Genomic DNA, 97,437 nt, shown 5'->3' on the forward strand with positions numbered 1-97,437 from the left:
GTTTCTGCCCGCGCCCGCCGCACCGCGCGCGAACGGGCGGCTACCGCCCGTCCCGGCGGTCAGCAAAGCCCCCACCGTCGTCCTGCTCCGGTCGGGACCAGTGGCCCTGCCGGGAGGGTTCTCGCTCGGATGAGGATGCCTGGTGGGAACCCTTGTGGAGGAGGCACGTCATGCGGGCACAGGCGGTCGTCGTCGCGACTGATGGCACCGAGGCCAGCCGGGCTGCGATCAGCTGGGCGACTGCCGAGGCGCTGCGCCGGGGGCAGCCGTTGCGGGTCGTGCACGTGCTGGACTGGGACTGGTCGGCGGCGCGGTACGAGTTCGCCGGTGAGCTGTTCGAGGATGAGCGGCAGCAGGCCGAGGCGCTGGTCGCGGGGGTGGCCCGGCGGGCGCGGGCGGCGACGCCGGAGCTCGAGGCCGAATCCGACCTGCTGATCGGGGACCCGGCCGCTCAACTGATCATCGACACCGAGTCGGCGGGGCTGATGGTTCTCGGTCATCGGGGCCGGGGCGGGTTCGCCGGGCTGCGGCTCGGGTCGGTCAGTCAGCGGGTCGCCACCCACGCGCACTGCCCGGTGGCGGTGATCCGGGACCACGCTCTCACCACCGACGACCGGCCGGTGGTGGCCGGGGTGGACGACTCGGCGGCCGCCGACGACGTGCTCGAGGCAGCGTTCACCGCGGCCGCCCAGCGGGAGTCCGGGCTGGTGCTGATCCGGGCCTACCCGCCCCGGTACCCGGAAGCCGCCGTGCGGGAACGACTCGCCGAGCAGGTCGCGCCGTGGCAGAACAAGTTCCCCGATGTTCAGGTGGAGACCTCGGTGTCACCGGACGGCGCGGCGTCGGTGCTGGTCGGCGTCTCGCGGGGCGCGCAGCTGGTGATCGTCGGCAGCCGCGGGCACGGGGTGATCGCCGGGACGCTGCTCGGGTCCACCGGCCTGCAACTGCTGCACCACGCCGCCTGCCCGGTCCTGATCATCCGACCGGGCCGGAATCAGGAGGCGACCGAGGCCGGGTCGTGAAGCGGCCGGGGTGAACCCGCGACGGACTCGCCGTCGCTGACCACCCGGTTCCGGCCCTGCTCCTTGGCCGCATACAGGGCCCGGTCCGCCCGCCGCAGCAGATCCTCGGCGTCCGCTGTGGACACGAGCTGCGCGACGCCGGCGCTGAAGGTCACTCGCAGCGGGCCCAGCCGGGTGGCGACCGCGATCTGCGTGCACCGCAGGCGCCACTGTTCGACGAGGTCCGCCGCGGTCGCAGCGCCGACGCCGGGCAGGATGACCGCGAACTCCTCGCCGCCGTACCGGGCCACGGTGGCGTCCGGGCCGGCCGCCTCGCTGATCTCCTGGGCGAGCCGGATCAGCACCTCGTCCCCGATCGCGTGCCCGTACGTGTCTTCGCATCCGTCGATGCCCATCGGCCGCCGGCGCGCGGAGTTGAGCGGAACTGTCACCCGGTGCGCCACCAGCGCCGGGACAGCAGTGCGGCGAGTCCCGCCCCGGCCGCGTTGAGCAGCACGTCGTCGACCGAGGACACCCGGTCGAGTCGCAGCACGTGCTGCAGGACCTCGACCAGCGCCGAGCAGACCGCGGCCAGCGCCAGGATCCGCGGTACCGAGGCCAGCGCCGCGAACCGGATCGGCCCGAAGAACCCGAGCGCCGCGAACACCAGCAGGTTCCCGACGACCTGCACCACAACGGTCAGCGGCGGGGAGGCGAGGACCGCCAGCAGGTCCCGCACCGGCACCAGGCTCACCCGCCCGGACACCTCTCCGGCCCGCGGCCCCGGCAACATGATCATCCAGATCCACGGCACCGTCCCGTAGACGATCCCGACCTCGGCCATCGACCTGCGCCACGCCGCCCCGGTGCCTTCCCGGCGCCGGACCAGCACCCACACCACGAGCGCCGCCAGCGGCAACGCGGCCACCGTCAGCAGCACCACCCCGCTGATCGCGCCGAACCACCAGTGCCACCCCGTGATCATTCGCCCCCGGCGCGCAATCTACCCAAGCCACGCACGCCCATCCGGCCGGCTCAAGGCAGCTGTTCCATTGCGGTCAACCCCGATTGGGTACGAATGTGGAGCGCTCGTCCGCAGGCTACGAGCCGAGTCCCGCCCGTGAGGCGACGCGACACCGCGACCACTCCGGACCGCAGCGCGCCTCCCGGTCACCGGCTGGGCCTCAGGGGTGTCTCCGCCATGCGGAGACACCCCTGAGAGCCAGCCAACCCCCGCAAGCCGCGGCCGCAGCCTTGAGTGGCCCCGGTCTCGCGCAACGAGCGGGCCCGCAAGGCGCGGCCGGAGCCCTGCGTCTCCTCGATCTCGCGGCGACGAGCGGGCCGCAAGGCGCGGCCGGGGCCCGGGGAGGGAGCGGTCTTGCGGCGGCCTCACGGGCGGGACTCGGCTTGTGGCCTGCGGACGGGCGCTCCGTAGTCGTACCGAATAAATGTGTTGCTGAGTCGGGCGTGTGGTGTTTCGGTTCTGCGCATGGAACACCAAGCGGTACTCGCGCTCTTCGACCGGCAGATGCGGCACGACATGCGGCCCAGCGGGCCGACCACCCGGATCGAACGCGACGGTGGGATCGTGCGGCACGTCGGCACGGCCGAGGACTGGAACGCCGTGAGCTGGTCGGGCCTCGACGAGGACACCGCCGATGCGGCGATCGCGGAGCAGGTGCGGTATTTCGGTGAGCGGGGGCTGCCGTTCGAGTGGAAGCTCTACGGTCATGACCAGCCCGCTGACCTCGGCGGACGGCTGCTGGCGGCCGGGTTCGTGCCGGAGGATCCGGAGACCCTGATGATCGCGTCGATCAAGGAGTTGCGGCTCGACGCGGAGCCGCCGGAGGGGGTCCGGCTGGTGCCGGTGACCGACGAGGCCGGTGTGGACCTGCTGATCCGGGCCGCCGACGCGGCGTTCGAGCATGACAGCGGATCGCTGCGCAACCGGCTCGTCGCTCAGCTCGCGACCGCGCCGGAGAGTGTCCGGATCTTCGTGGCGATGGCCGGTGACGAACCGGTGTCCGGCGCCCGGATGGATCTCGAGGAGGGCACCGCCTTCGCCAGCCTGTGGGGCGGCGGCACGGTGGCGGCGTGGCGCGGCCGGGGGATCTACAAGGCGCTCGTCGCGTGCCGCGCCCGGATCGCCGCCGATCTCGGGTACGAGTACCTTCAGGTGGACGCCTCCGACCAGAGCCGTCCGATTCTGCACCGGCTCGGCTTCACCGCGGTGGACACCACCACGCCCTACCAGTGGAGCCCGGGCACGCACTGACACCACTGGGAGCTGACGTGCCTCGTATCGCTGTGACCGGCGGCAGCGGCAAACTGGGCCGCGCCGTCGTGCAGGAGTTGCTGACACACGACTACGAGGTCGTCAACCTCGACCTGGCCGCGCCACGCGAGCCGCTCTGCCCGCACACCCGCGTCGACCTGACCGATTATGGCCAGGTCGTCGAGGCGCTCACCGCGATCGACAGCCGGTACACCGGAGTGGACGCCGTGGTGCACCTCGCCGCGATCCCGGGGCCCGGGGTGGCGCCGAACGCGGCCACCTTCGCCAACAACATCACCGCCAGCTACAACGTGTTCGCGGCGGCGCGGGCGGCCGGGATCACCCGGGTGGTGTGGGCGTCCAGCGAGACGCTGCTCGGGTTGCCGTTCGACGCGCCGCCGCCGTACCTGCCGGTCGACGAGGAGTACCAGGCACGGCCGGAGACGTCGTATTCCCTGGCCAAGCACCTCGACGAGCAGATGGCCGAGCAGTTCTGCCGGTGGAACCCGGCGCTGACCATGGTCGGGCTGCGGTTCTCGAACGTGATGGAGCCGGCCGACTACGCCGCGTTCCCGGCGTTCGACGCCGACCCGCGCGAGCGGATCTGGAACCTGTGGGGCTACATCGACGCCCGCGACGGCGCGCAGGCGGTACGGCTCGCGCTCGGCTACGACCGGCCCGGCAGCGAGATCTTCGTGATCGCCAACGCCGACACCGTGATGAACCGCAGCAGCGCGGAGCTGGCCGCCGAGTACTTCCCGGACGTGCCGGTGACCCGGGAGCTCAGCGGGCACGAGACGCTGCTCTCCATCGACAAGGCCCGCCGTCTGCTCGGTTTCGAGCCCTGGCACAGCTGGCGCGACCAGGTCTGAGCCAGCCGGCTTGGGAAAAAAGCGACCGGCCTGAGCCCGCCGGCGTGAAAAGCGGCGCGTTCAGCGGGCGTTCAGGCGGCGTGCGCGAGGATGGCCGGATGCGTGTGCTCGTGGTCGAGGACGAGAAACGGCTCGCCTGGTCGCTGCGGGCCGGACTGGAAGCCGAGGGGTTCGCCGTCGACGTCGCCCACGACGGCACCGACGGCCTGTGGCGGGCCCGGGAGAACGCGTACGCGGTGATCGTGCTCGACCTGATGCTGCCCGGCCTCAACGGCTACCAGGTCTGCGCGGCGCTGCGCGCTGAACAGAACTGGACACCGATCGTGATGCTCACCGCCAAGGACGGCGAGTGGGATCAGGTGGAGGGCCTCGACACCGGCGCCGACGACTATTTGACCAAGCCGTTCTCGTTCCCGGTGCTCGTCGCCCGGCTGCGCGCGGTGGCCCGGCGCGGCGCCCGCGAGCGGCCCACCGAGCTGACCGCGGGTGATCTGCGGATCGACCCGGCCGCGCGGCAGGTGCACCGCGGCGAGACCGTTATCGATCTGACCGCCCGCGAGTTCGCTCTGCTGGCGTTCCTGGCCCGCAACGCCGGCGACGTGGTGTCGAAGCGGCAGATCCTCGAAGCGGTGTGGGACGCCGACTTCGACGGCGATCCGAACATCGTCGAGGTCTACGTCCGGCACCTGCGCAACAAGATCGACCGCCCGTTCGGCCGGGAGGCGATCCAGACCCTGCGTGGCGCCGGGTACCGGCTGGGCAGCGACGGTGGGTGAGCACGCGTCGGTCCGGCTGCGCACCACCGCGCTCGCGGTGCTGGTCATGGCGGTCGCGCTGGTCACCGCGGCGTTCGCGTTGCTGCTCCTGGTCCGCGGATCGTTGCGTGGCGGCATCGCGACCGCGGCCGAGGACCGCGCGGCCGCACTGGCCGCGCAGATCACGACGTCCGGGCTGCCCGCGCCGGCCGTCGACGACGAGGACGACGAATTCGAATACGACGACGTGGTCTGGCAGGTCCGGGACGCCGCCGGCACCGTGGTCCGCTCCTCGCAGTCACTGCCGGCGCCGCTGCCGGTCACGGAGGCCGATCAGGTCCGGATTTCCGATTCCGATCATTTGTACGTCGTGACGACCGAGGACGCGGGCCCCTACACGGTCATCGTCGCCGCGTCGCTGGAGGAGGTCGGCGACTCGACCGGCGCGCTCGCCACTCCCCTGCTGATCGGCGTGCCGCTGGTGCTGCTGGTGGCCGGTGGCATCACCTGGCTGGTGGTGGGCCGCGCGCTCGCCCCGGTCGAGCGGATCCGCCGCGAGGTCGAGGAGATCACCGGCGAACGGCTGGACCGGCGGGTGCCCGAACCGGCGTCCCGCGACGAGATCCATCGTCTGGCGCAGACCATGAACCGGATGCTCGGCCGGCTGCAGGAGTCCCGGGACCGTCAGCAGCAGTTCGTCGGGGACGCCTCGCACGAGCTGCGCTCGCCGCTGTCCAGCATCCGGCAGGCGGCCGAGGTGTCCCGGCTGCACCCCGGTGCGCTGCCGGAGGGTGAGCTGGCCGGGGCGGTGCTCGAGGAGTCCGCCCGGATGGAACGGCTGGTCGAGCAGTTGCTGCTGCTCACCCGTACCGGCGGGGCGGCGGCCCGGCCGGAGCAGGACGTCGACCTGGACGATCTGGCCCTCGCCGAGGTGCGGCGGGTGCGCCGGTCCGGCCGGAAGGTGGACTCGGCCGGGGTCGGGGCCGGGCGGGTGCGCGGGGATCAGACGGCGCTGGCCCAGGTCGTACGGAATCTGACCGACAATGCCGCCCGGCACGCGCGGAGCACGGTGCGGATCGCCGTCCGGTCGACGGAGGACGGCGGCGCGGTGGAACTGGTGGTCGAGGACGACGGCGACGGGATTCCGGCCGGGCAGCGGGAACGGGTGTTCGAGCGGTTCGTGCGGCTCGACGAGGCCCGGGACCGGGACGCCGGTGGCAGCGGGCTCGGGCTGGCGATCGTCCGGGAAATCGTCACCGGGCACCAGGGAACCGTGACGATCACGGAGTCCGCCCTGGGTGGGGCGTGTTTCACGGTCCGCTTGCCGGCTTCCTGAAAGGATCTTCAGCCGCGTTCAGGTGAGGTTCAGGGTGCCGGGCGCAGGCTGGGGCCGTACTCGATTCCACCAGTTCCTTTCAGGAAGGCACCCACTGATGAACACCGCCAAGCTCCGCAGCAAGCGCGTCCTCGTCGCCTCCGCCGCCGTGGTGGCCGCCCTCGGCGCCGGTGGCTTCTGGGCGACCGCCGCGAACGCCGACGTGTCCGGAACCGACCGTGACCGCATCGGGTCGGCCGCCACCCAGGCCGTGCCCGGCACCGTCGTCGACGTCGAGGAGAGCGACGACCGCGGCGAGGCGTACGAGGTGGAGGTCCGCCAGGCGGACGGCAGTGAGGTGTCGGTCGGCCTGGACAAGGACCTCAAGGTCCTCTCCCAGGAGAAGGACGGCGCCGACGCCGACGACCGGGTGCTGACCGCCGCCGAGCGCTCCTCGGCCGAGAAGGCCGCCCTCGCCGCGGTCGGCAGCGGCACGATCCTGGACGTGGAAGCCTCCGACGACCAGGGTGTCGCCTACGAGGCCGAGGTCCGCGACGCGGCCGGCCAGGAGTGGGACGTGCAGCTGGACACCGCGTTCACGGTGGTGTCCAAGACCGCCGACAACGACTGACCGGTCAGCCGCCGAGGATGGTGACCTCGGCCCAGCCGCTCGCGGTGCCGGTCTTCTGGACCACCGCGAGGTCGGGGTGACCGTCGGCGTTCCAGTCGGTGAGCAGCACCTCGTGGCGGTCGTCGGTGGCGGGCTGGGCGGTGCTGACCTTGGCCAGTGAACGGGTCAGGCCGGACGCGCCGTCCAGCACCCGGACCTCGGTCTTGCCGCTGGCCGTGCCGGATTTCTGCACGGTGACCAGGTCGGGGCGCTTGTCGGCGTTCCAGTCGGTCGCCGACACCTCCAGGCCGTCGCGGGCCGGTTCGGCGCTGATCACGGCCGGCCCCACGAGCTTCTGGAAACTCGAGGCGCCGTCGACGACCTGCACCTCGACCTTCTTGCTCGCCGTGCCGGTGGTCTGCGCGGCCACCAGGTCGAGGCGGCCGTCGGCGTTCCCGTCGGCCAGGGAGAACTGGTAGCGGTCGTCGGTCGGGCCGAGCACGGTGGCGGTGTCGACCAGCAGCTGCTGGAAGTTCGACGCGCCGTCGACGATCCGCACCTCGGTCTTGCCACTGGCCGTGCCGGACTTCTGCACCACAACCAGGTCGGGGCGGCCGTCGGCGTTCCAGTCGGCCACCGCGTACGCCGAACGCTCGTCGGTGGGGCCGAGCACCGTGGCCGTGGTCAGCAGCAGCGACCCGAAGTTCGTCGCACCGTTGATGATGCGCACCTCGGTCTTGCCGGTGGCCACACCCGCACCGCTGACCGAGAGCAGATCGGGGTGCTTGTCGCCGTTCCAGTCGGCCATCGCGAGGGCGTGGTGCCCGTCCAGCGGGCCGAGCGAGGTCGCCGCGGCGGCCAGCGCCTTCTGGAACGGGCCGGTGGGCACCGGCGAGGTGGCCGGCACCACGGGCGGGCGGCCCGCCGTGGTGGTGCCCGACTCGGTCACCGCTGACGCGTCGGCCCACAGCGCGGACACGATCAGCTGGGCGTCGGGCGCCTCCCGTGCGTACGCCGCCGGGTGTGCCGAGGTCTGCACCCGCTGACAGATCGGGCCGATCTCGCCGCTCTGCCAGCTGCCGCCGGGGTACTTGCGGATCATCGCGTTCAGGAACGCGTTCGTCGCATACGTGACGTCGACCAGCTCGTCGGGGCTGCCCCAGCCCATCGACGGCCGCTGCTGGAACAGGCCGAGGCTGTCGTGGTCGACGGCGAACAGGTGGTTGTTCAGGCTGCTCTCGGTGATCGCCGTGGTCAGCGCGAGGACTGCGGCCCGCTGGCCCAGCCCGCGCTGCTGCACGGCGCGGACGATGCCGCGGGCGCAGGCGATCCGGGCGGCGGTCAGCGACGAGCCGATCCGCTGGCCGGTCATCGACGAGCGCAACTGTCCGGCGATCTGCCGGTCGGCCGAGGTGCCGGAACCGCCGGCGCACGAGGTCGACGGCGACGGGACGTCGGGCACCTTGGCCATGGCCGGCGACGGCAGCATGACCGTGCCTCCGGCAAGCGTCAGCGCGAGCAGCCATCTCCTGGTGGCACTGGATCCGAAACGGAAAAGCACGCTCCTGCTCTGATCCACTGCCATCTGCTGTCGGACCTCCCCGTACCGGCCAATGCGCCCCATCAATCTGTCACACGACCGGGAAAACACGAAGCATTTGCCGGTTCGGTAAACGATCCACACAGGAAAGTCACAGTCCGGGGGCCGGTCGGCCGGATCACGTTCCGCATTGACGCCGGTACTCGCCGTCGAGAATCGGCCGGCTCGCTCTCTTGCGGCGATAACGGGAACGGGCTGCGGGCGCGCCGCCGCCGGACGATGGTGGACGGGTGCGGGCCGGTGGGCGACCACGAAGGTGGTGGCAGTTCCTGGTCGTCCCCCTGTCGATCTGGCTGATGCTGACCGCGGGCGGGACGGCGGCACTGCTGTGGGCGCAGACGCAGAGCCGGGCCGGGATGGTGCAGCGGTTCGACCTGCGGATGCACCTGGTGGGCGATTTCGTCACCAGCTACGTCGCGGAAGTGCTCGAGCGGGAACGGCTGCAGGCGACCGCGCTGCTGGCCGATCCGGTGGTCAGCAACCGGGACTTCCTCCGGTCGGTGAGCGGCTTCGGGTATCCGGCCGCGGTGCTGCTGGACGCACAGGGGCGGCTGCTGCGCGCCGTGCCGGCCAACAGTGCCCTGATCGGTCAGGACCTGACGATCGGATACCCGCACCTGCGGACCGCGGTGCGCGACGGTCAGCCGGCGGTGTCGCCGGTGGTGCCGTCCGCCGTCCGCCGGGAGCCGGTGGTCGCGTTCGCGGTGCCGTTCACCACGCCGTCCGGGCGACGGGTGTTCTCCGGGGCGATCGCGGTCACGCGGAGCCCGCTGTCGGCGTACCTGGCCACCGCGTGGACGCTGGCCGACATCCGGGTGCAGCTCACCGACGACGCCGGGATGATCGCCGCCGACAACCGCGCGATGGATCGCACCGCACCGGCCCTGAACAGCGCCAACCCCGACCTGGCCGAGGCGCTGGCCGCGCACGACCAGGGCCGGTACTCCTCCGGTGGCCGGTGGTGGCGGTACGTGTCGATGCGGATCTCCGGGGCGCCGTGGCGGCTGTCCGCTGCCGTACCGGAAGATGCCCTCTTCGCCTCGGTGCACGGCAACGAGACGGCCGGGCGGGTGGCCGTGGGCACCGCCGCCGCCGTCGGGCTGCTGGTCGTGGTGGCGGCCGGCCGGGCCCGTCGGCACCGGAATGAGCTGCAGACCAGCGAACAGCGGTTCCGGAAGGTGTTCGACAACTCCCGGATCGGGATGCTGATCACCGACCCGGGGGGACGGTTCCTGCGGGTCAACCCGGCGCTCGGGCAGATGCTCGGCGTCCCGCCCGACGAGCTGGTCGGCCGGCCGTTCGCCGAGCTCACCCACCCCGACGACCTGGACGCCTGCGTCGCCGCGGTGCAGAGCTGCGTGACCGGCCGGCGCGACGGTTTCGAGGTGCACAAGCGGTACCGGCACGGCGCCGGGCACTACATCGAGGCGATCGTGACCAGCGCGCTGCTGCGCGACCCGAACGGCCAGCCACAGTTCTTCACCACCCAGGTGCTCGACATGACCGAGCGCAACGCCCTGGAGCGCACCCGGGTCCAGCAGCAGGCCGAGCTCGCGCAGCGGGCCGAGCAGCTGCAGGAGGCGAACGCGCAGATGGCGGACTTCCTGACCATGCTCACCCACGACGTCCGTCAGCCGTTGACCGGCATCGTGGCCCGTGGCGAACTGCTGATCGACGAATGGCACGAGCTCGGCGACGATGACCGCCAACGGTACGTACGACAGATGACCGCGACCGGTCACCGCGCCGATCAGCTGGTCGAGGAGATCCTCACCCTGGCCCAGCTCGACGCGGGGGCGATCGTGGCCCGGCCGGTGGTGCTGGACCTGTCGCAGGTCGTACCGGAGGCGGTCGCCGCGCAGGGACTGGCCCCGGGCCAGGCGATCGCGGTGCTGGCGCCGGACCAGAGCATCGCCCTGGCCGACCCGGCCCACCTGCACCTGATCCTCGGCAACCTGATCGGCAACGCGGTCAAGTACGGCGCGCCGCCGGTCACCATCCGGATCATGGGGCATCCCGGGCACGTCGACATCCACGTCACCGACAACGGCGAGGGTGTGCCGGCCGCGTTCGTACCGCACCTGTTCGACCGCTTCGCCCGGGCCGACTCCGGGGTCGCGATCACCAAGCCGGGCACCGGGCTGGGCCTCTACCTGGTCCGGCAGCTCGCCGAGGCGGGCGGGATCAGCGTCGCCTACCGCCCGCACCAGCCGCACGGCTCGACGTTCGTGCTGACCGTGCCGAGGCCGCCCCGCCGGCCCGGCACGACCACGCTGTCCGGCACCGACCCGCGCAAGCGCGGCGTCGGCATCACCACCAAGCGTGGCTCGTGACCGTGGCCGGGACGGATCAGCGCCAGGTCCAGTGGGTGCCGGTGGGCGCCCAGCGGGTGCTGACCGGCGCGTCGCCGGCCGTCACCGAGGCCACCGACGCCGACGTGTCGGGTGGGATCACGCCGGTGCAGCCGCCGGCGTCCGGGCGGCCGGTGAGGAAGTACGCCTCGAGGTGCTCCGTGCACTCCGGGACCCGCGCGACCGAGCCGTGGATGTCGTCCTCGACCGTGAACACCGTGCCGCCGATCGTCGACCGGACCTGGGCGATCCACGAGTACGGTGTCGGGCTCTCCCATCGGTGACCGGACAGCTGCAGCGAGCCGGACGACTTCCGCAAGTGGAAGGGTTCGGTGGCCGGAATCGGCCAGCCCGCACAGCGCTGGGTGATCACACCGAGGCTCCCCGCGATCGGGAACTCCTGCTGCCAGCCGCGGTACGTCCGCCAGAACGTGGGGAAGTCGTGCGGGCTGGTGTCGTCGTTGCAGAGGATCGCGGTGCCGGCCGTCTCGTTGAACTGTTCGGGCAGGTCAGCGGGCGGCTCGGTGGGCTCTCCCGGGTCGTTCGGCTCCGCGCCGATGATCGACTTCAGGGCATCCGGCACCGGATCGCCGGTCGTCGCCGTGGACAACGCCGCCAGGCCCGCGGTGGCGTCCGGCCACACCGGGCTGGGCGCCACGGCCAGGAACGCGGCGAGGTTGCCGTCGAGCTCCCGGTCCAGGTCGCTGAACACGATCGGCGCCGCGTCGAGCTGGGCCTTCAGCCGCGTGACCACGGCGATCACCTCGTCGGCGGTGTCACCGAGGTGGTAGGTCGCGTCCCGCTGCGCGGCCCAGGCGGCCCATCGGGGCACCTTGCGCTCCTCGGCGGCGGTCACGTCGTGGAACCGCGAGTCGAGCCGGTTCGCGGTCGGGCCGACCACGCTGTCCAGCCACATCCGGTCCACCGAGCCCGGGTACAGACTGCGGAACACCTGGCCGAGCAGGGTGCCCCAGGAGACACCGAAGTAACTGATCTTCTGCACTCCCAGAGCCGCCCGCACCCGGTCGAGATCGCGGGCCACGTCGGTGGTGGTGAGCTGACGCAGGAACGTGGGGTCGCTCGCCCAGCAGGCCTGGTTCTGCGCGACCTGGAAGTCGTAGATCTTCTTCGCGGTCGCCTCGGTCAGCGGCCCGGCCGGGATCTCGGGCGGGACGACGTCGTCGCCGGGGCGCGCGCACTCGGCGCGGGTGCTGTAGCCGACGCCGCGCGGGTCGAAGCCGATCAGGTCGTAGCGGTCGTTCAGCGCCGCGAACTGCGGGCTGGTCAGGGTCAGCTGGTGCGGCATCAGGTAGCCGCTGCCGCCCGGCCCGCCCGGGTTCACCGCGATGCTGCCCCGCTTGTGCTTCTGGTCGGTGGCCCGCAGCCGGCTGATCGCGACGGTGATCTTCCGGCCGGCCGGGTGGGCGTAGTCGAGCGGCACCTGCACGGTTCCGCAGTCGGTGCGGGCGAGCAGCGCCCGGATCCTGGGCACCTCGTCCGGCGGCACACCCATCGCCTCGAGCGTCGCATCCGAGTAGGCCACGCAGTCCCCCCACGTCACCCGGCCCGACCCGCTGCTCGCTGCTGCCCCGCTCGCCGGCACGGCCAGGCCGAACGCACCCGCCGCGACGGCGAGCACCCCGATCCCCGCGGTCAATCGCTTGTGTCGTGTCATGCCCACATAGATACCGATGCCCGCGTCACCCCGATGTCACCACCGCCCGCAGCGCTTCCAGCGTGTGAAGTTTGGGCGCGGAGCGCACCCAAACTCCCCACACAACCGCCGCAACCGCCGCAACCCCGAGCGTGTGAAGTTACGGCGCGGAGCGCACCGAAAGTCCCCACGCTCGGCGCGGCGAAGCTCCCGCGATCATGCCAAACCCGCCGCGGTGGAAAGTGTTATCGCCGGTGGGGTGCGAGCGTCTCCTCTGACGGCCGAACGACGGTCGCTGCCGACGGCGAGGACACCGATCGCGATGATGTATGCCGAGATGCTTCGATCGGTCACCAACTGGCAGCGGCTCGACCGCCACCCGACCCAGCGTGACCGCATGCCGGCACTTGTCGACCGTTTCTTCCGCGAGGGCGGCATGGTGCTGCTCAACGCGCGCACCACCGGCCGGCCGGACTACCAGATCGCGGACTGGTACTGGCCCTCCGCGGAACGGGCCTGACCACCCCCACCTGCTAATCTTCCACTCGTGATGATGACGAGCGGCCAGCGCGCCACGCGCCACGGCGCCGTCTTCGGGGATCACTCGTTCCGCCAGGACTTCTACCAGTAAGCGACCGCGCGTCGCTGTCGTCCTTGGCCGAAACTGATCTCCCGGAGCACCCATGTCTCTCATCGATCTGCACCGCCACCTCGAAGGTTCCCTGCGGGTGTCCACCACCCTCGAGCTCGCCCACCGCTACGGCCACCCGCTCGCCACCGCCGAGGACCCCGAGGATCTGCTCGTGGCACGCGGCCCGCTCGGCGGCCTGCTCCCCTACCTCGACAAGGTCGACGCCGCACCCTCCGCGTTCCGCGGTCTCGACGACTGGCACCGGGCCGCCCGCGAAGCTGTCCAGGACGCGGCCGCCGACGGCCTGGACTATCTCGAGGTCCGATTCAGCCCAGCGTTCATCGCCCAGGAGACGGGTCTCGACGCCACCGCCGTGATCGACGCCGTCGCGGACGGCACCCGTAGCGCGTCGCGGGAGACCGGACTGCCGGTCGGGTTGATCGGCATCATCCTGCGTGACCTCGGCCCGGAGCGCGGTGACGCACAGATGCGCACGCTGCTCACCCGGCGTGAGCTGCTCTGCGGCGTGGACATCGCCGGCAACGAGGCCGGGGTGCCGGCCGCCGCGTTCGCCCCGGCGTTCGCGCTCGCCCGCGACGCCGGCCTGCACGTCACGGTGCACGCCGGTGAGGCCGCCGGGCCGTTCAGCGTCTGGGACGCGGTTCACCACCTGGGCGCCGAGCGCATCGGTCACGGTATCCGCGCGGTCGAGGACCCGGCCCTGCTCGACCACCTCGCCGCCCACCGGATCACCCTCGAAGTCAGCCTGACCAGCAACCTGCACACCAGCACCGCGCCGAGTTACCCGGAGCATCCGGTGCGCCGCCTGCTGGCCGCCGGGGTGCCGGTCGCGCTCTGCACCGACGACCCGCGCACCTCGGCGATCACCCTCTCCGGCGAGTACCAGATCGCCGCGCCCCAGGCCGGTCTGTCCGAAAGCGACCTGCAGCGCATCCGCACCGACGCCCGCAACGCCGCCTTCGCATAACCCCCTTCGGTACGAATATCGAGCGCCCGCCCGCAGGCTACGAGCCACGTCCCGTGATGGTCTCGCGCGACACCGCAGCCACTCGCGGCCCGGCCGCGGTTCCGGTTGCCGGCTGGCTCTCAGGGGTGTGTCGAACGGAGTGAGACACCCCCGAGAGCCAGCCGGGGCCGGGAGGCGCGCTGCGGTCCGGAGGGGTCGCGGTCTCGCGTGGTGAGTGGCGCGGTCCGGTGGGCGCGGCCGGGGTCGGCGCGGCGGCGGTGTCGCGCGAGGCCATCGCGGGACTCGGCTCGTAGCCTGCGGGCGGGGGCTCCTTCAGCCGTACCGAAAAAAGGGGGTGACCGCGAGCGGACCGCAGGCAATGCGAGGGTTTTCCCTATTTCGGAAAATAGATCTGTATAGATAGCGTCACTCCTGTTTCACCCGGTACCGGCCACCCCGCCGCGCCGGAGGTCGAGCCCGCCCACCACCCCCGTGGGCGGGAGAGGAGTACGCAACATGGTGCGAACCCCCTTGAGCATCGCGGTGGCCGTCGGCACGGTGGCCGCTTCGGCGCTGGTCGGCGTGTCCGGTCCGGCAGCCGCGCAGCCGATCAGCCCGTCCGTGGACGCGGTCGCCGTGGCCGACGCCGTCGTCGCCGCTCGCCCGGCGGCGCTGCGAGCCGGCGCCTACGACGCGTTCCAGCGCAAGCAGGTCTACAACTCCCAGGGCCTGACCTACGCGGCCTACGACCGCACCTACAAGGGCCTGTCGGTCAAGGGCGGCGACCTGGTCGTCGTCACCGACACCGCCGGCGCGACCCGGTACACCTCGGTGGCGCAGAGCAGCCCGATCGGCGAGCTGTCGACCACCCCGGCGGTGTCGCAGAGCGCGGCGATCACCACCGCGAAGAAGCAGCTCAAGACGGTCACCGGTGTCGAGGCGACCCAGCTGATCGTGGTCGCGGCCGAGGGCCAGGCGGCGAAGCTCGCCTACGAGACCACGGTCAACGGCACCAGCGCCGAGGGTGTCAGCCGGCTCACCGTCGACGTCGACGCGGCGACCGGCGCGGTGCTCTCCACGCACGAGAACGTCACCGAGGCGACCGGAACCGGCACCGGCTGGATCAACGGCTCGGTCTCGCTGAACACCACGCTGTCCGGTTCGACCTACTCGCTCAAGGACCCGTCGACGACGAACCTGAGCTGCCAGGACGCCGCGACCAACACGGTCTTCAGCGGCACCGACAACGCGTGGGGCAACGGCGTCGGCACCAGCAAGGAGACCGGCTGCGTGGACGCGCTCTACGTGGCGCAGAAGCAGAAGGCCATGCTGTCGGCGTGGCTGGGCCGTAACGGTCAGAACGGTTCCGGCGGCGCATGGCCGATCCGGGTCGGCCTGAACGACCAGAACGCCTACTACGACGGCACCCAGATCCAGATCGGCAAGAACACCGCCGGCAAGTGGATCTCCTCGCTCGACGTGGTCGGCCACGAGCTGGGTCACGGCATCGACGACAAGACCCCGGGTGGCATCTCGAAGGGCGGCACCCAGGAGTTCGTCGCCGACACCATCGGCGCGGCCACCGAGGCGTACGCCGCGAACGCCAACGACCCGTTCGACTACCAGGTCGGCGAAGAGGTCAACCTGGTCGGCAGCGGCCCGATCCGCTACATGTACAACCCGTCGCTCGCCGGTGACAGCAACTGCTACTCGAGCAGCACGCCGGGCTCCGAGGTGCACGCCGCGGCCGGTCCGGGCAACCACTGGTTCTACCTGCTGGCCCAGGGCAGCAGCGGCAACGGCCAGCCGGCCAGCTCCACCTGCAACGGCACCACGGTGACCGGCCTGGGCATCCAGGTCGCCACGAAGATCATGTACAACGCGATGCTGCTGAAGACGTCCAGCTCCTCGTACGCCAAGTACCGGGTGTGGACGCTGCAGGCCGCGAAGAACCTGTACCCGGGCAGCTGCACCAACTTCAACGCGGTCAAGGCCGCCTGGAACGCGGTGAGCCTGCCGGCCCAGTCCGGCGAGCCGACCTGCTGATCCCGCTCTGCTGATCCCTCTCTACTGAGGCCGAACCGGCCCGGCGCGTTCCCCCGACGCGCCGGGCCGGTTCGTTCGTGTCAGCCCGCTATCCGCTCCCGGGCGGCGAGCATGGCGGCCAGCAGGGTCTCGTCGGCGTGCAGTTCGGCGTCCGGGCCGCCGACGTTGAAGCCGGCCCGGTGCCGGCGGGTGATGAACTCGTCCAGGCGGCCGAGGATCGGGCGGGCGTGCGGACCCATCGCCGCGAACACCTCCAGCACCTTCGGGCCGAGCAGGTCGTCGGCGAGGTGTTCGGACAGGACCGCGAGCAGGTCGGCGGCCGCTGCAGGACCCTCGTGCCGCCACAGGGCCGCGGCCACGTCCACCGATGCCGGGCCGGGCGTGCCGAACAGACTGCGCAGCTGCCGGTGCTGGCGGACGGTCAGCCCACCGTGGTCGGCGAGCCAGGTCAGCAGCACGGCCGCGAGGCGGCCACGACGAAGCGCTTCCGGAAGTCCGGCGAGGTGCTGATCGACCGGGGCGCGGTCCGACGTCATCTGTACGAGCGCGAAGAGCGCGCCGTGGTCCCGCAGGTGCGGAACGGCGGCCACGGCGGCCGGCCCGATCCGGCCCAGGACGTGCCAGGTGAGATCCGGGGTGTCGTTCACGGCTCCGGTGAGTTTAGCGAGGAGTTCCGGGAGGGCAGGTGCCGCGGCCGGACCGAAGGCGGCCAGCACCCGCATCGGGAGTTCCGGGGCATCCGAGTCGGGAGTGGTGGCGAGCAGGTGCCGGGCGGCGGCCACCGGGTCGGCCGGGTCGGCGCCGGCTCGGGCGAGTGTGCGGAATGCCGCGAGGAGGCCAGGCTGGGTGCCACCGGCCAGCATCTGCTGGACCAGGTGCGGCATCGCGCGGTGGTCGCCGATGCCGCCCAGCGCGACGGCGGCCGGTGCGCCGAGTTCCGGGTCGTCGAGCAGGGCCGCGAGATCCTCGGCGGCCAGGCGGGACGCGGTCATCGAGGCGGTGAGCGTCCGGAGCGCTGCCGACCGTACCGGAGAGGGGTTTTCCCGCAGGAGAGCCGTGAGCGCCGGGGTCAGCCGGACCGGCGCGGCCCGCCAGAAACGGATCGCGATGGCCGCCATCCGGACACCTTCGAGCCGGACCTCGGGGGTCTCGGCAGAGCCGGTGAGGCGTCGCACCCGGGTGTAGCAGGCCTCGTCACGGTCGGAACCGGTCAGCGCGTGCGCCCACAGCTCGCCCGCGGACGCCTTTCCCAGCGCGGTCAGGTCGGCGACGGCGGCGTCCAGGTCCGCGCGGATCACGGTGTCGTCCACGCCGGGCGCGGCGCAGTTGGCCAGCAGCCGGATGGCCGGGACGGTATCCGAGCGCAGGCGTTCCACGGTGGCCTGATGCCTTGGATGCCGGTGCCAGGGAATGGCGTTCACCAGGGCGATCCGGACGGCGGGATCGGTCAAGGTGTCCAGCGCCGCCAGCGCGCGACCCGGGCCGGCGGTGTGTACCAGCAGGGTCGCCGCGGTACGCCGCACCGACGGGTCCGGGTCGCTCAGGGCCGTCTCGGCGGCGTCGGCGACGAGCGGCCAGCCGGAGCCCCGGACGTGCAGTTGATCGAGCAACTCGAAGATCGTCCGGCGGATCGGTGCCCGGCGGTCGGTCGTGAAAATCAGCAGGCGCCGGGTCATCAGCCCGTCCCGGTCGAGCCGGACGAAGTGGACGACGTGGTCGCGCGCGTCATCGCCGGGTGTCAGGACGTCGCCAGCCGCGACGCTCTTCTCCGGCCAGCCCCAGAGGTCCGGGGCCGAGGCGTTCACCGTGTCGGGCGCGGGGCGCCCTTTCCGTAGGTCATGGTCGTGATCCTCGCGCGGCACCCCGCACCGCCGCAACGGGAAATCACGCCGCGGCGGTGTGGTCATGTGCGGTGGTGATGCGGGCGCGGCCGGAGCGTTTGCTCTGGTACAGCAGCTCGTCGGCGTGGTGCAGGAGCTGGTCCGGGGTCTGCTCGCCGTCCCAACGGGTCAGGCCGGCCGAGAACGTCTGTGCCTGCGGGGTCGCGGCCAGCTGGCGTTCCAGGACCGTGAACGCCTCGGTCGCCGTGCAGCCGGTGAGCAGCATGACGAACTCCTCGCCGCCGTAGCGGGCCAGCAGGTCGCCGTCGCGCAGCTCCCGCTGCCAGAGCAGCGCGGCGCCGGCCAGCAGCTCGTCGCCGGCCTGGTGGCCGTACGTGTCGTTGTAGACCTTGAAGTGGTCGAGGTCGATCAGGGCGACGAACAGCGGCTCGCCGGTGACCGTGCCGCGCGCGAGAGCCGCGGCGAGACGCTCGTCCCAGTGGCGGCGGTTGGGCAGGCCGGTGAGTGCGTCGTGCCGGGCCAGCTGCGCCAGCTCGTACGACTGGGTCTCGACGCGGCGCACCAACCCGCCCATCCGCGCGGCCACCAGCAGGAACAGCGTGATCGAGGCGATCCCGACGGCCAGCCAGTTCTGGTCGGCGTGCCCGGTGGCGCCCTGGTAGAGGCTGACCGCCGGCGCGAGCAGGATGGTGACGGTGAGCAGGACCAGCCGTGGGCGTACAAATGCGGGTGGTGCTTCCAGCGGCACGGTCAGCCGCCGCATCGACGGGTGCAGCGCGGCCGCCGCCGCGATCGAGTTGGCCAGCAGCGCGACGACGTCCGCGAGCCCGCTCTCACCGGGCCCCGGCGCGGGGAGCGCGACCTCCAGCACGTCGCACACACCGTTCAGCAGCAGCGCGGTCAGCAACAGCCGGTAGCTCACGGTGCGGGCGCCGGGTGTGGTGAGCAGCAGCGAGCCGAGCACGAACAGGCCGATGTCGCCGACGGTGAGGATGACCGTCAACGCCTTCTGGTCCCACGGCAGGCCCTCGTCGGTGATCGCCGGGGCGATGACGAAGATCCAGCAGAGCAGGCCGAGGCCGGTGGCGGCCATCCCGGCGTCGATCAGCGCGGTACGGTCGTCGGCCCGGGCGCGCCCCCGGATCAGCCCGGCCAGCGCCCAGCACATCAGCGGGTAGCCGGTCGCCTCCAGCAGCGCGCTCAGCATCGTCCAGGACGGTACGGCGGTCAGCCGGTTGATGACCGTGCTGACCAGCCAGACGGCGAGCCCCGCGGCGAAGGTGTACCAGGTGGCGGGCTGCCGCGGCCGGTACCGTCGGACACCGTGGACGACCGCGGCGATACCGCCCGCGCCGATCAGGCCGTAACCGGTGGCATGACCCCGCTCTCCGGTGGGCAGTAACGCGTACACGGCGGTGGCGACGGCCCCTGCGATCACGCAGAGTTGCCACGCCGGTATGCCACGCCATCTGCTTATCGGCACAATCCGGTCATCGGCACATCCGGCGACCGCCTGAGCCCCGGCTGCAATGATCAGAGGTGAGTACCGTCGGGCCCAAAAGCACGAGTGGGAGGGGTTCCGTGGGAGTCGTTTACCTCCTGAGCGGTCTGACCGGTTCCGGCAAGACCACCTACGCCCGGAAGCTGGTCGAGGAGGGCGTGGTGCGGTTGTCGGTCGACGAGATGATGCACAGCCGGCACGGCCGATTCGGCATCGACTACCGCGAGAGCCGCTATTTCGAGCTGGAGGCCCCGATCGTCGACGAGATCCGCGGCCGCCTCATCCGGTTGATCGGACGGGGCCGCGACGTCGTCTTCGATCACGGCCTGTGGCGGCGGGCCGATCGGGACACCTACAAGCACCTGGTCGAGGCGCACGGCGCCCAGTGGCGGCTGCTCTACTTCAAGGTCGACAAGGCGGAGCTGCAGCGCCGCCTGGCCGAGCGTCATCAGCGTGACGGCGCGAACGCCGCGACCGTCAGCCCGCGCGCGCTCGACGAGTTCTACGCCCGCTTCGACGAGCCGATGGACGAGGGCGAAGAGATCATCACCGGCACCGGACTCAGCTGACGGCGGGTTCCGGGGTGCGGACCGGCCACATGATCGGCAGGACGCACGGGATGATCAGCCAAGCGGTCAGGACCACTGCCGCCAGGGCCCAGCGCAGGCCGACACCCTCGGCCAGGAAGCCGATCACCGGTGGGCCCACCAGCAGGCCCGTCGTGCTCATCGTGGCGGCCGCGGTCAGCGCCGCCGAGCCGTGGTGGGCCGCCGCCACGTACAGGCACGGGCTCACCGCCGCCATCCCCAGGCCCACCAGTGCGAACCCGGCCAGCGCCGGATAGGCCCCGCCGGCGAGCAGCGCCGCCGCCAGGCCCAGGCCCGCGACGCCGCAGCCGTACGCGACAACGGTTTTGTCCCCGAAGCGGTCCCGCCAGCCGTCGGCGAACATCCGGGCGATGATCATCATGCCGGAGGTGACCGCGATGCCGAGCGGGAGCAGGTGCTCGGCGGCGTGCGCGACGTCCTTGAGGTAGAGCGCCGACCAGTCGTTCACCGCACCCTCCGCGATGGTGGCCAGGAACATGGTCACGCCCAGCCAGAGGACGATGCCGGACGGCCGGATCCGGGCCCGGCCGCCGGTCGTGGACGGCGTGGCCGGCAGGTCCTCGTGCAGCAGCCCGGGCCGGGCGGCCGCCAGCAGCGCGAGCAGCACCACACCGCCCACCGTGAAGTGCAGCAGCACCGAATCGGTCAGCGAGGAGACCCCCGAAGCCAGCAGCGCGGCGCCGAAGATGCCCGCGCTGAACGTGGCGTGCAGTTTCGCCATCGTGGTGCGGCCGGACGTCTTCTCCAGCACCGCGCCCTGCGCGTTCATCGCGACGTTCAGGCAGCCGACCGCCACCCCGTCGACGAGCAGCACGGCCAGCGCCACCGGATAGGCCGGCGCGACGGCCAGCCCGGCCAGCGCGCCGACGAGCACCAGCCCGGCGCCGAGCGCCAGCCGGCCCGAGCCGAACGCCGCCATCAGCCTCGGCACCAGCGGGAACGACAGCACCGCGCCGACACCCGCGGCCAGCAGCAGCACGCCGACCTCGCCCGACGACAGGTGCAGCCGGTCGGCGAGCGCGGGGATGCGCGACGCCCAGGTCGAGTACTGGAAGCCGAGCGCGGCGAACAACGCGGCGATCGACAACTGCGAGCGGCGGAACGACATACCGGGCCTACCTCAGTTCGTGCGACATGTACACGGCGTCCGGTCCGTAGGCGCCGGGCAGGGGGACCTGCGGGTGGGGACGGAAGCCGCGGGACGACCAGAAGCCGGCTGTCCCGTCGACCGAGACCAGTGAGATCCGTCGATAGGACAGGCTACGGGCAGTTTCGGTCAGGTGACGTACCAGGCGCTTGCCCCAGCCGCGGCCGCGCAGGCCCGGGTCGATCACGATGTCGTGCAGGTGCAGGTTCGACGAGCGGACCGCCGACTCCTCGGGCCGGTGCAGGTCGGGGTAGCGGAACTCCGGGTAGGGCAGCGCGAGCAGGTAACCGCCGACCCGGTCACCGGTGTCCAGCACGAACGAGGTCTCCGGTTGGGCGCGGGAGCGCAGGGCCTCCGGCCCTTCGGAGAGACCCCCTTTGGTGTACGCGATGGACTCCAGCGAGCCGATCGCCGGCCAGTCGTGCACGTCGATGGGCCGTACCCGTTCGGCGCGCACGGTGTGACAGGGCAACGGCGCGAACCCGTTGAACCCGGCCGTGGTGTAACTGGTGGCGTACGCCCCGGCGGTGTGGATCCACACCGGATCACCGGAGGCCAGCCCGGCCGGGACCGGCACCGGCACTCCCCCGGCGAGCACGTCGTCGCTGTCGCAACTGGGCCCGGCCACGATCGCGGGCACCGTCGGGCCGGCCGGGTGGGTGGGGAACTCCAGCCGGTAGGGCAGCCGGTCACCCTCGTAGAGGCCGTTGAACCGTCCGCAGGTCAGGTAGAGCCAGGCTTCCCGCCGTACGGTCAATCGGGCGACCTCGGCCCGGACCACCCCATGGTCGGCGACCAGGAAGCGGCCCGGTTCGACGACGAAGTCGAGGTCACCGCCGGCGGCCTCGCGCAGCTGGCGCATCCCGGAGCGGATCGCCGCGAAGATCTCGCCGGTCGGCGGGGTCAGGCCGGGATGACCGGAGGCGGGCAGACCGCCGCCGAGGTTCACGTGGTCCGGGCGGATGCCGCGCCGCAGCAGTGTCCGCACCACGCCCGTCACGGCCGCCAGGCCGTCACGCCAGCCGCTCTCGGTCATCTGCTGCGAGCCGACGTGCAGCGACAGCCCGGCGGGCACCAGGCCGAGCGACCGGGCCAGGTCGAGCACGGCGACCGGGTCGTCGCTGCCGTACTTGCCGGTCAGGCCCCACACCGCGCCCTCGCCGCTCGTGCTGACCCGGCAGAACACCCGGCTGCCCGGCGCGTGCCGCGCGATCGCCCGCACGTCCTCGGCGCTGTCGGTGGCGTACGTGGTGATCCCGAGCCGGTACGCGGTGGCGATGTCCCTGTCGGACTTCACGGTGTTGCCGTAGTGCACCCGCTCCGGCTCGGCACCGGTGCGCAACGCCTGCCGGATCTCGCCGGGGCTGGCCGCGTCGAAGCCCGCGCCCAGGTCGGCGAAGCCGGTCAGCACCTCGTCCACCGGGCACGCCTTCATGGCGAAACGGACCCGGACGCCGGGCAGCTCGTCGCCGAGCTCCCGATACCGGCTCTCGATGCCGGTCAGGTCGTAGACGATCCGGTCGGTGTCGGCCGCGCCCAGAGCGGCCCGCAGATGACCGATCTCAGTCATGCCGCAGGGGCGTCTCGCGGGCGGCCGCGATCAGCGCGGCCCACGCTTCGATCAGCAGCGCGAAGTCCTCGATGTCGCGGCGCGCCTCGATCAGCAGCGCGTCGCGGTTCGCGCCGATCCGGTCGGCGACCGCGGTGAACCGGCCGCCGAGCCGCCGGTAGGCCTGCTCCATCAGCTCGGCGGTGGCCTCGTTCGGCTCGCGCGGCTGCCACGTGCTGGCCCGCACGATCGCGGCGATGTCACCCGGGCTGGCGTTGGTCATCCGCTGGTAGATGAAGTGGAAGTAGTACATCGACAGGATGAACTTGGCGAACCGCAGCTGGTAGGCGAGGAAACCCGCGTCGCTCTTGCGTTCCGCGGTGTGGAAATTGACGATGTGCCGGTTGTGCAGCAGGCCCGGCAGCCCGGCCCGGTCGGCGACGTGGATCAGGAAGTAGTCGCTGCCGATCGTGTCGGTGGCCGGCGGCAGCGGCACGTTCTCCTGCAACCCGTGGAAACTGATGTTGTGCATGTCGACGCGCATCGGGTCGACGACCGACAGTGTCCAGTGGTCGCCGTCGAACGGCGCGCTGCCGGTGAACGACTCCGCGACCAGTTCGCGCTTCTCGTCCTCGGTGCTGCCGGGCGCGGCCCACAGACTGACCAGGTCGTAGTAGGCCTCGTGGTCGCGGATGTCCTCGACGTCGACCGACATGTCACCGACGAACGACGCGCCGGCCATGGCCACCGGCAGGTCGGCGCGGCTCTCGTCGAGCCGGTTCTCGGTCGCGACGACATCGCGGGCGGCCTTCCCCAGCGCGGAGAGTTCCGCGTGGATCGGGAAGATCTTCTTTCCCTCGTACGTCTGGAAGTACAGGTCGGAGTCCCGCCGGTGCACCGAGTCGCAGCCCAGTGCCGCCGCGATCAGGAACGCCCGGTTGGTGCAGGCCCCGTACGAGACGCCGGCCGGCAGCAGCAGATCGAGCAGCAGGTCGGGGCGGTCGGCGGCGGCCCCGCGCACGACGCGCTGCAGGAACTCGCGCTGGGCCGGCTCGTCGAGGTGCCAGACGAGCGGCGCGAGGGCGAGGACCTTCGCGTGCGCCTCGTACTCGTCCGAGGAGTCGAGCACCAGCAGGCACACGTCCACGTCGAAGTGCCGGGTGGCGTACTCGGCCTCGGCGACCACCTCGGTGAGCGTCGCGGCGCACTCCCGGTTGGTCGGCACCACCAGGCAGACCCGGCGACGGTCGTCCCTCGCGTCGGTCACTGATTCACTCCCGTCTTTCACCCGGTACGGGAAAAGGGCACAGAAACAGCCGGTGAACAGCCCGTTCGGCAATTCATCGCAGCCAATCGATCATGGCGCGGTCGAACCTAATCGGCGGCGCGCGCGTCCCACAACCCCGTCTTCCGGGCGAACCCGTCAGAAGTCCCGAAATCGCTGGTAGCGCCCCGGTTCCGGAACCGCCGCCCGCGTGTGACCCCGGCCACCGCCGTCCACACCGGACCGAACCGCGCCTCACCCAACCCACCCCGGCCGGGCGACAGAGTCAGGCCGCCCGGCTGGTCCTGAGGGCTGCTTCAAGCCCCGCGAGACAACCCTCAGCACCAGCCGGGGCGTTGCGCGCGGAATGCCGGGTGGGTGGTCGTTTAGCCTGGTGGTTCCGGGTGGGTGGTCCAGGTGGAGGTGGCCGGGTGCCGAGGTTGCTGCGGGTTGTTCCTACCGAGACGTGGCAGCTCGTTCTGGAGTTCGACTCCGGTGCGGTGCGGCTCTTCGACTGTTCGGCCGGGTGGCGGGACCGGCCCGGGTTCGACGGGGCGAGGCTCACCTCTCCGGAGACGTTCAAGCACCTCACGTTCAGCGGGGACGGCATCCGGTGGCCGGGCGGGCCGGCACTCGACGCCGACTACCTGTTCACCGGGTCTCGGGAGGTGAGCGGATCGGAACTCGAGCGCCAGCAGTTGCGGGTCGCCTACCGCAACCAGGCGCCGACGCCGGAGCACCCGACGCACCACGTGTACTTCGTCTACGTCGCGCCGTTCGCCGCGAGACCGTTGGTGATCGGTGAGTCCATCAACGGCGGGCACGCCGAGATGGGTGGCTCGGCCGCCGTCGACCTGGCCGGGCTGCTCGCCCGGCCGGGCTGGCAGCGGCACTTCGAGCTGGCCGGCTGCGCCTGGGCCGTGCCGCTGGTCGAGGACGCCGGCCGGGCGGACCGCGCGCGGATCGACGATCTGGTCCGGGAGGTGTGCCGGCGGGCCGACACCGCGGAGTCCGACGTCGCCGGCTACCACGGCAAACACTAGACCGGCACCGATGTCTGTTTGCCGACCTCAGGACGGTGCCGCCGGGGAAAGGGGCGTATCACTGAGGTTGGGCGCAGGAGGTGAGCGGCATGCCGAGGTGGGGCAGGCGTCAGCCGGCGGATCCGGTGGCGCAGATGCGCGCGTACGAGCAGAAGTCGCTGCGTGAGCTGCTGGACGGTCAGGCCCGCGTCGACCCGCTGTTCCACGCCGTCGCCGAGCTGGTCGCGGCGGACGGGCCGGCCGCCCGGCACGCCGTCGTACAGAAGAATCCGGACCTTGCCGGTGAGCGTGGCACCGCGGCGCTGGAGATGCTGATCCTGTTCGCCGAGATGACCCAGCTGACCCTGATCACCCCGGAGCTGCGCGAGCTGCGGTCGTGGCTGGCCGACGGCGCCCGGGCCCCGGCCGAGCCCGCGCCCGCGCCCGCGGAGCCGGCCGAGACGGGGACGCGGGCGGTGCTGGACAGCTTCGTGGTCGCCGCGATCAACGCGGATCGGACGTGGCTGCGCACCGGTGACGCCGACGAGATCCGGCGGGGTGTGGCGATCTGGGACCAGATGGTCGCCCAGGACCTGCTGGCCGGGGAGCCACCGGTGTCGCTGGTCGACGTGCACGTCACCGTGGCCATGCTGCACGGCCGCCTGTACGAGATCGACAAGCAGCCGGCGAGCCTCCAGCGGGCGTTCCAGCTCCTGCGGCAGGCTGCCGCGCACGTCATCCCGGGCTCGGACACCGACCTGCTGATCCGGCAGCACTCGGCGAACTGGATCGCCCTGCGGTACACGTTCGACGAGGACCCGGCCGATTTGGATCAGGCGATCGACGACTACACCGAGCTGCTCGACCGCTATCCCGCGGACGCGACCGACGCGCTGCTGGTGATGGCGAACCTCGGCCGGTTCCGCACCCTGCGCTCGCGGGTCACCGGCTCGGAGGAGGACCGCCGGCGGGGCCTGGAGCTGCTGGAACACGCCGCCGGACACCTGCCACCCGACCATCCGGCGCTGCCGCACGTCCAACGGATGATGCTCGCGGCACGCCACCGAGCGCCATGACCGGGCCCAACGCGATCGCGCGGCAGCTCGACCGGCAGGCGCCGGCGCTCGTCGGCTTCGTCCGGGCGATGTCACCCGACGAGGCCGAGCAGGCGATGGCCTCCGACGCCGGTCTGCTCGCCGGCGCCTACGACCACGCCCTCGACGACCTGATCAACAAGGCGGAGTCGGCGCAGCTCAGCGCGCTGGTCCAGCGCCGTGCCCTGCTGCGGATGCTGCGCGAGGACACCGGCCTGCCCACCGTCCAGCAGCTGTGCCGGATCGCCATCCGGGCCGGGCGCCGCGCCGCCGAGGACCCCGGGACCGCCCTGCTGCTGTGGCAGCGGGTGACCGCGAACCCGGGGCTGTCCGCGCTGCCGCCGCAGGCCCGGGTGCAGATCTTCAACCAGCTCGGCATCGCGCACGCCCGGGTGCCGCCGGCCGACGAGCACGAACCCGCCGCACTGTCCGCTTTCGAGCAGGCGGTCGCGCTGGCCGAGGCGTCCGGTGAGGACGCGAGCGAGTTCCGGTTCAACGCGGTGGAGGTGCGGCTGCGGATCCGTGATCGCACCGAGCAGGGACCACCCGGCGACGACGTCACGGCCGCCCGGACCGCGGTCGAGCAGGCCATCGGCCCGGCGCGGCGTACCGGGGCGCTGGTCCATCTCGGTGACGTGCACCGGCTGCGGTTCGCGGCGGACGGTCGTACCGAAGATCTCGAAGCCGCGGCCGTGACCCTGCAGGAGGCGTTGCGCGAGGCGCAGCAGGACAAGGAGGGGTGCGAGACCGCGGCCGGCGCACTGCAGCGGCTCGCCAGGGCCGCCTTCCGACGGTACGAGGGTGACGGCCGCCTCGACCTGCTCGACCGCGCGGCGGCCCTGATGGAGACGGCGTTGCGGGCCACCCCGGCGAACGCCGCCGAATACCCGCCCCGGGCCAGCGACCTGGGCATGCTGCTGCGCGAGCGGTTCCAGCACCGTGCCGACCCGGCCGACCTCTGGCGGGCCGTGGAGGCGTTGCGCACCGCGGTGCGGCGCTCCCCGCCCGGCGACCCGGAGCAGGCCGGTCGGTCGATGAACCTCGGCAACGCGCTGACCCAGCTGTACGAGCTGACCGGCCGGGAGCTACTGCTGGCCGAGGGCCTGCGCGTGCTCGAGCAGGCGATCGACCGGTTCCCGGCCGGCGACCCGGAACGGGCCGGCTGCATCTCCGCGGTGTCGCGGAACCTGCGCATCCGGTACGCCCGGCACGGTGACCGCGCCGACCTGGACCGGTCGCTGCGGCTGGACGCCGAAGCCCTCGACGCGGTACCGGCCGGTCGTCCCGAGCGCGCGATGCTGCTCTTCAACGCCGCGAACGGCCTGGCCAGGTCCACGGCCCGGATCGACGACAGCTGGCGGAAAGCGGTCACGCTCTGGCGCGAGGGTTCCGCCGACGCCGCCGAACGGGATCCCGCGCTGGTCCTCAACGGCGCGCTGAACTGGCTGCCGTCGGCGCTGCGCCGGGACGCGCACGGCGACGCCGTCGAGGCCGCCGGCCACGCCCAGAACGCGCTGGGCCGGCTGGTCACGGCGCAGGACAACCGGCGCGGGCAGGAGGACTGGCTCAGCGCCGCCCGCCGGCTGCCGGGCTGGGCGGCGCAGGCCCACCTCGGCGCCGGTGATCCGGAGCGTGCCGTGCTGGCCGTCGAACGGTCCCGGGCGTCGCTGTTCGCCCAGCAGCTGCACCGCTCCGAGGCCGGGACGCCGGACGTGCCGGCGCTGCACGACCTGGCCCGCCGGGTGGGCCCGTTCGCCTATCTCGTGCCCGCCGACCGCGACCCGCTCGGCCTGGTCGTCGACGGCGACGGGGTCCGGGCGCTGCCGCTGCCGGAGCTGACCGAGGACGCCGTCACGTCCGCGATGCAGCGGCTCTACCGTGGCTACTTCCACCGGCGGGCCGACCCGGACGGCTGGCGGGACGTGTTCGACGAGGTGGCCGGCTGGCTGTGGACGGCCGCGATGGGCCCGCTGCTCGACCGGGTGCCCGCCGGTGGGGTGCTGCAGCTGCTGCCCGGTGGCCTGCTCGGCACGCTCCCGCTGCACGCCGCGTGGACGCCCGACCCGACCCTGGCGACCGGCCGCCGGTATGCGTGCGACGAGGCCGTCCTGACCCTGCTGCCCGGCGCTTCGGTGCTGCGCACGGACCGGACCCGCGGGCGGCGCCTGCTCACCGTGGCCGACCCGGCGCCCACGTCCGAGCCGCCGTTGCGCTGGGCCGCGGTGGAGACCGTGGCCGCGGGCACCGCGTTCGGCACCACTGTCACGCTGCGGGACGCCGACGCCACCCCCGAGCGGGTGCTGGCTAGGGCCGTGGACGCGGATGTCGTGCATTTCGCCTGCCATGGTCGTACCGAAATGGATTCTCCGCTCGGCAGCGGTCTGGTCCTGGCCGGCGACCGGGTCCTGACGGTCGCCGCCCTGCTCGCGGCCGGTATGCCGGTGCGCCTGGTGGTGGCCAGCGCGTGCGAGAGCGCGTTCGTGCATCCGCGGGTGCCGGACGAGGTGGTCAGCCTGTCCGCCGGGCTGCTCTACGCGGGGGCCGACGCGGTGCTGGCCAGCGGGTTCGCGGTCGACGACCTGACCGCGTTCCTGCTCACCACCCGCTTCTACGACCGGTGGCGGCCCGGGGCGACCGGGCCGCAGGCGCTGCGCGAGGCCGCCTGTTTCGTCCGGGACACCACCAACACCGAAAAACTCTTTTGGGTACGACAATTGGCCGCCGAAGGCTGGCCGCACGCGGTGACCGAGGCGCTGGCCGGCCCGCTCGGGATCGAGTCACCGGGCGAGCGTTCGTTCGCCGCGCCCGCCGACTGGGCGGCCTTCACCTGGTGGGGATCCCATGTCCGAGCCTGACCCGGTGGCCGACGCCGCCCGGGCCGTCCGCTCCCAGCTCGACCGGCTCTTGCCGGCCGACCAGGCCGCGGCCGCCGCGACCGAGCTCGACGCGGTCCTGCGGCGCACCGACCGCGGCGAGGCGACCGGCCCGGATCTGCTGGCGGTCCTGCGCCGCCGGGAGCCGACCCGGGTGGCCGCGCTGTCGCTGCTGCGCGGTGAACGGGCCGCCGCCTACCGGCCGTTGCTCGGCGCCGCGCTCGACGTCGGCGGCCGCTACGTCTGCCCGCGGATCAGCTGCCCGGAGACCGGCGACCGGCTCGACGACAGCGAGCCGGTGCCGCGCTGCCCGGTGCACGGCGTCACGATGCTGCGGGCCTGAGGATGCTGTCCGGGTTCGTCAGCGGCCTCGGCGGCAAGCTGGCCGACCAGTGGGCGGCCCGGCTGCTCACCCCGGCCCTGGTGTTCTGGCTGGCCGGTGCGCTGGCCTGGGCCGGTGACGCCGCCACGCTGCGGGCCCGCGGGCACGCGTTCACCCGGCTCACCGGCACCGAGCAGGTGCTCTGCCTGGTCGGCGGGCTGCTGCTGGTCGCGGCGAGCACGGCGGTCGCCGAACGGGTCACCCCGACGTTGCTCAGCTGGCTGGAGGGGTACTGGCCGGCCGGTCGCCCGCGCTGGCTGTGGAACCGGCTGGTCGCACTCGCCCGCCGTCGCCGCCACCGCTGGCGCGACCAGTGGGGCCGGCTGCGGCGCACCGGCGAACGGACCGCGCACGACCGCACCCGGGAGGGAGTGCTGGCCGGGCGGCTGCACCGGATGCCGCCGGAGGACGCGCTGATGCCGACCCTGCTCGGCAACACGCTGCGCGCTGCCGAGCTGCGCACCGCCCGCCGGTACGGCCTCGACCCGGTCATCGCCTGGCCACGGCTGTGGCCGCTGCTGTCCGAAACGGCCCGGCAGGACATCACCGGGGCCCGGGCCCAGCTCGACGCGGCCGGCCGGGCCGTGCTGTGGGCGGTCGCGGCCGCGGTCTGGGCGACCCTGGTCTGGTGGCTGGTGTTCCCGGCGCTGCTGGCCGCGGTGGCGATCTACCGCGCGTCGGCGCTACCGGCCGCCGCGATCTACGCCGACCTGGTCGAGGCGGCCTTCGACACCCAGCGGTTCGCGCTCTACGAGGCGCTGCGCCTCCCGCCACCGTCCACTCCGGACGACGAGCCGGCGGCCGGGCGGGCGCTGACCGCGTACCTGTGGGAGGGCTTCACCCCACCGGCACCGTGATCGATATCCTGCCGGTCATGCAGCGGCAGATCATCACCATGGTGTTGTGTGGGCTCGTCCTCACCGGTTGCGACGCCGGCACCACCACCAGCACCGACAGCGCACCCGAGGCGAAAGCCAGCACCGCGGCCGCGCCCCGCCCGATGCAGGCCCGCTGGTGGGAGTGGGCCAGCGCCGAGCCGGAGGCCACCAACCCGGTCGCCGACACCACCGGCGAGCAGTGCGCGCGCAACCAGCCCGACGACGTCTGGTTCCTGGCCGGCACGTTCGGTGGCAAGGTGCGGCGGGCGTGCGCCGTACCGGCCGGTCGGCCGCTGGTCGTGCCCGCGATCAACCGGGTCGGCGACTCCGAGGCGGACTGCGCCGACTTCATGGCCGGCGCCAAGGGCAGCGTCACCCTCGACGGCGCCGACGTGCCGATGGACCTGATCGACCACGAGCAGGTCACGTACACGGCCGGCCCGGACAACCCGGTGAGCGGCACCGCCGGGGAGACGACGGGCGTGGGCTGCGGGCTGTGGGGCCGGATCGACGCCCCGTCCCCCGGCAAACACACCGTCGTCGTGCACGGCACCTCCGGAACGTTCACCGTCGACGCGACGTACACGCTGACCGTGGCGTAGTCCCGCAGCCGGCCGGTTCCCCGGCTGGTCCACGGGGGTGTCTCGCGGGCCCGGAAGGACCCCTGAGAACCAGCCGGGACCGCGACCGGCGAGCGGTTCTCCGGCTGGCGCGCAGGGGTGTCTCGGGGGCCGGGAGGGACCCCCGAGAACCAGCCGGGGGCGGTCGCGGCGGGCTTTCGTCGTACCCAAAAGGGGTTTTGGGGTTGGGGAAACTCGATGGCTGGGGTAGTCGGGGGCGTGCGAGGATCTCGTCCTGGGGTCGCTAGCTCAGTTGGTAGAGCATCCGGGATGTAGTGCACTCGCCCTCCGCCGTCGTGCGGGCATGGGTGCGCTTCCTTCTCATTAGGGATCGGAAGGTTCGGGGTTCGAGTCCCCGGCGGCCCACTCACACCTTTCATCGGGACGGGGGAGCACGTGCTCGACAAGCTGATCATTCAGAAGACGCTCCGCGTGCCGACGAGCACGGGTGCGGCCGGCGACGGCGCTCCGGTGGCCCGGCAGCTCGACGCGGCGCTGCTCGACGCCGGGTTCTCGGCGTCGCGGGCGCTGCTGGAGCACGTCGGCGCGCTGGCGCCCGGCGCGGCCATGGACCTCGCCGTCACCACGGTGGCCGCGGTCCGCGAGCTGGTCGGCGACCACGTGCAGCACAACGCGTACTTCCTGGGTTTCCCGCACGACGTGCCGGACACCGTCGAGTTCTGGACCGACTGCCTGCGGGCGGCCGTGCTCACCGGCGGCGGCAAGGTCAGCGACGAGCGGCTGCGCGACGCGGTCCTGACCGGCGGGGTGAACCTGCTGGAGCTGCCGGGGTACGGCCGGTACCAGCACACCTACGCCGACCTGCTGGCCGCGCACGACGACCTGATCGCCTCGGCCGGTGACCGGCTGACCGTGCTGCACCTCGGTGACACCGCCGAGGTGGAGGCGCAGCGGCTCTACCTGGCCATGGCCGGCAGCTCGACGCCGCTCGGCGAGGCGGACCTGGTCATCCTCGGCGAGTTGGCGCAGGCCTGTGCGGACGGTGCGCAGCCCGCCGACATCCCGGTGCGGGAGAACCGTGCCGTGCTCAACGCGGTCCGGCTCGTGCAGGGCCGGCCGCTGGTCGCCGTGGACACCACGACCGACGTGCTGCGCCTGGCCTGCCAGGTCTCCGGCGGCGACCCGGCGCTGCTCACGCCGACCAGGTTCCGGGCGTTCCCGCGCCGGGAACGCCGGGTCCTGCTGACCGCTCTGAACGAGGTCGTCGGCGCGAGCCCGGCCAAGCTCGGTGATGTCGCGCGCCACGCGGAACGCTGGAAGCGGCTCGGCGAACGGCTGCACCCGCACGAATACGCCCAGTGGCCGCACGCGCAGGAGGTCTTCACCGTCGCGCGCGGCGAGCGCCGGGTGTCCACCCTGGCCGGTCGGGCCGAAGCCGCCGTCCGGGCCGGGGAGATCGCGCCGGCCGCGGCGGTGCTGTCGGCCGCGCCGGGTCTGCTGCTGCGGTCCGCGGACCGGCTGCTGCGCCTCGCGCCGGCGGCCGAGCGGGACGCGGTGGTCGACGCGGTCACCGGTGCGCTCGGCACCGCGTCCGGCCGGGTGCTGTGCTCGCTGCGGGAGCACGTCGGCAACCGGCTGACGCGCGCGTCGGCCCGGATGTACGCGAGCCGCTCGCGGAACGCCTGGATCGGCCCGGACCAGCGACCGCCGCTGCCGCCGGAGCTCGTCGCCGACCTGTCCGCGCGGCTGGACGCCGAGATCGGCGCCCGGCTGCCGGTGTGGGACCGCCCGCTGCTGGTGGATCCGGACGTGCTCGACGTCGCGCTGCCGCTGTCCGGCAAGGCGGCCGAGGGCGGGTTCGCGGTGCTGCCGCGGGGTTCGCGCGCCGCGGTCTCCGGTGAGCTGCTGCGCTTCTTCACGTACTGGCGGCAGACCGCTCGGACCACCGACTTCGACCTGTCGGTGCTGCTGCTCGACGACGAGTTCCGCAGCGCCGGCCAGGTGTCCTGGACCAACTACCACCACGGCGGGGCGGTGCACTCCGGTGACATCACCAACGCTCCGGACGGCGCGACCGAGTTCATCGACGTGCCGCTGACGATCGGCGGGCTGTACGTGGTCCCGCAGGTCAACATCTACTCCGGTGAGTCGTTCGACGAGGTGGCCGAGTCGATGTTCGGTTACCAGACCCGGACGAAGAAGCAGCGTGGTGCCCCGTTCGACGCCCGGACCGTCCGGGCGCGCTCGCAGATGCGCGGGCCGGGCCGGGTCGCGCTGCCGATGGTGTTCGCCAAGGGCCCGGACGGCTGGGAGGCGATCTGGCTGCACCTGTACCTGCGGGGCCGGGCGTCGTTCAACCGGGTGGAGGGCAACGCGTTCTCCACGGCCGACCGGGTGCGGGCGCTGGTCGAGCGGCAGTACCTGACCATGTCCTACCTCGTCGACCGGTGGCGCGAGCGCGGCGAGGTGCGGGTGTGGGACGGCTCTGTGCCGGACGAACCGGTCACGTTCGTCGGCCTCGAGGCGCCGGACGGGCTGCCGGAGGGGTCGGAGATCTATGCGCTGGATCGGCTCAGTGAGCTGATCCCGGCGTAACGACTGTCGAGGTCATGCGGGAGCTTCCTTCTATCCGTAACTATCACGGCTCACATTTAGCTCCCGCGCTCTCCTCGATCACGCCGGCCCCGGGCAACCGGGGCCGGCGGCCTAGCCACCGCACCTACGGGAGACCATGGAAGTCAACGAGTTCTACTGGTACAGCCGCCAGATCACCGACCAGCTCGCACCCAGGATCAGCCCGAAGTACCGGCCGATGATCCTGGCCTCCGCCGGTGCCGGGGCCTGGGACCTGGTGATCCCGACGCTCGTCGGCGCCCTGTCGGAGGAGGACGTCGTGATCACCACGGCGGAGAAGGGCGCGCTGCGGGAGCTCATGGAGTTCCGCCGGGAGCCTCTGACCTACCTGGAGCGGATCCGGACCTCGGACTGACGGCCGAAGCGCAGCTCGGGCCCCTCCCGGTCGGAAGGGCCCTTCACCGCGAGCGCGGTCCGTACCATCTCGGTCATGGGCCGAGAATGGTTTGCCGACGCCGTCCTCTACGAGATCTACCCGCAGTCGTTCGCCGACGCGAACGGTGACGGTGTCGGCGACCTGCAGGGCGTCATCGCGCGCCTGGACCACATCGCGTCGCTCGGCGTGAACGTCATCTGGTTCAACCCGTGCTTCGCCTCGCCGTTCGTCGACGCGGGCTACGACGTCGCCGACTACTGCCTGATCGCGCCGCGTTACGGCACCAACGACGACCTGGTCGAGCTGGTCGTCCGGGCGCGGGAGCGCGGCATCCGGGTGATGCTCGACCTGGTCGCCGGGCACACCTCGATCGAGCACGCCTGGTTCCAGCGCGAGCTGGCCGCCGACGGCCCGGACCCGGAGGGCGACCGCTACGTCTGGTGCGAAGAACTGCCCAGCGCGGCGTGGAGCAACCAGACCCCGGGCACCCCGGCCTGGGTGCGCTCGCCGGGCCCACGCCCGGGTTACTACCTGAAGAACTTCTACGACGAGCAGCCCGCGCTCAACTTCGGCTGGGTGCGCGGCGCCGGCGACGCGTCCTGGCGGGATCCGATCGACGCGCCCGGGCCGCTGCGCAACCGGCAGGCGCTCCGCGACATCATCGCGTTCTGGCTCGACCGGGGTGTCGCCGGGTTCCGGGTCGACATGGCGTTCTCACTGATCAAGGACGAGCAGGTGGCCGAGGGTCTGGCCGCCACGGTGGCGATCTGGCGCGAGATCCGCGACTGGCTGGACGTCGCCTATCCGGACGCCGTGCTGATCCCGGAGGGCACCGAGCCGCGCACCGCCGAGCCGACCGCGTTCGACGCCGACTTCTTCCTGGTCATCCACGACGAGCACGGCAGCCTCTTCGACAACCACTACGCGGGGGTGCTGCCGTTCCACGAGGTGCGGGAGCCGTTCTTCGACGCCGCCGGCAAGGGTGGCACCCGGGTCTTCCTCGACGCGTGGGACGCGGCCCGGGCCGCCGACCCGCAGCGGCTGATCGTGATGGCGACCGCGGACCACGACTACGACCGGCTCTGCTGCGGGCCGCGCACCGCCGAGCAGCTCGGCGCCGCGCTGACGTTCCTGTTCACCTGGGGCAGCGTGCCGTGCCTGTACTACGGCGACGAGATCGGCATGCGGTACCTGCCGGGGATGCCGGACGTGGAGGGCGCGGTGTGCAACCCGGCGTACAACCGGGCCGGCTGCCGGACCCCGATGCAGTGGGACGCGGGGCCCAACGCCGGGTTCTCCACGGCCGACCCGGCCCGGCTCTACCTGCCGGTCGACCCGGCGGCGGACCGGCCCACGGTGGCCGCGCAGGACGGCGACCCGGCCTCGACGCTCACCCTGGTCCGCGAGCTGCTCGCGCTGCGGCGGGCCACACCGGCGCTGCGGACCCGGGCGAGCATCCGGGTGGTCCATGAGGGCTACCCGTTCGCGTACGTGCGCGGCAAGTCGCACCTGGTCGTCGTCAACCCGCGCCGGGAGCCGGCCACACTGACCGCCCCGGAGGTGGTCGGTGCCACCGTGCTGCTCGGCGCGGGTGTCGAGGCGACCGCGGACGGGCTGGTGGTGGCCGGTTTCGGCTACGGCATCCTGAACGGGTTGGCGCCGAGCGCGGCGAGCAGGAACCAGGCCGTCGCGCCGGTGTGAAGGCTCGCGTAGTAAAGGTCGCCGAACCCGGTGTCGAGCCCATCGCTGGACGCCGCCGGCACCCCCAGGCCGGCGCCCTGGGCGCGCGCGATGTTCCAGAGCAGCCGCTTGCCGAGCAGGTCGTCGCCCTTGGCGCGGCGCACCCGCAGGGCCAGAGCGGTCTGCGCGGTGCCCTCCAGCCACACCTTGCTCACGTCGGCGTCGCTGAAGCTGATCCCGGTGATCCCGGCGTCCTGCGCGGCCAGGTGGTCGAGCACCCAGGTGACCGACCGGCGGTAGCGGTCGTCGAGGGTGGCCAGGTAGGCCCAGGTCTGCACGTCCTCCGGGATCGGGTTGCGGTTGACCGTGACGCCGTCCGGGTCGGTGCCGGTCCACAGGTGCCCGGACGCCGGATCCTGCATGGCGGCGACGAACGCGAACGCGTGCCGGGCCCGTGCGCTCCAGCTGCGGTCCCCGGTGAGCTGGGCGAGCATCGTGAAGAACGCGCCGGCGTCGATGTTGTGCTCGGTGGCCTTGAAGGTGAGCGGCTGATCGTCCGCGGTCCGCCCGCCGGTGTAGCCGAAGCTGGTGTAGGTGTGCTCGTGGATCCAGGTCGCGGCGCGCAGGGCGCCGGTCAGGAAGCGGCGCTGCCGGGTCCGCGCGTACAGGTGCGCGAACGCCATCCCGGCCCAGGCCTGATTGCCGGTGTACGCGGCCGGCGAGCCGATGTCGAGCACGCCGGTCAGCGTGGTGAACGAGTCCGGCTGATAGGACGCGCGGGTGCGCCCGTCGTCGATCGGGTCGTGCTGCTGGGCGTAGAGCAGGGTGTCGCCGAGCACCGTCGCGCGCCGCACGTCGTCGCGCTCGCCCCGGGCCAGCCACGCCATGATCACCAGTGCGTCGTCGTAGGTGAACGAGCTGACGAACGTCCACGTCGGCGTCTCGAAGAAGCCACCGGTGTAGCTGCGGGGCACGCGCAGGGCGCTGCCCGTACCGTACTCATCGAATTTGATCTTTAAAAAATCAAACGCCTGGTGTACGGAGATCGCGCTGGCGCCCCTGATCCAGCCGGGTGCGGTCGCCCGCGCCGGGCTGGTCGGCAGCACCGCGCCGGTGAGCAGGGCGGTGAACGTGCTGGACGCACCGACCAGCAGCGACCGCCGGCTGGTGCTGGAGGACTGCGCTGTCATGGGTCTCCTCACGAGGGGCTGATGTTCGCGACCAGCTGGGCGATGTGCACGGTGCGCTGCTCGCGGGTCTGCGGGCGGCCGGGCACCCCGGGCCGGGTCTGCCAGGGCAGCGGGCCGTCGGCGTGCCGGTACTCCACACCGAGCGCGTCGAGGCGGGCCAGGTGGTGGCGCAGCCGCGGCTCGAACTCGGCGAAGTCCCGGTCGCCGGAGGTCCACAGCGCCTCGGCGACCGCGCACAGCCGGGGGAAGGCCAGGTAGTCGACGGTGCGCGGGGAGTCGGCGTGCTCGGTCCACAGGTTCGCCTGGCCGCCGAGGATGTGCCGGGCCTGTTCCGGGCTCAGCTGCGGCGGGACCGGGTCGAACGCGTACACGTCCCGCAGGGTCAGCGGGATGGAGACCGGGATGGGTTCGTCGGGCGACTCGGACTGGCGGTAGTCCAGGTAGACCAGGTCGTCCGGGCAGGCGACCACGTCGTGGCCGCGCCGGGCGGCGGCGACCGCACCGGTCATGCCGCGCCAGGACGCGACGGTGGCGCCCGGGCCCAGGTCACCCTCGAGGATCTCGTCCCAGCCGAACAGCCGGCGGCCGGCCGCGGTCAGGTGCTCGTCGAGGCGGCCGATGAACCAGGCCTGCAGCTGCTCCTCCCCCGCGATGCCCAGCTCGGCCATCCGCGCCCGGGTGCGCGGGTCGGCGCGCCACTGGCCCTTCGGGCACTCGTCGCCGCCGACGCCGATGTACCGCGACGGGAACAGCGCGAGCACCTCGTCGAGCACGCCGGTGAAGAAGCCCACGGTGGACTCCTCGACGTTGAGGATGTTCGGGCTGATCCCCCAGCGGGTCCAGACGTCCAGGGGCTGACCGGTGACGCCGAGCTCCGGGTAGGCGGCCAGGGCGGCCTGCACGTGGCCCGGCGACTCGATCTCCGGGACGACCGTGATGAAGCGGTCGGCGGCGTAGGCGACGATCTCCCGTACGTCCGCCTGGGTGTAGAAACCACCGTGCGGGCGGCCGTCGCCGCGCGCCGAGCGGACCGCGCCGACCTGGCTCTCCCGGCGCCACGCGCCGACCTCGGTGAGCCGCGGATAGCGTGTGATCTCCAGGCGCCAGCCCTGGTCGTCGGTGAGGTGCCAGTGCAGGGTGTTCAGCCGGTGCAGTGCCATCAGGTCGATGAAGCGCAGCACGTCGTGCTTGGGCAGGAAGTGCCGGGCGACGTCGAGCATCGCCCCGCGCCAGGCGAACCGGGGCGCGTCGTGCACCCGCACGGCCGGCACCGCCCAGCGCTGCCCGGCGACCGGCGCGCGGCGGTAGACCGTGGGCGGCAGCAGTTGCAGCAGGGCCTGGCAGCCGTAGAACACGCCGGCCGGGTCACCGCCGGCGATGGTGGCCCGCTCCGGGGTGACGTCGAGGCGGTACGCCTCCGGGCCCAGGTCGGCGGCGAGTTCCAGGGTGATGGTGGCCCGCGCCGCGGTCGGCAGCGGCAGGCCGGTCGCCGGGCGCAGCGCCTGCTGCAGCCAGGCCAGCACCCCGCCGAGCTGATCGGATGCGGACACGGTGGTGCCGTGGTCAAGGACGAGCTCACCGTCGCTCGTGACGAGGGAGAGCGGGCGTGGGGTCAGCACGGTGGAACCTAGCCCTTCACGGCGCCGGCGGACATTCCGGCGACGAGGTTGCGCTGAATGATCAGGAAGAAGACGACGACGGGCACCGAGAACAGCACGGAGGCCGCCATCTGCCCGCCGAAGTCGGTGCCGGTGTGCGGATTGGTGAACGAGGCCAGCCACACCGGCAACGTGTAGCGGCTCTGGTCCTGCATGAACGTGTACGCGAACAGGTAGTCGTTCCACGCCGCGATGAAGGCGAAGATGCTGGTCGAGATGACCCCCGGTGCCACCAGCGGGAACAGCACACTGACCAGCACCCGCCAGGTGGTCGCGCCGTCGATCTGGGCGGCCTCCTCGATCTCGGCCGGGATCGCCACGAAGAAGCCGCGCATCACCCAGATCGAGAACGGCAGCACGGTCGCGACGTACGCCAGGATCAGCGCCGCGTACGTGCCGAGCAGGTCCAGGCTGTTGAACATCACGAACATCGGGATCAGCAGCGCGGTGCCGGGCAGCATCTGCACGGCCAGGATCACGACCATGATGGTGCGCCGGCCGGTGAACCGGAACCTCGACAGCGCAGCCGCGGCGAAGATGCCCAGCACGATCGAGGCCAGCACGGTCACCGCGACCACGATCAGGCTGTTGCGCAGGTCGGTGAGGAACTGGTCCTGGCCGACCGCGTTGCGGAAGTTCTCCCACGTGGCGTGCTCCGGCAGGAAGTGCGGCGTCGAGGTCATCACTTCCGGTCGCGGCTTGAACGCCGTGTTGACCATCCAGTAGACCGGGAAGACCCACACCAGGCAGAAGATCGCCGCGAGGGTGTTGACCACCCAGCGCCCACGACGGCTCACAGGTCCTCCCCCGATCGGAGCAGATTGCGGATGTAGACCGCGGTCAGCGCGAGCAGCAGCAGCGTGGTGACCACCGAGATCGCCGCGCCTTGGCCGATGTGGAAGCCGACGAACGCGGTCTTGTAGGTGAAGACGCCGAGCGTCGCGGTGGCGTCGCCGGGACCACCACGGGAGACCAGCCAGATCTGGTTGAACACGTTGTAGTCCCAGATCACCGACAGGATCGTGACCAGCAGCAGGGTCGGCCGCAGGTGTTGCAGCGTGACCAGGCGGTAGACCGCGAACTCGGTCGCGCCGTCGAGCCGGGCCGCCTCCTGGTACTCCTTCGGCACCTGACTCTCCGCGGCGTTGAGGGTCAGCGCGATGAACGGCACCGCCTGCCACACGATCAGGAGCCAGATCGACGCGTACGCCCTGGCCGGGTCCTGCGCCCAGTTCAGGTCGGTGGTGTCGCCGAAGATCCGCACCTGGTCCAGCGCCCAGTTGACGACGCCGTACCCGGGCTGGAACAGCCAGTTCCAGACCAGCGACGACGCCACGTTCGGCATCGCCCAGGCCACGATCAGCACCACCGTGACGGTGTAGCGCCACCAGCGGCCGAGCCGGACGAGCAGGTGCGAGACGCCCATCCCGATCAGCACGCTGCCGGCCACCATCGCCGTGGTGAACAGCACGGTCCGCAGCAGCGACGCCCAGAACGTCGGGTCGGCCAGCAGGTCGCGGTACTGCTCGACGCCGACGTAGGAGTACGCGCCGGTGAACAGGGTCCGCTGGTTGTAGTCGGTGAACGAGGTGAACAGCAGGAAGCCGATCGGCGCGAGCGTCACGACGGCGAGCACCAGGCCCGCGGGACTCAGCAGCCACAGCGGCGCCAGGTTGCGCCGGCGGCGGGACCCCGGCCGGGGCCGGGGTGGTGCGGCCGGCGGGGCGCCGGCCGCATCACGTCGTGCGGTGGTGACGGGCATGCCGGGTCACTTGCCGCCGGCGAGAACCGAGTCCAGGTGCGAGTCGAACTCCTTGCCGGCGTCTGCGGCGGGCTTGGCACCGGAGGCGACGGCGGAGAAGACCTGGTTGATGCTCTTGTCGCCCTCGATGGTCGGCCACTGGGCGGCGGCCGGGGTGGCCTTCGAGGTCAGGGCCGCGGTGAAGAAGCCCTTCTGCTGCTCGTCGAGGCTGGGCTGCGCGGCCTGGATGCCCTCGGTGCTGTTCGGGATCCAGCCGTCGTTGCCGAACACGTTCTTGTCCTGCACCGCCGGGCTGGCGGCGATCTTCACCCACTGCAGGGCGAGCTCGGGGGTGTCGCTCTTGGTGGCGATGCCCCAGTCGGAGCCGCCGAGCATCACCGGCTGCGCCTTGCCCGAGGTGCCGGGGAACGGGAACGTACCGAGATCCTCGCTCTTGATCTTGGGGTTGGCCTTCTGGATCAGGCCGAGCGAGCCGGTCGTGGACAGGATGGCCGAGGTCTTGCCGTCCGCGAACACCTGGTTCTGGTCCGGTGTGATGGTGTCCAGGGCCCGCGAGGCCGCGGTCGAATAGGTGTTCTGGAAGGTCTTGAAGTCCTCCAGGCCCTTCTGCCCGGCCGGGCTGGAGAAGCCGCCCTTCCACGCGCCGCCGTCGCTGGTGGCGATGTCGCCGCCGGCGTCCCAGACGAACTGCAGGCCGGCGAACCAGTACTGCCCGGGCAGGTAGAACGGTGCGAAGTCGGCCGCCGGGCTCGCCGCCTTGACCTTGTCCAGGGCCGCGGTCAGCTCCGGGTACGTGGTCGGCGCCGCGGTGACGCCGGCCGCCGCCCAGGTCTTCTTGTTGTAGATGACCGCGCGGGCGCCGGCGAACCCGGGCACCGCGTAGAGCGCCTTGTCCACGGTGGCCGGCTCCTCGAGGCCGGCCAGCCAGGTGCGTCCCTGCTTCAGGTCGGCCTGGTACGGCGTCAGGTCGAGCAGGCCACCGTTGGCGGCGAACCCGGGCACCTGGGTGTTGCCCAGGTCGAGCACGTCGGGGGTGCCGGACGTGGACAACGCCGTACTGATCTTGGTGGTGATCCCGTCCCACTGCTGGATCTGCAGGTCCACCTGCGCGCCGGTGGCCTGGGTGAACTGGTCGTTGATCACCTTGAGGGTGGCCTCGGTGTAGTCGCCGTCCATCACCCAGACGGTGAGGCTCTTGCCCTCGCCGCGGGTGTTCGGCACGGCCTTGGGCGAGCCGTCGTCGCCGGACGCCGTGCTCCCGCCGCCGCCCCCGCAGGCGGCCAGGGTCAGGACGGTCGCGACACAGGCCGCGGTGGTAGCGATGTAGCTACGTCTAGGCATGAGGATGCTCCTCGGAAGGGATGCCGGAATATCAGAAGGCGGTCATAGTTTTCATGGCTCGCTGTTGCTGATGAAAATTACGACTGTCGAGTCCTCTAGTCAACAAAAACTTCCTATGTTTCGATCTCCTACATGGAACGGGGACTCCGGCACACCGCTGTGATTGACTGGCCGCTATGGCCGGATGTCCGCGTCCGACGGCGCGAGTGATGCGGTGAGCGCCGGGCCGGCCGCGGCCGCCCGCCCGCGCAACCGCAAGCAGCTGATCGTCGAGGCGGCCGGCCAGGTGTTCAGCGCGCGCGGCTATCACGCCGCGTCGATGGAGGAGATCGCCGCCGGGGTGGGCATCAGCGCGGCGGCGCTGTACCGGCACTTCCCGAACAAGTACGCGCTGTTCGCCGAGTGCGCCGACGTCATGGTGGACCGGCTGGTCGCGGCGCTCGACCAGGCGCCGCCCGAGGCGTCCCTGCACGACGTGCTCGCCGCGCTCACCCGGGTCACCGTCGCGCACCGGGCGGCCGGCGGGCTCTACCGGTGGGAGGCGCGCTACCTGGCGCCGGTCGACCGCCGGCGGGTGCGCGGCAAGTTCGGGCAGGTCGTCGACCGGGTCACCGAGGTGGTGCGGCGCGAGCACCCGGCGCCCGAGGACCGGCTGCGAGCGGTGGCCGCACTCGGCGCGATCGGGTCGATCACCATGCACCACACCTCGATGGGCGTCCGGAAGATCGAAAACCTGCTGGTGTACGCCGCGACGCGCGTCGCCGCCACCGACCCGGCCGCGGCCGCGGGCAGCGCGGGGCTGGTCGAACTGCTCGCCCCGCCGGTGCCCCGCACCCGGCGGGCCGAGATCCTGGCCGCGGCCGTCCCGCTGTTCGCCCGGGACGGGTTCGCGACCGTCACCAACGGGCAGATCGCGCAGGCGGTCGGGCTCGCGCCGTCCGCGCTCTACCGGCACTACCCCGGCAAGGTCGACATCCTGGTGGCCGCGTGCCTGCAGGCCGCCGGGCTGCTGGGCCAGGCCGTCGAGCGCAGCCTGCACCGGGCCGGCGACCCGCGCGACACCGTGCTCGCGCTGACCGCGGCGTACGTGGCGTACAGCTTCGAGCACAACGCGCTGACCAGTGTGGCCGAGGCCGAGCTGGGCGGGCTGCCGGCCGACGTGCGGCGGCCGCTGCTGCTCGCCCAGCGGGAGCACATCGCGGTCTGGGAGCAGCAGCTGCGGGCGGCGCGGCCGGAGCTGGACCCACGCCAGGCCCGGCTGCTCGTGCACGCCGGGTTCGGCGTGGTGGTCGAGGCCGGGCGGGCGCTGCGCTGGCGGGACACCGTGGCGCACCGGGAGGCGGTCACCGCGCTGGTGATCGGCGCGCTGCTTTGAGTTTCTTCAAGCCGGGCTTTTCACGTGCCAGGGCGGTCTTTTCAGGCGCCGGGGCGGTTGCCGGTCGGGATGGTGATCGGGGTGTAGCTCGGCGAGGTGCCGTTGTTCAGGAACAGCATGGCCAGGGCGCGGACGAACTTGTCGAACATCGAGAACCCGGTGGGCAGGATCGGCGAGAGCCCCTCCCGGAACGCGACGTAGGCGGGCCAGCCCACCTCGATCAGGCCCCGGGACACGAGATCGCGCGGCAGCTTCAACCAGTCGCCGATCTTGTCGCTGAGCACGTAGCGGACGAACTCGTTCAGGAAGCCGCGGGTCACACCCAGGTCGATCTGCGCGGTCAGCCCGAGCAGGATCCCGGCCAGGTCCAGGCCCTCCGGCGTCGGCGCGAGAATCGGGGTCAGCGCGTACGCGGACTGCTGTTTCGCGGCCGCCCAGCTCGCCGGGATGAAGTCGTCGCGGACACCCAGCAGGTGCAGCGCGACCTGCCACATGTGCAGGTAGGCCGCCTGCTCGGTGGCGGACATCCGGATGCCCCAGGAGTTCAGCCTGCCGTACACGAAGGTGCCGAGACTGTGGAACGTGATCAGGATGTCGCCGTTGCTGATCGGCCGGAAATCCTGATCGTCGGTGACCGAGCGCCACGCCGGGGACTGCGGCAGCAGGTGCCGGACCGCGGCGTGGGTCAGGCGCGTCTTGTTCGAGGTGACCACGAAGTGGCCGGTCGGCTGGAACGCGTCCGGCGCGCTCAGGTCGTAGCCGTACGTGAAGGTCTTGGCCGCGCGGGACCGCATCTCGGCGCCGCCGGCCGACCAGTAGACGTTGCGGGCCTCGCGCGGGATCACCGTGCTCATGATGCCGCTGCCCAGGCCGTAGAGCAGGAACAGGTAGAGACTCATCCGCTTGTTGAACTGGGCGCCCTGCAGCAGCTTCACCGGGTCGGCCCAGGACGGCAGCGTGTTCACCTGCTGGAGGTAGGTGGTGAGCCCGGCCGGCAGGCCCGCGGGCAGCGCGTCGCCGTTGTTGACCCACGAGTCGAACGCGGTGTTGACCGCCGGGATCTGCCCGTTGGTCAGCAGCGAGGCGACGAGCGGGTCGGTGGCGTCGTCCCAGACCGACCACGGGTCGGTGACCGCGTCGGTGCCGGCGATCGACTCGGTGGACGACCACGCCCAGGCTCGGGTGGGATCGGCGACGGCGGTCAGCCCCAGTGCGGCGCCAAGCGTCAGGACACCTCTTCGAGAGAGATTCTGCATTAGCTTACCTGCCTTGAACAGTGGGTTTCGATGTTCATCGCTATGTGATTTTCCATTAACATAGTGACGCCTCGAACCATCGGCAAGGTTGGATGTTTCCCTCTGCGGGTGTCCACACAGAACCTTCGTTGTCCGCTTTTTTCGGCATTAGTGATGCCGGGGCGGCGAAAGATCAACGGATACGACACCGTGGGGCTATGACTCTGCGACTCCAACCGGACCCTGCGACCGCTGCCGCGTGGAGGGCGTTCTGGCAGATGGCCGAGGCGCGCCTCACCGACGACTCGGCCGGCGCCAGCCTGGCCCTGCACGCGCTGATGCCGCTCGCCTCCGACCACCCCACGCGTACGGTGATCGTCGCCGTGGACGCGGTCGCCGACGCCGTCGTCGAGTGGTCCGACGAGCTGGGCAAGAACCCGGCGTGCATGGCCGAGACGTGCTTCACCATGCTGCACGGCCAGCTCGCGCCGCCGGAGCGCCTGCTGCTGTTCGCGGCGTACCAGACGTTTGCTCGCCATCGACCCGACCGGCGAGGCGGGCAGCCCGCACCAGGTGTGCCACCCGTGGCCTCCGCACGCCGGGGTGGCGTCGCTGGCGACCGCGGCGCAGGGCGGGGTGTTGCAGCAGGCGTTGACCGCGGCGAGCCAGACGCACGGGCTCGAGCAGCACCCCGCGCTGGTGCTGTGCAACGCGGCGCCGGAGGTGCTCACCCAGATCCTGTGGGGCCGCAGCCGCTCCGATCCGGAGCAGATGGGCCGCCTGCTGGCCGCGAAGAAGAACCTGGCCTGACGCACGGCGGGCGGGCCGGGTCGGGCATGATCCGCGGATGGATTTCACTCTCGACCCGCCGCGCGGGGTGGGCCCGCTGCACCTGGGTATGACCGGCGACGAGGCGCGGGCGGCCCTGGCGACCCTCGGGCCGCTCGCCGCCACCACGCTCGGCGAACTGGCCCTGAACCGCCCCGGCCACCTGCGCTTCAGCGTCGGCTTCGGTGCGACGCGGCTGGTCGACTCGGTCGAGCTGTACCGCCCGGAGCACAGCGACACCGTGAACTACCGGGGCGTCGACGTGTTCGGCCTGCCCGCGCTGCAGGTCGTCGAACGCCTCCGCGCCCACACCACGCTGGTCGCCGAGGACGACGGTTTCATCGCCCCCGACCTGCTGCTGTCGCTGTGGCGCCCGTTCGCCGCGGACGACGACCCGGCCGAGGAACAGGGGTATTACTTCCAGTCGGTGCTGCTCGCCCGCCCCGGTTATTACGACAGCCCCGCCGAGGCCGCCGCCCGCCTCGCCGCCGGTGGTGAACCCGGCTTCTGACCCGGCGCCGACTCGCCGATCAGGTCGCTTCGAGGGCTGTGGCGCGATGTTCCAGGTCGGCTGCGATGTCGTCCCAGTCCGGGCCGTGCAGCCAGAGGTTCTGGGCGGCCTCACGCATCAGGGCGGGATCGTCGGGGCGTTGGAGGATCACCAGCCGATAGGCCAGGTTGCGCACCCAGACCGGGAGCAGGCCGTCGACCAGGTTGGGGCACAGCTCGCGCAGCATCATCAGGATGTCCTCCGCCCCGGCGAACGTCAGCCTCTCGATGAAGTACCGATCGTCCCGGTCCTGCGCACATCGCGCCACGACAGTCGGCCGATACTCATCTCCGTAACGGCACCGGGCGTGCTCCACGAGCGTGCTGTGCATGGCGTGGATCTTAAGGCGGCGACGACGCCGTACAGGATGAGATCCTTTGACATCCTCTCCGCCCTAACGGACGGAGATTCCCTCCACGCTGCGCGTGGAACACGCCGCGTCCGGGTGGGTTACCGCTTCGCCGCGCGGTGCCGGGACGAGTCCTGGTCTTACCTGCGCTCCACGGTCGTTGAAGTCCGCCTGTCCGGCGGCCTTGATGTTCTTCGCGGCGTTGACGTCTCGGTCGTGGTGGCTGCCGCAGAGGCAGTTCCACGCTCGGACGTCGAGGGCCATCTTGTCGTTGATCCGGCCGCAGTCGCAGCACATCCGGGTGGACCCGAACCCGGTGCCGTCGGGCGGGCTGGTCGTCTCGTCCGCCGCCGGTTGCTTCCACAAGGAGATCAACGACACCACGGCGTATCTGAGCGTGTCGTTCCCGAGTGACCTCAACGTCGCCGGTGAGATCCAGGAGCCCGGCAACGAGTACAGGATCGAGGTGACCGGGTCTCACGACGGCGACGCCTGGTGCTGACCACTGTGGTCGCGGGCGTTGAGATCGAATCGGAATCGGCGGGGTTCCTATGAAGATCAACTTCTGGGTTAGCGTCCCGGCGTGAACCAGGAAAATCCCGCGCGGCCGGATCCTACGGCCGGTCCGGCGCCGCTGCCGCCGGCGGCCGATCCGCTGATCGCGGGCGCGCCGTCGAGCCTGCCGACCGCCTATGACCCGGCTCCGGCGGCGTGGGCCGAGCCATATCCCGCACCGCCCGCCTATCCGTATCCGGCATCGCCCGCGAGTTCCGGATACCCGGCCACCGGGTACCCACCGCCCGCCTATCCGTATCCGGCGCCGCCCGGGGGTTCCGGGTACCCGCCGGCCCGCTATGCGCCGCCCGGCTACCCGATGCCCGACCTGCCCGCCGGGAGGACGAACGGCGTCGCGATCGTCTCGCTGGTCCTCGCCGTCCTCGGTGTCATCATGCTCAGCATTCCGCTCGGCATCATCGCGCTGTCGCAGCTCAGCACGCGCGGCGGGCGCGGCCGGGCACTGGCCATCGCCGGATTGGGTATCTCCACCGCCTGGGTCGCGGTCCTCGCCGCGGTGATCTCGAACGGAGCGTTCAGTTCCGGCAACAGGACGACCGCCACCACACCCGTGAGCCTGCCGACGGCGACGGCGACGGCGAGCGCGACCGCGACCACGCCCTTCCGGACCGGCAGCACCTCCGGGCCCGGCCAGCGACTCGCCAAGGACCTCACACTCGGCGACTGCCTCAGCTATGTCGACGTGAACGGCAGCCCCGACGAGTTCGTCGTCCGGCTCTGCTCCCAGGACCACGGTGGCGAGGTCTTCGACATCTGGGCCCCGCCGTCCGGCGCCCATCCCGGCGACGCGGAGATGGAGAAGCTGGCCGGCAAGCACTGCGACAAGGCCCTTGATCGGTACGCGGTCGGCAAGTTCGCCGACGCGCAGCTGGTCTACATCTATCCCAGCCGCAGATCCCCGAAGCCCCGAGTGATCTGCATCGCGGTGCCGCCCTCGGGCCAGTGGACCGGATCCATGCTCTACCCCTGAGCCGGCACCCCGTCGGCCAGTCGGGACACCGGGCTGGTCGGGTCGACGAGGATTTTGGCGTGGTGGTCGGCTTTGGTGAGGCGGTCGAAGGCATCCGCCACTCCCCCGAGACCGACCACGCCGGTCAGCAGCGGGCGCGGGTTGATGCGGCCCCGGGCGATCATCCGTAGCGTGTCGCGGAACTCGGCGGGGTCGTAGCAGAACGAGAAGCGCAGGTCGAGTTCCTTGTTGCTGGCCATCGTGGGGCGGAACGTGTCCGGGCCCATGCACACCCCGACCACCACGACCCGGGAGCGGAACGGTGCGTGCGTGACGATGTCCTCGATCACGCCGGGCAGGCCGACGCACTCGAAGACGACAGCGCCGCGCGGGCCGGCGCCGAGCCGTTCGCCCAGCCGCATGATCGACCACCACGGGACGCCCGGAACCTTCTGCAGGGTGTGCAGCGCGTCGAGGCCCGCGCCGTAGAGCCGGGTGGCCGAGCGGACCAGGCCACTCTTGTCGCCGAGGACGTCCCAGGGTGACTCGGCGGCCGGGTCGACGACGAGGTCGGCGCCGCACGCGCGGGCCAGGGCTCGGCGGCCGGCGGAGTAGTCGCTGGCGACGACCCGGCGTACCCCGGAGGCTTTGAGCATCAGGGTCACCGCGAGGCCGATCGGGCCGCAGCCGATGACGACCGCGGCGTCGCCGGCGGCGACGGTGCCGCGGCGGACCGCGTGGTGGGCGACGGCGAGCGGTTCGGTGAGCGCGGCCAGGTCCGGGTCGACGCCCGCCGGTACCGGCATGGTGGCGTCCTCGGCGACAAGGACATATTCCGCGTACGCACCGGGAGCATGCTCGGACAGCCCGAGCATGTGCACCTCGTCGCCGTGCCGGATCAGCGGCAGGGACACGACCGGCTGGCCCGGTTTCCAGCGGCGCCGGCAGCCGGGGCCGTAGGCGTCGACGGTGCCGGTGAACTCGTGCCCCATCACCACCCGGTGGGCGCGCCGCATGAAGTCCGGGTAGCCGACCTCGGCGGCGACGTCCGCGCTGGCGTCGGCCTCGAAGCGGACGTGCAGGTCGGAGCCGCAGATCCCGGCCCGGGTGACGCGCAGCCGCACCTGCCCGGGGCCGGGTTCGGGCCGCGGCACCTCGGCCACCTCGAGCACACCGTCATGCACGGTCACGGCCCTCACGCGTGCTCCCCGGGCTGACCGGAAACGGACTGGCCGGGAGCGGGAGCGGCCACCGACGTGGCCCGCCGCCAGCGCAGGCCCTCCTCCAACCTGGAGCGGTTGGTGGACCACGTGTCGAGCAGGACGTTCTGCCGGAACGCCCACGGATAGCGCCGCCCCGCCCGCGGCATCAACCCCGCCGCCCGGGCCAGATACCCCGACGGCATGTCCATGAACGGCCCGGTCGGCCCCAGATCCGCCGGTACCTCCGGCACGACACTCTCCGCGCCGGTGTCGAGCAGCTTGCGCAGCAACCGGGCCAGGAACCGCGCGGTCACGTCGGCCCGTACCGTCCACGACAGGTTGATGTAGCCGATGCAGACGGCCAGGTTCGGCAGCCCGCTGAGCAGGGTCCCGTGATAGGCGCAGGACTCCGACAGGTCCTTGGCCATCCCGTCGACGGTGATCGCCACCCCGCCGAGCAGCTTGATCCGCAGACCGGTCGCGGTCACCACGATGTCTGCCTCGAGCACCGTCTTGTCGGCCAGCCGGATCCCTTCCGGGACGAAGCGGTCGACGTGGCCGGTGACCACCGACGCGTCACCCGACCGGATCGACCGGAAGAGATCACCGTCCGGGGCGATGCACAGCCGCTGCTCCCACGGGTCGTACGGTGGCGTGAAGTCCCGGTCGACCACCTCCGCCGAGCCGACCGCACTGATCGCGCCCTTGCGCAGCAGGGCGCGCATCCGGCTCGGGAAGCGCCGGCAGGCCTGGTAGAGCGCCCACTGCGCGGTGGTGTTCTTGGCCCGGGCGATCCGGTGCACGGCGGCCGGCGAGAGGCCCCGCCCCAGCAGCCGGGCGATCGCGTCGGTGCTCGGCTGGGCCAGCACGTACGTCGGCGTGCGCTGCAGCATGGTGACGTGCGCGGCGCCGGCGGCCATCGCGGGCACCACGGTCACCGCGGTCGCCCCGGAGCCGATCACGACCACGCGCTTGCCGGTGTGGTCCAGGTCGGCCGGCCAGAACTGCGGGTGCGCGAGCCGCCCGGCGAAGTCCTCGACGCCGGGAAAGCCCGGGTCGTGCGGCTTGTCATAGTCGTAGTAGCCGGTGCAGAACACCACGAAGCGGGCCACGTAGCTGACCGGCTCGCCGTCGCGCCGCGCCCGGATCCGCCATCGCGCGTCCGCACTGGACCAGTCGGCCGCCTCGACCCGGGTGCGGTACTCGATCAGCTGGTCGACCCCTGTCGACAGGGCGGTCTCCCGGACGTAGGCGAGCAGGTCGCCGCCCTCGACGATGGACCGTTCGCCGGTCCACGGGCGGAACGGGAACGCCAGCGTGTAGATGTCCGAGTCGGATCGGACGCCCGGATAGCGGAACAGGTCCCAGGTGCCGCCGAGCCGGTCACGTCCCTCGGCGATGGTCACGGTCAGTTCCGGACACTGCTCCCGGATCCGGTAGGCGACGTCGATCCCGGAGATCCCGGCACCGACGATCAGCACGTCGACGTGCGTATCCGTCACGGCAGCCCCCTCGTGTCACGAACGCGTGTTACCAACGCGTGACACGATCCTGCTGCCGATCCGTACGGAAAACTTGACCCTGCGCGACAATCAGCGGTCGCGTCGCGCGAGATCACCCGCCGGGGGCGCGGACCCGGCGTGGCGGCACGCCCCACCAGCGATGGCAGGCCCGGCTGAACGTGGCCTGCTCGGCAAAGCCGAGCCGCGCCGAGACGTCGTGGAACGGCAGGTGAGTTTCGGTCAGATAGTGCCGGGCGCGGTCCCGGCGAACCCCATCAACGATCTTTTCGTACGTGGTGCCGAGCTCCGCGAGCCGCCGCTGCACCGTCCGGGGGTGCATCGCGAGCAGGCCGGCGATGGTGTCCAGGGGCATCGCGCCGAGCACCGGGAAGTCGTCGACCACCGCGCGCACCCGCCCGGTCAGCTCCCCCGCCGCGGGCAGCAGCGTGCGCAGGTACGCCTCGGCCTGCTCCCGCAGCCCCTCCCGCGCCCCGGCGACCGGCCGGGCCAGCAGCTCGGCCGGCACCCGCAGCACCGACTCGGTCGCGCCGGCGTGCACCGGGGCGCCGAAGAACCGCCGATGACAGCCGGCCCCGGCGACCGGCCGGTACGACAGCTCGACACCGAGCAGCCCGTAGTCCGTACCGAAGAGCAGCCCCAACGCCCGGTGCAGGAACCCGATCCCGGCGTCCATCGCCTGCACCGGCGGCGCACCGGAGCCGTGCTGCCCGCGGTAGCGCAGCGCGATCACCCCCGGCTCGCCGCGCGGATCGGCGGTGAGGTCGACGTGCAGCGCGTCGCTGTGCACGGCCAGATAGCGCTCGGTGGCCGCGAGCGCGTCCGCGCCGGTCCGGCAGTTGGCCAGCAGCACGGCGAGCGGCCCGAGCGTGTCCAGCCCGTGGCTGGCCGCCATCCGCAGGCCCAGGTCGGGGCAGTTCAGCTCGTGCGCGGCGTGCTCGAGCAGCGCGGCGAGCCGCCAGTCGGCGATCGGCACGTCGTCGTGGTCGAGCACCGCGACGTCCAGCCCGGCCGAGCGCACCAGCGGCGCCGGATCCGCCCCGAGCTGCCGCACGACCAGTGCGAAGCCGCGGATGCCCGCCGCCCGGATGGTCGCCATGAGTCCCCTCGTCTCCGTTGCCGATGCTACCCAGCGGCGGGACGAGTAGGGTCGCGCCGAGACGCACTTGTTCAAGATCCGCAGGGTGCTGCGGTCAGAGGGGTACCGGGCCGTGGCCGACGGGCAAGAGACGACAACCAAGCGGCATGACAGCGTGCGGCTGGCGGTGATCGTGGGCGCGCTGGGTGTGGTGTTCGGCGACATCGGCACCAGTCCGATCTACACGCTGCAGACCGTGTTCAGCCCGGACGACCCGCACCCGGTCCCGGTCAGCTCGGCCAACGTGTACGGCGTGGTCTCGCTGATCTTCTGGTCCGTGATGATCATCGTGACCGTGACGTACATCCTGCTGGCGCTGCGGATCGACAACGAGGGTGAGGGCGGCATCATGGCGCTCATCGCGTTGCTGAAGCGCCAGGCCTCGACGTCCGGCCGGAGGACCGCCGCGCTGCTGGCCGCGGTCGGCATCTTCGGCGCGTCGCTGTTCTTCGGCGACAGCATGATCACTCCGGCCATCTCGGTGCTGTCCGCGGTCGAGGGGCTCAAGATCGTCGAGCCGTCGATGGACTCGTTCGTCGTACCGATCACGGCCGTGATCATCGTGGTGCTCTTCCTGGTCCAGCGGCGGGGCACGGCGGCGGTCGGCCGGGTGTTCGGTCCCGTGATGATCGCCTGGTTCCTCGCGATCGGCGGGCTCGGCGTGGTCGGCATCGCCGACCACCCGCAGATCCTCAAGGCGCTCTCCCCGACGTACGCGATCGGGTTCCTGACCGGCCACTTCGGCATCGCGTTCTTCGCCCTCGCGGCCATCGTGCTGGCGGTCACCGGCGCCGAGGCGCTCTACGCCGACATGGGCCACTTCGGCCGCCGGTCGATCACCCGGGGCTGGCTGTTCCTGGTGCTGCCCGCGTGCACGCTCAGCTACCTGGGCCAGGGCGCGCTGATCCTCGCCGACCAGTCCAACGTGAGCAGCCCGTTCTTCCTGCTGGCGCCGGAGTGGGCCCGTCTGCCGCTGGTCCTGCTGGCCACCGCGGCCACGGTGATCGCCTCGCAGGCCGTGATCACCGGGGCGTACTCGGTGGCGTCGCAGGCCGGCCAGCTCGGCTACCTGCCCCGGCTGCGGATCGCGCACACGTCGGAGTCGTCGATCGGTCAGATCTACGTGCCGTGGATCAACTGGCTGCTGCTCGTCTCGGTGCTGACCCTGGTCTTCGCGTTCCGCAGCTCGGCCGCCCTCGCCTACGCGTTCGGCATGGCGGTGACCGGCACGATCACCATCACCACGCTGCTGTCGCTCTACGTGGCCCGCAAGCGGTGGGGCGCGCCGCTCTGGGCGATCGGCGCCGCGGCGACCGTGCTGCTCGCGGTCGACCTGCTGTTCGTCGGGGCCAACCTGACCAAGCTGGTGCACGGCGCGTGGCTGCCGCTGGCCATCGCGCTGACCGCGTTCACGCTGATGACCACGTGGCAGCGCGGCCGCCAGGTGGTGACCGCCGAGCGGGAACGGCTGGAGGGGTCGCTGCAGGAGTTCGTCGAGGAGATCCGCAACGGCGGCGCGCCGACCCAGCTGGTGCCGGGCACGGCGGTCTTCCTGAACCGCGGCAAGACCACCGCGCCGCTGGCCATGCGGGCCAACGTCGAGCACAACAGCGTCCGCCACGAACACGTGATCATCATGTCGATCGAGACCGAGCCGGTGCCCCGGGTGCCCGAGCACGAGCGGATCGTCATCGACGACCTCGGCTACGCCAACGACGGCATCTTCCACGTCATCGCCCGGTACGGCTACATGGAGACCCCGGACATCCCGGCCGCGCTGCGGATGCTCGACCCGGAGACGACCGAGGGGCAGCTGAACCTCGACGACGCGTCGTACTTCCTGTCGAAGATCGAGCTGCGGCCCGGCGGCGCGGGGACGATGGCGCCGTGGCGCAAGCGGCTGTTCATGGCGACCACGCACGCCACCGCGGACGCGGCCGACTACTTCGGGCTGCCCCGCACCCGTACCGTGATCATGGGGTCCCGCATCGAGGTCTGACCGGTGATTTAGGGTGATCCGTCGCGACGACATCCCCTCCACACAGGACAGGACTCCCCGATGCCGACCTGGCACGAGCTCCGCGAGCACGCGCGCACCCAGTACACCCTGGAGAAGATCGAAGACGAGTGGTTCAGCGTGATCTGGGCGCAGGAGACCGGCCGGTCGCAGCGGATCGTGGTGAGCCGGTACGAGGCGTACGGCCAGGAGTGGGTCGAGTTCCGCAGCTTCGTCTGCGCCGAGGCCGAGATGAGCCCGCGGGTCGCGCTGCGCAAGAACGCCGACCTCAACATGGGCGCGCTCGCCCTCGACAGCGACGGTGACTACCTGCTCGTGCACCGGGCCGCGATCGCCACCCTGGACCAGCAGGAGTTCGCCCTGCCGCTGCAGATCGTCGCGACCATCGCGGACCAGCTCGAGCGCGAGTTCACCGCCAAGGACGACTACTGATGGCCGACGAGGTCTTCCTCCCGGCGGACTGGACGAACGTACCGAGCGGGCCGAAGCACTGGACCGCGGACTCGCGCAGCGACGACCCGGCCGCACGGGTGGCGCACGAGCCGACCGGCGCCGGCCCGGGTGACGGCAAGACGTTCCACTTCCTGTTCGGTTACAAGACCGCCAGCGAGCAGGACCGGTCGATGCTGGCCGAGGAGCTCGCGCACATCGACGACGACGTCGCCGTGCTGCGCGGGGCCGGGTTCACCGTGGTCGTCGACCGGCAGGCCACCCGGCAGGACCTGCTCGACGCGGTGGCCGCGGACGGCACCGCCGGGTTCTACTGGAGCTCGCACGGCGGCGCGGACGGGCGGCTGCAGTGCTGCGACGGCGCACTGATCTCCCCGGCCGACATCGACCCGGCGACGGTCACGCCCGGGCTGCGCCTGGCCGTGCTCGGCGCCTGTTACGTCGGGGCGTACGCGCCGGCCTGGCGGACCGCGTTCGGCGGCCAGCCCCTGGTCGCCGGGTGGGGCCGGCCGGTGACCCTGGAACGGGCCGTCGACTTCCTCGAGGCGGGACAGGACCCGGACGTCGGGCTGGACGACCTGATCGCGCGGTGGCTGCTCACCGACGCGCCGCTGCCGCCGGACCCCGCGGTCGCGGGTCTGCCGCCGGCCGCGGTCACCGGTGGTCGCGCCAAGGGGATCGCGCGGCGGATCCGTGGCTTCACCGGGCATCTCGGTGCCACGTGGGAGAAGCACGACAGTCACTACTCGGTGACGGTTCCGCTGCCGGCTGGTCGTACCCATCAGGTCGTGGTCTTCGTGGTGGACGGCGCCGAGCCGTTCAGCGAAGGCGTCGAGCTGTGCGGGATGGAGGCGCGGGTGGGACCGACGTCGGCGCTGGTCACGCCGGAGCGGTTGCTGGCCGGCTCGGCGCGGCCCGGATACGGCCGGATCGCGCTGGTGGCCGGCGAGACCGGGGTGCCGGAGATCGTCACCCAGTCGTTCACCCCGCTGGCCGGCACGTCGAGTCAGCAGCTGGCCGCGCACTGCTACCAGGTCGCGCTGCACGCGGACGCGCTGGAGTTCGAGATCTTCGGCACCGACGGCGACTGAGGCCTGCGCCACAAATTTACAGAAGGACCTTATGTAAATCGCCGGCCCGGGCGGATAGTTCACGGTGTTAACGATCTACCGCCCGGGGAGGTCCTCATGGCCACCGACGCCATCGCCGTCACGATCAAAAAACTCCTCGAAAACCTTCTTCAAACCCCTTTTCCGGTACGCCTACGTGCCTGGGACGGCTCGGAGGCCGGCCCCGCCGACGCCCCCGTGGTGACCGTCCGGCACCGCCGCGCGCTGCGCCGGCTGATGTGGCAGCCAAACCAGCTCGGCCTGGCCCGCGCGTACGTCGCCGGCGAACTCGACGTCGAGGGTGACCTCTACGACGTGCTCACCCGCCTCGCCCCGCTGCTCTGGCACGCCCCCGACCTGAGCGGCGTGCCGCTGCGCGCGGTGGCCGGCGACGCGCTGCGCCTGGGCATTCTCGGCCACCAGCCCAAACCGCCGCCGGAGGAGATGACCGTTTCCGGCGCCCGGCACAGCCGCGGGCGCGACCGGCAGGCGATCAGTCACCACTACGACGTCGGCAACGACTTCTACCGCCTGGTCCTCGGCGAGAGCATGGTCTACTCCTGCGCGTTCTGGACCTCCGACGAACCCGGCTACCACCTGGCCGACGCCCAGCGCGACAAGCTCGACCTGATCTGCCGCAAGCTCGAACTGCACCCCGGCATGCGCCTGCTCGACGTCGGATGCGGCTGGGGCAGTCTCGCCATGCACGCGGCCCGCGAGTACGGCGTGCAGGTCCTCGGCATCACCCTCTCCGCCGAGCAGGCCGACTTCGCCCGCAAGCAGGTCGCCGCGGCCGGGCTCAGCCATCAGGTGGAGATCCGGATCCAGGACTACCGCGACCTCGACGACGGCCCGTTCGACGCGATCTCCAGCGTCGGCATGGCCGAACACGTCGGCGCCGGCCCGTACGGCGAGTACGCCGCGATCCTCTACCGCCAGCTCAAGCCGGGCGGCCGGCTGCTCAACCACCAGATCTCCGCCCTGCACCCGGCCGGCCCGTCGAAGCAGCGCAGCTTCATCGACGCCTACGTCTTCCCGGACGGCGAACTGGCCCCGGCCGGCACCACGGTGACGCTGCTGGAGGAGGCCGGGTTCGAGGTCCGCGACGTGCACGCGCTGCGCGAGCACTACGCCCGCACGCTGCGCGCCTGGGTCGCGAACCTGGAATCGGACTGGTCCGCCGCGGTCCACCTGGCCGGCGCGGGCCGCGCCCGGGTGTGGCGGCTCTACATGGCCGCCTCCGCGATCGCCTTCGAACAAGCCACGATCGGCGTCAACCAGGTCCTCGCGGTCAAGGACCACCGCGACGGCACCAGCGCCATGCCGGCCACCCGCCGCGCCTTCCTGGGCTGAGTGGCCGGTCCTGGCGTCCGGTTCAGCCGGTGCAGGCGGCGCCGTCGATGGTGCACGCCTGCGGGGCGGCGTCGATCAGGGTGGCGCCGCTGACCGTGAACGCGACCGCCACCGAGCCGCCGGCCGGCACCGGTGCCGTACCGGTGTCCGGGACGAACGTCCAGGTGGACCCGTCCTGGGTCGCGGCGGCGCCGGTGACCGAGCCGACCCGCAGCGTCTCCCGGGGCAGGGTCACCGTCAGCGTCCAGCCGTTCGCCGCGGTGGTGCCGGGGTTCGCCACCGTCACGGTCATCTTGTAGGCGCCGAGCAGGCCACCGGAGGTCTGGTACGCCGCGGTCAACGGCACCGGGGTGGTCCCGGTGGCGGGCGCCGACCCCGCCGACGGGCGGATGCTCGGCACGATCGCGGCCGAGCCGGACGACGCGGAGGGTGACACCGACGCCGGCACGGCCGAGGTGGCCGCGGTGGTGGCGGTGGCCGAGGACGGCAGGGCCGGCTGCGGCCAGGCCGGGTCGGCCGAGCGCGGCACCCGGGGCAGCGCGGCCGCCGGATCGGGCAGCCGGGCCGGGTCGCCGGGGTCGCGGACCAGCACCACGACCAGCAGGGCGGTGCCGGCCAGCGCGGCGAGCACCCCGGCCAGCACGGCATAACGGCCGAGGCCACGCCGGGCGCCCGGATCGTGCACCTTCGGGGTCGGGGTGATGGTGAGCAGTCGCAGCACCCCGTCGAGGAGAACCACGGTCAGCGATCGCCGCTGCCGTGACCCGGTGTCGTTCATCTGAGCCTTCCGCGAATCGATCTCACAGCGAGCGCAGCCCGCTGAGCAGTTGTTCCAGCACCGCCGGGGACGCGTCCCGCTGGCGTACCTCGATCAGCCCGGCCGCGAGCAGCTCGCCCAGCAGCAGCCGGGCCGCCCCGATCGGCAGGCCCAGCCGGACCGCGACCTCGGAGAGCGCCAGCGGCCGGCGGACCAGCCGCAGCGCGGCCAGCTGGTCGGCGGAGAGCCCGTCCGGCTCCGGGGTCTCCGGCGGGCAGTGCACGATGGCGCTCAGCTCCAGGCCGCCGGGCAGCGCGCCGGTACGGCCACCGACCCGGGCGTACAGGCGGACCAGCGGGCCGGCGTCGTCGTCCCACCACGCGTCCTCGGGGCGGGCCATCAGGGGATCACCGGTTCCAGGTCGTGCAGCGTGACGTGCTCGTCGGTGACCGCGCCGATCAGGGCGGCCGGCAGCAGCACCTCGGCGTCGAGGCCGCCGTCCGGGCCGTTGCGCAGCGTCACCGCGACGTCCTGCCGGGAACCTTCCCCGCCTGGCCGCCGGCCCGCCCGGGCGGCGAACCGGCCGGCCGCGTACAGGCCCCACCAGGTGCCGCCGTCCGGCGGATCGGTGGCGGCCAGCACCCGCGCCGCGGTGGCCAGGTCGTCGTCGGTCATCCCGGGGCCGACGTCCGAGACCACCAGCCGGTATCCGGCCGCGACCCGCGCGCCGGTCACCCGGACCCGGGTCTCGGCCGGCGCGAACGTGGCCGCGTTCTCGATCAGCTCGGCGAGCAGGTGCATCAGATCGGTCACCGCCGGGCCGGCCAGGGTGACCGGTTCGATCCGCGACGTCGAGACCCGGCCGTGCTCGCTGATCTCCGAGGCCGCCGCCCGGACCACGTCGGCCAGCGGCACCGGGCCGCTCCACCGGCGGCCCGGGGTGCCGCCGGACAGCGTGATCGCCTTCTCCAGGTTGCGGCGCATCCGGTTGGCCAGGTGGTCGGCCCGGAACAGGTCGCCCAGGGTGCCGTCGTCGGTCTCGCGGCGGGCGAGGGCGTCCAGCACCCGCAGCTGCCGGTGCAGCAGGCCCTGGTTGCGGCGTTCGAGGTCGCGCAGCAGCGGGTCGAGCGCGGCGTGGCCGGTCGGCGCGCCACTGCGACCCGCGGCTCGGGCCGCTCCGGGCGCGACCGGGCCGGCCGCCGCGGACCGCCGGGCCAGCACCAGGACGACGACCACCGCGATCAGTCCCACCGCGCCGACCACGCCGGCCCGGACCACGCTGAGCACCGCGTCCCCGGTCCGCGCGTCGCCGGCCGCCTGGTCGCCGTCGGCCTGCAGCTGCCAGAGCGCGGTGTTGACCCGGTTGAACGCGGCCGACCAGGCGGGCGCGCCGTCCCGGCCGGCGAGCAGCGTGTTCTCCGCCGTGACCAGAGCGGTGTCGGCGGCCAGCACCCGGCGCCGGTCGGTGACCGCGGCGGGCAGGCCGGCACCGGCCGCGGCGAGCAGCACCCGGCGCGCGCCGGCCAGAGTGGACAGCCGGGCCCGGTCCGCGGCGGTGAGCGCGGCCGGCCCGGTCATCGCGGCCAGCAGCGCGTCCTGCTCGGCGAGCAGTTCCCGGGAACGGCTCAGCGCGGACAGCGCGGCCGCCGGCCCACCCACCCGGTCGGGGTAGACGGTCGGGGTGACCAGTCCGTCCGGGTCGATCAGCGCGGTGTACGCGTCGACCGCCGGCACCCGGGCGAGCTGCCCGGCGTCGACCCGGGACCGCAGATCGGGCAGGTGCGCGGTGCGCTGCAGCAACGCGTCGGCCTGCCGGGTGGCATCGGTGCCGCCCGGCCCGCTGATGGCGCCGTCCCGGGCGGCACGCAGCGCCTGCCGGGCCTGGTCGGTGCGCTCCCGCTGGGCAACCAACCCGGCCGGCAAGCTCACCGGCGAGCCCGCCGGCTGATTCACCGGCTGGTTCGCCAGCGGGTTCGGCGGGGCCGAGAGGCGGCGCTCGGTCTCCAGCGCCAGCACCAGCGTGCCGGCCGGTGCGCCGAGGCGATCCGCGGTGGTCCGCGCGGACACCACGTCCAGCGCGCCGAGCAGGGCCGGGACCGCCGCGGCCGCCCAGAGCGCGACCAGCAGCGTCAGCCCGGCGATCAGTTTCGTCCGCACGGTCATCGCATACCTCCGTGGATACTCCGGCCTTCAGGCCGGAGAGGAAACGGATTCCCCGCGGAGCAGGGCAGGGGCAGCCGGTTCGCCGCCAGGGCGAATCCGGCGTCGGACAACCGTGGTGTGCGAGTGAACAGGTGTGCTAATTTCTTCGGGTCCGGCCGGTGATGACCAAGCCGGTCGGGCCTACCGCCGGGCTGGCGGGAAGTTACGTCTGTGGAGATTGCAGAAGACCGATGGGCGGTCCACCGTCCCTCGCCGGTAGTCCGGGTCGGCAGCGATCGGTGAAGCAGAAAGCTCCACCCGCGAGGGTGGAATCCCCCTGCTTCAACTGGGGGAGATGTCAACGCTCGTCCTCCGGGCCGATCAGGGTGCGCAAACGGGTCAGCAATTCCTGGCGCCCGGTGACGCCGAGGCGCTGCCGGATCCGGGCCATGTGGTGCTCCACCGTCTTCGCCGACAGGTAGAGCCGCTCGGCCACCTGCTTGTAGGTGAGCCCGTCCAGGACCAGCGCGGCGACCTCGCGCTCGCGGTCGCTGAGCAGCTGCGGCAGCCGGTTGCTCAGCACCGGTACGGCCTCGCCCGGCCCGGCGGCCCGCTCCTGCAGCGCGCGGGCGCAGTCCAGCAGCAACGTCATCGCCTTGCGGTCCGCCGTCCGGATGGCGGCCTGCCCGGCCAGCCGGGCGCCGTCGCCGATCAGTCCGAGCGCGCTGAGCCCGTGCGCCGCGGTGACCACCGCACCCGGCTCGGCCCGGCCGGCCAGCACGTCCAGCCACTGGCCGGCGGCGACCGCGACGGCCGCCGTGTACGGGCTGAACCCGCGCAGACCGGCCAGCGTGCGCGCGATCCGCCCGGCCGCCTCGTGGTCCTCGGTGAGCACCGCGGCGTGCAGCCGGCTCCAGTGCAGCGGGGCACTCCACAACGGCGGGTTCCCGAGCGCGTCCAGCAGCCGGTCGGCCTCGGCCAGGTGCCCGGCGACCCGGTGCTGCTCGCCGAGGCGGGCGGCGGCCACCGCCAGCTCGCCCAGCGGCAGCAGCGTGAACAGGTCGACCGGCTGGCCGATCAGCGCGTGGCAGGCGTCCGGCCAGCCGCTGCGCAGGCCGACCAGGTCGCTGGCCCGGCGGCTGAGCCCGGCCCGCAGCGCGCAGGCGAAGAGCCGGTCCCGGCCGGGACGGCCGTCCGGCACCAGGGTGTACGCCTCGCCGACCCGGCCGCGCAGCATCAGCACCCAGGCCCGCAGCAGCCGGTGCCGGTCGGCCAGCAGGGCGCCGCCGGTGCCGGTGTGCACCACCCGGGTCAGCAGCGCGTCGGCGGTGTCGAGTTCGGCGCAGTGCAGGGCGACGGTGGCGCCGAGCGCCGCCGGGGTGTCCGGCAGCAGCACGGTCGGCCCGGCCGGCTCGATCGTCGCCGACGCCTGCACCAGCGCGGAGAGCGCCGCGGCCGGGGTGCCGCCGACCGACTCGGCGATCCCGCGGGCCATCAGCGTGGCGGCCGAGCTGACCAGGGTCGGTGGCGCGCCGCCCGGTGCGCCACCTGGGGAGATCGGCTCGCCACCCGGGGCGAGCGCGTCGCCGGCGTGGCCGGTACCGATCAGCGCGATCGCGGCGAAACCGGCGGTGGTCGGCGACGGTGACCACTGGTACAGCGCCGCGGCCTGCGCGGTCTGGCCGCGCTGGGTGAGCACGACGGCCGCCACGTACGCGGCCTCGGCCCGCTGCCGCGGGGCACCGGTGGCCAGCGCCTGGTCGGCGAGCCGGGACGCCTCGTCGAGGTCACCGGCGAGCGCGGTGGCCAGCGCGCGCCGGGTCGCGGTGCCCCGGCCGGCGCCGGCCGCGGCCGCGAACAGCTCGGCGGCCAGCCGGGGATCGTCGCCGAGCACCTCCTCGGCGGCGGCCTCGTACACCTCGCCGAGCCCACCGCCGGCGGCACCCGGCACCAGGCCGCCACCGCCGTCGCGCAGCAGCGGCCGGACCAGCGGCAGCACCGGCCCGCCGCGGGCCAGTTGCAGCGCGCCCAGCCGTTGCCGCACGTCGATGCGGTGCCCGATCGGGCCGAGCGCCGCGATCGCCCGCCGGGCCAGCGGCACCAGGGCGCCGTCGGCGCTCAGCAGGCCCGTCGCCCGGCCCGCGTCGACCAGGTCGGCGACCGTCGCGGCGTCCCGTTCCAGCAGCGCCGACACCAGGTCGAAGGAGTGCCCGGCGCCGGCCTCGGCGGCCAGCAGCAGGGTGCGCAGGCCGGGGTCCAGCTCGTCCAGCTCGGGCGCGAAGCCGGCCAGCGCGGCGACCGGCAGCCGACCGGCCGCGGCGTCGGCCGGGGTGAGCGCGGCGGCCACCCGGGCGACGTACCGCGGCACGCCCCCGGTCTGCTCGGTCACCGCGGCGACCAGCTCCGGTGACGGGTCCGCGACGGTCCCGGCCAGCCGGTCACGGACCTGCGCGGCGGTCAGCGCCGGCAGCCGCACCGGGGGCCGGGCCCGGCGCAGCAGGCCGACCAGCTCCGGCAGGCCGGCCGGGCGGGGCCAGGGCCGGTACGCGACGACGATCCGCGCACCGGGCCGGCCGGCGTAGAGCAGCAGCTCGTGCAGTTTCGCCGGGTCGTACCGGTGCGCGTCGTCGGCCAGCAGCACCTGCTCGGCGGCGCCGGCGGGCTGCCACGGGGTCGCCACCGTCACGCCGGCCCGCTGCCACACACCGGCCAGCTCGTGCAGCAGCGCGGTCTTGCCGTACCCGCCGGGCGCGCCGATCACGACCTGCAGCGGGGCGAGCGGATCAGCGGTCACCTGGGCGAGCAGGTCGGCGGCCGGGGAACCGGTCGACGGCCCGGTGGTCACCGGCGCGTTCACCGGTCGGCCGGGCGGATCGCGGCGATCGTGACCGGTGGGCGCGGCGGGCGCTCGGCGGTGGCCGGACCGGACCGGGTGACCTGCGGCCACGCGTCGGTCGGGATGCTCGCCACGGCCGCCAGCTCGGGCTCGTCCGCAGGCGCCGGCCGCGACGGCGGGGCCGGGCGGCGTACCTGGGGTCGCACGGCGAGCGCCGCACCGGCCGCCACCGTCATCAGCGCGTCCTGGTCACGCAGCACCGGCACCGGGAAAGCCGCAGTGAGCAGATCAGACACAAGGGTATATACGGGCCCGGAGCCCCCAGCGATCAAGACCGCGGAAAGATCACCAGGCGCGACACCGCAGGCGCGCACGGTGTGCATCGCGAGGTCCACAGTGGGCAGCAGCAGAGCCCGCGCGGCGGCCGGGTTCAGCCCGTCCAGGTCGAAGCCGCCGGGCTCGGCGAACTCGGTGCTGCCGAGCAGTTCGAGCCGGCCCGGCCCGTGCGGCGCCGCCACCGCCAGCTCGCAGGTCGACCCGCCGATCCGGTACGCCAGCAACGGCCCGCCGACGGCCGGCACCCGCCCGGCGGCCTGGTGGCTCTCCACCACCGCCCGGGCCCGGGTGACCAGCGCGGTGTGTGCCAGATCGGCCTCGCCCAGCGCGGAGTGCAGCAGGTGCAGCCGGCCGGCGCCCCAGCCCGACGGGTACGCGCAGGCGATCCGCTCGGGCGGCTCGTCGAGCTGCTGCCAGACCCGGTCGACGACCCAGCGGGCCATCGCCGCGACCATGCCGTGCGCCGGGTAGTAGTCGCCGCCGAACGGCATCGGCGTGCTGTCCCCGACCGCGTGCAGGTAGCCGCCGACCGCGCCGGCCAGCGGCTCCCGGCCCAGGCCGGCGGGCACCACGTCGCCGTCCGGGGTCATCACCAACGCCGAGGAGACCGTCCGGCTGCGCACGCCGAGCGGCACCGGCTGCGGCGGGCCCCAGCCCCGGCCGGGCCCGTCGGCACGCCGGCAGACGGCGGCCTTGGTGCTGCCGGCGCCGATGTCGATCCCCAGGACGTAGGGCACGTTGTCACTCCTCCATCACGTCCGATCGGGTGAGTCGTGACGTTCGTACCAGATGTCCGAGCCGGGATCGTCCCCCAAAAAATCCCCGGCGAACTTCCCCTAATCCCCTAATCCGGGCCCGGCCGCCGGCCCCCCCGGGTCCACCCGGAACAGGGGGTCGCGGCCCGATACCGGTGGGGCCGCCCCGTCCGTAGGTTCTGCTGCGGTACCGGCCCGACCTCACCTCACCTCGCCTTACCTCGCCTCGAAGGAGCACCATGGACTCGTTTCCGACGTTGCAGGAGTTCGTCCTCCACCTGATCTACGACCCGGCCGCCCGGTCGGCGTTCGAGCTCGACCCGGAGCTGGCGTTGCAGGCCGCCGGGCTGGACGACATCACCGCCGCCGACGTGCAGCAGGTGATCCCGCTGGTGATCGACTCGGCGCCGGTGGCCGGCCTGCACGGCCTGACCGGGGCCGACGACCTCAGCACCGGGGTGGCCAATCTGGACGTTGCCGGCGCGGTGTCGCACCTGCAGGCGATCGCCGCCCAGGTGACGCTCACCCCGGCGCACCTGGGCGCCGAGCTCAACGCCGGGTTCGGCGGCGCCGCCGCGATCAGCGTGGCCGGCACCTCGGTCGGCGCCGGTTCCGCGTTCACCCTGACCGGGATCGGCGGCTTCTCGGCCGCCGACGACCCGGGCCAGCACGTCGACCAGCACGTCGTGGCCCCGGTCGAGCACGCGGTGACCGGCGTGCTGCCCGGCGCGGTGCTGCCCGCACCGGACCACGGCGCCGTGCTGCCCGGCCTCGACAGCGGCCCGGCCGGTCTGCTCGACAGTGGACTCGACACGATCGGTGACGTTCCGTCCTCGGCCGGGCTCGATCATTTCCCGGGCCTTGACGGGCCCGGGCTCGGCGGGGCAACCTCTTCGATCGAGTCGGTGCTCGACCCGGATCTGGGGCACGTGCTGTCGCAGGACCCGGCCGACACCGTGCACGGCGCGGTCAGCGGTGTCACCGGCACGGTCGGTGGCGTGCTGCACGACGTGACCCCGCCGCTCGGCGAGACCACGCACGGCCTGCTGGGCGATTTGCACTTCTAGGGCGGCGAACCCGCGGCCTGCGGCGGCAAAACCGCGGCGGACCCGCGGCGATCAAGAGACTGGAGCAGGTGCGCATGACGAACTGGGAGACCGGACCCACGGCCTATCCGGGTCCGGTCTCCCTCGCCCCGCCGCCACGGGTGCCGTCCCCGCGGACCGAACCCGATCCGCTACGGGCGTCCGGCGCCCTGCTCTGGCTCGACGTGCTCGACGCGACGATCCGTACGTGCACCGAGCACGGCCGGACCGAGACCGCCGAGCAGCTGTCCCGGCGCCGGGCCCGGCTGCTGCACCCCGAGTTGCGGGTGCTCGTCGTCGGCGCCGCCCAGCAGGGCAAGAGCCAGCTCGTCAACGCGCTGATCAACGCCGGTGTGTGCGGTGCCGGCGCCGACGGCACCCGGGTGCCGACCGTGGTGCGGCACGCCGGAGCACCCAGCGCCCAGCTGATCCGGCGTGGTGCGCCCGGCGCCGACTGGACCGCCGAGGTCGGCCTGCAGGACCGCATCCCGCTCGCGCTGGAGGCGCTCGACGCCGCGATCACCGAGGCGACCGGGCGGCTGCCGGCCGGCGCGCCGGTGCACGCCGAGGTGGCCGTACCCCGGTCGCTGCTGGCCGGCGGCCTGGTCCTGATCGACACCCCGCCGCTGCCCGGTCCGACCGGCCCGGCCGGCCAGGCGGTCCGCGACGCCGGTGACCTGGCCACCCACGCCGGCGCCGACCTGGTGCTCTACGTCTGCGAGGCCGATCGCGGGCTCAGCGATCCCGAGCTGACGGTCCTGCAGGGCCTGGCCGCGCTCTTCCCCGAGCTGCTGGTGGTCCTCACCAAGACCGACTACGCCGTCGACTGGCGGCGCAACCTGGCCGACACCCGCGACCGGCTGGCCCGGGCCGGCGTGCCGGCCGCGACCACCGCCGTGTCGTCCACGCTGCGCCTGCACGCGTTGCAGGCCGGCGACACCGCCCTCAACGCCGAGTCCGGTTTCCCGGATCTCCTCGTCCACCTGCGGCGGATGGTGGCGGCCAAGCCCGGCGCGCTGGCCCGCGAGACGGTCGGCCGGCTCGCCGGCGTCGCGGTGCAGCAGCTCGCCGTCCCGCTGCGCGACAAGCTGGCCGCCCAGCGCGACGCCAGCGTGCCGGACGCCGTCGCCCGCCTGCACGCCACCCAGCGCCGCCTGGACGACCTGCGCAAGTGCGCGGTCCGCTGGCAGAACACGCTGTCCGACGAGATCGGCGACCTGATGTCCGACGTCGAGCACGACCTGCGCGACCGCACCCGGGCGGTGCTCGCCGAGGCCGAGCAGTTCTTCGCCGAGGCCGACCCGGCCAAGGCGTGGGACGAGTTCGAGCCCTGGCTGCGCCGGTCCCTGCTGGAGCTCGCCGAGACCAGCACGACCTGGCTCGCCGAACGCACCGACTGGACGGCGCAGCAGGTCGCCGGGCAGTTCCCGGCCGAGGCCGGCGCGGTGTTGCCGCCGCTCGCGCTGGAGGTGGCCGGCCCGGCTCCCGACGACGTGGTGCCCGGCCTGGACGCGCCGCCGGTCGCCCGGTTCAGCCCCACCCAGAAGCTCTTCATCGGGCTGCGCGGATCGTACGGCGGTGTGGTGATGTTCGGCCTGGCCACCAGCCTCGCCGGCATGTCGCTGATCAACCCGATCTCGGTCGGCGGCGGCGCGATCTTCGGGGGCAAGACGATCCGGGACGAGAGCAAGTCGCTGCTCAAGAAGCGGCAGGCCGAGGCGAAGACGATCGTCGCCCGGCACGTCGACGACGTCTTCGTGCACCTCAACAAGGAGGCCCGGGACAGCGTCCGGCGGGTGCAGCGCGGGCTGCGCGACCACTTCACGGCGGTCACCGAGGACCTGCAGGAGGTCATCATGGATTCGCTGCGCAACGCCAAGGCCGCCGCCGACCGGGACGTCGCCGCCCGGGAGCAGCACAGTCGCCGCATCCAGCAGGAGCTCGCGGCCCTCGCCCAGCTGCACGCGCAGCTCGTGGCGCTGAACGGCCGCGCGTGATCGACGACGAGGACCTCCAGGAGCGGACCCACCGGCTGCTCGCCGAGGCGGCGCACGTCTACCGGGGTGTCCCACCGGCCGCCGCGGTGCTGCGCGCCACCGTGGAAGGGCTGGCCGGGCCGCTGCGGCTGGCTGTCGCCGGGCCCGCCCAGTCCGGCAAGTCGACGCTGGTGAGCGCGCTGATCGGCGAGCAGCTGGCACCGGTGGAGCTGCCCGGCGAGCAGCCGGAGAGCGTGGTCTACCGCGACGGCACCGAGCCGCTCGCGTGGTGGCGCGACGCCGAGATCCCGGTGGCCCGTACCGGGTACGGCCTGCGGCTCTCGCCGGACGCCCGGCACGAGCGGCGGCTGCCCGGCACCTCCCGTGCGGTGATCGTCTGGCCCAGCCGGGTGCTGCGGCGCACCGAACTGATCGACACCCGGCTGCCGCTCGTCCGGGCCGTCGAGGAGGCCGACGCGGTCCTGTACGTGACCCCGCAGCTCGGCGACGCCGACGTCCCGGCGCTGCTGACCGCCCGGGGCCCGCGCGGCCCGATCACGGCGCCGGTGCACCTGATGGTGGTGCTCTCCCGGGCCGACGCGACCGGCGGCGGCCGGACCGACGCGCTGCTGACCGCGAAGCAGGCCGCCCGGCGCCGGCGGCGCGAGCCCCGGATCGGCGCGCTCTGCCAGGACGTGCTCGCGGTGTCCCCGCTGATCGCGGCGGCCGCGCGCACCCTGACCGCCGACGAGTTCCAGGCGATCACCGCCCTGGCGGCGCTGCCGCGCGCCGAGTCGGAGCCGCATCTGCTCTCCACCGACCGGTTCGCCGCGGCCGGGGTGCTGTCCCCGGTCGACGCGCCGGGACGGGTCCGGCTGCTGCAGCGCTTCGGCCTCGGCGGTGTCCGGCTCGCGCTCACCCTGGCCCGTACCGGCGGCGACACCCCGGCCGTGCTCGCCGAACGCCTCCAGGAGCACAGCGGCCTCAAGGACCTCCAGTCCTCGATCGCCGGCCTCTTCACCGCCCGCCGGTCGGTGCTGCGCGCCAGGTCCGCGCTGGCCACCCTGGACCACGTGCTGCGCACCCACCGGACGCCGGCCGCCGGACACCTGCTCGCCCAGGTGGAGCTGCTGGTCGCCGACGCGCACGAGCTGCGGGAGCTGCGCCTGCTCTCGGCGTTGCGCGCGGGCCGGCTCAACCTGCCGCCCGAACACGGCGCCGACGCCCGGCAACTGCTCGGCGGCGCCGGCGTCAGCATCGGCGAACGCCTCGGCATGTCACCGGACGCGACCGCCGACGACACCTGGCACGCGGCGCGGACCGCGGCCGGCCGGTGGCGGGACCTCGCCCACGGCGGCACCCTGCCGGCCGCACAGCGCCGGGCCGCCGAGACCGTGCTGCGCAGCTGCGACATGATCGCGAACCGGTTGGACCGGCTGTCGTCCCCGGCTCTCCCCCTCGGCTAGGCAGGCGCCGGATCGATGACAAGGTGGGTCCATGAACGTTCTGGTGGTCCGCGGCGGGCCCATGCACGAGCCGGTGGCCTGCACCGAGCTGTTCCTGCCCCGTCTTCGCGAGCGTGGCTTCACCGTCGAGATCGCCGAGACCCTCGACGTGTACGACGACACGGCGGCCCTCGACCGCGCTGATCTGATCCTGCAGTGCTGGTCGGTGGGGACGATCACCGCCGACCAGGAGCGCAACCTGGTCGCCCGGGTGCGCGCCGGTGCCGGGTTCGCCGGCTGGCACGGCGGGGTGGTGGCCACCTTCCACGAGGCGCGGCACTACCAGTACATGGTCGGCGGGCGGTTCCTGCACCACCCGGGCGGGCTGATCGACCACACCGTGGACGTCACGAGCGAGCATCCGATCGTGCGGGGCATCGGCAGCTTCGCCGTGCACACCGAGCAGTACTACTGCCACACCGACGCGACCCTCGACGTGCTGGCGACCACCACGTTCACCGGGGAGCACGGTGAGCCGGAGACGGCCGGGGTGGTGATGCCGGTGGTCTGGCTGCGGCGGTTCGGGCGGGGGCGGGTGTTCGTGTCGACGCTCGGGCACTGCCCCGCGGATCTGCTGGTCCCCGAAGTGAACACGATCACGGAACGCGGGCTGCTCTGGGCCGCGGATAAATTGTCGGTGCCGTCAAGTTGAGGTAGCTTCTTGACCATGGAGTCAACTTACGAGCAGGACACCGCCGAGGAGACCGAGGCCCCCGCCCCGGCCCCCGCGCCGGCCCTGATCTTCCTGGATTCGGCGGACGACGCCGCCGTGTGTGACGTGGACGGGACGTGCGACTGTTAGCGACTCCCCAGGGATAAATCCGGGGGATTCCCAGCTCGGACCGCACCCGATTCACCGCCCCGGAGGGTGGCGATCTGATGTCTGATGTCGTCGGCACTGGCACGGTTGCGTTCAGCCGTGGCGAGGATCGTCCTCGCGGCGTTGAGATCACGACCGGCGGCATAACCGCAGGCTGCGCACTCAAAGACTCGTACACCCAATCCAAGGCGTTCCTTGGTTCTCGTACCGCACTCGGAGCAGGTCATCGTCGTGTAGGCGGGCGGCACCAGCACCACCTTCCGGCCCGCCCGCAGACCACGGTCGACAAGTTCACGTTTGCACGCACCGATCGCAGCGTCAGCAGCCTTGCGGGCCATCCGGGACTTGGCCAGAAACGTCGGCTTGAAGTCCTCCACCGCGATCAATGCATGATGGTCGGTGACCCGTTTCGCCCAGACCCGGGCGTCATGGGCGTTCTGCCGAGCCGCCTTCTTCTCGATCCTGGCGGCCTGCCGCTTCGCGGTCAGGTAACCCTTCGACGGAGCGTGCCCCTTCCCTCGGCGCCGACGGGCCATCCTGCGCTGAGCCTTGGCTCGTTCTGCGGAACAGCGCCTGCGATGGCCCAAGTACGGCAGGTCGAAAGCCGAATCGGTAGTGGTGGCGGTGGTCTTCACGCCCCAGTCCACTCCGATGCCCACCAGGTCCGCCGCCGGGACTGCAACGCTTCTGCGACGGACCACGAACGACGCGTACCAGTGGCCGAGGTTGTCGCGGTAGACACGGACACTGGTCGGCTCGGACGGCAAATCCCGCGACCAGACGATCGGGATCGTGACTTTGCCGGGCAGGCACAGCCGGCCGCCTTTGATCCGGAAACCTCGCGTGGTGTATTCCAGGCTCAGCCGAGCCTTTTTCAATTTTTTGACTCGTGGCCGTCCCCGACCCTTGACCGTGAACGAGGAACGCAGGCCCATCGTGTAGGTGCGCAGCGTCTGCTGCTGGGCAACTTGCGAGCCCTCCCGCAGCCAGGCCTGGCGGCCACGAGCGTCGGTCAGCAACTTCGACAACTTGCACATCGTCGGCTTCCGGCCGGTCTTCTGCTGGTGCACAGCCTCGTTCCACAGCCAACGGCAGCGACCCCACTCCGCGAGCAGCGCCGCCTCCGCCATGCGACCGGGCCGCAATCGATAGGTGTAACGCACCGTCTCGAGCACACCGGCGACCATACCGCTCGAAACTGACTGGTCACCTGCCCAGACAGCGTGAAACCAACAGCACGACGCCGCCCGTCCAGCCTGCCGGATAGGGCTGCCCCTGACCCTCCACAGAGGTCCCACCTCCTCCCCGGCTAGCCGGGAGTACCCACGAAAGGATCAAAATGACCGCGAGTGCTTTCGGATCTGCCGCTGAGCCGATCACCGTCGACGTCTGGAGTGACGTCGTCTGCCCGTTCTGCTACCTCGGTGACGCCGTGCTGGCCCAGGCGATCGAGCAGTTCCCGCACGGCAGCGTGCAGGTCCGCTACCACAGCTTCCAGCTCAACCCAGGCTTCGCGGTCGGCGAGGCCATCCCGGCCGCCGACTACCTGGCGAGCAGCCTGCGGATGCCGGCCGAGCAGATCGCCGCCTCGCACGCCCAGCTGGCCTCGCGCGGCGCGCAGGCCGGCCTGGACTACAAGTTCGAGGACTCGTTCATGGTGAACACCAAGGACGCGCACCGGATCATCCACCTGGCCAAGGCGGCCGGCCGCGAGCACGACATGGTGTTCCGGCTGTTCAAGGCGCAGTTCACCGACGGTCTCAACCTGGCCGACCACGAGGTGCTCGCCGACCTCGCCGCCGAGCTGGGGCTGTCCCGCGACGACGCGCTCGAGGCGCTGAAGTCCGGCGCGTACGAGAAGGACATCAACGCCGACCTGGCGCAGGCCCGGGCGTACGGGATCTCCGGGGTGCCGTTCTTCGTCTTCGACAACAAGCGGGCGGTCTCCGGCGCGCAGCCGGTCGAGGCATTCCGCAAGGCGCTGGACCTGTCCTGGCAGGACCGGGCGGCCCAGCCGGCATGACCGTGCCCGACCGGCCCCGGCGCGCCGACGCCCGGCGCAACGTCGAGGGCATCCGCCGGGCCGCGCTCGACGTGTTCCGCTCGGGCGGCCTCAGCAGTTCGCTGGACGAGGTCGCCCGGGTGGCGGGGGTCAGCAAGGGCACCATCTACCACCGGTTCGGCAGCCGGCGCGGCCTGATCGACGCGGTCGTCGACGAGCTGGTCGCCGAGCGGTTCCAGGGCATCATCGCGGCGGTCGAGCAGCTCGACGATCCCCTCGACCGTTTCGAGCGGTACCTGATCGGCACGTGGCTGCTGCAGTTCGACGAGCCGGCCGCCAACGACGTGCTGATCCGGGCCCTGCCGGAGTCCGAGCCGCTCACCGTGCTGTGCGAGCGGGCCCGCGGGTTCGCCCGTGAGCTGCTGGCCGACGCGCAGGCCGCCGGGGTGGTCCGCGCCGATCTGACGCCCGACGACCTGAACTATCTGATCCTGGAGCGTGGCGCGGTGGTGCAGGCCTGCTGCGAGCAGACCCGCGAGGACTATCAGCGCCGGTTGCGCTTCCTGCTCGACGGCCTGCGCCCGCCTATCGCGGGACGCTCAGCACGATGACCGCCATGTCGTCGCCGGCCTGACCGTCGGCGGCCTGCAACGCCCGGTCGAGCACCAGGTCGGCGAGCTTCTGCGCGGAGGTCTCGCCGGCCTGGTCCAGGATCGTGTGCACGCCGGCCTCGCCGAGGATCCCGCCGGGCTCCCGGTGGCCGGCGTCGGTGACCCCGTTGCTGCACAGCACCAGGACGTCGCCGGGTTCCAGGTCGATGTCGTCGATCTTGAAGCTCAGCCGGCCCAGGACACCGAGCGGGCCGAAGGTCCGGCCGGCGGCGTGCACCCGGCCGTCGGCGCGCCGGATCGCGGCCGGTGGGTGGCCGGCGGTGCACAGTCGTACGGTGAAACCGGCAGCAGCCCGGCGGACCGCGAGGTAGGCGACGGTGACGAACCCGGACGCGCCGATCTCGTCGAACCAGCGGTGCAGCGCGGTGTCCAGTTCGGTCAGCACGATCGCCGGCGAGCTGGCCCGCACCGCGGCGGCGCGCAGCGTGTATTTCGCCAGCGCGCTGACCCGGGCCGCCGGCGCGCCGCGACCGGTGACGTCGCCGAGGAACACCGCCCAGCCGGTCGGGGTCGGCACCGCGTCGAAGAAGTCACCGAACACGTCGAGGTCCGCGGTCCGGTAGGCCACCGCCAGGTTCAGGCCGGGGATCGTGGGCAGGTCCTGCGGCAGCAGGCTCTGCTGCACGGTGTGCGCGAGCTGCCGGTACCGCTCGGCGGACGCGCGGGCCAGCTCGGCCTCACGCGCGGCCTCGTCGGCCGCGATCCGCAGCGCGACCTCACCGCTGGCGGCATGGGCGAGAACCTCGAGGGTACGAAGGTCCTGCGGCTCCCAGTGCCGTGGCCGATCGTCGACCACGCAGAACGAGCCGAGCACCTGCCCGTCCGGTGACCGCACCGGGAAACCGGCCCAGGCGATCACGCCCATCGACACGATCGACGGGTTGTCCTGCGTCATCGGGTTCAGCCGGGCGTCGTCGATGATCACGGCGTCGTCGGTGGCGATGATGTACTGGCAGAACGACTCCTCGGCCCGGTTCTGCCGGTCGGTGCCGGTGACGCCGACGCAGCTCTTCCAGAACGAGCGCTGATCGTCGACCACCGTGACGAACCCGAACGGGGTGCCGAGCAGCTCACACGCCAGCCGGGTCAGCCGGTCGAACGGCTCCTCGGGGCCGGTGTCCAGCAGCCCGGTGCGCCGGACGGCGGCCAGGCGTGCCGGTGACGTCAGCGTGGAGTCCCCCGGTTTCGGCACCGGCCCAGTCTACGGACCTTGGCTGGATATCACCTCGATGCGAGATCGCGAGCTCGGACCGGTTACCGTCTGCCGGGCTTCGGTGCTTTCACGCCGAGCGGTGGTAAGGGAGAACGCGTAGCGATGAGCGGTTCTGATACGGGAGTCGACGTGTTCGCCGCCGGTGGTCAGGTCGGCCGGGATCTGGCGGCCGTGGACTGGGCGGCGACACCGCTCGGGCCGCCGGCGGACTGGCCGCAGAGTCTGCGCACCGCCGTGAGCATCCTGCTGTCGTCCCGGTTCCCGATGTGGATGGGCTGGGGCCCGCAGCTGACGTTCTTCTGCAACGAGGCGTACCGGCACGACACGCTGGGCGGCAAGTATCCGTGGGCGCTGGGCCGGTCGACGAGCGAGGTGTGGTCCGAGATCTGGAGCGACGTCCGCCCGCGCGTCCAGAACGTGCTCGACACCGGCGAGGCCACCTGGGACGAGGGGCTGCTGCTGTTCGTGGAGCGCTCCGGGTACTCGGAGGAGAGCTATCACACGTTCTCCTACAGCCCGCTGCGCGACGACGACGACACGATTGTCGGCCTGCTCTGCGTGGTCAGCGAGGACACCGAGCGGGTGATCGGCGAGCGGCGGATGGCCACGCTGCGCGACCTCGGCTCGGACCGCAGCGTGGTGCGCACCGAGCAGGAGATGCTCGCGTTCAGCAGCCGGCAGCTCGCCGCCAACCTGCGCGACCTGCCGTTCACCGCCATCTACCTGTTCGGCGAGGACGGCGGCGCCCGGCTGGCCACCCGCACCGGCATCGCCGCCGGGCACCCGGCCGTTCCGGAGACCATGGCCGCGGACGACGCCGCGGCGGTCTGGCCGCTGGCGCTGCTGAGCCAGGGGGAGCCACAGCTGATCGAGCTGAGCGGTGACCTCCCGGCCGGGGACTGGCCGTTGCCACCGACCCAGGCCCTCGTCACGCCGCTGGCGCAGCAGGGCGGCACGCCGAACGGGTTCCTGGTCGCGGCGCTGAACCGGTACCGGCCGCTGGACGACGGCTACCGCGGGTTCGTCGAGCTGACCGCCGGGCACGTCGCGGCCGGGATCGCCAGCGCGCGCAGCTACCAGGCGCAGCAGCGGCGGGCCGAGGAGCTGGCCGAGCTGGACCGGGCCAAGACCGCGTTCTTCTCCAACATCAGCCACGAGTTCCGTACCCCGCTGACCCTGATCATGGGGCCGGTCGAGGAGTTGCGCGGGCAGCTGGCCGGCGCGGAACCCCAGGTCCGCGAGGAGCTGGAGGTCATCCACCGCAACGGGCTGCGGCTGGGCAAGCTGGTCAACGCGCTGCTGGACTTCTCCCGGATCGAGGCCGGCCGGATGCAGGCCCGCTACGAGCCGGTCGACCTGGCCACCACCACTGCCGACCTGGCCAGCGTGTTCCGCTCGGCGTTCAGCCGGGCCGGGCTCAGCTTCGAGGTGGACGTCCGGCCGCTGCCCGAGCCGGTCCACCTGGACCGCGGCATGTGGGAGAAGGTGATCCTCAACCTGCTCAGCAACGCGCTGAAGTTCACCTTCGACGGCGGCGTCCGGGTGAGTGTGCGCGCCGACGGCCGGCACGCGGTGATCACCGTCGCGGACACCGGCGTGGGCGTGGCCACCGACGAGATGCCGCGGCTGTTCGAGCGGTTCCACCGGATCGAGAACTCCCGGTCGCGCTCCAACGAGGGCAGCGGCATCGGGCTGGCGCTGGTGCAGGAACTCGTCGGGCTGCACCGCGGCACCATCGCCGCGGAGAGCACCGCGGGCGCCGGCACGACGTTCACCATCCGGTTGCCGTTCGGCGCCGCGCACCTGCCGGCGGACGCGCTGACCCCGGCGGCGAGCTCCGGCACGCGCGGGACCTCCGCCGACCCCTTCGTGCAGGAGGCGTTGCGGTGGTTGCCGGCCCAGGCCGCTCACGAAGGCGTACGGGAAGAGTCGCCGCAGGCGCCCGCGGCCGAGAGTGATCAGCGGACGCCGGGGGTGACGGCCTCGGTCCTGGTCGCCGACGACAACGCGGACATGCGCGACTACCTGGAGCGGCTGCTGCGCTCCGCGGGGCACCGGGTCAGTGTGGTCGGAAACGGACAGCTGGCGCTCGAAGCGGCGCGGATCAGCAACCCGGACCTGATCATCAGCGACGTGATGATGCCGGTGATGGACGGCCTGCAGCTGGTCGGGGCGCTGCGCGGCGACCCGCGCACGGCCGGCACCCCGGTGCTGCTGCTGTCGGCGCGCGCCGGGCAGGAGGCGGCCATCGAGGGCCTCGAGGCCGGCGCGGACGACTACCTGTTCAAGCCGTTCTCGGCGGCCGAGCTGCTGGCCCGGGTGCGGGCGAACGTGGAACTGTCCCGGCTGCGCACCGGGCACGCCCGATGGCGCACCGCGCTGATCGACTCCCTGCAGGAGGCGTTCTTCGTCTGCGACGAGAACGGCGCGGTCATCGAGATCAACGCCGCGTTCACCGATATCCTCGGTTTCGGTCCGGAAGATCTTCCGTACGCGCCGACCCACCCGTGGTGGCCGGACGCGGTCTCGGACAGTGACGCCCATCAGCAGGTGGCCGAGGCGTTCGCCCTGCTCACCGGGCACACCCAGGGCACCTACACGATCCCGGTGTCGCACCGCGACGGGCACCGGCTGTGGGTCGGCGCCGCGTTCAACCAGGTGCAGGACCCCGACTCCGGCCGCAAGGTGATCGTCGGGACGTTCCGGGACGTCACCGCGGAGCACTACGCCATCCAGCGGGAGAGCGCCCTGGCCGCCCTGGGCCTGCGGCTGTCGCGTTCCGAGGATCTCACCGACGCGTTGCACGGCGTGCTCACCGAGCTGCGGGAGCTCTGGCAGGCGCCGGCCGTGGTCGCCGGCGTCTTCGACGGCGCCGCCGTTCCCACGGTGACCGCGACCGATCCTGATCTGCGCTGGGCGGAGCTGCCCGAACCGCGGCGCCGGGCCCTGCTCGCGCTGCGCGACAAGCCCCTGCTCACCGCGGTCACCGAACGCTCGGCCGGCGCGGGCATCACCATCGAGCACCCGCACGGCACCATGGCCCTGTGGATCGAGCTCGGCCCGGCACGGCCGTTCACCGAGCAGGACGAGACGCTGCTGGCGCTGCTCGCCGGGCACATCGGCCAGGGCCTGCACCGGATCCACCAGATCGACCAGCAGCGCGAGACCGCCCTCGCCCTGCAACGCGCCATCCTCGGCCCGGCGCAACTGCCCAGCGGGTTCGCCGTCCGGTACGAGCCGGCCAGCCGGCCGCTGCGGGTCGGCGGCGACTGGTACGACACGTTCCCGCTGGCCGACGGCCGGATCGGCATCGTGGTCGGCGACTGCGTCGGCCACGGCCTGCGCGCCGCCACCGTGATGGGGCAGCTGCGCAGCGCCTGCCGGGCCCTGCTGCTGCAGGACGCCAGCCCGCCCGCCGCGCTGATGGCCCTCGACCGGTTCGCCGCCCTGCTGCCCGGCGCGATGTGCGCAACCGTCTTCTGCGGCGTGCTCGACCCGGACAACGGGCACCTGCGCTACTCCAGCGCCGGGCACCCGCCGGCCATCGTCGCGCACACCGACGGCGCCACCCACCTGCTCGACCAGGGCCGGTCCCGGCCGCTCGGGATCCGCCCGGACATGCCCCGGCCGGAGGCGGAACACACCATGCCCGCGCGGGCCACGCTGCTGCTCTACACCGACGGGCTGGTCGAACGGCGCCGGCAGCCGCTGACCACCGGCATCGAGCAGGCGACCGCGGTGGTCCACGACGGCCGGGGCTCGTCGGTGGAGAGCCTGGCCACCGCCGTGATGGACAAGCTCGCCCCGGCCGGCGGGTACGACGACGACGTGGCGCTGCTGGTCTACCGCCAGCCCGGGCCGCTCGAGCTGGAGTTCCCGGCCGAGGCGACCCGGCTGGCGCCGGTGCGTACCGCCCTGCGCGGCTGGCTCAACCGGGTCGGCGTCGACCCGGCCACCGCGCAGAAGGTCCTGGTCGCCGCGGGTGAGGCCTGCTCCAACGCGATCGAGCACGGCCACCGCGACACCCCCGGCGTGATCCGGCTACGGGCCGCCGCCACCGCCGACGACCTGCACCTGACCGTCGTCGACAGTGGCCGGTGGAAACCACCGCAGCCGGCCGAGAACGCCCACCGCGGCCGCGGGATCACGCTGATGAGGGCGTTCATGCACCACGTCACCGTCACCACCGGCACCACCGGAACCGTCATCGACATGCAGGCAAGGATCGTCCCGTGACCACTGCCCTCACCCTCACCAGCGGACACCGTGCCGGGAGTGCACCCACCCTGATCGCGGCCGGCGAGATCGACATGAGCAACGCGGAGACGTTCGCCGCCGCGCTCGCCGAGGCCCTGGCCGGCGCGGGCGGGACGACGCTGGTCGTCGACCTCACCGCCGTGGAGTACCTGGACAGCGCCGGCCTGGCCGCCCTGTTCGCGAACGCCGACCACATCGAGGTGGTGGCCGGGCCACTGCTCGGACCGCTGCTGACGGTCTCCGGCCTGGCCGACCTGATCACCGTCCGCTAGCTCGCGTTGCGGAACCCTGCCGGGGCGTCAGGGCCGGCGCAGCAGCTCGGCCATCTCGGGGAGCTCGAAGAAATCCGCCGTGGCCAGCGCGGACGGCGTGCCACCGGCCGGGTCGGCGCCGACGTCGAGCAGGGCCTTGACCGTCTCGGCGTTCTGCCGGAAGACCGCGGCGGAGAGCGCCGACTGGCCGCGGTCGTTGACCCGGTCCGGGTCGGCGCCCTGCTCGAGCAGCGCGGTCACCAGGTCCACGTGGTTGTGGTACGCCGCGAGGATCAGCAGCGTGTCCCCCTTGTCGTTCGTCAGGTTGGCCGGAAGGCCGGCCGTGACGTTGCCGATCAGCTCCTCGGTGCCGCCGTTGCGGGCCAGGTCGAACATCCGATGGGCGAACGCGATCGTCTCTTCATCCAGCTCAGTCACACCGGAAGCCTATGCCAGGTAGGGTGGCGCCCCGCGCCCGACAGCCGTGACCCCCGGCTCACCCGGTGATTTCGGTGAGGCGGCGCAGGCCTTCGGTGACGGCCATCCGGCCGACCTGCTCGTTACGGTGCGGGGCGGAGTCGATCGGGTGGACCAGGATCCGGCGCAGCACGAAGCGGACCGCCGGTAGCTCGCCCTGACCCTGCTCGGTCAGCTCCGCGACGACGCCGCGCCGGACCGCTTCCACGCACCAGCTGATCGCCTCGTCGTCGCAGTCGCCGGTCCAGACCGACTCGTGCGCGTCCACGAACGCGAACTGCTCGGCGGGCTCCAGGTCGGCGAGGATCCGGGCGATGCCGTTGCAGTTGGTCTGCGTTCCGGCCCGGACCAGGATCTCCCGGACCGGCCGGTCGACGACGACGCTCACGCCGGCAACGATAACCCGCCTGCGGTGTTTCATAGATTCCCGGCTTTTAAGGTTAATTTACGGTTGGCCGAAAAGTGGGCCCTGAGCTGCACGAACGCTGATTTCGTCGCGCTCCGTGCAGTTGACCTACACATAGACGCGGGCGTTGATTGTTAACTGCCTTTCCAATCCCGGCCAGGCCACCCCCCACGGCAAGGGAGTCCCCCACCCATGGCCATCAGACGTTCCCGCCTACTCGCGATAATCACCGCCACCGGCGTCGTCGGGACGCTCGGCGTCCTCGGCATCACCAACGCCTCCGCGGCCAGCGCCGGCACGCTCAAGAGCAGCCTCAACGGCAAGTGCCTCGACGTGACCGACGGCTCCACCGCCAACGGCAACCTCCCGCAACTGTGGGACTGCACCGCGGGCAGCAGCAACCAGATCTGGACCCTCGCCGACAACGGCACGGTGCAGGGCAAGGGCAAGTGCCTCGACGTCGCGAACAACGGCACCACCGACGGCGCCGCCGTGCACCTGTGGGACTGCATCAGCACGGTGAACAGTCAGAAGTGGACCCTCAGCGCCGCCGGCGACCTGGTCAACACCGCGTCCGGCAAGTGCCTCGACGTGATCGGCAAGAACACCGCCAACGGCGCCAAGCTGCAGATCTGGTCGTGCACCGGCACCAGCAACCAGAAGTGGACGTTCGGCGGCAGCTCGACCCCGACCACCGGACCCACCACCTCGCCCACCACCGCTCCCCCGGCCGGTGGACCCGGCATCAAGGCGGTCGCGCCGTACTACTACACCGGCTGGGGCAACCCGCCGAACCTCACCACGGTCACCAACACCACCGGCGTCAAGTGGTTCACCATGGCGTTCATCCTCAACAGCGGCAACTGCGACCCGAAGTGGGACGGCGGCCGCGCGCTGACCGGCGGCGCGGACCAGACCGCGATCAACACGATCCGGGCCAACGGCGGTGACGTGGTCATCTCGTTCGGTGGCGCGGCCGGACCGTGGCTCGAGCACACCTGCGGCAGCGCGTCGGCACTGGCCGGGGCGTACCAGAAGGTGATCAACGCGTACGGGCTCAAGGCGATCGACATCGACATCGAGGGCACCCCGTACGACAGCGCGACCGACCAGCAGAAGACGGTCGACGCCCTGAAGATCATCAAGACCAACAACCCGGGCATCACCACCTACATCACGCTGGGCAGCGGCACCGGCGGGCCGGACGCGTCGCTGATCAACCGGGCGGCCGGCGCCGGCCTGGTGGTCGACGGCTGGGGCATCATGACCTTCGACTGGGGCAACACCACCGGCAACCAGGGCCAGTTGACCATCCAGGCCGCCGACGGGCTCAAGAACAAGCTCAAGACCGCGTACGGCTGGTCGGACGCCGAGGCGTACAAACACGTGGGCATCTCGTCGATGAACGGCATCACCGACGAGAAGGCGGTGGTGACCCTGGCCGACATGCAGACCATCACCGCGTACGCGCAGCAGCACACCATCGCGCGGCTGAGTTTCTGGTCGCTCAACCGGGACCGGCAGTGCCCGGGCGCGTACCCGAACGACGACACGTGCAGTGGCGTGTCGCAGTCCGCGTACCAGTTCACGAAGATCATCAGCGCGTACAAGGGCTGATTTCGATTAAGGCTCGCGGTCGGTTTCGGCCGGCCGCGAGCTGTCAGCTCCGGCGCCGGGTCAGCCAGCCCATCACGTCCAGGGCGTGTGACGCCGGGTCCCGGATCGGGTGGAAGACGTGCTCCACCAGGTCGTCGGCGACGACCAGGGTGACCCGTTCGTAGAGATTCAGATCGCCCGAGATGAGCGTCGGCAAGGCGGCCGCGGCCGCCAAGGTCAGCTTCGGGTCCGGGATCAAGGGGTACGGCAACCGCAGCCGATGCACGAGCTCCCGCTGATACCCGGTCGACTGGGCGGACAGCCCGTAGACCCGCGCCGCCCCGGCCGCCAGCAGCTCCGCGTGGTGGTCGCGCAGCCAGGCGGCCTGATCGGCGCTGCCCCGCGCGCCGTGCACCTCGAGCAGCCCGCGCGGCAGGTCCACGCCCGGCCGGCCGGTGAGCGGGTAGAGGAAGATGATGCTGAGCCCCGGGCCGAGCGCGTGCAGATCCACCGGCCGCCCGTCGGTGGCGTAGAACTGCAGCGCCGGCAGCGGCCGGCCGATCAGCGCGGCCGGGTCGGCACCGGCCACCACCGGCACACCGGTCACCACCTGGCGCGCCGCCGCGTCGATCCGGGCGTCCAGCGCGTCCCGCTGCGCGGTCAGCTCGCCGATCCGCCGCTGCAGGTTGGTGACGGTGCTGCGGAACGTGGCGAGGGCGGCCGCGCACACGTCGTCGGTGCCGTCGGCGATCGACTCGACGAACGGGCGGGTCTCCTCGACAGCCAGGCCGAGCGTCATCAGCTCGCGGATCTGGGCCACCTGCCGTTCCGCGATCGGCTCGTACTCGCGGTAGCCGTTGCTCAGCCGCCGCGGCACGACCAGCCCGGCCGCCTCGTAATACCGCAAGGCGCGCACGGTCGTCCCGGTCCGGCGCGCCAGCTCCCCCACTCGCATGCGGCGACCCTAAACCCACACCCTTGGGTACGGGTCAAGCCGCCCGTTCGTCGCTCTTCCTCGTTCTTCCTCGTCCTTTCTCGCGCTTCCTTGCGCTTCCTTGCGCTTTCCTAGCTCTTTCTGGCCGTGCGCTCCTCGCTCTTCTTGGCGCGCGCCGCTCAGCTCAGGTCGTTGATCTTGGCTTCGAGCTGGTCGCGGCGCTGCAGCAGCACGTCGAGGACGGCCTCGTTCTCGGCGATGCCGGTCAGCTCGGTGGCCAGGTCCTCGTTCTCGATGATGCCCTCGGACTGCGCACCGTCCTCGCCGCGCCGGGACTGGGCGTCGCCGTCCAGCCGGCGGAGCTCGGCAATTTCGACGTCGAGGTCGGCAAGCTTCTGGCGCAGGTTCTCAGCAGTGTTCTCGTCGGTCATCCGATCATCCTAGAGAGGCGGCTCTCCTTGGACTATTTAGTCCAGGCATGGCAGAGTGTCGGCATGGAGTCGGTAACCGGCGAGGCTCAGCATCACGCGCGGCTCAGCGACATGCGGTGGGCCGGGCAGCGCATCGACGCGATAGGGCCCGGCACTCTGCCCGGGCTGGCCCGGCTCGGCAACCTGGTCCGCAGCGTGCGCACCCCCGAGTTCGAGGGGATCACCCTCCACGAGGTGCTCACCAAGAGCGCGCTCAACCACGTGCCGGCGACCAGCGCGATGCTGCCCGGCGAGTGGACGATCAACCCGTACCGGGGCTGCACGCACGCCTGCGCGTACTGCTTCGCCCGTCCCACCCACGAGCACCTGGGCCTCGACCTGGGCGCCGACTTCGACAACCAGCTGATCGTCAAGGTGAACCTGCCCGACGTGCTGCGCCGCGAGCTGGCCACCAAGCGCACCCTGCCCGAGCGGGTGGCGTTCGGCACCAACACCGATCCGTACCAGCGGGCCGAGGGCCGCTACCAGCTGATGCCCCCGGTCATCGACGCGCTCACCGGCGCCCGGGTCTCGTTCTCGATCCTCACCAAGGGCTCGATGATCCGCCGCGACCTGGACCGGCTGGCCGCGGCGGCCGAACGGGTCAACGTCGAGCTCGGCATGTCGATCGCGTTCCTCGACGAGGAGTTACGCCACACCCTCGAACCCGGCGCGCCGTCCACCGCGGCCCGGCTGACCACCCTGCGCGCCATGCGCGACGCCGGCTTCACCCCGACCGTCTTCGTCGCGCCGATCCTCCCGCACCTGACCGACAGCACCGACCAGATCGACACCCTGATCGGCACCCTGGCCTCGGCCGGCGCGGGCACCATCCTGCCGACCCCGCTGTACCTGATGCGCGGCGTCAAGGAACTCTTCTTCACCTGGCTCCGCCACACCCACCAGGACCTCATCCCGGCGTACGCCGACCTGTACTCCAGCGGCTCCCGCACCCCACGCCCTTACCAGGACCTGATCCGAGCCCGGGTGAACCGAGCCCTGCGCAACCACGGCCTCCCGCTGCCAGACTTCACCGCCTCGGATCGTTTCGCCCTGCTGGGCAAACGCTCCATCCCCGCCCCACCCACCCCCACCACTCCCACCCTCTTCTAGGCCTTCACTGCCGGCTGGCACTCAGGGGTGCCTCGACCGCGCGGAGGCACCCCTGAGCGCCAGCCGGAACCCGGAGGCGCCGGACGACCGCGAGCGGGCAGGAACCACGCGACGGGCCGCCGCCGGTTGTGGACCGTCCGGCTGGCGGTCACGGCTGCCTCGACCGCCCGGAGGCAACCGCCAGCACCAGCCACGGGCCGGCGGCTGGTCCCGAGGGGTGCCTTGAGCGCGCGGAGACACCCCTCCGCGCCAGCTGGGGATTGGCGGCTGGTGCTCAGGGGTGCCTCGACGGCCTGGAGGCACCCCTGAGCGCCAGCCGGGGGCGGGAGGCGCGCCGGGGCGGGTGAGAAGGATTAGGTCAGGGAGGTTTTGATGTGGGACAGGGCCATGTCCAGGGCGATCTCCATCGGGGTGACGTCGTGGGCGGCCTTGGCCAGCAGGTAGCCGCCCTGCAGCGCCGCCATCAGGCCGGTGGCCAGGGCGTCGGGGTCCGCGGTCTCGGCCAGGGCGCCGCTGGTCTGCATCCGGCGCAGGCCGTCACTGATCAGTTTCTGCCACTGGGCGAACGTCGCGGACAGCGCCGAGCGGGACTGCTCGTCCTTGTCGGACAGTTCGAGGGCCATCGCGCCGAGCCCGCAGCCGTAAGCACCGTTCTGCAGCGCGTTGGCCTGCACCACCGCGTTGCGCCAGCGGACCAGCCCGGAGAACGACTTGAGCCGTTCGAGCCGGCCCTGCTCGCGTTCCAGGATCACCTCGCCGCGGTAGGCGACCACCGCGCGCACCAGCGCCGTCTTGTCGGCGAAGTGGTGGTAGAGCTGCGACTTGCTGGTCTGGCTGGCTTCCCGCACGTCGTCGAGGCTCGTCGCGGTGACCCCGCGCACGAACATCAGCTGGTCGGCCGACTCGACGATCCGCGCCCGCGTCGCGATCCCCCGAGGGCTGATCCTGCGAGGCTTGACCGGCTCGTCGCTCATCCGCCGAGTCTAGTGGACCATCGAGTCCGCTCAGCGGCGCTGATTCCCTCCTCACGTAGTCTTCGCTCCGTGGCCGACGCGTACACCGTTTTCTGGGCGGGGCACCGCTGTGCCGGCGCTCGGACGCCGATCGCGGCGGGTGAGCCGCTGACATTGCTCTTCGGTGGCCCGCATCAGTCACTGCCGAGCTTCGCCAGAGCCAAGGTCGCGGCCGGTGACCTGATCTACCCGATCGCCGTGCACGCGCGGACCGTTTTCGTGCTGGGCCGGATGCGGGTCGCCGAGGTTCGCACGTTCACCGGCGACACCGTCGGCCGGCTGCACCAGGAGCACGTCGACCCGTATCCGCACTGGCGGTTCCTCGCGGACAGCTGCATGACCGAGGTGGTGATCGGCGCCGAGGGCACCACGCTGCGGCTGGACGCCGCGATGCCGGTCGACGTGCTGCGACGGCTCACCTACCGGTCGCAGCGGGGCAGTCGTACGGTCAAGCGCCTCGACGCGGACGGTCACCTCGTACGATCGCATGGTTTGCAGGGAGTTTATCGCCTGGACCCGGCATGCGCCGGTGACCTCGACGCGGTGCTGGCGCAGCCCGCGGGCCTGGTGGAGTGCGGTCCGCGCAGCGGCCGCGCGGAGGCGAACGCGCAGGTCAAGGCCGGAGCCGACGACGTGTTCTGGCGGACTTTCAGCGGGCCGGCCGCACCCGGTCGTTGAGCGCGGGCGTCTTTCAGCCGACCGGCAGTACCTGGCTGTTGAGCGCGGGCGCCGGCTGCGGGTAGTGGCGGCGGACCGTGGCGGCGACGACGCGGTCGAGGGTGCGGTCGGGCAGGAGGCGGGCGGCGGCGATGAGCAGGGCGGCGTCGCGGCCGATCGTGTAGCGGGTGCGGGGGCGGCGGGCGGTCACGGCCTTCGCGACGACCCGGGCGGCCGCGTCGGCGGTCACCCCCGAGGACGTGCCCGCGTCCATCAGTGAGTTGATCGCCTGGACCAGGCCGCCGTAGCGTTCGTCCTGCTCCGGGGTCATCTGCGCGGCGAGCTGGTTGTTCGTGGCGATGCCGCGGGTGGCCATCTCGGTGCGGACGCCGCCCGGTTCGATCACGATCACCCGTACGCCGAGGGACGTGACCTCGCGCCGGAGCGCGTCGCTCACCGCTTCCAGGGCGAACTTCGCGCCGGAATACGCGCCGTAGGTCGGCATGGCGGCCTTGCCACCGATCGAGCTGATGTTCAGCACCCGGCCCCGGCTGCGCAGCAGGGCCGGCAGCAGCGCCTGAGTGACGGCGATGTGCCCGAAAAGGTTCACCTCGAACACCCGGCGCCACTGCTCCATCGGCAACGCCTCGACCGGGGCGTTCACCTGGATGCCGGCGTTGTTGACCACGGCGTGCAGCGGGCGCGGGTCGGCGGCGACCCGCGCGGCGAGCGCGGCCACCTGCGCGGGCTCGGTGATGTCGAGCAGGACCGGCTCGACGCCGGGTGACCGGATCGCGTCGGCGTCCCGGTCGCGCCGCACCCCGGCAAGCACGTGGAAGCCCCGGCGGGCCAGCTCGCGGGCGGTGGCCACGCCTATCCCGGTGGACGCGCCGGTCACGACGATGAGCTGCTGAGATTCCGCTGATGTTGTCACAGGCAACAATGTATGCGGTGACAACAATGCTGTCAACGCCAACATCTGACTAGGATGGGCCCGTGCCCGCCTATCACCACGGAAATCTCCGCGCCACGCTGCTCGAGGCCGCCGAGCGCAGCCTGCGCGAGCACGGGGCGGAGCAGCTCTCGCTGCGGGAGCTGGCCCGCGAGGCCGGCGTCAGCCACGCGGCGCCGCGGCGGCACTTCGCGGACCGGCAGGCGCTGCTCGATGCCCTGGCCGAGACCGGTTTTGCCCGGCTGGACACCGAGCTGCGCGCCGCGCTCGCGACGGCCGGGGCCGACTTTCCGGTCCGGCTGCACGCGGTGTCCGCGGCCTACCTGCGGTTCGCCACCGAGGACGCCGCGTTGCTCGACGTGATGTATGCCGGAAAGCACCGCGCCGACCGGGTCGCCGAGGCCGCCGCCGCACCGTTCGGGCTGCTCAACGATGTGATCAAAGACGGTCAGAAGCACGGCGCGATCGCGCCCGGCGACCCGCACCGCCCGGGAGTGCTGCTGCTGGCGACCCTGCAGGGCATCGCCGCGCTGACCAACGGCCGCCTGGTCATCCCGGAGCTGCTCGACGGCATCCTGGAGGCAGCAGTCGAGCAGTTCCTGGCCGGCCAAAGGACAGACGGCCAGAGAACAAGCGGCTAGAGAACAGGCGGCCGATGACCAAGCGACCGATGAAACAAATGATGGAACAACAAAGACGCACGAGAAACAGGCAGCCTGATTAACTATTAGGGCTCTTAACCTTGCGACACACGGCATCGATACCTGAGGATGAACGCCAGCGGCGCCGCCATCCCCCACTCACCTTCGTCCTCGAGGTATCGACGTGGCTAGAAAGATGCTCAAACGCGCCCTAGTGGCGACGATCGCCCTGCTCACCACGGTCGCCACCGGCCTGGTCGTGCGGACCACCGAAGCTGCCGCCGCCACACCCTTCAAGGTGCTCGCCTTCTACAACGGCACCTGGGACGCGGCGCACATCGACTTCGACAAAGAGGCCCGGGACTGGTTCCCGAAAACCGGCGCCGCGAACGGTTTCACCTGGGAGGCCACCACCGACTGGAGCCGGCTCAGCACCAGTGGCCTGGCCGGTGTCCAGGTGGTGATGTTCCTGGACGACGGGCCGCCGGCCGAACGCCGGGCCGCGTTCCAGCAGTACATGCAGAACGGCGGCGGGTTCCTCGGCTTCCACGTCAGCGCGTTCACCACCGACGCGAACTCGTGGAGCTGGTACTACAACACGTTCCTCGGCTCCGGGAACTTCGCGACGAACACCTGGGGGCCGACCGCCGAAACCCTCAAGATCGAGGATCGTACGCATCCGTCCACCGCCGGCCTGCCCGCGACGATCCAGTCGTCGGTCAGCGAGTGGTACTCGTGGAGCAACGACCTGCGCCAGAACCCGAACATCGACATCCTGGCCTCGATCGACGCGTCGAGTTTCCCGGTCGGCAGCGACCCGAACCAGCAGTGGCGCAGCGGCTTCTACCCACTGATGTGGACGAACAAGAACTACAAGATGCTGTACGCCAACTTCGGCCACAACGGCATGAACTACGAGACCAACACGCGTACGTCGTCCACGTTCGCGAGCGCCCAGCAGAACCAGTGGCTGATCCAGGGCCTGCAGTGGCTGGGCGGCCAGAGCCCGACCACGCCGACCACGCCGCCGACCACGCCCCCGGCCACCGGCCCGATCGACCCGGCCGCGTGGTACCCGGTGGTGAACAAGAACAGCGGCAAGTGCCTGGACGCCCGGTCGGCGGGCACGGTCAGCGGCACCGCGATCCAGCAGTACACCTGCAACGCCTCGGCCGCGCAGCAGTACCAGTTCGCCACCACCAGCGGCGGCTACGTACGGATCAACCAGCGCGGCAACAGCGCACAGGCCCTCGACGTCACCGACGTGTCGACCGCCGACAACGCCAAGATCCAGACGTGGACGTACGGCGGCGGTAACAACCAGCAGTGGCAGCCGGTCGCCGAGGGCGGCGGCTACTACCACTTCGTCAACCGGAACAGCGGCAAGTGCCTGGACGTGCCCGGCGCCAGCCTGGCGGACAGCGTTCAGCTCGTGCAGTACACCTGTAACGGCACGGCGGCACAGAGCTTCCGAGTTTCATAGTCGTACCGGAAAGGGTGGTCCGGGAAAACCTGGACCACCCACCTCCGTCAGTTTTTGATCAGAACCTTGAGCGCCTCGCGGCCGGCCATCGCCTGATAGCCGGCCGGCACCTCGTCGAGCGAGACGGTCCGGTCGAAGACCTTGCCGGGCTGGATCCGGCCCTCGAGGATGTCCGGCAGCAGCTCCTCGATGTACGCGCGGGCCGGCGCCACCCCGCCGGTGATCGTGACGTTGCGCATGAAGACACCGAAGTCGGCCGGGATCGACGGGTACTGCGGTGCGCCGACCCGGCTGATCGTGCCGCCGGCCCGGACCACGCCGAGCGCGGTCGTGATGGCGTCCTCCAGGCCGACGCACTCCAGCACGGTGTGCGTGCCGTCGCCGCCGGTCAGCTCCTTGACCTTGGTGATGCCCTCCTCGCCACGCTCCGCGACGACGTCGGTGGCGCCGAACTCGCGGCCGAGATCGGTGCGGTCCTTGTGCCGGCCCATCAGGATGATCCGCTCGGCGCCGAGTCGCTTGGCGGCCAGCACCGCGGAGAGCCCGACGGCACCGTCCCCGATGACCGTGACGGTGGTCCGCTGGCTGACGCCCGCCGTGACCGCGCAGTGGTGCCCGGTCGGGAAGACGTCCGAGAGGGTCAGCAGCGACGGCAGCAGCGCCGAGTCCTCGCCGACCGGCAGCTTCACCAGCGTGCCCTGCGCCTGCGGCACGCGGACCGCCTCGCCCTGCCCGCCGTCGACGCCGGGCGAACCCCAGCCGCCGCCGTGCCGGCACGACGTCTGCAGCCCCTCCAGGCAGAAGTCGCAGGTGTTGTCGGCCCACACGAACGGCGCGACCACGACGTCACCGGCCCGGAGCCCGCTGACGTCCTTGCCGATCTCCTCGACCACACCGAGGAACTCGTGGCCGATCCGCCGGCCCTCGGCCGATGCCGGTCGAGATCCGCCGTAGGGCCACAGGTCGCTGCCACAGATGCAGGACCGCAGCACACGTACGACAGCATCGGTCGGCTCGCGCAGCGTCGGATCGGGCACGTTCTCCACGCGGACGTCGCCGGCACCGTAGATCAGAGTTGCTCGCACGATAACTTCTTTCTTCCGTTCATCACTCCTGGTACTGCTCCGACGCTACGGCCGGAGGCGCGCCGCAAGGAGGTTCTGCCATTACCGGGCAGCCGCCCGCATGCCGCCGATAGCCAGTCTCCGATGAACGATTCGGCCGCCGATCTCCGATACCATGCCATCGTCATCGGCGAATCGTCCGTGAAGGAGCCGGAGTGAGCAGCGAAAACGCACCGTTCACAGTGGATGCCACGACGCCCCACCCGGCGCGGCGCTACGACTACTGGCTCGGCGGCAAGGACAACTTCCAGGTCGACCGGGACGCGGCGGACGCGATCGAGAAGCAGTTCCCGACCGTGCGGCTGCTCGCGCAGGAGAACCGCTGGTTCCTGCACCGCAGCGTGCGCTTCGCCGCACAGGAGCTCGGCATCCGGCAGTTCCTGGACATCGGCACCGGCATCCCGACCAGCCCCAACACTCACCAGGTCGCGCAGGAGGTCGATCCGGCGGCCCGGATCGTCTACGTGGACAACGACCCGCTCGTGCTCGCCCACGCGCGCGCCCTGCTGACCGGCACCCCGCAGGGCCGGACCGCCTACATCGACGCCGACCTGCGCGAACCGGGCAAGATCCTGCACCACGCGGACACCGCCGCCGCGCTGGACTTCACCGAGCCGGTGGCCCTGATGATGCTCGCGGTGCTGCACTTCATCAAGGACGAGGAGAACCCGCGCGCCATCGTCGACACCTTCGTCGACGCCCTCCCGGACGGCAGCCTGGTGGTCGTCTCGCACGGCACCGCGGAGCACGTGACCGCGGAACAGGCCGCCCGGATCGGGCGGGCCGACGCCAGTCAGGCGCGGGTGCGTTCCGGAGTCGAACTGGCCGCGCTGTTCGCCCGCCCCGACCTGCACCTCGTCGAGCCGGTCACCTCGATCTCCCAGTGGTGGGCGGAGGCCGCACCGCAGCCGCGCCCGTCCGTCGCCGACGTGGCGATGAACGGCCTGGTGGCCCGCGTCATCCGGCGCTGACCGGGTTCACCCGGCACGCAGCTGGTCGGCCAGCCGCTGGTAGGCGGCGGCCGCACCGGGTGAGGAGTCGGCCAGCCCGCTGTTGGTGGCGACCGAGCTGCGCAGGAAGCGCCGCAGCACCGGCACGAGCAGCCCGGCCGGCAGCGTGCGCAACGCGGCGAACCCGCCCGGGACCGGCACGGCCGGCAGGCTCTCCCGGATCCGGTGGAGCAGGGCGCGGACCGCGGCCGGATCGGCGGCCAGCGCGGCCGGGCCGCCCGCCGCCAGCACCGCCTGCCCGAGCGGCATCTCGAACGCGGCGTGCGTCCGGAGCCAGGCGTCCATCCGCGGCTCCGCCTTGGCGTTGAACCCGGCGGCACGGAACGCCCGCACGATCCGGGTCAGGCGCGGGGTGGTGCGACCGCCGGGTTCACCGATCGGCATCGGGACGAAGCGCGCCGCCAGGCCGGGCGCCCGGTGCCGGACCACGTCGCCGTCCATGGTGCCGCCGACCGTGGGGAAGCCGAGCAGCACCCGCCCGGCGCCGAGCACCGCGTCCAGCGGCGCCGCGCCGCCCGCCCAGTTGAACAGGGACAACACGTCGCCACCGACGCCGGCGAGGTTCTCCAGCACCGCGTCCACCTGGTGGGTGCGGACCGGGACGGCGATCAGGTCGTAGTCACCGGCCGGGTGCTCGACCACCGGCACCGGCACCCGCCGCACGACCGGACTGTCCCCCGCCGCGAGCTGCACACCGTGCCGGCGCAGCGCGGCCAGGCGCTCCCCGCGGGCGAGTAGTTCCACGTCGTGTCCGGCCTCGTGCAGCCGGACGGCGAACTGACTGCCGGTGACCCCGGCGCCGTACACGAGCAGCTTCACGGCACTCCCTCATTCATACGTTCGTTTGAATCAGACGTACGTATAGTAAGCACCCATGGCAGCACCCGACACCCGCACCCAGTTGCTCGACGCGGCCGAGCACCTCTTCGCCGAGCGCGGCTATCGGGGCACGTCGATCCGCGCGGTCACCGAGCGCGCCGGGGCGAACCTGGCTGCGGTCGGCTACCACTTCGGCTCGAAGGCGGAGCTGCTCGGCGCGGTGGTCCGCCGGGTGCTCGAGCCGATCAACGCCGCGCAGAGCGCCGGGCTCGACCGGCTGCTCGCCCGGACCCCGGACCCGGCGGTCAGCGACCTGGTCGAGGCGTTCGCGGGTCCGCTCTTCGACGAGATGCCGGCCGGCGACGAGGGCGGCGCCCGGACGTCCCGGCTGATCGTGACGATCCTCGGCGACCCGGCCGAGGAGGTCCGCGCCTGGACCGGCCCGGCCGAGGCCACCGTCCGCGACCGCTTCCTGGCCGCCTTCGCCCGCGCGCTGCCCGGCCTGCCGCCGGAGGAACTGTGGTTCCGGCTCCGCGGCGTGCTCACCGTGACCGCGATGGACCGCGCCGACGTTTACCAGCAGCACCCGACGGACTGCCAGCCCCCGGCCGCGGCAGGCAACGCGGCCCGCCGCTGGGCCATCACCTTCCTGACCGCCGCCATGAGCGCCCCACCGACCAGAGCGGCCAGCGAATAAACCGCGCGATGAGCGCCCCACCAACCAGAGCCGCCAGCTCGGAAGCCGCCGCTACCCCATCGGCTGCTCGATGAAGTTGCGCAGCACCAGGGCGTTGCGGGCCTGAATCAACCGGCCGCCCTCCCCGATCCGGCCCAGCTGCACCGCCGCCAGGCCCAGCTTCCCGATGAGGTCCGCGATCCGGTCGCCGACGGCCGGGACGTCGGACGCCACGAAGATGACCCGCCGGCCCACCGCCGGGTCGAGCTCGGCCGCGAGGATATTCGCCGGCAGCTGGTTGAACGCCTTGACCACCTCAGCGCCGGGCAACTGCTCGGCCGTGTAGTGACTAGAGAGCCGCCCGCGCAGGATCTCGTCCGCGTTCGGCGTGAAGTACGCGTTCGTGGTGTCGACCACGATCTTCCCGGTCCAGTCCGGCCGGGACCGGCCGAACTCCTCGACCGCCGGGAACGGCACGGCCATGAAGATCACATCGCAATCCAGCGCCTCCGCGAGCGCGACCGGCTGCACCGCCGGGCCGAGGGCTGCGGCGACCTCGCGCAACGACTCCGGCCCCCGGGTGTTGGCGATGGCGACCTCCACCCCGGCCCGGGCGAACAGCCGGGCCAGCGCCGATCCGATGTTTCCGCTGCCGACGATCGCGTACCGCGTCGCTGTGGTCATGCCCGCCTCCGATGTGGTTAACGTGTGAACTAAAACGTAGACAGCAGTTGGTTCACATGTCAACCAGATCGGTAGGATGGCCGCTATGACCGAACCGCGGTGGCTGGACGAACGGGAACAGCGGGCCTGGCGCGCCCTGATGGCGATGCAGGACGGCCTCGCCGAGTTCCTCGAGCGCCGGCTGCGCCAGCGGTCCGGGCTCTCGACCGCCGACTACCAGGTCCTCGCGCACCTCTCCGAGGCGCCGGCGGGCCGGCTGCGGTCGTTCGAGCTCGGCGGGCTCCTGCGCTGGGAGAAGAGCCGCCTGTCGCAGCACCTGGGCCGGATGGAGACCCGCGGCCTGGTCTCCCGCGAACGCTGCCGCACCGATCAGCGCGGCGCGGTCATCGCCATCACCGCCCGGGGCGGCGAGCTGATCGAGGCAGCCGCCCCTCAGCACACGGCGGACGTCCGCGACGCGTTCATCGACCAGCTCACCGAGGCCGAGCTGGAAACCCTCGCCGCCATCGGCGACAAGGTCCGCACCCGCCTCGCGGCACTGACCCCGAAGGGTCAACCGAGCTCGGGCACGTAGGCGACCGCGATCGGCGAGCGGTCCACCCAGCCGAGACTGCGGTACAACGCACGACCCTCGTCCGTCGCCACCAGGATCCCGCCGGTCAGACCGAGGCCCACCGCACGGTTGCCGAGCGCCCGGAGGACCGCGCTTCCCAGGCCACGCGGCCGGTGCGCGGCCGCCGTCTCGACCTGATCGACTACACCGCTGGTCTCGGCCGCCGCGAGCCGCCCACTGGCCGCGACCACTCCCCGCTGCTCACGACCGTGGCGACGCTCACCGCTCCTATTTCCACAACCCCCATGGTGTACGGCGGGGAGAGCGCCTCCTCCCCAACCGCGAACGGGCAAGTCATCAGGTAGCCGGTGTCCGACACCCGCGGCTGAGCCTGGCCGATGTGATCGCCGAGCCGCTGCGCGCACGGCGGCGCCCGCTGGCTGTTGAGGAACAGCTGGTCGCGCGGCTGGGAGCGGTCGAGGTCACGGCGGCGCGGAACGTCCTGCTGGCGCTGCTCGAGGTCGCGGATCGGCCCGCCGCGCGCACCTGAGCGCAGCCGGTTGCTGCCGGCGGCCCTCTGAACCAGCCCGGCAAACCCAGCTGGCCGTGACAGCCCTTATCCGACCTCCATAACGGCCTCCAGAACCAGCCCGGCAAACCCAGCTGGCCGTGACGGCCCCTATCCCGCCTCCACAACGGCCACCAGGACCAGCCGGCGGGTTGAGCGGCCCGCCCGTGGTGATAAGTCTGCTCGGACGCTTCCTCAGCGAGCGCTCATCGTGGGCTCAAGGCCGCCACAACCACCACCGCCGCTCGCCGGCCACGACCGGCGAGCGAACGTGGTGGGGTCGGGCCGGCTGCGGCGACCGCGGTGCTCGCCGGTCGGTGGAACGCCAGTGTCGTGCTCGACTTACCGGGCGTTAGTCTCCGGAAGTAAGGATCGTGATCAGGACGGCGAAGGGCGCGGCGTGTCGATCAGGGTTATGGAGCCATGACGAATTCGGCGGAAAACCTCACATTAGGGGCGGATTTTCCCGCTGCCACCGCGGAGCAGTGGCGGCGTCTCGCGCTCACGGCTCTGCGCCGTTCGGGCGGCGCCACCGACGACACCCTGCCGGAGCAGGTCGACGACCTGCTGACCTCGGTCACTCACGGCGGCCTGCGGGTCGCGGCGCTGCACACCCCGGAGACCACCGACCGGCCGGAGACCGGGCTGCCCGGCCAGCCGCCGTTCGTGCGTGGCGCCCGGGCCGCGGGCGCCGTCGTCGCGGGCTGGGACGTGCGCCAGCGCTACACCGAGCCGGAGCCCGCGGAGCTGCGCGAGGCGGTCCTCGGCGACCTGGAGAACGGCACGACGTCGCTGTGGCTCGCGGTCGGCGGCGGCGCGCTGCCGATCGACGCGCTGCCGGACGCCCTCGACGGCGTCTACCTGGACCTGGCGCCGGTGGTCCTCGACGCCGGCGACGCGTTCCGGCCGGCCGCGAACGCGTGGTTCGATCTGCTCGCCGCGCGCAAGGTCGAGCCCGGCAAGGCCGCCGGTGGTTTCGGGGCCGACCCGCTGGGCTGGCGCGCCCGTACCGGTGCGGTTGACGGCCTCGACGCCGCACTGCGTGACGCCGCGGCACTGGCCGGGCGCTGCGCGGCCGACGCGCCGGGCCTGCGGGCGATCACCGTGGACGCGACGGTGTATCACGACGCCGGCGGGTCCGAGGTGGAGGAGCTGGCCTGCGCGGCCGCCGCCGGGGTCGCTTACCTGCGGGTCCTGACCGATTCCGGTCTCTCGGTCCGCGCCGCGTTGGGTCAGCTCGATTTTCGGTACGCGGCGAGCGCCGACCAGTTCGCCACCATCGCGAAGCTGCGTGCCGCGCGCCGGTTGTGGGCCCGGGTCGCCGAGCTGTGCGAGGCCGCCGAGAGCGGTGGCCAGCGCCAGCACGCGGTGACCTCGGCCGCGATGATGACCGCCCGGGACCCGTGGGTGAACCTGCTGCGCACCACGATCGCCTCGTTCGCGGCCGGTGTCGGCGGGGCGGACGCCGTGACGGTGCTGCCGTTCGACCACCGCCTGGGCCGGCCGGACGCGTTCTCCCGGCGGCTGGCCCGCAACACGCAGACCCTGCTGGTCGAGGAGGCGCACGTGGCCCGGGTGCTCGACCCGGCCGGCGGTTCCTGGTACGTCGAGCAGTACACCGAGCAGCTCGCCCAGGCCGCCTGGGAGTGGTTCACCGTCGTCGAGCAGGCCGGCGGGCTGGCCGCCGCGCTCGACAGTGGCCTGGTCGCCGATCGGCTCGCCATCGCGTGGGAGTCCCGGGCGACCGATATCGCTCACCGCCGCGACCCGATCACCGGGGTCAGCGAGTTCCCGAACCTGAACGAGCGCCTCCCCCAGCGCCGGCCCGCACCTGAGCCGATCGGCGGCGGGCTGCCCCGGCACCGGTACGCGGAGGCCTTCGAGCGGCTGCGCGACCGCAGTGACGCCCAGCCCGAGCGACCGGCCGTCTACCTGGCCACCCTCGGGTCGAAGGCCGCGTCCGGGCCCCGGGTGACCTTCGCGACGAACCTGTTCGCCGCGGGCGGGATCGCGGTCACCGCCGAGCCCGGCCCCGCCGTCGCGTGCATCTGCGGCCCGGACAAGGCCTACGCCGAGCAGGCCACCGCGCTCGCCGCCGAACTGCGCGCGGCCGGGGTCAGCCGGGTGCTGCTGGCCGGCCGCGGCGACTACCCGGGCATCGACGGGTACGTCTACGCCGGCGGAGACGCCGTCGCGGTACTGACCACCACACTTGCCGATCTGGGAGTACCGGAGTGATCCCCGACTTCTCCACTGCGAAGCTGACCGCTCCCGCGCCGGGTTCCGCGCAGGCCTGGCGGGACGCCGTGCTCGCCGAGACCGGCAAGCCCGCCGAGGACCTGCTCTGGCGTACCCCGGAGGGCATCGAGGTGCCGCCGCTGTTCACCGGCGCCGACCTGGCCGGGGTGGACTTCCTGAACACGTATCCGGGTGTCGCGCCGTATGTGCGTGGTCCGTACCCGACGATGTATGTGAATCAGCCGTGGACGATCCGCCAGTACGCGGGGTTCTCCACCGCTGAGGAGTCCAACGCGTTCTACCGGCGGAATCTCGCGGCCGGGCAGAAGGGCCTGTCGGTCGCGTTCGACCTGCCCACCCACCGTGGCTACGACTCCGATCACCCGCGGGTCACCGGTGACGTCGGGATGGCCGGGGTGGCGATCGACTCGATCTACGACATGCGGCAGCTGTTCGAGGGCATCCCGCTGGACAAGATGAGCGTGTCGATGACCATGAACGGTGCCGTGCTGCCGGTCCTGGCGCTCTACATCGTCGCGGCCGAGGAGCAGGGCGTCGCGCCGGAGCAGCTGTCCGGGACGATCCAGAACGACATCCTCAAAGAGTTCATGGTCCGCAACACCTACATCTACCCGCCGACCCCATCGATGCGGATCATCTCCGACATCTTCTCCTACACGTCGCAGCGGATGCCGCGCTTCAACTCGATCAGCATCTCCGGCTACCACATCCAGGAAGCCGGAGCGACCGCCGACCTGGAACTGGCCTACACCCTCGCCGACGGCGTGGAGTATTTGCGCGCTGGGCGGGATGCGGGCCTCGACGTGGACGCGTTCGCGCCCCGGTTGTCGTTCTTCTGGGCCGTCGGCATGAACTTCTTCATGGAGGTCGCCAAACTCCGGGCCGGCCGGCTGCTCTGGGCCAAACTGGTGCGCGAGTTCGCGCCGAAGGATCCGCGGTCACTGAGTCTGCGGGCGCACTGCCAGACCTCCGGCTGGTCACTGACCGCTCAGGACGTCTACAACAACGTCATGCGTACGTGCATCGAGGCGATGGCCGCCACTCAAGGACACACGCAGTCGCTGCACACCAACGCCCTCGACGAAGCCCTCGCCCTGCCCACCGACTTCTCCGCGCGGATCGCCCGCAACACCCAGCTCGTCATCCAGCAGGAGTCCGGCACGACGCGGGCGATCGACCCGTGGGGTGGCAGCGCCTACGTCGAACGCCTCACCCACGACCTCGCCGCCCGCGCCTGGGAACACATCACCGAAGTCGAGAAAGCCGGCGGGATGGCCCGGGCGATCGACGAGGGCATCCCGAAGATGCGCATCGAAGAGGCCGCCGCGCGCACCCAGGCACGGATCGATTCCGGTCGCCAGCCGGTCATCGGCGTGAACAAGTACCGGCCGAGCGTGGACGAGCCCATCGACGTCCTCAAGATTGACAACGCTGCGGTGCGGGCCGGGCAGGTCGAAAAGCTGCGACGGCTGCGCGCCGAACGCGACACCGACGCCTGCACCGCCGCCCTCGAAGCACTGACCCGCGCCGCCGCCGGAGAACCCGGCACGAACCTGCTGGACCTCGCGGTCAACGCGGCGCGTGCCAAGGCCACCGTCGGGGAGATCTCCGACGCCCTGGAGAAGGTCTACGGCCGGCACACGGCTCGTATTCGTACGATATCGGGGGTTTATCGGCAGGAAGCGGGGACCGTGACCAACATCGAACAAGCCCGCGCCGCAGCCGCCGCGTTCGCCGAGGCCGAAGGCCGACAGCCCCGCATCCTGGTCGCGAAGATGGGCCAGGACGGCCACGACCGAGGACAGAAAGTCGTCGCAACCGCATTCGCCGACCTCGGCTTCGACGTGGACGTGGGCCCACTGTTCGCCACTCCGGCCGAGGTCGCCCGGCAGGCGATCGAAGCCGACGTGCACATCGTCGGCGTGAACTCCCTGGCCGCGGGACACCTCACGCTGGTTCCGGCGCTACGGGACGAACTCGCCGCCCAGGGCAGGCCGGACATCGTGATCATCGCGGGTGGGGTGATCCCGCCGCAGGACTACGACGCGCTGCGCGACGCCGGCGCCTCAGCGATCTTCGCGCCCGGCACCGTCCTCGCCGACGCGGCGATCGAGCTGCTCGCCGACCTGTCGGGGCGGCTCGGGCACCCGACCGCCGCGTGATGGCCGCGCCTGTCGACCTGCCGGCGATGGCTGCCGGGGTACGTGCGCGCACCCCGGCCTGGGTCGCGCGGGCCATCACGCTTGTCGAGTCCACCCGCGCCGATCATCAGGCGCAGGCCCAGGTGCTGCTGAAGGACCTGTTGCCGGACGCGGGGCAGTCGCACCGGATCGGGATCAGCGGAGTGCCCGGCGTCGGGAAGTCGACGTTCATCGACGCGCTCGGCAGTTTGCTCACCGCGGCCGGTCACCGGGTCGCGGTGCTCGCCGTGGACCCGTCGTCGACCCGCACCCGGGGCAGCATCCTCGGCGACAAGACCCGGATGGCGCGGCTGGCCGCCGACCCGAACGCCTACGTGCGGCCCTCCCCCACCGCCGGCACCCTCGGCGGGGTCGCGAAGGCCACCCGCGAAGCGATCGTGGTGGTGGAGGCGGCCGGCTACGACATCGTCATCGTGGAGACCGTCGGGGTGGGACAGTCCGAGACCGCGGTCGCCGACATGGTCGACACGTTCCTGATGCTCGCCCTGGCCCGCACCGGCGACCAGCTGCAGGGCATCAAGAAGGGCATCCTGGAGATCGCCGACGTGATCGCCGTCAACAAGGCCGACGGCCCGCACGCGACCGAGGCCAAGAGCGCGGCTCGGGAGCTGGCCGGCGCGCTGCGGCTGCTGCGCGGCGGCGACGAGCCGGCCTGGGTGACACCGGTACTGACCTGCAGCGCGGTCGAGGGCACCGGGGTCGACGAGGTGTGGGCCCAGCTGAACGCTCATCGGGAGCACCGGCAGGCCGGTGGGTCGCTCGCCGCCCGGCGCCGGCAGCAGCAGGTCGGCTGGATGTGGGCGATGGCCCGGGAGACGATTCTGACCCGCTTCGACACCGACCCGGCGGTCCGCAGCACGGGAAAGACCGTGGAGCAGCAGATTTTGGACGGGTCGCTGACCCCGGCCCAGGCGGTCGAGCAGCTGCTCGCCTCCTACGACGACACCGACAGGTGAGGCGCGGAGCGTGTGAAGTAACGGTCCGCTCCGCACCACAACTTCACACACATCGCCGCACCGGCGGCAGCGTGTGAAGTTGCGGTGCGCTGCGCACCCAAAAATCCCACACAACGCCCCACCACCGACA

General features: G+C 72.1%; 87 protein-coding genes and 1 tRNA gene. 51 read left to right on the forward strand and 37 right to left on the reverse strand.

Annotation, left to right across the window (positions count from 1 at the left end; genetic code table 11):
- Nucleotides 1-170: 170 nt before the first annotated feature.
- A complete protein-coding gene (locus tag Apa02nite_RS31365) occupies nucleotides 171-1,022 on the forward strand; it encodes a universal stress protein (RefSeq protein ID WP_203828237.1) in 852 nt (283 codons plus the stop codon).
- On the opposite strand, the gene Apa02nite_RS31370 is transcribed toward Apa02nite_RS31365, so the two are convergent.
- Nucleotides 995-1,453, reverse strand: coding sequence for a GGDEF domain-containing protein (locus Apa02nite_RS31370; protein ID WP_203828238.1), 459 nt, complete (start codon nucleotides 1,451-1,453; stop codon nucleotides 995-997). The two genes, Apa02nite_RS31365 and Apa02nite_RS31370, sit on opposite strands and share 28 nt — an antisense overlap.
- Nucleotides 1,450-1,986: a VanZ family protein gene (locus Apa02nite_RS31375; protein WP_203828239.1), complete on the reverse strand. Its 537-nt coding sequence runs from the start codon at nucleotides 1,984-1,986 to the stop codon at nucleotides 1,450-1,452. Before Apa02nite_RS31375 ends, Apa02nite_RS31370 begins: the two co-directional genes overlap by 4 nt.
- A 504-nt stretch (nucleotides 1,987-2,490) precedes the next feature.
- On the opposite strand from Apa02nite_RS31375, the gene Apa02nite_RS31380 reads away from it, so the two are divergent.
- The 5 genes from Apa02nite_RS31380 to Apa02nite_RS31400 all read left to right on the forward strand — a co-directional run bounded on the left by Apa02nite_RS31380 (nucleotide 2,491) and on the right by Apa02nite_RS31400 (nucleotide 6,849).
- The gene (locus Apa02nite_RS31380; protein WP_203828240.1) at nucleotides 2,491-3,276 is read left to right on the forward strand and encodes a GNAT family N-acetyltransferase; all 786 of its coding nucleotides are present in this window, start codon (nucleotides 2,491-2,493) and stop codon (nucleotides 3,274-3,276) included.
- Between the two features lie 17 nt (nucleotides 3,277-3,293).
- Nucleotides 3,294-4,148, forward strand: coding sequence for an NAD-dependent epimerase/dehydratase family protein (locus Apa02nite_RS31385; RefSeq protein ID WP_203828241.1), 855 nt, complete (start codon nucleotides 3,294-3,296; stop codon nucleotides 4,146-4,148).
- 98 nt (nucleotides 4,149-4,246) lie between these two features.
- Nucleotides 4,247-4,924: a response regulator transcription factor gene (locus tag Apa02nite_RS31390; protein ID WP_203828242.1), complete on the forward strand. Its 678-nt coding sequence runs from the start codon at nucleotides 4,247-4,249 to the stop codon at nucleotides 4,922-4,924.
- Entirely contained in the window at nucleotides 4,917-6,239 is a 1,323-nt protein-coding gene (locus Apa02nite_RS31395; protein ID WP_203828243.1) for a sensor histidine kinase, read from the forward strand. The genes Apa02nite_RS31390 and Apa02nite_RS31395 overlap by 8 nt, the downstream gene beginning before the upstream one ends.
- A 97-nt stretch (nucleotides 6,240-6,336) precedes the next feature.
- Nucleotides 6,337-6,849: a PepSY domain-containing protein gene (locus Apa02nite_RS31400; protein ID WP_203828244.1), complete on the forward strand. Its 513-nt coding sequence runs from the start codon at nucleotides 6,337-6,339 to the stop codon at nucleotides 6,847-6,849.
- Between the two features lie 4 nt (nucleotides 6,850-6,853).
- On the opposite strand, the gene Apa02nite_RS31405 is transcribed toward Apa02nite_RS31400, so the two are convergent.
- Nucleotides 6,854-8,389 (reverse strand): FG-GAP repeat domain-containing protein, encoded by a 1,536-nt coding sequence (locus Apa02nite_RS31405; protein WP_239164693.1) that lies wholly within the window; start codon nucleotides 8,387-8,389, stop codon nucleotides 6,854-6,856.
- Nucleotides 8,390-8,658: 269 nt separating this feature from the next.
- On the opposite strand from Apa02nite_RS31405, the gene Apa02nite_RS31410 reads away from it, so the two are divergent.
- Complete coding sequence (locus Apa02nite_RS31410) at nucleotides 8,659-10,761, forward strand: sensor histidine kinase (RefSeq protein WP_203828246.1); 2,103 nt, start codon at nucleotides 8,659-8,661, stop codon at nucleotides 10,759-10,761.
- Between the two features lie 16 nt (nucleotides 10,762-10,777).
- Here the strand turns inward: Apa02nite_RS31410 and Apa02nite_RS31415 are convergent, their stop codons facing one another.
- On the reverse strand, nucleotides 10,778-12,454 hold the full coding sequence (locus Apa02nite_RS31415) for an alpha/beta fold hydrolase (RefSeq protein ID WP_203828247.1): 1,677 nt from the start codon (nucleotides 12,452-12,454) through the stop codon (nucleotides 10,778-10,780).
- Nucleotides 12,455-12,692: 238 nt separating this feature from the next.
- On the opposite strand from Apa02nite_RS31415, the gene Apa02nite_RS31420 reads away from it, so the two are divergent.
- From Apa02nite_RS31420 to Apa02nite_RS31430, 3 genes are all read left to right on the forward strand, one after another.
- The gene (locus Apa02nite_RS31420; protein ID WP_157442040.1) at nucleotides 12,693-12,953 is read left to right on the forward strand and encodes a hypothetical protein; all 261 of its coding nucleotides are present in this window, start codon (nucleotides 12,693-12,695) and stop codon (nucleotides 12,951-12,953) included.
- Between the two features lie 163 nt (nucleotides 12,954-13,116).
- Nucleotides 13,117-14,052, forward strand: a complete 936-nt coding sequence (gene add, locus Apa02nite_RS31425; RefSeq protein ID WP_203828248.1) for an adenosine deaminase — start codon at nucleotides 13,117-13,119, stop codon at nucleotides 14,050-14,052.
- Nucleotides 14,053-14,547: 495 nt separating this feature from the next.
- The gene (locus Apa02nite_RS31430; protein ID WP_203828249.1) at nucleotides 14,548-16,077 is read left to right on the forward strand and encodes a M4 family metallopeptidase; all 1,530 of its coding nucleotides are present in this window, start codon (nucleotides 14,548-14,550) and stop codon (nucleotides 16,075-16,077) included.
- An 80-nt stretch (nucleotides 16,078-16,157) separates the two neighbouring features.
- On the opposite strand, the gene Apa02nite_RS31435 is transcribed toward Apa02nite_RS31430, so the two are convergent.
- Nucleotides 16,158-17,984, reverse strand: a complete 1,827-nt coding sequence (locus Apa02nite_RS31435) for a hypothetical protein (RefSeq protein ID WP_203828250.1) — start codon at nucleotides 17,982-17,984, stop codon at nucleotides 16,158-16,160.
- Nucleotides 17,962-19,356, reverse strand: a complete 1,395-nt coding sequence (locus Apa02nite_RS31440) for a GGDEF domain-containing protein (RefSeq protein WP_203828251.1) — start codon at nucleotides 19,354-19,356, stop codon at nucleotides 17,962-17,964. The genes Apa02nite_RS31435 and Apa02nite_RS31440 overlap by 23 nt, the downstream gene beginning before the upstream one ends.
- A gap of 143 nt (nucleotides 19,357-19,499) precedes the next feature.
- On the opposite strand from Apa02nite_RS31440, the gene Apa02nite_RS31445 reads away from it, so the two are divergent.
- Nucleotides 19,500-19,988, forward strand: a complete 489-nt coding sequence (locus tag Apa02nite_RS31445; protein WP_203828252.1) for a P-loop nucleotide/nucleoside kinase family protein — start codon at nucleotides 19,500-19,502, stop codon at nucleotides 19,986-19,988.
- Here Apa02nite_RS31445 and Apa02nite_RS31450 read toward each other — a convergent pair.
- Genes Apa02nite_RS31450 through Apa02nite_RS31460 form a run of 3 tightly spaced genes read right to left on the reverse strand, consistent with a single transcriptional unit; the run spans nucleotide 19,981 to nucleotide 23,990 of the window.
- Nucleotides 19,981-21,135, reverse strand: a complete 1,155-nt coding sequence (locus Apa02nite_RS31450; protein WP_203828253.1) for an MFS transporter — start codon at nucleotides 21,133-21,135, stop codon at nucleotides 19,981-19,983. The genes Apa02nite_RS31445 and Apa02nite_RS31450 overlap by 8 nt on opposite strands.
- Nucleotides 21,136-21,142: 7 nt before the next feature.
- Nucleotides 21,143-22,744 (reverse strand): GNAT family N-acetyltransferase, encoded by a 1,602-nt coding sequence (locus Apa02nite_RS31455; protein WP_203828254.1) that lies wholly within the window; start codon nucleotides 22,742-22,744, stop codon nucleotides 21,143-21,145.
- The gene (locus Apa02nite_RS31460) at nucleotides 22,737-23,990 is read right to left on the reverse strand and encodes a DUF6271 family protein (RefSeq protein WP_203828255.1); all 1,254 of its coding nucleotides are present in this window, start codon (nucleotides 23,988-23,990) and stop codon (nucleotides 22,737-22,739) included. Before Apa02nite_RS31460 ends, Apa02nite_RS31455 begins: the two co-directional genes overlap by 8 nt.
- Before the next feature lie 428 nt (nucleotides 23,991-24,418).
- Between Apa02nite_RS31460 and Apa02nite_RS31465 the strand changes: the two genes are divergently transcribed.
- The 10 genes from Apa02nite_RS31465 to Apa02nite_RS31510 all read left to right on the forward strand — a co-directional run bounded on the left by Apa02nite_RS31465 (nucleotide 24,419) and on the right by Apa02nite_RS31510 (nucleotide 35,528).
- Complete coding sequence (locus Apa02nite_RS31465) at nucleotides 24,419-25,030, forward strand: DUF2442 domain-containing protein (RefSeq protein WP_203828256.1); 612 nt, start codon at nucleotides 24,419-24,421, stop codon at nucleotides 25,028-25,030.
- 89 nt (nucleotides 25,031-25,119) lie between these two features.
- Nucleotides 25,120-26,085 (forward strand): hypothetical protein, encoded by a 966-nt coding sequence (locus Apa02nite_RS31470; protein ID WP_203828257.1) that lies wholly within the window; start codon nucleotides 25,120-25,122, stop codon nucleotides 26,083-26,085.
- On the forward strand, nucleotides 26,082-28,958 hold the full coding sequence (locus Apa02nite_RS31475; RefSeq protein WP_203828258.1) for a CHAT domain-containing protein: 2,877 nt from the start codon (nucleotides 26,082-26,084) through the stop codon (nucleotides 28,956-28,958). Before Apa02nite_RS31470 ends, Apa02nite_RS31475 begins: the two co-directional genes overlap by 4 nt.
- Nucleotides 28,945-29,319, forward strand: a complete 375-nt coding sequence (locus Apa02nite_RS31480; RefSeq protein ID WP_203828259.1) for a hypothetical protein — start codon at nucleotides 28,945-28,947, stop codon at nucleotides 29,317-29,319. Before Apa02nite_RS31475 ends, Apa02nite_RS31480 begins: the two co-directional genes overlap by 14 nt.
- Nucleotides 29,320-29,321: 2 nt before the next feature.
- Nucleotides 29,322-30,215, forward strand: a complete 894-nt coding sequence (locus Apa02nite_RS31485; RefSeq protein WP_203828260.1) for a hypothetical protein — start codon at nucleotides 29,322-29,324, stop codon at nucleotides 30,213-30,215.
- A gap of 17 nt (nucleotides 30,216-30,232) precedes the next feature.
- The gene (locus tag Apa02nite_RS31490; RefSeq protein ID WP_203828261.1) at nucleotides 30,233-30,838 is read left to right on the forward strand and encodes a hypothetical protein; all 606 of its coding nucleotides are present in this window, start codon (nucleotides 30,233-30,235) and stop codon (nucleotides 30,836-30,838) included.
- A gap of 256 nt (nucleotides 30,839-31,094) precedes the next feature.
- Nucleotides 31,095-31,222: transfer RNA gene (locus Apa02nite_RS31495), tRNA-OTHER, on the forward strand.
- Nucleotides 31,223-31,252: 30 nt separating this feature from the next.
- The gene (locus Apa02nite_RS31500) at nucleotides 31,253-33,412 is read left to right on the forward strand and encodes a TerD family protein (protein ID WP_203828262.1); all 2,160 of its coding nucleotides are present in this window, start codon (nucleotides 31,253-31,255) and stop codon (nucleotides 33,410-33,412) included.
- 136 nt (nucleotides 33,413-33,548) lie between these two features.
- Nucleotides 33,549-33,806, forward strand: coding sequence for a hypothetical protein (locus Apa02nite_RS31505; protein WP_203828263.1), 258 nt, complete (start codon nucleotides 33,549-33,551; stop codon nucleotides 33,804-33,806).
- A 75-nt stretch (nucleotides 33,807-33,881) separates the two neighbouring features.
- Nucleotides 33,882-35,528, forward strand: coding sequence for an alpha-amylase family glycosyl hydrolase (locus Apa02nite_RS31510; protein WP_203828264.1), 1,647 nt, complete (start codon nucleotides 33,882-33,884; stop codon nucleotides 35,526-35,528).
- Here Apa02nite_RS31510 and Apa02nite_RS31515 read toward each other — a convergent pair.
- Genes Apa02nite_RS31515 through Apa02nite_RS31535 form a run of 5 tightly spaced genes read right to left on the reverse strand, consistent with a single transcriptional unit; the run spans nucleotide 35,462 to nucleotide 41,458 of the window.
- A complete protein-coding gene (locus Apa02nite_RS31515; protein WP_203828265.1) occupies nucleotides 35,462-36,697 on the reverse strand; it encodes a hypothetical protein in 1,236 nt (411 codons plus the stop codon). The two genes, Apa02nite_RS31510 and Apa02nite_RS31515, sit on opposite strands and share 67 nt — an antisense overlap.
- Before the next feature lie 8 nt (nucleotides 36,698-36,705).
- The gene (locus Apa02nite_RS31520; protein WP_203828266.1) at nucleotides 36,706-38,316 is read right to left on the reverse strand and encodes a beta-N-acetylhexosaminidase; all 1,611 of its coding nucleotides are present in this window, start codon (nucleotides 38,314-38,316) and stop codon (nucleotides 36,706-36,708) included.
- 8 nt (nucleotides 38,317-38,324) lie between these two features.
- On the reverse strand, nucleotides 38,325-39,152 hold the full coding sequence (locus tag Apa02nite_RS31525) for a carbohydrate ABC transporter permease (protein ID WP_203828267.1): 828 nt from the start codon (nucleotides 39,150-39,152) through the stop codon (nucleotides 38,325-38,327).
- Nucleotides 39,149-40,117, reverse strand: coding sequence for a carbohydrate ABC transporter permease (locus tag Apa02nite_RS31530; RefSeq protein ID WP_203828268.1), 969 nt, complete (start codon nucleotides 40,115-40,117; stop codon nucleotides 39,149-39,151). The genes Apa02nite_RS31525 and Apa02nite_RS31530 overlap by 4 nt, the downstream gene beginning before the upstream one ends.
- 6 nt (nucleotides 40,118-40,123) lie before the next feature.
- Nucleotides 40,124-41,458 carry an extracellular solute-binding protein gene (locus Apa02nite_RS31535; protein WP_203828269.1) on the reverse strand — a complete coding sequence of 445 codons (1,335 nt, stop codon included), beginning with the start codon at nucleotides 41,456-41,458 and terminating at the stop codon, nucleotides 40,124-40,126.
- A 184-nt stretch (nucleotides 41,459-41,642) separates the two neighbouring features.
- On the opposite strand from Apa02nite_RS31535, the gene Apa02nite_RS31540 reads away from it, so the two are divergent.
- Nucleotides 41,643-42,833: a TetR/AcrR family transcriptional regulator gene (locus Apa02nite_RS31540; protein WP_239164694.1), complete on the forward strand. Its 1,191-nt coding sequence runs from the start codon at nucleotides 41,643-41,645 to the stop codon at nucleotides 42,831-42,833.
- Nucleotides 42,834-42,874: 41 nt separating this feature from the next.
- On the opposite strand, the gene Apa02nite_RS31545 is transcribed toward Apa02nite_RS31540, so the two are convergent.
- On the reverse strand, nucleotides 42,875-44,089 hold the full coding sequence (locus Apa02nite_RS31545) for an oxygenase MpaB family protein (protein WP_203828270.1): 1,215 nt from the start codon (nucleotides 44,087-44,089) through the stop codon (nucleotides 42,875-42,877).
- 507 nt (nucleotides 44,090-44,596) lie between these two features.
- Between Apa02nite_RS31545 and Apa02nite_RS31550 the strand changes: the two genes are divergently transcribed.
- The gene (locus tag Apa02nite_RS31550) at nucleotides 44,597-44,878 is read left to right on the forward strand and encodes a hypothetical protein (protein ID WP_203828271.1); all 282 of its coding nucleotides are present in this window, start codon (nucleotides 44,597-44,599) and stop codon (nucleotides 44,876-44,878) included.
- A 37-nt stretch (nucleotides 44,879-44,915) separates the two neighbouring features.
- Nucleotides 44,916-45,407 (forward strand): hypothetical protein, encoded by a 492-nt coding sequence (locus Apa02nite_RS31555; RefSeq protein ID WP_203828272.1) that lies wholly within the window; start codon nucleotides 44,916-44,918, stop codon nucleotides 45,405-45,407.
- Between the two features lie 19 nt (nucleotides 45,408-45,426).
- Here Apa02nite_RS31555 and Apa02nite_RS31560 read toward each other — a convergent pair whose 3' ends face one another.
- Together Apa02nite_RS31560 and Apa02nite_RS52440 are read right to left on the reverse strand one after the other, a co-directional pair.
- On the reverse strand, nucleotides 45,427-45,777 hold the full coding sequence (locus tag Apa02nite_RS31560) for a hypothetical protein (RefSeq protein WP_203828273.1): 351 nt from the start codon (nucleotides 45,775-45,777) through the stop codon (nucleotides 45,427-45,429).
- A 63-nt stretch (nucleotides 45,778-45,840) separates the two neighbouring features.
- Nucleotides 45,841-46,092: a zinc ribbon domain-containing protein gene (locus Apa02nite_RS52440; protein ID WP_373873071.1), complete on the reverse strand. Its 252-nt coding sequence runs from the start codon at nucleotides 46,090-46,092 to the stop codon at nucleotides 45,841-45,843.
- On the opposite strand from Apa02nite_RS52440, the gene Apa02nite_RS31570 reads away from it, so the two are divergent.
- Both Apa02nite_RS31570 and Apa02nite_RS31575 read left to right on the forward strand, forming a co-directional pair.
- Nucleotides 46,061-46,297 carry a hypothetical protein gene (locus Apa02nite_RS31570; RefSeq protein WP_203828275.1) on the forward strand — a complete coding sequence of 79 codons (237 nt, stop codon included), beginning with the start codon at nucleotides 46,061-46,063 and terminating at the stop codon, nucleotides 46,295-46,297. The two genes, Apa02nite_RS52440 and Apa02nite_RS31570, sit on opposite strands and share 32 nt — an antisense overlap.
- An 81-nt stretch (nucleotides 46,298-46,378) precedes the next feature.
- Complete coding sequence (locus Apa02nite_RS31575) at nucleotides 46,379-47,341, forward strand: DUF4190 domain-containing protein (RefSeq protein ID WP_203828276.1); 963 nt, start codon at nucleotides 46,379-46,381, stop codon at nucleotides 47,339-47,341.
- On the opposite strand, the gene Apa02nite_RS31580 is transcribed toward Apa02nite_RS31575, so the two are convergent.
- From Apa02nite_RS31580 to Apa02nite_RS31590, 3 genes are all read right to left on the reverse strand, one after another.
- Nucleotides 47,332-48,510, reverse strand: coding sequence for an alcohol dehydrogenase catalytic domain-containing protein (locus Apa02nite_RS31580; RefSeq protein WP_239164695.1), 1,179 nt, complete (start codon nucleotides 48,508-48,510; stop codon nucleotides 47,332-47,334). The genes Apa02nite_RS31575 and Apa02nite_RS31580 overlap by 10 nt on opposite strands.
- Before the next feature lie 5 nt (nucleotides 48,511-48,515).
- On the reverse strand, nucleotides 48,516-50,024 hold the full coding sequence (locus Apa02nite_RS31585) for a flavin-containing monooxygenase (RefSeq protein ID WP_203828278.1): 1,509 nt from the start codon (nucleotides 50,022-50,024) through the stop codon (nucleotides 48,516-48,518).
- A gap of 112 nt (nucleotides 50,025-50,136) precedes the next feature.
- Nucleotides 50,137-51,141 (reverse strand): AraC family transcriptional regulator, encoded by a 1,005-nt coding sequence (locus tag Apa02nite_RS31590; protein WP_203828279.1) that lies wholly within the window; start codon nucleotides 51,139-51,141, stop codon nucleotides 50,137-50,139.
- Between the two features lie 85 nt (nucleotides 51,142-51,226).
- Between Apa02nite_RS31590 and Apa02nite_RS31595 the strand changes: the two genes are divergently transcribed.
- The 4 genes from Apa02nite_RS31595 to Apa02nite_RS31610 all read left to right on the forward strand — a co-directional run bounded on the left by Apa02nite_RS31595 (nucleotide 51,227) and on the right by Apa02nite_RS31610 (nucleotide 56,109).
- Nucleotides 51,227-53,179, forward strand: a complete 1,953-nt coding sequence (locus Apa02nite_RS31595) for a potassium transporter Kup (RefSeq protein WP_239164696.1) — start codon at nucleotides 51,227-51,229, stop codon at nucleotides 53,177-53,179.
- A gap of 60 nt (nucleotides 53,180-53,239) precedes the next feature.
- Nucleotides 53,240-53,629, forward strand: a complete 390-nt coding sequence (locus Apa02nite_RS31600; protein WP_067703484.1) for a type III secretion system chaperone family protein — start codon at nucleotides 53,240-53,242, stop codon at nucleotides 53,627-53,629.
- A complete protein-coding gene (locus tag Apa02nite_RS31605) occupies nucleotides 53,629-54,738 on the forward strand; it encodes a caspase family protein (RefSeq protein ID WP_203828280.1) in 1,110 nt (369 codons plus the stop codon). The genes Apa02nite_RS31600 and Apa02nite_RS31605 overlap by 1 nt, the downstream gene beginning before the upstream one ends.
- Nucleotides 54,739-54,834: 96 nt before the next feature.
- Nucleotides 54,835-56,109 (forward strand): class I SAM-dependent methyltransferase, encoded by a 1,275-nt coding sequence (locus Apa02nite_RS31610; protein WP_203828281.1) that lies wholly within the window; start codon nucleotides 54,835-54,837, stop codon nucleotides 56,107-56,109.
- A 22-nt stretch (nucleotides 56,110-56,131) separates the two neighbouring features.
- On the opposite strand, the gene Apa02nite_RS31615 is transcribed toward Apa02nite_RS31610, so the two are convergent.
- The 5 genes from Apa02nite_RS31615 to Apa02nite_RS31635 form a co-directional block, all read right to left on the reverse strand.
- A complete protein-coding gene (locus Apa02nite_RS31615; protein WP_203828282.1) occupies nucleotides 56,132-56,887 on the reverse strand; it encodes a cellulose binding domain-containing protein in 756 nt (251 codons plus the stop codon).
- Nucleotides 56,888-56,909: 22 nt separating this feature from the next.
- Nucleotides 56,910-57,266 (reverse strand): DUF742 domain-containing protein, encoded by a 357-nt coding sequence (locus Apa02nite_RS31620; RefSeq protein ID WP_203828283.1) that lies wholly within the window; start codon nucleotides 57,264-57,266, stop codon nucleotides 56,910-56,912.
- A complete protein-coding gene (locus Apa02nite_RS31625; protein ID WP_203828284.1) occupies nucleotides 57,266-59,029 on the reverse strand; it encodes a sensor histidine kinase in 1,764 nt (587 codons plus the stop codon). The genes Apa02nite_RS31620 and Apa02nite_RS31625 overlap by 1 nt, the downstream gene beginning before the upstream one ends.
- 337 nt (nucleotides 59,030-59,366) lie before the next feature.
- Nucleotides 59,367-61,853, reverse strand: coding sequence for a helix-turn-helix transcriptional regulator (locus tag Apa02nite_RS31630; RefSeq protein ID WP_203828285.1), 2,487 nt, complete (start codon nucleotides 61,851-61,853; stop codon nucleotides 59,367-59,369).
- Nucleotides 61,854-61,861: 8 nt separating this feature from the next.
- The gene (locus Apa02nite_RS31635; protein ID WP_203828286.1) at nucleotides 61,862-62,917 is read right to left on the reverse strand and encodes a hypothetical protein; all 1,056 of its coding nucleotides are present in this window, start codon (nucleotides 62,915-62,917) and stop codon (nucleotides 61,862-61,864) included.
- Nucleotides 62,918-63,174: 257 nt separating this feature from the next.
- Here Apa02nite_RS31635 and Apa02nite_RS31640 point away from each other — a divergent pair, with 257 nt between their 5' ends.
- The 5 genes from Apa02nite_RS31640 (at nucleotide 63,175) to Apa02nite_RS52000 (ending at nucleotide 68,303) form a co-directional block, all read left to right on the forward strand.
- Nucleotides 63,175-64,002, forward strand: coding sequence for an IniB N-terminal domain-containing protein (locus Apa02nite_RS31640; protein WP_067703467.1), 828 nt, complete (start codon nucleotides 63,175-63,177; stop codon nucleotides 64,000-64,002).
- Nucleotides 64,003-64,076: 74 nt separating this feature from the next.
- Complete coding sequence (locus Apa02nite_RS31645; protein ID WP_239164697.1) at nucleotides 64,077-66,017, forward strand: dynamin family protein; 1,941 nt, start codon at nucleotides 64,077-64,079, stop codon at nucleotides 66,015-66,017.
- Nucleotides 66,014-67,462 (forward strand): P-loop NTPase family protein, encoded by a 1,449-nt coding sequence (locus Apa02nite_RS31650; RefSeq protein WP_203828287.1) that lies wholly within the window; start codon nucleotides 66,014-66,016, stop codon nucleotides 67,460-67,462. Before Apa02nite_RS31645 ends, Apa02nite_RS31650 begins: the two co-directional genes overlap by 4 nt.
- Before the next feature lie 31 nt (nucleotides 67,463-67,493).
- Entirely contained in the window at nucleotides 67,494-68,153 is a 660-nt protein-coding gene (locus tag Apa02nite_RS31655) for a ThuA domain-containing protein (RefSeq protein WP_203828288.1), read from the forward strand.
- Nucleotides 68,154-68,168: 15 nt separating this feature from the next.
- A complete protein-coding gene (locus Apa02nite_RS52000; protein ID WP_275412550.1) occupies nucleotides 68,169-68,303 on the forward strand; it encodes a hypothetical protein in 135 nt (44 codons plus the stop codon).
- Here Apa02nite_RS52000 and Apa02nite_RS31660 read toward each other — a convergent pair.
- Nucleotides 68,300-69,496, reverse strand: coding sequence for an RNA-guided endonuclease InsQ/TnpB family protein (locus Apa02nite_RS31660; protein ID WP_203828289.1), 1,197 nt, complete (start codon nucleotides 69,494-69,496; stop codon nucleotides 68,300-68,302). The genes Apa02nite_RS52000 and Apa02nite_RS31660 overlap by 4 nt on opposite strands.
- Before the next feature lie 164 nt (nucleotides 69,497-69,660).
- Between Apa02nite_RS31660 and Apa02nite_RS31665 the strand changes: the two genes are divergently transcribed.
- Both Apa02nite_RS31665 and Apa02nite_RS31670 read left to right on the forward strand, forming a co-directional pair.
- Nucleotides 69,661-70,344 carry a DsbA family oxidoreductase gene (locus Apa02nite_RS31665; RefSeq protein WP_203828290.1) on the forward strand — a complete coding sequence of 228 codons (684 nt, stop codon included), beginning with the start codon at nucleotides 69,661-69,663 and terminating at the stop codon, nucleotides 70,342-70,344.
- The gene (locus tag Apa02nite_RS31670) at nucleotides 70,341-70,934 is read left to right on the forward strand and encodes a TetR/AcrR family transcriptional regulator (protein WP_203828291.1); all 594 of its coding nucleotides are present in this window, start codon (nucleotides 70,341-70,343) and stop codon (nucleotides 70,932-70,934) included. The genes Apa02nite_RS31665 and Apa02nite_RS31670 overlap by 4 nt, the downstream gene beginning before the upstream one ends.
- On the opposite strand, the gene Apa02nite_RS31675 is transcribed toward Apa02nite_RS31670, so the two are convergent.
- Entirely contained in the window at nucleotides 70,909-72,186 is a 1,278-nt protein-coding gene (locus Apa02nite_RS31675) for a PP2C family protein-serine/threonine phosphatase (protein WP_203828292.1), read from the reverse strand. The genes Apa02nite_RS31670 and Apa02nite_RS31675 overlap by 26 nt on opposite strands.
- Before the next feature lie 123 nt (nucleotides 72,187-72,309).
- On the opposite strand from Apa02nite_RS31675, the gene Apa02nite_RS31680 reads away from it, so the two are divergent.
- Nucleotides 72,310-76,443, forward strand: coding sequence for a SpoIIE family protein phosphatase (locus Apa02nite_RS31680; protein WP_203828293.1), 4,134 nt, complete (start codon nucleotides 72,310-72,312; stop codon nucleotides 76,441-76,443).
- Nucleotides 76,440-76,736 (forward strand): STAS domain-containing protein, encoded by a 297-nt coding sequence (locus Apa02nite_RS31685; protein WP_203828294.1) that lies wholly within the window; start codon nucleotides 76,440-76,442, stop codon nucleotides 76,734-76,736. The genes Apa02nite_RS31680 and Apa02nite_RS31685 overlap by 4 nt, the downstream gene beginning before the upstream one ends.
- Before the next feature lie 27 nt (nucleotides 76,737-76,763).
- Here Apa02nite_RS31685 and Apa02nite_RS31690 read toward each other — a convergent pair whose 3' ends face one another.
- Together Apa02nite_RS31690 and Apa02nite_RS31695 are read right to left on the reverse strand one after the other, a co-directional pair.
- Nucleotides 76,764-77,153, reverse strand: coding sequence for an ankyrin repeat domain-containing protein (locus tag Apa02nite_RS31690; RefSeq protein ID WP_198171227.1), 390 nt, complete (start codon nucleotides 77,151-77,153; stop codon nucleotides 76,764-76,766).
- A gap of 58 nt (nucleotides 77,154-77,211) precedes the next feature.
- Nucleotides 77,212-77,580, reverse strand: a complete 369-nt coding sequence (locus Apa02nite_RS31695) for a hypothetical protein (protein WP_203828295.1) — start codon at nucleotides 77,578-77,580, stop codon at nucleotides 77,212-77,214.
- 210 nt (nucleotides 77,581-77,790) lie between these two features.
- Here Apa02nite_RS31695 and Apa02nite_RS31700 point away from each other — a divergent pair, with 210 nt between their 5' ends.
- A complete protein-coding gene (locus Apa02nite_RS31700) occupies nucleotides 77,791-79,215 on the forward strand; it encodes a ricin-type beta-trefoil lectin domain protein (RefSeq protein ID WP_203828296.1) in 1,425 nt (474 codons plus the stop codon).
- A gap of 43 nt (nucleotides 79,216-79,258) precedes the next feature.
- On the opposite strand, the gene Apa02nite_RS31705 is transcribed toward Apa02nite_RS31700, so the two are convergent.
- Both Apa02nite_RS31705 and Apa02nite_RS31710 read right to left on the reverse strand, forming a co-directional pair.
- The gene (locus tag Apa02nite_RS31705; protein WP_203828297.1) at nucleotides 79,259-80,149 is read right to left on the reverse strand and encodes a MerR family DNA-binding transcriptional regulator; all 891 of its coding nucleotides are present in this window, start codon (nucleotides 80,147-80,149) and stop codon (nucleotides 79,259-79,261) included.
- A 158-nt stretch (nucleotides 80,150-80,307) separates the two neighbouring features.
- On the reverse strand, nucleotides 80,308-80,559 hold the full coding sequence (locus tag Apa02nite_RS31710) for a hypothetical protein (RefSeq protein WP_203828298.1): 252 nt from the start codon (nucleotides 80,557-80,559) through the stop codon (nucleotides 80,308-80,310).
- Between the two features lie 63 nt (nucleotides 80,560-80,622).
- Between Apa02nite_RS31710 and Apa02nite_RS31715 the strand changes: the two genes are divergently transcribed.
- Nucleotides 80,623-81,711 carry a radical SAM protein gene (locus Apa02nite_RS31715; RefSeq protein ID WP_203828299.1) on the forward strand — a complete coding sequence of 363 codons (1,089 nt, stop codon included), beginning with the start codon at nucleotides 80,623-80,625 and terminating at the stop codon, nucleotides 81,709-81,711.
- Nucleotides 81,712-82,064: 353 nt separating this feature from the next.
- Here Apa02nite_RS31715 and Apa02nite_RS31720 read toward each other — a convergent pair whose 3' ends face one another.
- Nucleotides 82,065-82,685: a TetR/AcrR family transcriptional regulator gene (locus tag Apa02nite_RS31720; protein WP_203828300.1), complete on the reverse strand. Its 621-nt coding sequence runs from the start codon at nucleotides 82,683-82,685 to the stop codon at nucleotides 82,065-82,067.
- Between the two features lie 69 nt (nucleotides 82,686-82,754).
- Between Apa02nite_RS31720 and Apa02nite_RS31725 the strand changes: the two genes are divergently transcribed.
- Entirely contained in the window at nucleotides 82,755-83,402 is a 648-nt protein-coding gene (locus Apa02nite_RS31725; RefSeq protein WP_203828301.1) for a hypothetical protein, read from the forward strand.
- Nucleotides 83,403-83,415: 13 nt separating this feature from the next.
- On the opposite strand, the gene Apa02nite_RS31730 is transcribed toward Apa02nite_RS31725, so the two are convergent.
- Nucleotides 83,416-84,315, reverse strand: coding sequence for an SDR family NAD(P)-dependent oxidoreductase (locus Apa02nite_RS31730; protein WP_203828302.1), 900 nt, complete (start codon nucleotides 84,313-84,315; stop codon nucleotides 83,416-83,418).
- 62 nt (nucleotides 84,316-84,377) lie between these two features.
- Between Apa02nite_RS31730 and Apa02nite_RS31735 the strand changes: the two genes are divergently transcribed.
- The gene (locus Apa02nite_RS31735; protein WP_203828303.1) at nucleotides 84,378-84,974 is read left to right on the forward strand and encodes a TetR/AcrR family transcriptional regulator; all 597 of its coding nucleotides are present in this window, start codon (nucleotides 84,378-84,380) and stop codon (nucleotides 84,972-84,974) included.
- Nucleotides 84,975-85,158: 184 nt separating this feature from the next.
- Complete coding sequence (locus Apa02nite_RS31740) at nucleotides 85,159-86,457, forward strand: ThuA domain-containing protein (RefSeq protein ID WP_239164698.1); 1,299 nt, start codon at nucleotides 85,159-85,161, stop codon at nucleotides 86,455-86,457.
- Nucleotides 86,458-86,504: 47 nt separating this feature from the next.
- On the opposite strand, the gene Apa02nite_RS31745 is transcribed toward Apa02nite_RS31740, so the two are convergent.
- Nucleotides 86,505-87,542 carry a zinc-dependent alcohol dehydrogenase family protein gene (locus Apa02nite_RS31745; RefSeq protein ID WP_203828304.1) on the reverse strand — a complete coding sequence of 346 codons (1,038 nt, stop codon included), beginning with the start codon at nucleotides 87,540-87,542 and terminating at the stop codon, nucleotides 86,505-86,507.
- 194 nt (nucleotides 87,543-87,736) lie between these two features.
- Between Apa02nite_RS31745 and Apa02nite_RS31750 the strand changes: the two genes are divergently transcribed.
- Complete coding sequence (locus Apa02nite_RS31750) at nucleotides 87,737-88,552, forward strand: SAM-dependent methyltransferase (protein ID WP_203828305.1); 816 nt, start codon at nucleotides 87,737-87,739, stop codon at nucleotides 88,550-88,552.
- A 6-nt stretch (nucleotides 88,553-88,558) separates the two neighbouring features.
- Here Apa02nite_RS31750 and Apa02nite_RS31755 read toward each other — a convergent pair whose 3' ends face one another.
- Nucleotides 88,559-89,410 carry a ketopantoate reductase family protein gene (locus Apa02nite_RS31755; RefSeq protein WP_203828306.1) on the reverse strand — a complete coding sequence of 284 codons (852 nt, stop codon included), beginning with the start codon at nucleotides 89,408-89,410 and terminating at the stop codon, nucleotides 88,559-88,561.
- A gap of 55 nt (nucleotides 89,411-89,465) precedes the next feature.
- Here Apa02nite_RS31755 and Apa02nite_RS31760 point away from each other — a divergent pair, with 55 nt between their 5' ends.
- Nucleotides 89,466-90,107 carry a TetR/AcrR family transcriptional regulator gene (locus tag Apa02nite_RS31760; protein WP_203828307.1) on the forward strand — a complete coding sequence of 214 codons (642 nt, stop codon included), beginning with the start codon at nucleotides 89,466-89,468 and terminating at the stop codon, nucleotides 90,105-90,107.
- A 51-nt stretch (nucleotides 90,108-90,158) separates the two neighbouring features.
- Here Apa02nite_RS31760 and Apa02nite_RS31765 read toward each other — a convergent pair whose 3' ends face one another.
- The gene (locus Apa02nite_RS31765) at nucleotides 90,159-90,770 is read right to left on the reverse strand and encodes an NADPH-dependent F420 reductase (RefSeq protein ID WP_203828308.1); all 612 of its coding nucleotides are present in this window, start codon (nucleotides 90,768-90,770) and stop codon (nucleotides 90,159-90,161) included.
- Between the two features lie 85 nt (nucleotides 90,771-90,855).
- Between Apa02nite_RS31765 and Apa02nite_RS31770 the strand changes: the two genes are divergently transcribed.
- Nucleotides 90,856-91,344, forward strand: a complete 489-nt coding sequence (locus Apa02nite_RS31770) for a MarR family winged helix-turn-helix transcriptional regulator (RefSeq protein ID WP_203828309.1) — start codon at nucleotides 90,856-90,858, stop codon at nucleotides 91,342-91,344.
- Here the strand turns inward: Apa02nite_RS31770 and Apa02nite_RS31775 are convergent.
- Nucleotides 91,323-91,574, reverse strand: coding sequence for a GNAT family N-acetyltransferase (locus tag Apa02nite_RS31775; protein ID WP_203828310.1), 252 nt, complete (start codon nucleotides 91,572-91,574; stop codon nucleotides 91,323-91,325). The genes Apa02nite_RS31770 and Apa02nite_RS31775 overlap by 22 nt on opposite strands.
- Before the next feature lie 149 nt (nucleotides 91,575-91,723).
- Here Apa02nite_RS31775 and Apa02nite_RS31780 point away from each other — a divergent pair, with 149 nt between their 5' ends.
- The 4 genes from Apa02nite_RS31780 (at nucleotide 91,724) to meaB (ending at nucleotide 97,307) form a co-directional block, all read left to right on the forward strand.
- Nucleotides 91,724-91,873, forward strand: a complete 150-nt coding sequence (locus tag Apa02nite_RS31780; protein ID WP_203828311.1) for a hypothetical protein — start codon at nucleotides 91,724-91,726, stop codon at nucleotides 91,871-91,873.
- Between the two features lie 441 nt (nucleotides 91,874-92,314).
- Nucleotides 92,315-94,129 (forward strand): methylmalonyl-CoA mutase family protein, encoded by a 1,815-nt coding sequence (locus Apa02nite_RS31785; RefSeq protein ID WP_203828312.1) that lies wholly within the window; start codon nucleotides 92,315-92,317, stop codon nucleotides 94,127-94,129.
- On the forward strand, nucleotides 94,126-96,312 hold the full coding sequence (gene scpA / locus Apa02nite_RS31790; protein WP_203828313.1) for a methylmalonyl-CoA mutase: 2,187 nt from the start codon (nucleotides 94,126-94,128) through the stop codon (nucleotides 96,310-96,312). Before Apa02nite_RS31785 ends, scpA begins: the two co-directional genes overlap by 4 nt.
- Complete coding sequence (gene meaB / locus Apa02nite_RS31795; protein WP_203828314.1) at nucleotides 96,312-97,307, forward strand: methylmalonyl Co-A mutase-associated GTPase MeaB; 996 nt, start codon at nucleotides 96,312-96,314, stop codon at nucleotides 97,305-97,307. Before scpA ends, meaB begins: the two co-directional genes overlap by 1 nt.
- Nucleotides 97,308-97,437 lie beyond the last annotated feature (130 nt).

It is taken from the genome of Actinoplanes palleronii, assembly GCF_016862315.1.
In the GTDB taxonomy this organism is placed as follows: Bacteria; Actinomycetota; Actinomycetes; order Mycobacteriales; family Micromonosporaceae; genus Actinoplanes; species Actinoplanes palleronii.

What these genes read in the sequence shown, in the direction of transcription:
- Apa02nite_RS31535 (WP_203828269.1), bottom strand. Translation starts at nt 41,458, where the DNA reads ATGCCTAGACGTAGCTACATCGCTACCACCGCGGCCTGTGTCGCGACC.
- Apa02nite_RS31540 (WP_239164694.1), top strand. Translation starts at nt 41,643, where the DNA reads ATGTCCGCGTCCGACGGCGCGAGTGATGCGGTGAGCGCCGGGCCGGCC.
- Apa02nite_RS31655 (WP_203828288.1), top strand. Translation starts at nt 67,494, where the DNA reads ATGAACGTTCTGGTGGTCCGCGGCGGGCCCATGCACGAGCCGGTGGCC.
- Apa02nite_RS31590 (WP_203828279.1), bottom strand. Translation starts at nt 51,141, where the DNA reads ATGGCGACCATCCGGGCGGCGGGCATCCGCGGCTTCGCACTGGTCGTG.
- Apa02nite_RS52000 (WP_275412550.1), top strand. Translation starts at nt 68,169, where the DNA reads ATGGAGTCAACTTACGAGCAGGACACCGCCGAGGAGACCGAGGCCCCC.
- Apa02nite_RS31375 (WP_203828239.1), bottom strand. Translation starts at nt 1,986, where the DNA reads ATGATCACGGGGTGGCACTGGTGGTTCGGCGCGATCAGCGGGGTGGTG.
- Apa02nite_RS31515 (WP_203828265.1), bottom strand. Translation starts at nt 36,697, where the DNA reads ATGACAGCGCAGTCCTCCAGCACCAGCCGGCGGTCGCTGCTGGTCGGT.
- Apa02nite_RS31490 (WP_203828261.1), top strand. Translation starts at nt 30,233, where the DNA reads ATGCAGCGGCAGATCATCACCATGGTGTTGTGTGGGCTCGTCCTCACC.
- Apa02nite_RS31380 (WP_203828240.1), top strand. Translation starts at nt 2,491, where the DNA reads ATGGAACACCAAGCGGTACTCGCGCTCTTCGACCGGCAGATGCGGCAC.
- Apa02nite_RS31665 (WP_203828290.1), top strand. Translation starts at nt 69,661, where the DNA reads ATGACCGCGAGTGCTTTCGGATCTGCCGCTGAGCCGATCACCGTCGAC.
- Apa02nite_RS31365 (WP_203828237.1), top strand. Translation starts at nt 171, where the DNA reads ATGCGGGCACAGGCGGTCGTCGTCGCGACTGATGGCACCGAGGCCAGC.
- Apa02nite_RS31765 (WP_203828308.1), bottom strand. Translation starts at nt 90,770, where the DNA reads ATGACCACAGCGACGCGGTACGCGATCGTCGGCAGCGGAAACATCGGA.
- Apa02nite_RS31390 (WP_203828242.1), top strand. Translation starts at nt 4,247, where the DNA reads ATGCGTGTGCTCGTGGTCGAGGACGAGAAACGGCTCGCCTGGTCGCTG.
- Apa02nite_RS31475 (WP_203828258.1), top strand. Translation starts at nt 26,082, where the DNA reads ATGACCGGGCCCAACGCGATCGCGCGGCAGCTCGACCGGCAGGCGCCG.
- Apa02nite_RS31680 (WP_203828293.1), top strand. Translation starts at nt 72,310, where the DNA reads ATGAGCGGTTCTGATACGGGAGTCGACGTGTTCGCCGCCGGTGGTCAG.
- Apa02nite_RS31415 (WP_203828247.1), bottom strand. Translation starts at nt 12,454, where the DNA reads ATGACACGACACAAGCGATTGACCGCGGGGATCGGGGTGCTCGCCGTC.
- Apa02nite_RS31715 (WP_203828299.1), top strand. Translation starts at nt 80,623, where the DNA reads ATGGAGTCGGTAACCGGCGAGGCTCAGCATCACGCGCGGCTCAGCGAC.
- Apa02nite_RS52440 (WP_373873071.1), bottom strand. Translation starts at nt 46,092, where the DNA reads ATGTGCTGCGACTGCGGCCGGATCAACGACAAGATGGCCCTCGACGTC.
- Apa02nite_RS31435 (WP_203828250.1), bottom strand. Translation starts at nt 17,984, where the DNA reads ATGACCACACCGCCGCGGCGTGATTTCCCGTTGCGGCGGTGCGGGGTG.
- Apa02nite_RS31625 (WP_203828284.1), bottom strand. Translation starts at nt 59,029, where the DNA reads ATGACCGTGCGGACGAAACTGATCGCCGGGCTGACGCTGCTGGTCGCG.
- Apa02nite_RS31605 (WP_203828280.1), top strand. Translation starts at nt 53,629, where the DNA reads ATGGCCGACGAGGTCTTCCTCCCGGCGGACTGGACGAACGTACCGAGC.
- Apa02nite_RS31455 (WP_203828254.1), bottom strand. Translation starts at nt 22,744, where the DNA reads ATGACTGAGATCGGTCATCTGCGGGCCGCTCTGGGCGCGGCCGACACC.
- Apa02nite_RS31620 (WP_203828283.1), bottom strand. Translation starts at nt 57,266, where the DNA reads ATGGCCCGCCCCGAGGACGCGTGGTGGGACGACGACGCCGGCCCGCTG.
- Apa02nite_RS31510 (WP_203828264.1), top strand. Translation starts at nt 33,882, where the DNA reads ATGGGCCGAGAATGGTTTGCCGACGCCGTCCTCTACGAGATCTACCCG.
- Apa02nite_RS31770 (WP_203828309.1), top strand. Translation starts at nt 90,856, where the DNA reads ATGACCGAACCGCGGTGGCTGGACGAACGGGAACAGCGGGCCTGGCGC.
- Apa02nite_RS31545 (WP_203828270.1), bottom strand. Translation starts at nt 44,089, where the DNA reads ATGCAGAATCTCTCTCGAAGAGGTGTCCTGACGCTTGGCGCCGCACTG.
- Apa02nite_RS31430 (WP_203828249.1), top strand. Translation starts at nt 14,548, where the DNA reads ATGGTGCGAACCCCCTTGAGCATCGCGGTGGCCGTCGGCACGGTGGCC.
- Apa02nite_RS31450 (WP_203828253.1), bottom strand. Translation starts at nt 21,135, where the DNA reads ATGTCGTTCCGCCGCTCGCAGTTGTCGATCGCCGCGTTGTTCGCCGCG.
- Apa02nite_RS31505 (WP_203828263.1), top strand. Translation starts at nt 33,549, where the DNA reads ATGGAAGTCAACGAGTTCTACTGGTACAGCCGCCAGATCACCGACCAG.
- Apa02nite_RS31720 (WP_203828300.1), bottom strand. Translation starts at nt 82,685, where the DNA reads ATGAGCGACGAGCCGGTCAAGCCTCGCAGGATCAGCCCTCGGGGGATC.
- Apa02nite_RS31785 (WP_203828312.1), top strand. Translation starts at nt 92,315, where the DNA reads ATGACGAATTCGGCGGAAAACCTCACATTAGGGGCGGATTTTCCCGCT.
- Apa02nite_RS31400 (WP_203828244.1), top strand. Translation starts at nt 6,337, where the DNA reads ATGAACACCGCCAAGCTCCGCAGCAAGCGCGTCCTCGTCGCCTCCGCC.
- Apa02nite_RS31640 (WP_067703467.1), top strand. Translation starts at nt 63,175, where the DNA reads ATGGACTCGTTTCCGACGTTGCAGGAGTTCGTCCTCCACCTGATCTAC.
- add (WP_203828248.1), top strand. Translation starts at nt 13,117, where the DNA reads ATGTCTCTCATCGATCTGCACCGCCACCTCGAAGGTTCCCTGCGGGTG.
- Apa02nite_RS31710 (WP_203828298.1), bottom strand. Translation starts at nt 80,559, where the DNA reads ATGACCGACGAGAACACTGCTGAGAACCTGCGCCAGAAGCTTGCCGAC.
- Apa02nite_RS31760 (WP_203828307.1), top strand. Translation starts at nt 89,466, where the DNA reads ATGGCAGCACCCGACACCCGCACCCAGTTGCTCGACGCGGCCGAGCAC.
- Apa02nite_RS31470 (WP_203828257.1), top strand. Translation starts at nt 25,120, where the DNA reads ATGCCGAGGTGGGGCAGGCGTCAGCCGGCGGATCCGGTGGCGCAGATG.
- Apa02nite_RS31480 (WP_203828259.1), top strand. Translation starts at nt 28,945, where the DNA reads ATGTCCGAGCCTGACCCGGTGGCCGACGCCGCCCGGGCCGTCCGCTCC.
- Apa02nite_RS31530 (WP_203828268.1), bottom strand. Translation starts at nt 40,117, where the DNA reads ATGCCCGTCACCACCGCACGACGTGATGCGGCCGGCGCCCCGCCGGCC.
- Apa02nite_RS31560 (WP_203828273.1), bottom strand. Translation starts at nt 45,777, where the DNA reads ATGCACAGCACGCTCGTGGAGCACGCCCGGTGCCGTTACGGAGATGAG.
- Apa02nite_RS31700 (WP_203828296.1), top strand. Translation starts at nt 77,791, where the DNA reads ATGGCCATCAGACGTTCCCGCCTACTCGCGATAATCACCGCCACCGGC.
- Apa02nite_RS31485 (WP_203828260.1), top strand. Translation starts at nt 29,322, where the DNA reads ATGCTGTCCGGGTTCGTCAGCGGCCTCGGCGGCAAGCTGGCCGACCAG.
- Apa02nite_RS31610 (WP_203828281.1), top strand. Translation starts at nt 54,835, where the DNA reads ATGGCCACCGACGCCATCGCCGTCACGATCAAAAAACTCCTCGAAAAC.
- Apa02nite_RS31670 (WP_203828291.1), top strand. Translation starts at nt 70,341, where the DNA reads ATGACCGTGCCCGACCGGCCCCGGCGCGCCGACGCCCGGCGCAACGTC.
- Apa02nite_RS31705 (WP_203828297.1), bottom strand. Translation starts at nt 80,149, where the DNA reads ATGCGAGTGGGGGAGCTGGCGCGCCGGACCGGGACGACCGTGCGCGCC.
- Apa02nite_RS31600 (WP_067703484.1), top strand. Translation starts at nt 53,240, where the DNA reads ATGCCGACCTGGCACGAGCTCCGCGAGCACGCGCGCACCCAGTACACC.
- Apa02nite_RS31615 (WP_203828282.1), bottom strand. Translation starts at nt 56,887, where the DNA reads ATGAACGACACCGGGTCACGGCAGCGGCGATCGCTGACCGTGGTTCTC.
- Apa02nite_RS31555 (WP_203828272.1), top strand. Translation starts at nt 44,916, where the DNA reads ATGGATTTCACTCTCGACCCGCCGCGCGGGGTGGGCCCGCTGCACCTG.
- Apa02nite_RS31645 (WP_239164697.1), top strand. Translation starts at nt 64,077, where the DNA reads ATGACGAACTGGGAGACCGGACCCACGGCCTATCCGGGTCCGGTCTCC.
- meaB (WP_203828314.1), top strand. Translation starts at nt 96,312, where the DNA reads ATGGCCGCGCCTGTCGACCTGCCGGCGATGGCTGCCGGGGTACGTGCG.